The organism is Corynebacterium sp. LaCa_205 (assembly GCF_057458085.1).
Map to the genome: position 1 here is coordinate 1 of NZ_CP190931.1, position 112005 is coordinate 112005.

Sequence of the window (112005 nt, forward strand, 5' to 3'; positions counted from 1 at the left end):
GTGACTGACCCACAAGCGAACCTGCATGCCATTTGGCGCGCGGTCGTTGATGACCTGCTCGCACAATCCGAGCAACCCAATTCCGAGGTCCCTAGTTTTTCCCATTCACAGCGCCTTTACCTCCAACTGGTCCGCCCCATCATGATGGTCGAGGGCTACACCCTCGTTGCCGCCGAGAACCTCGACGCCAAAAATGTGGTCGAAAATGAACTGGGTGAGTACATCGCCAAGGCCTTGACCCGGCATCTCGGGCGCCCCTGCTCCTTCGCGGTTACCTTGGCCACTCCGCAGGAACCACAACCAGCGGCCACAGAGCCTTCTCCACAGGCAGCTCCGCCGCAACAGCAGCAGGCTCCGCAAGCGCAACAACCCCAGCACACGGAGCCTCCCCAGAACTACATTCCGCGCCCGCAACACTCTGATACCGGTACGCAACCAGCGCCCGCACAAAACAACTGGCAATCCAGCCATGCCCCAGCCAGCTTGGATGAACTTGCCCAGCACTATAACCAGCAGCAGGCGCAGTCCGCGGGAAATTTCACCGATGCTAGCTCTAACTCCGCTCGCATCCCGCGCGAGGCTCCGGCACATGATCCCAACCGTGAAACTTCACTGAATCCGAAGCACACCTTCGATAGCTTCGTTATCGGTTCTTCGAATCGTTTTGCCAATGGTGCAGCCGTTGCTGTGGCCGAAAATCCCGCCCGTGCATATAACCCACTATTCATCTGGGGTGGCTCTGGTCTAGGCAAAACGCACCTTTTGCACGCCGCTGGTAATTACGCCCAGGTGCTGCACCCGGGTCTGCGCGTGAAATATGTGTCTTCGGAAGAGTTTACGAATGACTATATTAATTCGCTACGTGATGACCGCCAGGAATCCTTCAAACGGCGCTACCGCAACCTCGACATCTTGATGGTCGATGATATCCAGTTCTTAGAGGGCAAAGAATCCACCCAGGAAGAGTTCTTCCATACTTTCAATGCGCTGCACCAAGCCAATAAGCAGATCATTTTGTCTTCGGACCGCCCGCCGAAGCAGCTGACAACGCTGGAGGATCGCCTCCGCACGCGCTTTGAAGGCGGACTTATTACCGATATTCAGCCGCCAGATCTGGAAACGCGTATCGCGATTTTGATGAAGAAGGCGGCAAATGACGGCACCGAGGTGGATCGCTCCGTGCTTGAGCTCATTGCCTCGCGCTTTGAATCTTCCATTCGCGAGCTCGAAGGCGCTCTTATCCGCGTTTCGGCCTATTCCTCTTTGGTAGATGAGCCAATCAACGTAGAGATGGCGGAAATCGCATTGCGCGATCTGGCCCCGGATTCCGCTGATCGGCAGATCACCGCTACCTCAATCATGGAGGTCACGGCAGACTTCTTTGATATTGATGTGGAAACTCTGCGCGGCGCCGGCAAGAAGCGCGCGGTAGCGCATGCTCGCCAGCTGGCAATGTATTTGTGCCGCGAGCTTACCGAGCTATCCCTGCCCAAGATCGGTGAACAGTTCGGCGGTAAGGACCACACCACCGTCATTTATGCCGATCGCAAAATCCGCAAAGAGATGACCGAAAAGCGCAATACCTATGACGAGATCCAGGCGCTTACCCAACGCATCAAGAATCGCAGTCGCGCCTAAGCCTTAGCGTGCTGCCTCAGCGCTCTCCTTTATATAAGGAGGGCGCTTTTGTTTTCCCGATCCCGCTTCCCAGATTTCGCCGGGGTCACTTGGGGTTGAAACCAGCTAGAAAGCTAGACAGAATCCTCCACGCCGCACCGGCACACCCGTGTAATTTCACAAATAAGGCCCGAAACCCTCTAAAAAGGGCCGTTTATCTGCAAGAAAAGTTATCCACAGCGTTATTCACACTTGTGTAATTTCATCTTTGTAATTCATGGATCTTGCTCACAGTTTTAAATTCCACAGGCCTTGTGCTGGGAGAACCACCCTGTGATCAGTGTTGTGTGTAGATCAGTGATCAAATGACAAAACCTGTGGATAAAACGGCGATCCCACTAGTTGTCCACAATTCACCCCGATTGATCACAGCAAGATCACAAGATTTGCCACACCCCGGATCTGCGCCATGAACTTGTCATTTACCTAGTTACGCACAGATTGCACAGCGCTTATTACTACTACTAAATTATTTCTCTGATCTGTATAGAAGAAAGAGGGTGTGTGGAATTCGGCCCGCCCCGCCTCCGGCCAGGCGCGGATCGAGCGGGCAAAGATGGAATTACACGTTGTGGCGCACCGCGCCCAATGCGGTAAGTTGGAAGCCAGTCTTTTGTAAGTAACAAATTTCCTACTTGCCTCAGAGGAGCTCTTCGCACCATGGATGAAGCCGTGTCATTTCGCGTTGCTAAAGATGACCTTGCCAACGCCGTAGCGTGGGTTGCTCGCAGCCTGCCTTCCAAGGTCACTCAGCCCGTGCTTCGCGCGATGTTGATCACCGCGGATGACAATGGTCTTGAGTTCACCGGCTTCGATTATGAGGTTTCTACCCGCGTCCGCATCGCCGGCATGGTGGATGAGCCCGGACAGATTGCGGTAGCCGGCAAGCTCCTCTCCGATATCGTTGCTTCTTTGCCCAACAAGGAAGTAGAGATCTCCCAGGTAGATTCCAAAGCACTGGTTACTTGTGGTTCCTCTCGCTTCGAGCTGCCACTGATCCCACTGGATGATTACCCTCAGCTTCCGGTATTGCCAGAGGTTACGGGCACTATCCAGCCACAGCTTTTCGTCGAGGCCATCCACCAGGTCGCTGCCGCAGCCGGCAAGGATGACACCCTGCCTATGCTCACCGGTGTGCACATGGATATCCATGGCAAAGACATTGAGATGACGGCAACGGACCGCTTCCGTCTGGCCATGCGCACCTTGGAATGGGAGCCCAAGTCCCCGAACGTGGAAGCCAAGCTCCTGGTACCTGCTAAGACCCTCCAAGAAACCGGCCGTTCCTTGGATCCACATCTCAACATTCCAGTGGAGATCGCCGTTGGCACCGATGACAATATTGGTGCCGATGGTCTCTTTGGTCTGCACGCGGATAATCGCGAAACCACCACGCGCATGCTGGATGCGGACTTCCCCAATGTTCAGCCGCTGCTGCCGAAGAATCACACCAATATTGCCTCCATTGAGGTGGCACCGCTGCAGGAAGCAATCCGTCGCGTTTCTTTGCTGACGGATCGTAATGCACAGATTCGCATGGAATTCGCCGATGGTCAGGTAACCCTATCTGCCGGCGCGGATGCCGGTAACGCGACCGAGACCTTGCCGTGCGCTTTCCATGGCCGCGATGAGTTTCTCATTGCCTTCAATCCGGGCTACCTCAAAGATGGCTTGGCCGTCATCAACACCGACCGCGTGGTCTTCGGCTTCACCGAGCCTTCCCGCCCAGCCATTATGATCCCAGAACCGGAAGAGCTGCCTGAGGCCGATGAAGATGGCAACTTCCCCACGCCAGAGACCAACTTCACCTACCTGCTCATGCCGGTTCGCCTGCCGGGCTAATGTACGTCAGGGATCTCGATGTTCGGGATTTTCGCTCGTGGCCCGAACTTAATGTGCAGCTAGGGCCGGGGATCACCCTTTTTGTCGGGCGCAATGGCTTTGGCAAGACCAATATCGTCGAAGCCATTGGTTATACTGCCCATCTTTCCTCCCATCGCGTATCTCACGATGCGCCGTTGGTGCGTCAGGGTGCCGATAGTGCACGGGTGTCTATTACCGCGGTGAACCAGGGCCGCGAGCTCACCACCCATTTGCTGATTAAACCCCACGCGGCCAATCAAGCGCAGATCAATCGCACGCGCCTGCGCAGCCCCCGTGAGCTGCTGGGCGTGGTAAAAACGGTGCTCTTTTCCCCGGAGGATTTGGCCTTGGTGCGCGGGGAGCCGGCCGGACGGCGCGCTTATCTCGATAGCATCATTGCCTCGCGGACTCCGCGCCTTGCGGGTGTAAAGGCCGACTATGACAAGGTACTCAAGCAGCGCAATGCCTTGCTGAAATCAGCCTCCGGCAGCCTGCGCCGCGGCTATTCCGATAGCGACGGTGCCGCCGCATTGGCTACCTTGGATACCTGGGATGCGCAGCTTGCCCGGCTCGGCGCCCAAGTAATCGCCGCGCGCCTTGCGCTTGTCGACGCCCTCTTAGACCACATCCCCGCCGCTTATTCCGGCCTGGCACCAGAATCGCGGCCGGCGCAGGTGCAATATAAGTCCACGATCGACACCTCGGATCGCGAGGTACTAGAGGCCGTCTTGCTTACCGAGTTGGCCACCGCCCGGCAGCGCGAGATTGAACGCGGCATTTCCCTGGTGGGCCCGCACCGCGACGATCTGGTGCTTAATCTGGGTGATCAGCCGGCCAAGGGCTTTGCCAGCCATGGTGAGACGTGGTCCTATGCCATTGCGCTGCGCCTGGCGGAGTTTAATCTGCTGCGGCAAGAGGGAGGATCGGATCCGGTGCTCATTTTGGATGATGTATTTGCCGAGCTTGACGCCAAGCGCCGCAAGCAGCTTGTCCACCTGGCCGCCGAGGCCGAGCAGGTGCTCATTACCGCGGCGGTAGATGAGGACCTACCGGGGAACTTGGAACCCATCGTGCGCTACCGCGTGAGCGTGGAAGATACCGATACCGGCCGCATCTCCAAGCTCAGCGCTGAGGATGCCGTTGAGGATGGGGATGGTGACAAGGATGAGTGAGGAACAAGGGGGCGTCGGCAAGCAGCGCATTGATCCTGTCACCCAGTACTTTAAATTGGTACGGTCCACCTCCAAGAACCCGCCGAAGCTAACCCGTCCAGTGCCAAAGATGCCGGTGCCCTCTCTGGAGAAGGCACAAAAGCAGGGGTATATGGGCTATCAACGGGGCATTCCTACGGGACCAGATGGCAGGAAGAAACGGCGAACGCTGGCGGTGCCGAGCCTGGGAGCCCAAATCAGCCGCGAGGTAGTCAATCGCGGCTGGGAGCATGACCTGGCCAATGGCTGGGTGATGGGGAATTGGGAAAATCTCGTAGGCGAGCGCATCGCCGCCCATACGCAGCCGCAACGGATTAAGGACAAGGTTGTCTATGTGTCCTGCGATAACTCCACCTGGGCTACGGAGCTGCGCTATCTGCAGCGACAAATCCTGCGGAAAATCTCTGACCGCCTAGGCCCGGATGTCATTGTTGAGCTGCGCATTCATGGGCCCAAGCAGCAGCGAAATTATGAGGGGCGGCAGTGGGTGAAACCACAAGGATCGCAAGATACGTATGGCTAATAGGTTGCACTTGGATCCGACCTTTAAATCCTAAATAACCTCAGAGCGCGCCAGATTCCTATCTCTCACGGGTGTGGGGTGTCTTTCAGTAGGGGGTATCCGTGTAGAATAGTTAAAGTCTTAGAATTAGCTATAGCCAAAAGGAGAGCACGAATCCGTGGCTGAAGAACACGCATATGATGCCGGGTCAATTACGATCCTGGAGGGCCTCGAGGCCGTCCGTAAGCGCCCCGGCATGTACATTGGTTCGACCGGTTCGCGCGGCCTGCACCACCTCATTTGGGAGATCGTTGATAACTCCGTCGATGAGGCTATGGCCGGCTACGCCGATAAGGTTACCGTCAAACTGCTGGAAGATGGCGGCGTCGAGGTCATCGATAATGGCCGTGGTATCCCGGTAGAAATGCACGCCTCCGGCGCACCTACCGTCCAAGTGGTCATGACGCAGCTGCACGCCGGCGGTAAATTCGACTCCGACTCCTACGCCGTATCTGGCGGCCTGCACGGCGTCGGCATTTCCGTGGTGAACGCGCTTTCTACCCGCGTAGAAGCGGAAATTAAACGCGATGGTAAGCACTGGTATCAAAACTTCCAGAACGCCGTCCCGGATGATCTCGTTGAGGGCGGCAACGCCCGCGGCACGGGTACCAAAATCCGCTTCTGGGCGGATCCGGAAGTATTTGAAACTACCGAGTACGATTACGACATCATTGCTCGCCGCCTGCAGGAAATGGCCTTCCTGAATAAGGGCCTATCCATTGAGCTCATCGATGAGCGCGTTACCGAAGAGCAGATCGAGCTGGAAGAAATCGCCGATGCAGAATCCGGCGAGACCAGTGCGGATGAAACCTCCTTCGATGATGCCCCGGACGCTGGCGATACTTTCAACGAAGAATCCGGTGAAGCGGCGGAAGCTGCGGCGGAAAAGAAGCGCCGTAAGAAGATCACCTTCCACTACCCGGATGGCTTGACCGATTACGTCAAGTACCTCAATAAGTCCAAGACCGCGATCCACCCGACTATCGTTTCTTTCGATGCCAAGGGCGAAGATCATGAGGTGGAAGTAGCACTGCAGTGGAACCAGGGCTATAAGCAGTCCGTTCACACTTTTGCTAATACCATCAATACCCACGAGGGCGGCACGCATGAAGAGGGCTTCCGCGCGGCCCTAACCTCCTTGATGAACCGCTATGCCAAGGAGCATAAGCTCATCAAGGAAAAGGATGGCAACCTCTCCGGCGATGACTGCCGCGAGGGCTTGGCCGCCGTCATTTCCGTCAAGGTGGGCGATCCGCAGTTCGAGGGCCAGACCAAGACCAAGCTGGGCAATTCCGAAATCAAGGGCTTTGTCCAGCGTGCGGTGAACGAGCACGTCAATGACTGGTTCGATGCCAATCCGGCTGAGGCAAAGGCCATTATCAATAAGGCCGTGTCCTCCGCACATGCTCGCATGGCTGCCCGCAAGGCCCGCGAGATGGTGCGCCGCAAATCTGCCACCGACCTGGGCGGACTGCCCGGCAAGCTCGCGGATTGCCGCTCTAAGGACCCGAAGATTTCCGAGCTCTACATCGTGGAGGGTGACTCCGCAGGTGGTTCCGCTAAGGGCGGCCGTGATTCCATGTTCCAGGCCATCTTGCCACTGCGCGGCAAGATCTTGAACGTGGAGAAGGCCCGCATGGATAAGGTCCTCAAGAATGCTGAGGTCCAGGCGATTATTACCGCACTGGGTACCGGTATCCACGAGGAATTCGATATCAAGAAGCTGCGCTACGACAAGATCGTGCTCATGGCCGATGCCGACGTCGACGGCCAGCACATTGCTACGCTGCTATTGACCCTGCTCTTCCGCTTCATGCCCCAGTTGGTTGAGGACGGGCACGTGTACCTGGCTAACCCGCCGCTGTACAAGCTCAAGTGGTCCAAGGGCACTCCGGGCTATGCCTTTTCCGACGACGAGCGCGATAAACTGTTGGCCGAGGGTCTGGAGCAAAACCGCAAGATCAACAAGGATGACGGCATCCAGCGCTACAAGGGTCTGGGCGAGATGAACGCCGCCGAGCTATGGGAAACTACGCTCGACCCGAGCACCCGCATCCTGCGCCGCGTGGATTTGGAAGACGCGCAGCGCGCCGATGAGCTCTTCTCCATCCTCATGGGTGACGATGTCTCGGCCCGCCGCTCCTTCATTACCCGCCGCGCGAAGGACGTCCGCTTCCTAGACATCTAAAGCGCAGCACAAAGCCCACCGTGGAAAATACTGCGGTGGGCTTTAATTGTGGCGTTTTAAAGCGCGAGCCCTAGGCCTGGGAGCTGCGCTGATCCGCTACGGCGAATCCCAGGGAGGCTAGGCACATGGCTAGGATGACGCCGAAGCCGGCGACGATGGAAAGCGGCCAGTCCGCGTTCGTGCCGTGCAGGGTGGCAAAGACTATGGCCGTGATGACGGCAAGACCGATGGCCGTGCCGATGCGCTGGCCGGTCTGGAGGACAGCTCCCGACGATCCAGCGTAGGCCTGAGGGACATGTGCCAAGGTGAGCGTCTGGTTAGGGGAGATGACCGAGCCTTGCCCGCCGCCCACCAAGGAGAGCGACAGGACCATCCACCATTCGCTGGTACCCCATTGCTCGGTGGCCCAGATGAGCGCAATGGTGGCAACGAGCCCGGAGATGGTCACCATCATGCCGATAACCACGACCTTGCGGCCGTGGACGGACACTGACCGGCCGGCCAGTGTGGCAGAAATAGAGCTCAACAAAGCGGCCGGAATGCCTACGGATCCGGCAGCGAGGGCGGAGTGCCCGAGACCGCTTTGGAAGTAGAGCGCGACGAGCACCCAAATGCTGGTAATACCCATAAACCACAAGGTGGCGATGATGGTGCCATTGCGAAAGCTCGCAGTAGCAAAGATATTAAGATCCACCATTGGTGGATGACCGGTGGCCTTGTGTCGTCGCTCCCAAAGCACCCATGCCACCAGTAAAAACGCGCCCAGGAGCAGCAGCCACCACACGCCAGGTGTTCCAGAAGACTCCATGAAGGGGAAGAGGATGGCCCACACGGCGGCGCCAAGGATCACAGCACCAATGGGATCAAGGGTGGCTAGGGTCTTGAAAATTCCCAGTTTATTGCCCATTTCATCGCGTACACGAGAAAACAGCGGCCGCGGAAACCACATCAATCCCAAGATGATGGCAATAAGGCCGACGGGGAAATTGACCAGCATGGTCAACCGCCAGCCCAGGTCTGCGCCACCCAGGCGTATGAGCAAGCCGCCAAGTACCGGTCCAATGGCCACGGCGAGGCCCACCGTGGAGCCAAAATAGCCGAAGGCGCGGGCCCGCTCGGGGCCGCGGAAGTACTGCTGGATCATGCCCACGCCCTGGGGATTAAGCAGGCCAGCACCTATGCCTTGGATAAAGCGGGCGGCATTGAGTGCCTCAGCATTAGGGGCAAAACCGGCGACTGCGGCGCTGATGGAATAGATAGCGATGCCAGCTAGAAAGATGCCGCCGCGGCCGACGAGATCTCCGGCGCGGCCGGCCGCCACGAGGATGACGCCGAAAGTGAGCGCATAGCCGGAGAGCACCCATTGCACATCCGAATTAGAGGCCCCTAAACCCGATTGAATAGAGGGCAGGGCCACATTAACAATGGATACGCTCAGCAGCGACATAAAAAGCGCCGTGAGCAAAACGATAAGTACCCGCCAGCGGGCGGGATCTTGGCCGGCGGGGTACTCGGTCTGGTTAGCTGCGGAAGTAATCACTTCCACACTTATACCTGGCGGTGAGAAGGCGATTCAACTGCCGTGAATCTACATATGCTTCTGCAGCACGCGGCCGAAATCCGGAACCGCAGGGGTGAGGAATTTCGAGGCTTTACCGCGCAGGGAGTTATAAGGCTTAGACAGCGCGGGGGAGTTGACCTGCTCGGCGTGCTTATCGGCTACCGCCATGATGGAATCACTTACTTCGTTGCTACGCGGTTCCAGGAAGGAACCGAAATCCTGCTCGGCGCTGCCTGCAAACTCTTGCCAGTGCGGGTCCATAGCGTCGAGGACATCCGGTAGCACGCGGCCTAGCGCCTTGGTGATGATGGCGGAGTCGACCTTTTTCGCGGCGGCGACTGCGCCCTTCAGCGCCATGCCGGTAATGCCCGATTGCTTGGCGACGACCCTCTCAACCAGCTCGCCACAATCGCTTATCACCGCAGTGCGCTGCGGACCTGACATAAGTTCAGAAAGATGTCCCATGCTGCACCACCTTACGCGAGTTAAGCCGGCTGTCCCGGCAGGCCAGGGAGGTTGGCCTGAATGGCAGCAATCTGATCGGCGATCTGGCCCAAGCCAGCATCGCGGGCTGCCTTTTCCAGATCCACGTTGGGGGAGTAGAGGGCCACGGCGCTGGCCAGGGCGGTGACGCCCGCGGCCGCTGCGGTGATGATCAACGTGAGATCCAGTTGGGAAGAACCGGTAGAGGAACCACCAGTCTGGCCCTGTTCAAATTCCGGATTTACCTCGTCTTTCCAGGAATCCGCCTCAGCTGCAGTAGCGGTAGGAGCAGTGACGGCGGTGGCAGCTAGGGCAACGGCCGTAAGGCTCGATACGGCGATCTTCTTGACGTGGGACATGGTGCTAGTTCCTTCCTTGGGTCACTCTTCCCAAAACTTAGGCAACTTCTTTAACACTAAGGTAGACGCGCACGGTGAACTTTGCGAATTCTGCGTTATACCCGCTCAGCGCCGGAACGCGGGCTAAAACCTCCGCCATAGCGCGGGCGGCATCGCGGTGGCTATCGTGGATGGCTATTCCTTCCACCTTGGCAGTGCTGGCCGCCGCAGCGGCCGCAAGAGCAGCAAAATTGGTGACGCGGACGTTAAAGCGCGCGCAAAACTCGCGTGCCAAAAGGTAGAGCTGTTCGGTACTCATGATCACCTAGGACTGCGTGGGCCGGGCGCGGCGGATTTCCGCCTCCAGCTCAGCGCGGCCGGGGAGGAGGGCGCGGGCGGTGGATTGCACGTGGGCGTCGGCAAGCGTGCGGGCTGCCGCCGCAACAACAGCGCGCACCACCGCCTCGTGCTTGGAGGTGCCCTGCGCGGAAGCCAGTAGCGTGAGCGCGTGATCCTGTTCGGCCGTAAGCCGCAATGTCATTGCCATGCCTCAGTGATACCACGGTGATACCATGCGTGCGGCAATTCGGGCCCTGAAAGGCGCTAAAGGGTAGAATCTGGCGTTATGAGTGACAATAACGACGATCTTTTTGATCGCATATTTCCCATTGACATTAATGAGGAGATGGAGTCGAGCTACATCGACTACGCCATGTCCGTCATCGTCGGCCGTGCCCTGCCGGAGGTGCGCGATGGACTAAAGCCGGTGCACCGCCGCATCCTCTACGCGATGTTCGATTCCGGTTACCGGCCGGAGCGCGGCTACGTAAAGTCCGCCCGCCCGGTCTCGGACACCATGGGTCAGTTCCACCCGCACGGTGACTCCGCCATCTATGACACCTTGGTGCGCTTGGCCCAGTCGTGGAATATGCGCTACCCACTGGTGGATGGGCAGGGTAACTTCGGCTCCCGCGGTAACGATGGCCCAGCAGCAATGCGTTATACGGAGTGTAAGCTCACTCCGCTGGCCATGGAGATGGTGCGCGATATCCGCGAAAACACCGTTGATTTCTCGCCCAACTACGATGGCAAAACCAGCGAGCCGGACGTACTGCCGTCCCGCGTTCCAAACCTGCTGATGAACGGTTCGGGCGGCATTGCCGTGGGTATGGCCACCAATATCCCTCCGCATAACCTCAACGAGCTGGCTGAGGCCATCTACTGGCTACTGGATAATCCAGACGCCGATGAAGAGGCTGCGCTGGAAGCCTGCATGGAACGCGTTAAGGGCCCGGATTTCCCCACCGCGGGCCTCATCGTGGGCGATCAGGGCATCAAGGATGCCTACACCACCGGCCGCGGATCCATCCGTATGCGCGGCGTGACCTCCATCGAGGAATCTGGATCCCGCCAGACCATTGTGATTACCGAGCTGCCGTTCCAGGTCAACCCGGATAACCTCATCTCCAATATCGCGGAGTCCGTGGCCAGCGGCAAGATCGCGGGTATTTCCAAGATTGAGGATGAGTCCTCCGACCGCGTTGGCATGCGCATCGTCGTCACCCTCAAGCGCGACGCCGTGGCCCGCGTGGTGCTCAATAACCTCTACAAGCATTCCCAGCTGCAGACGTCCTTCGGTGCCAACATGCTCTCCATTGTCGATGGCGTGCCGCGCACTCTCCGCCTGGATCAGATGCTGCGCTACTACGTGGAGCACCAGATCGAGGTCATCGTTCGCCGCACCCAGTACCGCCTGAATGAGGCCGAAAAGCGCGCCCACATCTTGCGCGGTTTGGTCAAGGCACTGGACATGCTCGATGAGGTCATCGCCCTTATTCGCCGTTCGCCCACCGTGGACGAAGCGCGCGAGGGCTTGAAGGAGCTTCTCGACGTCGACGATATCCAGGCCGATGCCATCCTGGCCATGCAGCTACGCAAGCTGGCTGCCCTGGAGCGCCAAAAGATCATCGATGAATTGGCGGAAATCGAGCGCGAGATCGCTGATCTGAAGGATATCCTCGCCCGCGAGGAGCGCCAGCGCCAGATTGTCCACGATGAGCTGGCAGAGATCGTCGATAAGTATGGCGATGAACGCCGCACCGAAATCATTCCGGCAACCGGCGATGTGACCGATGAGGATCTTATCGCCCGCGAAAACGTTGTAGTCACCATTACTTCCACGGGCTACGCTAAGCGCACCAAGGTGGATTCCTACAAGGCGCAAAAGCGTGGTGGCAAGGGCGTACGCGGCGCTGAGCTCAAGCAGGACGATATTGTCAAGAACTTCTTCGTCTGCTCCACTCACGACTGGATCTTGTTCTTTACCAACTTCGGCCGTGTTTACCGCCTCAAGGCCTATGAGCTGCCAGAGGGCGGTCGCGCCGCACGCGGCCAACACGTGGCTAACCTGCTGGAATTCCAGCCGGAAGAAAAGATCGCGCAGGTCATCCAGATCCAGTCCTACGAGGATGCTCCTTACCTGGTTCTCGCCACCCAGCAGGGCCGCGTGAAGAAGTCCCGTTTGACCGATTATGAGTCCGCGCGTTCCGCTGGCCTTATCGCCATCAACCTCAACGAGGGCGATGCGCTCATTGGTGCACAGCTCGTCTCCGAGGGCGATGACATCCTGCTCACCTCCGAGCAGGGGCAGGCCATCCGCTTTACTGCGGACGACGACCAGCTGCGCCCCATGGGCCGCGCTACCGCTGGTGTGAAGGGCATGCGCTTCCGCGGCGATGACCAGCTGCTGTCCATGTCCGTGGTCCACGATGGCGAATTCCTCTTGGTTGCCACCTCCGGCGGCTACGGTAAGCGCACCGCTATCGAGGAATACACTACGCAGGGCCGCGGTGGCCTGGGTGTCATGACCTTCAAGTACACCCCGAAGCGCGGCAAGCTAATCGGCGCCATCTCTGTGGATGAGGATGATGAAATCTTCGCCATTACCTCCGCCGGCGGCGTCATCCGCACCGAGGTGGACCAGATTCGTCCGTCCTCCCGTGCCACGATGGGCGTGCGCTTGGTCAACCTGGGTGACGATGTCGAACTGCTTGCCATCGACCGCAACGTCGAAGAAGATGGTGAGGAAGACGCTCAGGCCGTGGCTAAGGGCGAAAAGACCGTGGATGAGGTCCAGCAGGAACACAAGGCTGGCGATGCTTCCAAGGATGAGGAGTAATTAATGGCACGACGAGACATAACGATTACGCGAATCTCGCCTATCTCGGCATTCCGCGTCGGTCTGGCCCTGTCACTCGTCGGACTGATCGCCTGGATGCTGGCCGTATGCCTGCTTTATATTGGCCTGAACCAGGTGGGGATTTGGGAATCGCTCAATAGCCTCGTCGGCGGCGTCGGCGGCGGATTCGAGGTCACCTTCGGTGTCGTCATCTCCGCCTCCGCGCTCATCGGCGTTATTTTCGCCGTTCTCCTTACATTGCTGGCTCCCCTGATGGCGGTTATTTATAACGCCATCGTGGACGTCTTTGGCGGCCTGCGAGTCGACCTAGACAACCGCTAGCGCCTCTCTCACCCTAGAGGATGCCGGCACCTTCGGGTGCCGGCCTTTTCTTCTATCAGCACGAATCTTCCCCTTTTTGTTTAGTGGTATGAAATGCTTCTTGAGCAGGCGATTTGTATAAATCCGGGGATAGTATGTAGAGTTAATTCTCGTTCCGCACAAGGGCCTATAGCTCAGTCGGTTAGAGCGCATCGCTGATAACGATGAGGTCGCTGGTTCGATTCCAGCTAGGCCCACCACGGAACAATGGGGCATTAGCTCAATTGGTAGAGCATCTGCTTTGCAAGCAGAAGGTCAGGAGTTCGATTCTCCTATGCTCCACAGCATGAAGTCCGGCCTCCTCTTCGGAGGGGCCGGACATTTTTTTATTTCCGCGGTCGTTCCCAAGCGCTCTGAGAAGTGACACAATGGCGAGCGCTCCACTCGGATCACCATTTTCGTCCATATAAACCGGCAAAACCGTCGACGAAAACCGAGGTTTGGATGGACGATATCGTTGAAGACAGCACTAAGCCAGTCTCGAAGAGGGAGCCGATGATGGATGGCAGTGGCCTCTACACAGTTGCACGGCAGCGCGCCGAAGAGATGCTCGGCTCGCAGGTACAGCATCCTTTCGGGCCCGACTGGGAAGTATTCAAAGTACGCGACAAAATTTTCCTGTTACTGACAGCAGTGACAGGTCAACAGCAAATGATCATTAAGGCCGAGCCGGAGGACTGCCAAGCGCTACAGCAGCAATACCCGTTCATTGCGCCGGGCTACCACATGAATAAGCGTCATTGGGTTTCCGTCTATCCACACGCAGAGCTGCACAAACAGCTGATAGAGGAGTTAGTCACGGATTCCTATCGTTTGGTGGTGGAGAAGCTGCCAAGAGGGCAGCGGCCGATCGATGCGTCCTTTGGGCACTAAGGTCTTTGCGTTTAGGGCAGTGATGAGTCACTTTAGAATTAAAGCCAAGTTGATAGAATAAATCCCATGACCGAGCGCGATGACTACTGGCTAAATGATGAAGAACTCGCATCATTTATGTCCCTAATGAGCGTAAATATTCGCTTGACCAATATTTTGGATGCTCAGCTGCGCGATGACGCAGGCCTGAGCTTTTTTGAATATACGGTGCTCTCTCGACTATCTGAGGCGGAAAATCGCGAGATGCGTATGCGTGATCTGGCGATTACCGCCAATGGATCTTTGTCTCGCTTGAGCCAGGTCGTTACGCGCCTAGAAAAGCAAGGGTGGGTCGTGCGCCAGCCGTGCCCGACTGACGGCCGCACCACCATGGCACAGCTGACGGATAGCGGCTGGGATAAGGTAGTAGAGACCGCGCCTGGACACGCTAAGCAGGCTCGGAAGTCCGTAATGGATAACCTGACCCGCACGCAGATCCGCCAGATGCTGCAGATCAATCAGCGGATCATAAAGGCCATCGAAAATGATGAGCGCTATGGTGGGCGCTATTAGTCAGTTTCCTCGTTACTTTTTGGGATAGCCGCGGCGGCCCGAGACGGTTTTATCGAAAGGGATCCAAAACCGCAGGGCCGCTTCCTTGTTTTTCGAGATGCCCATGCGCGGTCCGCGTACCCATTCTGGTTCGGAGGTTCGCTCAACAATCTGAATTGGTCGGTGGTTATCTTCCAGCGTGAAGCCTAAGGCCTTGCCCAAGTTTCCTGGCCCGCGGGCAAGATTATGAAAATCGGTGGTGCCGCGGCGGGCGAAGGCGATATCGGCACCCTCGATGATTTCGCCGCCGCGCAGCAGGCAGCCTTGGCCGGTGCCATCAGGGGCGCAGACGATATTGACGTTGCGGTGGATACCATAAGAAATATAGACGTAGAACTTACCCGGCGGACCGAACATGGCCGCATTGCGCGGGGTCATGCCATTGAAGGTATGTGCAGCGGAATCCTCGGCACCGAGGTAAGCCTCAACCTCTGTAAGTCGGATGCTTACCCCGGCATGGGTGAGGGTGCAGCCGAGGAGTTGGGGAGCGACGGCGTCGGCAGTCAGGGCAAAATCAATCATTAACCACGAGCGTAGTAGCGCTTACCTGCTACAGGGGTGCGCAGGAGGCGATCCAGGCTCACGGGCTCGAGGCCCTTCGCGCGCAGGCCGTCGATAACGCAATCGGCGGCGTCCACGGTGGTGGGGTGGATATCGTGCATCAACACAATGGAGCCGGCGCGGGCGCCTTGTACGGCCGCGGAGCACACATGGTCGGAGTTGCGGTCCTTCCAATCCACGGTGTCGACGTCCCACAACGCTTGGGAGACGCCCTTATCGCGGGTGGCCTGATCCACGGTGGCGTTGGTCGCGCCATAGGGCGGGCGAACCCAGCGCGTACCTTGGCCGGTGGCCTTTTTGATGGCGGCATTGCCGGCGTCGATTTCCTGGGATACCTGGTCATAGGACAGGGTGTTGAGCTGGCGGTGGCTCTTGGTGTGGTTGCCGATGGTGTGGCCCTCGGCCTTCATGCGCTTGAGCAGCTCAGGATGTTGATATGCGTTGGGGGCTAGCACCATGAAGCTTGCGTGCGCGTTCTTTGCCTTGAGCTTGTCCAGTAGGCGGTTGGTCTCGGCACCGGGGCCGTCGTCATAGGTGATAGCTACGCAATTGGCACAGTCGACGCCACCTTCGCTGCGCGGCTGCGGCTTCTTTGGAGCTGGGGCGGCGGGTGCCTTCTTCCCGGGGGCAGAGTGTGGAAATGCCTGGGATCTGAAGTCTTCAACCTGTGCGCGGGCATCCTCGATGCGATGGTTGATTTCTCCTTGAATATCCGTGCTTGAAGATGCAGGCAATCGCGGGATTTGCGGTAACTGTGCATGAGCGGCTGCTGGCATGGCGGCGGCAATAAGCACGGTGAGTGCAGAGGTGAGGATGCGGCGCATAGTGATCCTAAAGGTCAGGGATAGTGGACATGATGTGCCCATGACCCTAGCGCCTGCGTGTTACTGACGTGATAGGACATGCCTAAAGTGGCCAAAGTGATTTGAGAGATCTGGGTTTTGAGCGGTTTGTGGTTGCTTCGGCTGCGGTAGTAAAGTGTGTAGGCACTGGGGCATTAGCTCAATTGGTAGAGCATCTGCTTTGCAAGCAGAAGGTCAGGAGTTCGATTCTCCTATGCTCCACAGCATGAAGTCCGGTTTCCTCTTCGGAGGGCGCCGGACTTTTCTCTGCGCAAGGGCAGCTAGGGGGCGATGTCGCGATTTTTCGATGTAAACTCCATTTTTGTCGGCGGAAATGGCAGGGATGTACGCGCACGGTCGCGGGGAGGAAATTTTAAGTACAGTAAGTGGGGAATTATTACTATTACGCGAAACCATTAGGAGACTAACCATGGCCGCCAACGTTCGCTACAACGATCCCTTTACCTCCACAGAGAAGAAAGTCTCGGCGCCGGAAGGCGCAGAATACGTTGTGGTGCGCAAACGTGGCGAGGCCGCAGTGGATGGCGAGGTCATGAGCTTTCACGGCACTCGTGAAGAGGCGCGCGAGGCGGTTATGGCTGGGCTGACCGAGGAATTTAAGACGGCCGTGGATAATGAGCCGATTTACGTTACGCACGCCCGCCTGCGCTCGCTTTAGAAGCGCTTCAGCATCACAAAGTGTCCCTCGTGGCTGCCCACGTGTTCAAAGCCGAGGTGCTCATAGAGCCCCTTGGCGCGGGGGTTATCGGGGTGGACGGCTAGCGAGATGCCGGGGGCATGCAGGGTGTAGGCGAGGGAAATAGCGGCGTCGATAAGCGCGGTGGCAATGCCCTGTCCCTTATAGCGGGCCTCGACCGCGATGGCGAGCTCCGGAATGGCGGGCTCGACAAAGCCAAATCCGTGGTTGTCCTCCGTGCCCCAATTGAGCCACACGCCACCGGCCGGGACAAGCTCCTCCCAGGCGATGAAACCGCCCTGGTTGGGATCCCAATTTTCCACGTAGAAGGCAAAATCAGCGGCGAAGTCAGGGGAGAGCTCGCCGTGCTCGTCACCGAAAGTATCGGTGAGGAAGTTGAGGCGGGCGAGGTAGGTGCGGTCAGATTCTTGGGTTGCGCGAAGTTCCATGGAATCCACGATAGACGCCAGTGGTGCAGCACGGGGTACGCATGCGAAAATCCCCTCCGCACAGGACAGTGACCTGTGGGGAAGGGATGTGGCTGCCGCTTAGGCGAGGTGGTAATTGCGGACGTCGTGACCGTTAAACTCGCGCTCGATACCGGCCTCGTCTACGGAGTGGAAAGTGGTTCCGTTATCGATGGCGAAGCGCAGGTTATCCACGCGAGAGGAAGGGTCTTTAGACACCGCACCCGCTGGGAAGTAGTACGTTGAGCCGTCTTTGAGCTTGACGGTGAGGGACTCAAAGCTCATTGTTCATCTCCTTGTAGAAAGATCCCTAATGTGGGAATTCAATCAAGAGATTTTTGTCTAAGCAAAGAAATGAGATCTAGGCAACGCTGAATATACCCCCACGGCGGGGTGGAAAGCGTATTTATTCTTTGGTCTACAGGCGGTGCTTGCCCTCGTTTTGGTGGTCATCGGTGATGCGGGTGGTGTCGGCCGGCTGAGCTGCTTCTTCTTCGCGGTGCTTGGCCAGCTGTTCGTCGATGGAACCCAGCAGTTCCTCATCGCGTACAGCGCCTTCCTCAACGAGGTCAGACTGGGTGTCATTCTCGCTGGTGGAGGTGTAGACCAAGGTGGACTCAGGGGCGGTGTGGGAGGCGGACTGGAAGTCATCCACGCGCGGTGGGGTCTGGGATGGCTTGTCGTTGGAGCGCAGCCAGTAGTAGGCGGCACCGGCCGCGGCGGAAAGCACAGCGATAATGCCGGCGAAGATCCAGCCCTTGGAGGACTTCTGCTTCTTCTGTTTCTTGGCTACCTTGGCGGACTTCTTCTTGAGGTTCTTCTGCGCCTTCTGAGAATCCTTCTTGGCCTGCTTGCGGGCCTTCTTAGCCTTCTTGGTGGCCTCTTCCTTGGCGTCGTTCAAGCGCTCGGTGGCGTCCTCGCGGTAGTTGTTGAACTCTTCTAGGGCACGCTCGAGGCGGGAGTGTGCGGCGCGGGTGACGGCGCCCGCTTGGCGGCGGGACTCGGCGAAGCTGCCGTTATCGCGCTCGTCCATCTTCTGCGCGGCCTCCTCCAGGGCGGTGTAGGCTTCGCGGGACTTTTCTTCGCGGTAGTTGTTGAACTGGCTCCACAGGTTCGATGCGGTCTTGAAGGCCACGTTCAGTGTCGTGGGGTTCATGGGGTGGAACACTCCTTAACTCAGATTTATCAATTCGCTTTCACCCAGCATAGTGACGTGTCGGGTGGTGTACCACCGTGAGCGCGAAGGCGTGCAGGGGGAACGTGCCAGAAATAGACCGCTTGGTTCAGAATGTGCGATTATTATTCAGCCAATTTTTCGCCAACCTCGCAGTTTGCAGGCTTGCAATGGTAATACCATTGCAAAATCGCTACCGCGCAAACTGAACAGCTTGGTACGTTTTCTCAACATACCGACGACGACCAGCAAAGGAGGTGACCATGAGCCCGCGACTTTCGGCTTCCGCGCCCTTGGATTATGAAAGCGAAGAGGAGTCCCATGTGCCTGAGCGCCTCGCCCTTTCTTTCGAGGTAATCCCACCGCGCCACGATGCCGATGCCGCCAAAATCGACCGCTTATTAGAGGTGCTGGAAAGCTATCACCCCGATTACATCGCTGTGACCAGCTCTCAGCGCTCCGGGTGGTTGGAAGGAACTGCGGCCTTCATCGAGAAGATCTCGCAGAACACTTCCATGCGTCCGCTGGCGCACCTGGCGTGCACGGCCGGCTCGCGCGATGAGCTCATCGGGTGGATTAATCGCTTGGTAGATGCTGGCGTGCGCGGTCTGCTGGCCCTGCGCGGCGACCTCCCCGAAGGGGGCATGCCAGAGCACTACCTCCAGCATGCCGATGAACTGGTTCGCCTCATCCGTGAGTTGGAAAGTCACCAGGCGGCCCGCTTTGCCGCCGGCCGCCTCGCGGTAAGCGTGGCGTGCTACCCCAGCGGCCATGCCGAATCCAAGAACGAGGACGAGGACTTCGACGTCCTGCTTAATAAGCAGCGCCTCGGCGCGGACTTTGCCATCACCCAGCTTTTCTTTGACGCCGAGGATTTCCTCCGCTTCGCCCAACGGGCGGAGTTGGCCGGGGTGAAAATCCCCCTCATTCCGGGGATTATGCCCATGACCAGCCTGCGCCGGTTGGAGCGAATGGGCCAGCTGTCCGGGCTGACTGTACCCGAGAGGGTGCGCACTCAGCTCGCGGCAGCGACAACCCCAGAAGAGGAATACGAAATCGGCATGGAGCTTACCGCCCAATTGGCCCGCACCATCGTGGCCGGCGGCGCGGACGGCCTCCATATCTATACCCACAACAATCCCGACATTACCCAAGACCTGTTATCTCGAATCGGAGTAAGCAATGACGAACACTAACTTCCCCAAGGCGACAATTGAGGGCTACCCTCGCGTCGGCGCTAACCGCGAACTCAAGCGCGCGCTGGAATCCTACTGGGCCGGCCGCATCGATGCGGAAACCTTCGAGTCCGCCGCACATTCCCTGCGCTTGGACACCTATAACCGCTTGCGCGACCTCGGTCTTACTGAGGACTATGCCATTCCTGCCGACGTCGCTTACTACGACCAGGTGCTCGAGACCGCACTGACCGTAGGCGCCGTAGCCGGCGAAACCTTGGATGATGAGTTCACCTTGGCCCGCGGCAATAAGGACACCGCGCCGCTAGAGATGACTAAGTGGTTCGATACCAACTACCACTACATCGTCCCGGAAATTGCTGATGGCCAGGACTTCAAAGCGCACCCACAGCGCGTTATCAAGCTGGTGGAAGAAGCCCGCGCAGCAGGCCACACCGTGCGCCCATACCTCGTCGGCCCGGTTACCCTGCTGGCCCTGTCCAAGCAGGCCGAGGGCGCTACCAAGTCCCCGCTCGACCGCCTGGATGATGCCGTCAAGGCATATCAGGAGGTACTGGCCGAGCTGGATAAGTCCGGCGTGAATTGGGTACAGCTGGCTGAGCCTGCCCTGGTAGCGGACCTGACCATTGCCAACGATGAGGAACTGGCCGCCCACACCAAGCGCGCCTACGAGGCCATTTTGGGCGCGGACAACCGCCCGCAGGTCTACCTCACCACCCCGTATGGCTCCGCGCGCAAGGGCCTTGACGTTCTGGCGGAACTTAAGCCAGAGGCCGTCCAGGTGGATCTTTCCGTGGGCACCCTGGCACTCGATGAGGGCTACCTTGAGCGCGTGAAGAAGCTGAACTCTCACGTGGTTGCTGGGCTTATCGACGGCCGCAATGTCTGGGCCGCCAACCTACGTGACCTGCGCTCCAAGTACGAGGACCTAGAGGGAAGCCTTGACTCCCTCTCCGTGTCTACCTCCGTATCCCTGCAGCATGTGCCGCACACCGTGGAGGCAGAAACCAAGCTGCCTGCCGACGTCGCTACGTGGTTCTCCTTTGCTAACGAGAAGGTCAAGGAAGTCGTAGCCCTCTCCCAGGGTCCGCTGGAGGCACCGGAGGCGTACAACATCAGCGACCGCGCAGTGCGCACCCGTGCTGACTCTGAGCGTATCCACAATGCGGCGGTGAAGGCGCGCATCGAGAAGCTGCCGGCCGGCGAGGTCAAGCGCGAGCCTGCCTTTGCCGAGCGCAACGAGGCGCAAAAGGAACTCGGCCTGCCGCAGCTGCCGACTACCACCATTGGTTCATTCCCACAGACCAAGGAAATCCGCCAAGCGCGTGCGGCGCACCGCAAGGGCGAGCTTTCCGACGCCGACTACAACTCCGCCCTCAAGGATGAGGTCAAGTCCGTCATTGAGCTGCAAGAGCGCCTCGGCCTCGATGTACTCGTGCACGGCGAGCCGGAGCGCAATGACATGGTCCAGTACTTTGCTGAGCTGCTCGATGGCTTCGTAACCACCGAAAACGGCTGGGTCCAGTCTTATGGCTCCCGCTGCACCCGCCCGCCAATAGTCGTAGGTGACATCTCCCGCCCGGCTGCGATGACCACCGAGTGGTCCAAGTACGCACAGTCGCTCTCGGAGCACCACGTCAAGGGTATGCTCACCGGCCCGGTGACGATCCTGGCTTGGTCCTTCGTTCGCGATGACGTGCACCAGTCCGTCTCCGCGGACCAGCTCGGCGTCGCGTTGGCGGATGAGGTCCGTGACTTGGAAGAGGCCGGCATCGACATCATTCAGATCGATGAGCCCGCCCTGCGCGAGCTGTTGCCTTTGCGTGAGGAAGACCGCAAGGCCTACCTGGATTGGGCCGTGCGCTCCTTCCGCCTCGTTGCACTCGAGGCCAAGCCGACCACCCAGATCCACACGCACCTGTGTTACTCCGAGTTCGGCCAAATCATCGATGCCGTTGCCGGCCTCGATGCCGATGTCACCTCCATCGAGGCGGCCCGCTCCCGCATGGAGCTGCTGGAGGATATTGACGAGACCTTCCACTCCGAGATCGGCCCGGGCATCTACGATATCCACTCCCCACGCGTGCCCTCCGTGGCGGAGATGGCCGAGCTCATCCGCGCCGCGCTCAAGCACGTACCGGTCGAGCGCCTGTGGGTTAACCCGGACTGCGGCCTTAAGACTCGCGGCTACGAAGAGACCGAGGCCTCCCTACGCAATATGGTTCTGGCCCGCGATGAGGTACGTGATTCCCTCTAAGTCCTCTTAGCCTCATAGAATCCCGGCTGGGAAATGGGCAACTTGCCCTTAACTGGCCGGGATTTCGCGCTTTGCTTTGCGGCGCTTGTTGATCCACCCGATGATCATTGGCAGCACAGAAATTGCCACGACGATGAGCATAATGATGTCGATGGAGTGGGCGATGCCGGGGATACCGCCCAGAAGTACGCCGACGAGCAGCATGGAGCCTACCCAGCCGATGCCGCCGAGGATATTCCAGCGCAAGAAGGAGGAGTAGCCCATTTCCGCGGTGCCGGCGGCGAAGGGGACGAAAGTGCGCACGATTGGTACGAAGCGGCCCAATACGAGGGCCACCGGGCCGTGACGCTGGAAGAAGTCTTCTGCGCTATCGAGGTGCTCAGTGCGCAGGACGCGGGCATCGTCCTTGAAGAGTTTGCGCCCGAAGCGGCGACCCAAATAGAAGCCCACTTGGTCGCCTGCGAAGGCAGCCACTGCTGCTACGACAAAGAGCAGCCAGGCATTGATGTCTAGCTCGTGGCGCAGGATTGCGGCGGTAACGAGCAGCGAATCGCCCGGCAGGAAGGGGAAAAGCACGCCGGATTCGATGAAGATGACCACGGCTACGCCGAGCAGAATATAGGGTCCAAAACTGTGGAGCAGGGAGCCTGCATCCATAAGGTTGTGGAGGGAGGACAAGAAATCCATGTGTGGATCCTTTCGTAGTGCTTTCTTTAGTATCCTCTGCACATTGCGAAAATGCTGCGAATCAGCTGGGTGTCCGAATGGAACCGGTATGTTTCTTTTCTCGTCTTGGCTTTCGGGTAAGAAACATCACTAGCGTGGGAGTATGAATCACTCCGCATTCCGCAATAGCCAAGACACCTTCCTTTCTGATGCCCTTGCCGGGCTCATCGCCAACCACCCCGATGCCTGCTGGCACGACGTCGGATTCATCGGCCGCACCACATCGCTGCGCACCGAAGACGGTGATCCAGCAGTGGCGGTGATTTCCGGTGGCGGTTCCGGTCATGAACCGATGCACGCCGGCTTCATAGGCCAAGGCATGCTCGCTGCGGCCTGTCCGGGACTGCTGTTTACCTCCCCCAACGCGGTGCAAGTCAGCGAGGCCACCCAGTGGGCTGACCAAGGCAGGGGAGTAGTCCACGTGGTGAAAAACTACACCGGAGACGTCATGAATTTCACCGTCGCTCGCAATGCTGCCGAGGCGGTAACCACGCGCACGGTGTTGGTAGCCGATGATCTTGCCACTGATGGCCACGAGGATGGCCCCGGCCGTCGCGGCACGGGGGCAACCATCCTGGTGGAAAAGGTCGCAGGCGCTGCTGCCTACCGCGGCGACGACGTGGATAAGGTTGCTGAATTAGGGCAGCGCACTGCGGATAATTCTCGCAGCATGTCCGTGGCGTTGGGTGCCGGTTTTATGCCGACTACCGGCCGTGAGACCTTTGATCTTGCAACCGGTCAGATGGAGGTGGGAGTGGGCATTCACGGTGAGCCGGGCACGCATACCGAGCAGGTAGATAGCGCGAGCGCCATCGTGAATCAGGTCCTGGATAAGATCGTGCCAGCCCTTGAGCTGGGTCAAGGCGATGAAGTGGTATGCCTGGTCAACGGCTTAGGCGGCACCACCCCGCTGGAGCTGAGTTTGCTCTTTGGTGAGGCCGCCGCGCAGCTGGCCCAGCGAGGCGTCACCGTAGCTCGGTCGTTGGTGGGTTCTTATGTCACCGCGGTCAATATGCACGGTGCTTCCTTTACGCTGCTTAAGGCAGATGCGGAGCTGCTCGAGCTTATCGACGCCCCCACTGCCGCCCCTGCCTGGCCCCATGCCCTGGGCCGCGCGAAGGCGGTAGAACCCGCCACCATCACCTTCCAGGATGAACTTCCTACCGAGGGCGAGGAGAACCAGTGGCTCACCGCCTTTGTGGAGCGTCTCCAAGCCTCCTTCGAGGCGCTTACTGAGCTGGACCGCAAAGCCGGCGACGGCGACTTTGGCCAGAACATGGAGGCGGCCTTCGGCGGCATTGAGCTCCCCCTGCGCGGCAGGGATACCGAGATCTTCACCGGGCTGGCCAAGCGCCTGCTCGTCCTCGCCGGTGGTACCTCCGGCGCTGTATTCGGCACGCTCTTTAATGAATTGGCTCGGGCGGAGTCGCTGGCGGACGGGCTCAATGCAGCGGCTGAATTAATCCACGAGCTCGGCGGCGCCCAGCGCGGTGATCGCACCATGCTAGATGCCCTCATTCCGGCCGCAGAAAAAGCCCGCGAGCTAGGTGCGAAGGATCCGGACGCGGAGACCTTGCAGGAGCTTTTCGACGCCGCCCATGCCGGCGCCCTCGACACCGAGGATCTCGCGGCAAAGAAAGGCCGCGCCTCCTACCTGGGAGATCGCAGCAAGGGCGTTATCGATCCGGGCGCCATCGTGGTCAGCTGGCTCTTTGGGGGAGAACCTCTCTCAGCGCACTAAGCGAGCTGAGATCTCCCTTACCGGTACGATCGAGGTGGAGCGCATGCAGACCCGCTGTGCGAGCTCCCTGTACGTCGTTGGCCAGGGAATCGCCCACCATGAGCGTGTCTGCGGGGGCCACTTCGAGCTGGCGGCAAGCAGCGAGGTAGGCCTCCCGCTGTGGTTTGGGGCAGCCGAGGTCGACGGTGGGGATGAGGAGGACGTCGGCAAGCGCAAGGCCCGTAGCCTCCAGCTTCGCCTGCTGCATTTCGCGCTCGCCGTTGGTGAGTATGCCGACCTGAAAACCGGATTCGAGGGCCCAGGTGAGGGTGGGCAGGGCGTCGGCAAAGGCGCGCCATTGCTCCCGGTAGGCGGAAAGATAGCCGTCATAGGCGGCCAGCGCCTCGGCATCGCTCATGTTCCGGCCGAGGAATTCGCGGCAGCGCTCCGCGCGCTGGCCGTGGTGGGAGACCTCGCCGCGCTCATAGGCTTGAAACCACTTTCGTTCGATGGCCGCGAACCGCGCATGCTGGCCCTCGGGCAGGCCGAGCTTGCGGCACCACTGATCCACCGCGTCTCGGGCCGCGCGGGTGTGATCGAGCAAGGTGTCATCCAGATCAAAAAGAAGCGCGCGAATCATGCCTTCAGGCTAGCGCGATCGCTGACAGCGTTATGTCATGCGCGGCAGGCACGCGTTAAATTCTTTACAATGGCTGGCATGACTCAGAAGACCGCAACTGCAACGATGCATACCAACTACGGTGACATTGTTATCGATCTCTTCGGTAACCATGCACCGGTAACCGTTGAAAACTTCATCGGCCTGGCCAAGGGCGAGAAGGACTACTCCTCCCAGAACGCAAAGGGCGAGCAGTCCGGCCCGTTCTATGACGGTGCAATCTTCCACCGCATCATCGATAACTTCATGATTCAGGGCGGCGACCCGACCGGCACCGGCCGCGGTGGCCCGGGATACCAGTTCCAGGATGAATTCCACCCGGAGCTGCAGTTCGATCGCCCATTCCTGCTGGCCATGGCTAATGCCGGCCCAGGCACCAACGGTTCCCAGTTCTTTATCACCGTGGCGCCGACCCCGCACCTGAACAACCACCACACCATCTTTGGCGAGGTAACTGACGCTGCTTCCCAGGAGGTTGTATCCAAGATCGCCAAGGTGGATACCGACCGCATGGACCGTCCGCACGAGGACGTTGTTATCGAGTCCATCGATATCGCGTAATCGCCTTTTTCCTCGGGCCCGTCACCGCATTATTCGTGCGGCGGCGGGCTCGTTGCAGTTTTCCCGAGCTATCCACAGCCAGACCCCGCCTAAAGGACTGACAACTTCATGACCATGGTGAGAAACTATGTCCGCGCTACCCCAGCGACCGCGCTCATTGCCGCGGTGTGCATCATCGCTTGGCTGATTACCGCGGTGCAGGCGCGCACGCTAGGAGCCACCTTCTATGATTCCCCGCTCGCAGCGGATTGGGGCCTGTGGGGACCGGATTATCCCTTCCGCCCTCAGACTGCGCTGTCTTCGGAGTTCATGCACCTAGACGCGGGTCACTTGGCGGTGAATATGATCATGCTCTTGCTCATAGGCAGGGAAGTGGAGCGGACGCTTGGCACTGGGTTGTATCTTGCCGCTTATTTCACCTCTTGCCTAGGTGCGTCTGCCATGATCTTGAAATTCGACTTCAATACCCCCACCGTCGGCGCCTCCGGCGCGCTATTCGCGCTCATGGTCATGCTGGTAGGTGCTTATCGCCAGCGCGGACTCGATCTCCGCGCGCCCATCGCCTTGGTTGTGGCGAACGTGGCCTATACCTTCCTGGCCAATGGCGTATCCCTGTGGGGACACTTGGGTGGGTTGTGCACAGGCCTCGTGTTGAGCCTTTTTCTCTATCGAAAAAGCCCTGTCCTTCGTTGGGGCGGTGTTGTTGTGGTGGCCGCGGTAATCCTCGCGCTCTTAGCCCAACAAGCTGGGTTTTGGGGATAACTGTGAATTTTGATCACCGGAAAGCATGTGCGAAAGAATTCCACAATGTTTATCCACAATGTGGATAACTACATTTTTGTAATTTACCGAACGCTTTTCCGGAGTTTTCCCTGATCACGCTGGTCTAGACTGTGCGAAAGTAAGAAAATCCGCCTGTGGAAGTCCGTGAAAACAGTTATCCACAGGGTGTTAATAATTGTGTGAATTTCACATTTCACAGGCTTTCTCCACAGCCTGTGGATAACTTTCTTCCCACTGTGTGAGCAAGACTGATAAATTTGGGTACTGACCTGCATAAGGAGCATTGTGGATTATCAACCTCGCGCTGCGATCGTCGGCGCAGGACCTAATGGACTCACGGCCGCGGCGCGTTTGGCCATGGCTGGCTGGAGCGTGGATATCTACGAACGGGCCGGCTGGGCTGGTGGCGCGGCAGCCTCCTCGACGGAGATTTTTCCGGGGACGATTGTGGATCTCGGAGCGGCCGGGCACCCTTTTGGCGTGGCGAGTCCGGCGTTCCACGCCCTTGATCTGGAATCCCATGGTTTGCGGTGGCTTAACGCCTCCTATCCCATGGCCCATCCGTTAGAGGGAGCCCCGGCCGGAATCCTGCAGAGTTCTTTGGCGGATACGGCCGCGGAGTTGGGAGTCGATGCTCACGCATGGACGCGGTTGCACGGACACATTGTCCGGCATATTGATGAGCATGTGGCGAATGCACTAACGCCACTGGTGCGCTGGCCCGATCGCCCCATGCGCTTGGCGCAATTCGGTGCGGCCGGAACGTTGCCCGCCAGTCAGCTCGGCCGAGCGGTCTTGGCTACGCCACAGGCCCGCGCCCTCTTCGCGGGCAGCGCGGTCCACGCGATTACCTCGCCTACGAGGCCATTTACCTCCGCATTCGGCCTGCTCTTTGGCGGGCTAGGCATGACCCGCGGCTGGCCCGTAGTGGAGGGCGGCACCGGCGCTCTTATCGACGCCCTCTTAAACCTCCTCCGTTCCCATCATGCCCGCCTCCACACCGGATGCGAGGTTCGCGACCTGCGGGAATTGCCCGCAGCCGAGGCGATCATTGTGAACCTGACCCCGCAGCAGATCCTGGGGCTACGTGGGCTGGAGCTTCCCAGCCGTGTTAGCCGCAGCCTGACGCGCTGGCGATATGGCAGCGCCGTCTTCAAAGTGGATTTCCACCTCAGCGAGCCCGTGCCGTGGACCGACTCGCGCGTGGGCCAGGCCGGCACCGTGCATGTGGGAGGCACGGTGGAGGAGATTTGTAGGGCAGAGGGGGACGTCGGCAAGCGGCGCATGCCCGAGCGACCCCTAGTATTGGTCTGCCAACAATACGTGGCCGACCCTTCCCGTGGGCTTACGCTGTGGACTTATGCGCACGTCCCGCGCGGCTATGCGGAGTGCTATCCGGGTGAGGTAACCGAGCTGATTACTGCGCAGATCGAACGCTTTGCCCCCGGTTTTCGGGATACCATCCTGGCTACCCACGCCACTAGCCCAGCCGAGCTGGAGCGGTGGAATCCCAACCTGGTGGGCGGCGATATTGCCGGCGGATCCATGACTGGGCTGCAAACTCTCCTGCGGCCACGCCTTTCGCCCCATCCGCATCGCCTCGCTCCGGGAGTATATATGGCCTCCAGCTCCGCCGCTCCCGGTGCTGGAGTGCACGGTATGCCGGGATGGTGGGCCGCCGAGGAAGCGCTCAGCGGGTGGAAAGGCGGCGCTGCCAGAAAAAGAGGCCCGCGCCGATGAGCCAGAGAGTCGCAGCGGCGAAGTACCCAGGGATGGTCGTGGTGCGGGGCAAGTAGGACCTGCCTGGGACGAGCCCTGCTATGACAGGCTCGATGAGGAAGCCCAGGACGGCGAGATAGTCGAACCACCGGAACTGGGCCGAGGCCGCGCCGGCCAGCCCCAATACCGGTCCAGAGAGGAGAGCCAGGATAAACCACTGGGCGTTGTACTCAAATGCCTCCCGCCAGTTGTACACACCGAAGACCACGAGCAAGGCGTAGTGCACGGCCAGCATCAAAACGATAATTCCCGTACCGGCCAGGAGAGCCTTTAGCCACCGGCCCGAGAATTTCTTGCCTATGAGGTAGCTAAAGATTCCCCACACCATGCCCGAGCCCAGGACGTTGCCTAGGTAGTTGCGCACGGAAAGCCGGAGGGGAGCGGCGCCGGTGAGTAGGGTGGTATCGGAAAACGCGATGTGAACAGCCGCGTAGGCCACAGAAATGATGAGGCCAGCAGCAAAAATGTGGCGAGACATGTGGCTCCTAGATATGAAAAACCCTCGCCACCTACAGGAAGCAGGGAGCGAGGGAACAGGCTGGGAGGTCTAGCTTAGCGCCACCCCATGGTCATCAGCAGGCCGATGATGGCCAAGCCAAAACCGATGCCATAATTCCAAGCGCCGAGGTCCGCCATGAATGGGATGTCCTGGCCAGCGAGGTAATTGACCACGAGCCACAGCAAGCCGATGACCATCAGGCCCAGCATGATGGCTACGTACCACTTCGGGGTGCCCTCCGAATTGATCTTGACGGGGGTGCGGTTGGTAGCAGAGCTCGAGGTAGGGACGGAGGAGCTCTGAGAAATCTTTGACTTCGGCATAAGATACCTTTTCTAGATTTAAGTTCTTATCTAAGTTCGTACTGAGACCTTAGGATACCAGCAGCTATGGCTGCGGCAGAAGTGCAGCGGGGTCGAAATTCCACAGGCGAACCTCAATGTTTTGATCCTTACGCATGGTATCGCCTGGATTCACAGAGGCCCAGCCAATCTTATTGTTATCCACCAGTGCGCCGGTAGGCACGGGCTCACCCGGCACTAGCTGGCCAGTCCAGCCAGCCGCGCGGAGTTCATCTTCGGCCTGCTTCTGACTCTGTCTTACCAGGTCAGGAGCCTTAAAGAGCATGCCATTGGAGACCTCAACGGTGACCGGCTTGCCCTTTTCCAGCTCCGCGCCCTCATTGGATACGCTCAGCACCGTGCCCTTCGGCTCCAAAGAATCGACCTCGCGCACGTCTACATCAAAGTCATTGGATTCGAGGCGGCTTTGGGCATCTTCTACATTCATGCCGGAAACATCGGGTACGCGCTTCTTTTCGACGCCCTTAGACACCGTCACCCGTACCTTCGATCCCTTGGATAGTTGGGTGCCGCCGGCAGGATCCTGCTTGATGATTTGGCCGGTTGGTGCTTCATCGTTTTCCTCCGAAACGTCGGAGTTGAGTGCCAAGCCGGCCTCTTCGAGGGCCTGGGAGGCCTCGTCCAAGGTCATGCCGGTGATGTCCGGGACATCAGTAATTTCCTTACCGGAGGACACAGTCAACGTTACCGAGGCATTCTTTTGCAGCTCGGAACCCGGGGCGGGGTTGATGCGGATGACATTATTGCGAGGGATATCCGGGTTGGCTTCCTCGTTGACGGTAACCTGCAGGCCCATGTCTTCGAGTTCCTTAACCACCTCATTGCGTGGGCGGTTTTCCACCTCTGGCACGATGATCTTGTCGTGCGGGGCAGATTGGGTCTGGCGTGGCTTTTCGGGATCCTTCTTGTCATTGGAGAAGAAGTCCCATGCGAAGTAGCCCACGATAGCTACCAAGAGGGCGGCCAAGAAGGCAGCCAACCACTTCATCCAGCCGCCGCCCTGCTTCTCATCCTCTTCGGAGGGGCGGGTGGATTGAATCGGTGCGCGGTGCGCTGCCGCGGGGGCCGCAGCGGCACCCACCATCTCGGTAGGCTGCTCGACCTCGTCCTCATTAACATGCATGCGCGCTGCCGCGGTGACCTGTCCATTGCGCAGGCGTTCCAAATCGCCGGCCATCTCCCAGGCGGATTGATAACGATCCGCAGGGTGCTTCGCCATTGCGGTAAGCACCACCGCATCAATGTTGACGCGCTGGGTGGGGGTTAGTGAAGGATCCGCGATGAGCTCCGACGGTGGTGTCGGCTCTTCCTGTACGTGCTGATAAGCAACCGCAAACGGGGTTTCGCCCTCAAATGGGGTCTGACCGGTAAGGGCCTCGTAGAGCACGCAGCCCAGTGCATAGACGTCCGAACGGGCATCCGCATTCTTACCGCGGGCTTGCTCGGGAGAAAGATATTGGGCGGTGCCGATAACGGCGGAGGTTTGCGTCATCGCCGAGGTGGAATCATCCAAGGCGCGAGCGATGCCGAAGTCCATCACCTTCACCTGGCCGGTGTTGGTGAGCATAATATTTGCCGGCTTGATATCGCGGTGGATAATGCCGGCTTCGTGCGAGGCTTGCAGTGCATCCGCTACCGGTTTGAGGATATCCGCCGCTTCCTGGGCGGATAGTGCTCCATCTTCGCGAATGATATCGCGCAGGGTGCGTCCATTGACCCGCTCCATGACGATATACGGGATGGTCATGCCATCCAGCTCGGTTTCCCCGGTGTCATAAACCGCCACGATATTGGGGTGATTCAACTTGCCCGAGTTCTGGGCCTCGCGGTAAAAACGCTCCCGGAAATTGACGTCGCGCGCCATTTCCGGGCGGAGCATCTTTACCGCAACCTGGCGGCCTAGGACAGTGTCTTCGGCGGCATAGACCTCAGACATGCCGCCGGCGCCGATGATCTCGCCTCTCCGATAGCGGTCATTGACCATCGCTTAGTCACCCTCCTGTGTCAGTAAATCAGCCAAGTCTCCGGGGAGCTCATTAGCCTGCGAGTTTACTGGAGTATCCAGCTCAGGTGTGTTTTCAACGTGCGTATCCTGCGGATTCTGTTGCGTCGGTAGGGCCGGGGGCTGCTGTTGGTGGGTGGGCGAGTGGCGCGTGGGTGTCTCACGGTGAGTAGTACGCGGAGTCTCTTCTTGCTCCGTCTCCTGCGGCTCGGTCTCTGTCACCGTCACCGGTGCTGGGGCCTCTTCCGTATCTTCGTCCGGGGTGTCTTGGTGGGTGGTGGTGGGATCGCGGTACTCCGTAACCACCGAGGTTTCCGGCGTGCTGGAGGGTGCGCTCGTTCCCTCGCTATCGCTTAGCTGCTGGTAGGCGAGGTAACCACCGCCGGCCAAGGCCGCGAGGAGCAAGGTGATGCCCAGGCCCTTCAGAAAGGAGGAGCCACCCTTCGATTCCTTAACTGGAGCGGTTCCCGCTGCCGGATGGATCGTGGTGGGTTGGGCAACGTTGCCCAACATCTCCGTCGAGGCGGACGGCGATGGTTCTGGTGCGCGCTGCGCTAGCGGTGCGGACTTGGGCTGTGGCGGGCGCTTGCCCAAGCGGACTGCGGAGATGGCTAGAGTGAACTCGTTGCCATCGGCGTAGCGGGTGGCCGGATCCTTGCGCAACGCAATGCGAATGAGCTCGCGCGCCGGGGCGCTGATATTTGTCGATAGCGGATCCGGCTCCTGATTGATATGCGCCAGGGCGATGGACACGGAGGAATCTCCGGTAAAGGGACGCTTGCCGGCGAGCATTTCATAGCCAACGACGCCGAGTGAATAGACGTCGGAAGCCGGCGTCACATCCTTTCCCTGTGCTTGCTCGGGAGACACATACTGTGCGGTGCCTACCACCATGCCGGTGCGAGTCAGCGGCACGGCTGCGGCTGCCTTGGCAATGCCAAAGTCCGTGATCTTGACCTGGCCATTTTGCGTAATGAGCAAGTTGCCGGGCTTAATATCGCGGTGCACGAGCTCCATGCGGTGGATGATGGACAGGCCATGCGCAGCCTGCTCGAGGACGTCGAGAGCCAGCTCCTCCTGCAGCGTATTTTCGCGCGCCAGCAGGTCTGCAAGGGATTCGCCACGGACGTATTCCAAGGCCATGAAACAGAATTTGCGGCCGTTGTCTTCCAACTCGCGGTAATCATAGGTGGCTACCACGTTCTCGGACTGAATAGATTCGGCCGATTTTGCTTCGTTGCGGAAACGCGAGAGGAACTCTTGGTTATCGGAAAACTCCGGGCGTAGAACCTTGAGCGCGACCTCCCGATCATTGCGGGTGTCATCGGCCAACCACACGGTGGACATTCCGCCGTGGCCGATTACCCACTGCAGCTCGTAGTCGCTGCCAATCAGTGTCTGGAGATGTTCCTTATTCTCGGCGCTATTCATTACTGCTCCCCCTGGTATGCGCGCAGGATAGCGCGGCCAATTGGGCCGGAAACCTTGCCGCCTGTCGCGGACTCACCTAAGTTACCACCATTTTTTACCACGACGCCCACTGCGATATCCCGCTCCGGATCGAAGGCGACGTACCACACGTGCGGGGCTAGGCCCTCGCCATGCTCAGCGGTACCGGTCTTGGAAGCAAAGCCATTGCCATCATATCCAGCGGAGGAACGCTCCGAGGCATACATCAAATCAGTAAGCGTAGCCGCAGTTTCCTCGTTAACCGCCTGGTCCGCCTTCTTTGGTTTGGTGGTGCGGATGTCCTTCATCTGGGCGTCGGTAATGCGATTGACCAGGTAGGGCTGCATGCGGGTGCCCTTATTGGCCACGGTGCCCGCCATAACAGCTGCTTGCAGCGCGGTCATGGTGACATCGCGCTGACCAATGGCGGACTGCGCCGTGGCCGCCCCATCCGGCAAATCGCCCAAGGTACCGGCGGAGGTGGAGACGCCCAAGTCATAGTTTTCTCCCACGCCAAAGGCCTTGGCATATTTGCGCAACTCATCTGCGCCGAGCTGCTCCGACATCTCCACAAAAGCGGTATTGCACGACAGCGCAAAGGCGGTCTGCAGGGTTACCGCATCCTGGCCGTTGCACTTTTGGTTGGCATAGTTAGTCAGCTCCGTCACCGTGTCTGGCAAGGTAATGACATTGGAACCGGTCAAGGTGGAGGAAGGATTAAAACCGTTGTTCAGACCGGCCGCGGCGGTGATGATCTTGAAAATTGAACCGGGAGGTAGCGTTTCTGCACCGGCGTGGTTGACCAGCGGCTGCCCCTCCTGCTCTTGCAGGCTGGCCCAAACATCTTCAGCGGAATCGCCCATCAGATCATTCGGGTTATAGCCAGGGTTGGAGGCCATAGCCAGAATCTTGCCGGTGGAAGGCTGAATGGCAACCGCAGAGCCCTCGTAACCCGGGCCCACAAGCTGATCATAGGCAGCCTGCTGGAGTGCAGGATCGATGGTGACCTCTACATTTGCGCCCTGCTTCGGCTTATCGGCCAGAGCATCGAGCCAGTTTTGCTTCATCAATGAATCATCGGTGCCATTGAGGATGTCATTTTGGGAGGACTCTAGTTCCGAGGCACCAAATTGGCTCGACAGGTAGCCGGTCAAGTTGCCAAAGGCCGGTGAATCAATGGGGTAGGAGCGCGAGTAGGTCTCGTCTGGGTTCTGCGTCGACTGTGCCAACACGGTATTGCCCGCGAAGATCTGTCCGCGCGGGGTGGTCTGCATTTCCATGAAGCCGCGCATATTCCGCGGATTATGGGCGTATTTATCTTCAGAAAAAGCCTGAATCACCGTCAAGTTGACCAGCAAGATGGCCGTCAAAATGATGGCGAATAAGGACACTAGACGGATGGATCTATTCATCGGTGAGCCTCCTGGACCGACGGGAACATGGAGGTATCGCTCGGCGCATTGCTCGAGGTCTCCTGCATGGGGCGACGAGCCGCGTTAGAGATCCGCAGCAAGATCGCCAATAACACATAGTTAGCCATGAGAGAGGAACCACCGGCAGACATGAACGGCGTGGTCAAACCGGTCATCGGCAGCAGGGCGGAAATGCCGCCGGTGACCACGAAGACCTGGACTGCCAAGGTAAGAGAAAGACCGGAAGCCACCAGCTTGCCATAGGTATCGCGGGTGCGCAGCGCAGTGCCAAAGCCGCGGATGGCGAGCATACCGAAAAGCACCAGTACGCCGGCAAGGCCAATGAGGCCGAACTCCTCACCGATTGCAGCAAGGATGTAATCCGAGTGGGCCACCGGAACGAGTTCTGGATGCCCCTCGCCCAAGCCGCTGCCAGAGATGCCACCGGAAGACATGCCGAATAGCGACTGGGAAAGCTGGAAGCCCGTGCCATCATAATTGCCCAGCGGGTCTAGGAAGTTAGAAAAGCGTTGCTGGATTTTCGCGGAGATCTGATAAATACCGAAACCACCTACACCGACGAGGACAACGCCGATAAGCAGCCAGCTCACCCGGCCCGTGGCCATAAACAGCATGCCAAGGACGGTGCTAAACAGCAGCAGCGCTGGGCCGAAGTCATTGGAGATACCCATGATGACGATCGCGATGGCCCAAATGATCAGGATGGGTGCGAGGTCGCGCAAGCGCGGCAGGGAGATACCCAGTACTCGGTATCCCGCCACGGTAAATAGGGAGCGCTTCTGCGTCAGCAGCATGGCAAAGAACAAGATCAGCAAGATCTTGGAGAACTCGCCGGGCTGGATGGAAAAGGGACCCAAGTTTAGCCAGATGCGTGCCTCCACGCCTGGAGGCTGCGGCCATACCAGCGGCAGGGCCAGCAGGACAAGGCCTGCGGCACCCAAGATATAGGAGTAGCGCGTCAGCGAGCGGTGATCCTTCAAAATGGCCAAGACCAGCACGAAGAGCACGAGTCCGACGATGGTCCACATGACCTGACGCACCGCGAGGCCGCTTTCATTCACCAAATCCAGGCGGGCCAGCATGATGAGCCCAATGCCATTGAGGATCGCCACGATGGGCAGCATGATCTGATCGGCATAAGGTGCTAAGAAGCACATCACCAGATGGGCGACGGTAAAGACGCCAATGAAACCGCCAATGAGATAAACCAGGTCCATGGTCAGAGCGTTGTCCTGGGAAAGCTCCAGGCTGACCAGGGTAATAGCGAAGACAATGGCGGCTAGGATGAGCAGGCCGAGTTCGGTCCCTCGGCTAAAAAACTTTTTCACAACCTACACCTCCCGGCAGGTGACGCCAGGCTTGTTTTTCTTGGCATCCTTCTTATCTTTTTGGCTCGGCGCAGTAATACATGGCTTGAGCGCCTTATCGCCCAAATCATTGACTTGCTGCTGCACCTCACCCAGATCACCAGTGGAGAGATGGTCGACGGCGCTGCGTTCAGATTCCGGTAGGTCCGTAACCTTTAGCGGTGCAAAGTCGCCCTTGCACGGCTCGCCGGAAAAGAGGAGCGAATTGCTGTCATTGATGCACACGTATTGGTTCGTGGAGTGTAGTTCCTTGCCAAAGACGGAGTAATCAGCACCCTGTTGGATGGTGATTTCCTGTGCCTCGTTGGTAGCTACGTAATAATTATTGGACAAGAAGTTCTTTGCCCACAGTCCGGCACCGATGACCAGCGCGAGGACGATGAGCAGGGCAAGAAGGACCTTCCAGCCGGTCTTTCGGCCGGAAGTTTCCTCCTCCGCTTCTTCATCAGCTGGCTCGGGGCGCTCCTCCTCACCATCGGCCATGACGGCCGGTGGAATTACTTGAGGCTTGCGGGAGAGCTGTGCCGCCCGCGAGGCGGAAGAATCCGGATGGGTTGGCTCTTCAGTCGGGCCCGCGAGGGCGCCGACGCGGAATGGTTCGTGCTCCTGGGGGCTTTCCTCAGTTACCTCACCGATAACCACGGTGACATTATCCGGGCCTCCGGAACGGATGGCTAGGTCCACTAGGGTGGAGCCGGCCTGCTCAATGCTGCCTTGCCCCAGTGCGGTCTCAATAGTGGAGGCGGTTACCGGATCCGAAAGCCCATCGGAGCACAGCAGGATGCGATCGCCCGGCTTGGCTTCGAGGGTAAACAGGGTTGCTTCGACCGGGCGGCCCGTATAGGCCTTTAGAATGAGGGACTTCTGCGGGTGCGACGAGACGTCGCCTGGGTCCAGTTCGCCCTTATCCACCAGGGATTGCACGTAGGTATCATCCTTGGTGATCTGCTCGAGTTTGCCGTCGCGCAGCAGGTATCCGCGGGAATCACCCACATGGCAGACGCCGAAATCCGTGCCGTTGAAGAGCATGGTGGATAGCGTGGTGCCCATGCCTTCGGTTTCTGGATGGGCCTTGACGTGATCACTGATGGCCTCATTGGCCTGGTCAGCGGCCGCTTCCAGCAGTGCTTTAGTGTCTTCCTGGCCCGGATCTTGGTCCAAGATTTCTAGGTGGTTGACCATCAGCTCGGAGGCAACCTCGCCCGCCGCGTGGCCACCCATGCCATCGGCCAAGATCAAAAGGTGAGGACCGGCGTAGCCTGAGTCCTCGTTGTTATCGCGAATGAGGCCGCGATCGGACTTAGCAAAGAAGTTCAGCTTCAGTGTCATGCGTTCAACCTCACGGTAGTGCGGCCCAGCTTAATTTCGGAGTCCGCGCCGACTACCTCAGGTTGGTCGATGCGCACGCCATTGACAAAGGTGCCATTGCGAGATTCCAAATCTTCTACTACCCATTCGCTACCGCGGCGGAATAGCCGGGCATGGTGGCCAGAAGAATAATCATCGCCCGTGACAAAATCGCAATCAGAGGCTCGGCCCAGCGTGCAATCCTCTAGTGTGCCCAATTCCATGTGGGAGCCTTGCAACGGCCCCTCAACGATGGACAGCTGCTTAATCGCTTCCCGACGCCGCGGTGCCCCCACCTTCTTCGACTGTTGGCGGATAGCACCGGCAGACTTATTGGTATCGCGGCGCATGGCGTTCAAGGCCACCAGGATAAAAATCCAGAGCAGAGCCAACAAGCCGATGCGAAGCGCCAGCATGATGACTGCATCCATGGCGACCTCCCTTCCTTAACTGAACTTAGTAGCTGTGCGAATCAAGGCCCGTGATGCGGACCTCGATGTGGGAATGGCCCATGGTGATCACGTCGCCATCGGCAAGCAGCCAATTATCAATCGGCGTCTCATTCACGGTGGTGCCGTTGGTGGACTGCAAATCCACCAGAACCGCATCCTGGCCGTTCCAGGTAATCTCCGCGTGCTGGCGGGATACGCCAGTATCCGGAAGGCGCAGGTCGGCGTCGTTGCTGCGGCCGATAATATTGGAGCCCTCTTGCACGTGATAGACGCGCGAGGAGCCATCCTGCAGCATCAGGTTGACTGCGGGGCCCTGCGGCTGCGGGGCGGGTTGACTATCTGGAGCAATGAAAGCGGTAGTTACCGCGTCATCAGCCGTATTCTCGTGCTGCTCGGTCATCTGGTCCTCCTGACCATCAAAGTCGTGGAAAATAGCCTCAAAACCGGTCTCTTCCGTGGGCTCGTGATCAATAAACGAGGACACGCGAAGCTGACCCGTGCGCAAACCAGATTCCTCCGCCACACGCACAATCACGGGGCCCGCGAGGGACCATCCGCTATTGCGAATGAAGCGCGACAACTGGTCTGCACAATCGGCCGGCAAATTGCGATCCTGCGACAAGTTCTCCAAATCCTTGGAGGAGACACCTACAGTCATTACGTTCGGACTATAAAGGTTGTCATCGTCGCCGCGCGCGAGATTGTCCTGAGCTTCTTGCTTCAAAAGCTCATCAATTTCCGCGGGAACGACCTTGCCGCCGAAGACAAGGGCCATGCCGTTATCAAGGCCGCGTTGCATGGCGGAGTCCAGCTTCGCCAGCTTTTCTAAAAACGCCACGAGCCATTCTCCTTTCCACCATGCAGCGATCAGTAGCGATCAGTAGCGATCAGTATAGTTTGTTCACCCCCTCGAAACGTAGATGGCGACGCGAAAGTTCCCAGAAATTTCGCTGCTCCTTCCCCGAAATAGTTTATTTTTCCTGCCGATTTGTAGTTCTGAGCAGCATTCGTGGTATCTTTATCAAGTCGCTAAGACATCCACACCCTGCCCGGGTGGCGGAATTGGCAGACGCGCTGGCTTCAGGTGCCAGTGTTCGATAAGGACGTGCGGGTTCAAGTCCCGCCCCGGGCACCATGAGCAGTTGTACAAACTGCGACACCGGAGGTAACAAACTCGAAAGGGTTCGTGACCTCCGGTTTCTTTGTATTTCTGAACTTTAGCGGTCGAGGATTGCAAGTGTGGGGATTTACATCCTAACTCCCGCTCTCGGCTGTTAAACTCTTGTTTTCGATGGTGTCAACAAGTCATCTTGCTTGTTATCTTGATCTGACGCCCTGGCATTGGGTCTTAGGCATACTGTGTAGGCAGTCGGTTCGAAGTCGGACGACTTTGCTGGGCTTGGATGGCAAGGTTGAGCGGCTAATTATTTTATCGGGTGATTTAGTAGTTCGTTTGGGGGGGCTGGGGCTTTACGTTTGCGGTATCTCAGCTGGGGCCCATAAGCCAGTCAGTTTTTAGGGATTTGTTGTACGGGAAAGCCGGTGTACTTAATTCTTTCCCGGCTTTAGCTCCCACTTTGGGGCACTTGGAATCCTCCAACTGAGATGTTTTCCTTGGGGTGTTGGAGGATTTCCTAGCTGTTGAATCCCGATTTAAGAATTAATCGACTGGGCTGACGCGGATAAGGTTTCCATCAGGGTCGGCAACTACGAAGGTGCGGCCGAAGACGTCATCGTAGGGTGGCTGCACAATTTGGACTCCTTTTGATTTCCATAGACGGTATGTCTCATCAATGCGGGTTGCCGGTCCATCCAACATCAAACCTATTTCGCTTGTTCGCGGTGCTTGTTTCTCCATGTGGGTGTTATGGCCGGTCCATACAGCAAACAGGACATCCTGTGAAATTTCGAATGCTACATATCGAGGACTGATGAACGATGGCTGCATGTCGAATAAATCGCTGTAGAAGGCAGTCGAGGTCTCGACATCAGAGACATAAGTCAGGAAAAGATTGGGGGTTGGCATTGCCATTCTCCTCTCGGTGAGTGGTGTTGTTTACGTGGCCAAAGCGCATTGGACCAAACAAACCTGACAAGGAGTGTCATATTCCGAAAAATATTGTGGTTCCAGTGATAATTGCGGCATGAGATCGGCGCGACTGTTGTCTATGCTCTTGTTGTTGCAAACACGAGGCCGTGTTACGTCTGCGGAGTTGGCTTCACATTTTGAAGTTTCGCAGCGCACAATACTGCGTGACGTTGATGCGCTCTCGGCCGCGGGGATACCTGTTTATACGGAGCAAGGTATGCATGGTGGGATTGTGCTTGATAGGCGTTCTCGGTTGAATGCTTCTCGATTGGATCCGATTGAGATTCAGCTGTTGAGGATTCTTGGTGTTGGGGCGGATTCACTCGCGCACTTGGGGTTTGGCCAGGACATCGCCTTGTTGCAGGAGAAGTTGAACGCAGTCTCATTCTCTAGAGCATCCGATACTCATAATTTGGAAGAGAAGGTTCTATTTGATTACAGTGGCTGGTTTAGCAATGAAACCCAAAGCGACTTAGAAGGTCTGCTGGAGGCTGTACGGAATGAAGCTCGAATTGAGGTGTTGTATCGCCGAAGTGGGGACAAGAAGCTGCAACGTGCTGTGGCTGATCCTTATGGGCTTGTGCACAAGGGTAGACGTTGGTACTTGGTCGTCGATGTCGATGGGGAACCAAGGATGTTGGCAGTCTCGCGCTTGGAAACCTTTCGCGTTTTAGGTCAAGCTGCTCAGCTTCGTCAAGGGCAAAGTTTGGCAAGGGTGTGGGCGCAGCTCGTTGCAAAATTGGAAGAAGACATGCCTGTTCGTATCACCGCACTTCTTCGAGCGAATAGGCTTGATATGGCATCTCGCATTTTGGGATCACGGCTTATCCACCATGAACCCGTGGACGAAGACTTTGTCCGTATCGTGGTGGGATATGCGGATATTCAGGGGGTAAGGCAATTGCTTCAGTTTGGGGACCATATCTGGATCACTGATCCCCCAGAAGCGGTAAAACTCACTGCTGATCTGGCTAATGAACTTGCGAAACGACATAGTGGGACCACAAGTCCTGGATCATAGAGACCATTGATGGGCATCGGGATACCGTCGTAACACCTCTGCTGAAACGGAAAGAAGTGCGCTAACAAACTAAGAGCCCTCGAGAGTCTGGGGTTGCCCGCAATTTGTGGACACGTAGTGGAGCTACCTAGTGGTGAGGCAGCTATTTCTTTTCTGTTTGTGGTTAGACCAATTCGGTTCTCGAAGTCGACGGGGCTGGCCATCCCGAGTGCTTCAGTGCCGGCGCCGACGGTTGTAGACGACTTCAATCCAGTAGGCAACGGCCTTCCGTGCGGCATCACGGCATCGCCATCATTGGCGACCAGCACTTGTCATTCCGTGTTTGGTGCACACCCGCTTTAGATGGGGCATCGAGGAGGATTCCTATTCATCCTCTCATGGTGAACCTAGGCAGCTAGCACACCGGCACTCCACCGGGGTATTTAAGGACCCAGACTGGGTTATCCCTCCAGATAAGTGAAATCATCCTAATAGCAACGCGCCAGAATGGCTAACCATCTAACCTCGCCAACACATCGTTTCGTTTAGACCGAACTTTCTTTGCTCCAAGATCGTAGCAATTCGAGCAGTTCATCCTGTTGTGTACTGGACAGGTGGTTGAGTGCTTTTCGCTCAGCTGTGGCATGGGCTTCAACGATGGACATTATTCGGTCGCGTCCTTCTGGCGTTAGTGTCAGAGTTTTTCCTCGCTTATCGCTGAGATTTATTTCTTCATCAATGAGTCCTTGCTTCTTGAGCTTGTTAAGTCTTCCGGTAATTCCGGCCTTTGACAGAAGTAGGTCGTGTGCAAGTTGTCCCGGGGTGATGTTTTCCTGGCGGAGGATCGTTGCTAGAACATCGAAGTCGCCTGGAGCTAATTCAGCTTGTTCATGGATGGTCGTCACTTCGTTTTTGATTGCTCTTAACAGATGGGTGAGGCGAAGAGTTGTTTCCATTGCATCCACATCGACGTGGGGATTTATCCTCGCCCATTTGTTCATGGCTGTGGAGATGGGGTCCATTTTGTTCCTTTCGGGTTGCTGAAACTTAGTGTAGCGCTTGACAAAAGAAGTTCGGTAGCGAACTATATAGTTTGTCAGCGAACAATCTATGGAGATTTGAGATGTTAATTTCTGAACCCGAAATAGTGGCAGATGCTTCCTCCTCTCGCCTTCCGAAGGCAAGATTGCTGGTGGATGCCTCGGATGCAAAAGGAAATGTAAGTGTACAAAACATTCAACTTTTTGATGGGGGCGAGGGAGCCGTCCCACATTTTCATAGGATTTCGTGTGAGTTCTTCTACGTCACTAAAGGGGAGCTGGAGTTTTGGGAGGATGGCCAAATTTACCAGCTAGGCGCGGGTGATTGCGCATTGGTTCTTCCGGGAGTTCCTCATGCTTTTGGAGCCGCTAAGGGTAGCGACGCGGATGTACTGGTAACTATCGCACCCGGTGTGGAGAGGTTTGAGTATTTCCGTATCTTGGGCGGGATAGTGAGTGGCAAGGTTCCTGAAGATGAGCTTGCCCGTCGAGAAGATGAATTCGATACGTATTTTGTGGATGCACAAGATTGGAGAGCGCATAGAGGAGGATAGGGATCCAGAATCTACGCTGCTTGCACTCTGGATGAAGGGGGGCGGACTGCGAGTGCCTTAGAGGATTGATTATTGCCAAACATGTCAAATCGGAATTCGAAAGCAGATATGCCAGTCCTACAATTGGCAGGGTTAGCGTTTGCCGCTTTCTTGGCCATAATGACCGAGACCATTCCTACGGGGGTTTTGGTTGATATGGGTGAGTCCTTTGGAACGACAACGGGAAAAGTAGGACAGTTTCTAACCGTTTATGCAGCTGGATCTGTGGTGGCTGCAATACCGGTGATGGCGGCAACTCGAAAAATGCCGCGTAAGCGTCTTTTGGTTATAGCTATCATGGGCTTTGCGTTTTCAACGCTCTCACTGCTATTACTTCGTATTTGTGGTTAGCCTTTTTTGCTAGGTTTCTTGCCGGTATGGCCGGAGGTGTCGTTTGGGGTCTTGTGGCAAATTACGCTCGGAGTTTAGTCAGTTCGGAAAACGAAGGTCGCGCACTTGCCATTATCGGTTTTGGGCAGCCTTTGGCCTTAGCTTGTGGAGTCCCGCTTGGTGCATTAGGGGGTCAACACTTTGGTTGGAGGTTGACGCTTGGCATGCTAACAGTCGCATCCATCGTTTTAGCGTTATGGATTACGTTTGCAGTTCCTTCCCGGCCGGGACCTGTTGGAGATGGCCCAGGAGCCAATGTTCTTAAGAGATCGATTTTGATGCCTGGTGTGATGGGGGTGCTTGTAGCGCTTTTCGGCTGGACAGTAGCGCACAACATGGTTTACACGTACATTCAACCTTTAACCAGTGGTGTGGGAATAGCTCTTGGAATAGATGTTGTGCTTCTATTTTTTGGGATTTCTGCGGGGATCAGTATTTTACTTACTGCTGTCGTTGTAGATAAGAGATTGTTTCTGACTGGTCTAATCTCAGGAGCGTTGATGCTTTTAGGATTCTTGCTTTTGTCGGTACCGGCAGCTCCCAACTATTTTTTCATTTCAGGAATAGTCGTCTGGGGACTGGGATTTGGTGGTGCACCGACAGTTCTGCAGACTGCCTTAGCCAGAAATACAGTTAACTTGGCAGACATTGCACAGTCCTTTTTCGTTACTATCTTCAATCTTGGTGTAGGTATCGGTGGTGCGGTCGGTGGGGCAGTATCGAGTCTTTGGGGTGCTTCTGCTCTTAGTATTGGTGCAGGGGTGGTGTGTGTCTTGGTTTTCGGATTGCTCGTTGTAAGGAGTAGAGATTTTGGAAGGCAGCTTTGAGAGCTAGGCCACACACTTAGGTCGGGAAGAGCAGTCTTCGCTGCTCTCCGCCCAACTTTGCAACAACACCGTTCATTTCGCCCAATCGATGAAAGTCATTAGCACAAACAAAAGTGACCTTAACTAACTGCTCTAGTTAAGGTCACTTTTCTTGCATCATGATTTTACGATTTAATTACGCTCAAACCGTAAACGGACGTCCATAGTCAATGTCCTCATTACTCTTTTCCTGGAACGGAGCTAAAAGGTAGCGGCTTTTCCATGGGCAAGGAACTCTCCACAGATAGTAATCATTACCTACATATCCGTCTTCCCGTTGCACTCCTTCTGTCTCAGGTTGGGGGCGTACAACTCCATTAAACTTTTCGGGGATAAGGGCTCTACGACCTACTGGATCTGTCCACTGGAAATCATGTTCCCATCCTTCGTTAAAAGAACACCCATCGAAATAAACTAATACCTCACTCGGCGAACTGAAAGAATGGGGAAGATTCTCTATCGGAATTTCCTCGTACCAAATGTCATGGTCTACTTTTTTGCCTTCATCAATCCACTCGAGAATCTCTTGCTCATCAAAACTGGCACCTGCAAGAATCTGGATTGCACTACCCTGGATTGCACCACCATGCGAGTCTAGAAGGAAGCGTTTGACGTAGGCGAGATAAATATTAGATATTTGCATTAACCGAGTTCTATCTTTTAAAGGTTGCCAGGAATCTTACATTTAACGCGCGCTGGATTACTATAAGCCCTCGCATAATAAGTTCCCGTTGAGGTAACAATTGTTCCTTCAGTTACCCCGATAAATGAGGTTTCGACGTCTCCAATGCAATCTTGTTCCACTTCACGCGAGGTGTACCTATGTGGAGGATTCTTTCTTTTATCGAATTTATAATCCGGTTTATTATCTGTACCACCCCTTAAATCAGGTGCTTTTTCCACCAAGCATAGTACTTATAGCGCAATGTATTAACGTGCGTCACGCTCAGTACCTTTTCTGTACACTCCGTATGTGGCTTGAACCCCACGGCTTTAAAGTCTGAACTTTTACGCTTGATGAGGAAACATCGAATGATGGAATATCAACTCGCTCTTTGAATGCAGGTGTATGCACTGGAACATTTGCGAGTCCTCAGGTAGAAGCCGGAGGAATTGTCTCTTATGGATTGCATGTCCGGTGTACTGGAACTGGGTCTCTTCCTTTAAGTGCACAGATCAGGCTTCAAGAAGAACATCTCGGAGCTGTTTATGAGACCGTAGATGAAACCTCTAGGAATCTTACTGAGGGTGGCTATGGATTTGTTCGTGGAGAAGTAATCTGTGGCCCAACTACTTCAGGGCATGATTATCGAATTGATGGAGAGATTTTTGCAGGAAAGCATCATGACTTTGGTGTCTCCAAAGAAGTCCATCTTCCATGCAATGTGAACTAATTACTCTGCATAAGCCAGGCTTTTAGTTCCTCCTCTGCGCGCTCACAACCACCTGGGTAGTTTTCGTTCAGCTCTTCAGCCACGGAGTGAAAGATTTTCTTAGCGATAGCCTCAGCATGGTCAGGTTGAAGCTGCCCTCTTAAATCATTTAAGGGGGCAGAGAGAGTGGCATAAGGACTGGGGCGTAAATAATAAGACCGCATGTCAGCGGCATATATTCGAGGAGTTGTCCCCAAAAACTGAGATTCAAGGACGACGTTTCCGAACACTAATGACGATAGGTTTTTCTCTTCCATAGTCGGCAGTTTACGGAAAATAAGGTGTGTTAACTGCCGACTTATTCAACTATGGGGTGTTGTTGCAAAGTTGGGGCAGTAGGAACGGCGACGTGAAATAGTCACAGCCATGGGTATCTTCTCCGGTTGTCATTTCCCCGTGACATCATTCTATGGGCAGTGCGGTGGTACTGCCGCTACGGGGTGAGCTACCGCGCTCTGGAGGAAATGATGACTTCAGCGGGGCGTGCCGGTCGATCACACCAGGATCTACCGCTGGGTCCAGAAATACGCCCCTGAGCTGGACAAGCAAACACGGTGGTACCGGCAGGTACCTGACTGGCAAGCTAGTTCTTGGCGGGTGGATGAGACCTATATCCGGGTCGGCGGCAGGTGGTGCTGCCTCTATCGGGCGATCACCGCCGGTGGCCAGACCTTGGACTTTTACCTCTCTTCGAAGCGGAACGTGGCCGCAGCGAAGCGTTTCCTTGCCAAGGCCGTCAGATCCAATGCGTCAGCCGGGTATCTCAGAGTGATCAACGCCGATAAAGCACCCTCCCTTGCCAGGGCAATCGCCGAGTTGAAGTCAGAGGGAATCTGCCCGCCCACAGTGGAACACCGGTAGGTGAAATACCTCAACAACATCCTGGAAGGCGACCATGGTCGGCTGAAGCGGATCCTCGGGCCGAAAGGCGCGTTTAAGAACCGGACATCTGTATATCGGACGTTGAAAGGGATGGAGGCGATGCACTCATTGTGGAAAGGGCAAGGCGCGATGTTTGCCAACAGGCAACCGAACCCGGACGCGGTGATCGTCAACCGGGTCTTCGAGACGGCCTAACAACGCCCACATGCAGCGGCCATCAGGGAATGAGAAACTGAGTCTTCGCTGCTCTCCGCCCAACTTTGCAACAACACCTGTTCGGAAAAGCTAATCCAGCTGCACGGGGGCGTGTTGAAATGCTTCCGCCGGCTGGAATGATGGTGGGTGCTATTTTGGCTGGGCTGTTACTGGAGTATTCCGGTTTCTTATCGGTGACAGTTACTTTTATCCTCGTGTCAGTCGTAGCAGTACTTACGCTCTTTGCCCTGGGTAAGAACTCCATTGCGATAGGCGTTAAACAGCGGTGAGCGATTATATATTCGACCTTGATGGGACTATTTAATCAGGTGAGTACGCTTATTTGTCGATGGTAAATATGGCAAGCAGCAAAGTTACTCCCGACGTGTCTACTTTCCGAGGGTCAGGCCCACAGTTTACATTGGTGTCCAAACCGTAATGCTGTTTATGACCATGATCAGCAAAGCGTTGAGAATGCTACTATCGCAATCATTCTCGGATGATGACATTGCACATCTCGACTGCTTTAACGTCGTCCGCCGTAAGTCTAGGCAGCTTCGTCGTCAACTAAAGGACAGTGGGTCATGTCAGAACTTGTACGACTAGAGCGTCTCTGTAAGTCCTATCCTAATCGAGAAAAGCCCGCAGTCGACAACGTTTCGCTAAGTATCGACAGGGGTAGTGTCTACGGTTTAATTGGGCGCAACGGTTCAGGAAAGAGCAGCTTAGCTCGTATCCTCACCGGCGTACTACGCCCTACTTCCGGCCATATCTGGATAAATAAAGTAAGAGATGCGTCCGTGACCACTCACTGGCAGAGGTCAAATGTCGCATATTTGTCGCAATCTCCGCTAGCCCTAAACACCATGACTGTAGAGGAATCAATGGATTTCTTTGGTCAGCTGTACGGGACGAAGTCATCAAACAAACAGCAGAAACGTCTCCTAGAAAAGCTAGGCATTCTTCGATTCCACAATCGAGAAGTGAGATCGCTATCTGGTGGACAAAGTAAACTTGTCCAACTTGCAATCGCTATCTCCTCAAACCGCCCTTTCGTCATTCTGGATGAGCCCACGAATGAGCTGGATGCGTTAAATCGCCGTCTAGTATGGGACGAAATTGAGGCACTCTCTCATAAGGGAGTTACCGTATTGGTAATCACTCATGCAGTTTCCGAAGTTGAATCCTGCCTAACCCATCTCGGAATTATGGATAAAGGTCGGCTCATCGCCAACGGCACGGTTAACCAAGTCATGCAAAACGTTCAAAATAGACGAACCATTGCGTACCGCACTGAGTCCAATAGTGATAAAAGTTCAGAACCTTGCGAGCAGATAGTAGGTGTCGACGAAGTTCCGAGAATTGTCTCGAAACTATGTGACGAAGGAGCCGGCGATATTACTATTAGCTCACCCAATCTCGAGGATGTTTTTGTCAACCTAATCGCATCCCAAACGAATGAAGCATGAGTAACACCTTTACGTTTACACGCATACAGCTGACTAATTGGCGCTGGTCTTGGCCGTCCATGCTGCTTACTGGGATTGTCGTTCCTGTTCTAATGTCCTTAGGGCTTGGTGTGTACGCACAAAATTTAGGTGGGGCCGCCGTTGAGTACGCTGTTATTGGTGGTCTATCTTTTTCTTTGCTATTCGAGTTGCAGGGTAAAATTGCCACCAATATTTCCTTTATGAAGGCGAATGGAGCTCTAGATCAACTAGCTGCTACTGGGGCAAAGCGCCTCCAGTTTGTTGTGGGGAGCTTTATCGCCTTTAGTCTCTTAGCTACTCCTTCACTGCTCATAACTCCAGTTGCGGTAGTTAAGATTCTCGGGCTTTCTTTATCTCCTTCTTTCACTATCATTCCAGCCCTATTTTTTGCTGGTTGTGCTTTTCTTTCTGCCGGAATGATAATTGGAGCATTATGTTCCAGCCTTGAGCAGGCATCTTCCATCTCATTGTTATTGGCTATTACGCTGCTAAGTCTCGGCCCGGTTGCCGTTCCTGAAGACTTGTTGCCTTCGTGGCTTCAGATAGTGGGAGAAGCCAACCCGGCTGTCCACATAAGTGAAGCCATTAGATACGGCCTCTTTGGCGGCGATGGAATCCCCTGGGGATCCATAGCATATTTAGTAGGTGTCACTGCCATCTTGCTTATTGGTGCTGTGGTTTCTCTACCCTGGCGGCATAAACGGGAATAAAAGTTTTTCCACACACAAATAATTTGACACGCTCCGATAAAACTTACACTGCGACTGTTAAAACTAAACCGTTTAGAGAAGTATGCAAGGCTTAATAGGTAGAATTTCAGATAGCAGCAACCAGGCTAAAATTTTTGTGCTCTTTGCGCGTACGGAAGCTACGTCTGACGAAGAATTTGTCGGAATAGCTTTAACCAGAGAGCAGGAGCGTGCCATGGGCGAGCATGTTGATTCTCCAGGTATAACCTGTTGGACTGAAGAAGTTCCCCTTGACGGCTGGGACGGAAAACTAGACAAGTCTCGTTTCCCGAGACTTGTCTATCTCGTTTTTAGGGAGGGGTATGCGCAACATTCCTCCGTGCGTTTCCAAGAAATGAGCCCAGATATATTGGCTGCATTTACCACGCGTGAAGCAGCTCAAACTGAGGTCGTTTCTCGGCAGAAAAAGGAGCCTTCATTCTTACCGAGTGAGTATCATATATGGGAAGTCGAGTTCGGATTTTTGACCGAAAACTTCCGTGGCCAAGGTCCAGAAATCCCCATGTACTGAGCAATCCGTTGTGTATCCCTTAGATTATGCCGCAAAGAATACGCAAATATCTCTACCACGGTGAAAAAGCGGAATGGGCTTTATCATGGACGGTTTTCGTACGAGTGTGTTTGACGGTGCGTAGAGCTTAGTCCAAGAATGCAGTGATGCACGGTTGATTCTAAACAATGCTGACACTGAGCTCAGCGAGCTCTCCTTATTGTTCTTGTAGAGTGCTACGGCATCGCGTTTGAACTGTTCGGAGTACCTAGACATGGTGGTAGATTACCTTTGTACCCAACCTAACCGGACTGGGCATCAGGTGTCCACCTAATAGGGGTTAGATCTGAAAGTGCCTACGGGAATGTAGAACTCCTTTCTGCATTATGCGGCGAGCGTTACAATTAGCGCCGCGATGGAAAGGATAAGCATGCCCAAACAGTTAGCCCAGAATTCGGTGCCGGTGAATTTGGCTTTCAGGTGAGCGAAGGCTGCAGCAAAGAAATATGTGACGATGCCTGCTAGTGCCGCAACTCTGACTCCGGGGTAGGCAAGTCCGACTATCAGCCCGGAAATCGCGACGCATTTGATATAGATGAGAGCCCACCACCATTGGCGTGGGAATTTTACGCCGGTGAGGCATTTTTCAATGAACTCAACGGGACGAATTGACAGTATGACGTCGCCTGAAAGAATGACGGCAAGGAGAATGGAAGGCCAGATAGGGGCTGTTTCGTCGAAAATCATAGTTGGACTCCAAATACGCTTTCTAGGCGATTGATGATTGTGCGTGCTTGGTCTTTTAGTTCTTGCGACGAATAAAGTCCGGCGGCCCAGCCGATTAGCAAACCTAGATAGGCGTGATACAAGACTCCTGCAAGATCGCGAGACTCATCCTCGGTCAATCTTGATGCCGCGAGACGTCGAAGGATTTCTTCCGTGAGAAGATGTTCCAAGCGTCTGAGCTCTTGCCCTTGATTGCCAAGTTCAATGAGAGCAGATGCGTAAGCGCGGGATAGTTCGCTGTGTCCTGCAAACATCTCCAAAAATGGATTGATGACCGAAATGAGATCTCCAGGTGGTTGAGTCCTGAGTCCGTCATGAATCTTTGCAATTTTGTGGCTGATGCTTTGAACCAGCAGTGCGCGCTTTTCGCCGACAGACATGACTGTGCCAACGCTGACACCAGCCTTTTTCGCAATTTCTCTAATGCTGGTATCGGCATATCCCGTAGTTTCGAAAAGTTCGCCTGCAGCGGTTAACACCTTTAGGCGCGTTGTGTTCTTCGAGCGCGCACGTGAGTTTTTATGAACAGGTTCAGTGAACATGTTCATATCGTAGCAGACATCTACTCTCTGTTCTTTTCCTTCGTCCGCAGCATATCCATGCTCATCACGGCGCCGATGATGGCAGCATGTTGTTGCTCGTTGAGACCTGGGGTGATGGCTAGGCAGTAGGTATTTTTACCCATGAAGTAGTTGCCTACGCCGGTCCACTCGTTGGTGACGTTGGCAAGCTGGCGGCCGTGGGAGGTGATGGAGAGGTTCCAATCCCAGAAATCGCCGCGAATTTCGACGTCAGGAAAGCCCTTCATGGTCAGCTCCAGCTTTGTTTTGAGCATGGAGAAACGCTTGGTAATGACGGCCATGGGCTGTTCGATTCCCGGCAAGTGCACCTCATAGGTATCCCGCAGAAAATTCGGCGGGTCCGAAATCGTCATGACCGTCTGTAGGGGGTTGCCTTCAGCATCCGTGAGTGCGACCTCCAAGCTGCGAGAGGATTTAAACACCATATCTTTAAGACTGGTGGATTGCAGGATCGTGCCCACAGGGGTGCCGTCGATATCGGTGATCATGAACTGATCATTGAGGAAGGACTTGGTCTGGGTAATTACGAGCTCATCCAGTGTGAATAAATTTTGCGTCATGCCAGCCACTGTAGGGCAGCTGGTGGAATTATTCCTCCTCCCTAGGGGTGGTTTTCTGCTGGCGCATGAGTTCTTGGGCCTCTTCATATGCTCGGGCGCGGTGGGCGGTCATGGTTTGAGCAAAGGTCTGCACCCAATTCTTGTTCTTGGGTGCCAGCGGGCCGGAGGGCTCCGTGGCGGTCCAGGTTCCATCCTCAAAAAGCCAGATGATGTCGCGCGTATGTGGATCCATGACATAGAAAGCACGACCATCGGTCTTCACATTGTGATGGTGCTGGCAGAGGCAGGCCAAGTTAGACGGAGTGGTCGGGCCACCGTCCGCGTGGTTGATGCGGTGGTCCTTCTGGCAGACCGTGGCCGGGCGATTGCAGCCGGGGTAGCGGCAGGTGCCGTCAAATCCTTCTAAGTACGCAGCCATGGCCGCCGGGGTGACGTAGCCCTTGACCTCCTGGTTAGGATCCATCTCTCGGATTTTGGTGTAGGGCAGCGCATTCGAGCGCGCCGGGTCGAGCCAGCCCACGGATTCAATAAACGCCGGGGAATTGGGCACGTCGGTGGCTTTATAGGCGTTGAGGATGATTTCGGGGGCTTGGGTGCGGCCGGTGAGGAGCGCAACGGCGGCGTCGGCAAGCGAGCAATCTAGCTCTAGCGCGGTCTGCCGGATGCACTTATCGACGCTCGCGATAACCGCCGGGTCCGCGCTCAAAGTCACCGCTGAGGTGTTATCGCCCCAGTTCTCCATGGTGTAGCGCGGTTGGGTGGGGCCCTGGGTGACTGCCAACGTGTCATCCGCGAGGTTGATGAGTTCGTTGAGCTTGCGCTTAATCTGCGCCTGCGTACGCATAGTCTGGTTCGGCCGGGTAGGGGTGAGGTAGGCGGTGAGCTGCTCATCGATCCGCTCCACCACCTTAGGGGTCGGGTTGCCTAAGCGGTTGAGGGACTTATTAATGGCAATAATCCGGTCGAGGTCTAAGTGATAGAGGCGGTGCTGTAGCGCTTGGAGCTTGGGCAGCTCCTCCAAGCGGTGCAGTGCCATGAGGATATGGCCAATCCGGCCTTCATTGACGCCGGTGGTGCGGTAGAGGGAGTTGGTGACTAATTCGAAATCAGAATCGAGTTCTGGGACTTGGTTCACCCAGAACTCGTATTCCGCCTTTCGCATCTCAAAGGCTAAGCGTGTGGTGGGGTCGGTGGTGTTGGTCGTGGAAAAGTAGGGTTCTTCCATGGCGCATCGTACCTAAATTATCGTGTGAACTTGTGTACGATTCACACCTTATAACACCCCTCGGACACGAGCCTTTTCCTTCGCATTTTCGCAGCTCATCAGCTATATTCTGGATCCTTGGTGGGCAGAGTAATTTCGCTTCTTTGTGCCGCATTTTTCCTATCTTGCTTGCGCATGAAACGCAGGCCCCAAATGACCAGTGTCCACGTGATGAGGGCGATAAGGAGAATGGTCACCGGCCAATCACCCGCAATGATGGTCGAGGCATTGAATAGGGTATGCAGGGCGATGGCGGACAGCCAGAATCCGGCCACCTGCCAGTATCCGTGGCGTGCCCCCGCATAGAGCTTGCCGACGCCCCATGCCGCAACCCCCGTATACAGCGCATGGCTAAAGGCGCCAGTGAAGAATCGTCCGATACCGGTAATGATGACGCCCCAGAGGTCGCCGTCCAAGTCATCGATGGCCGCGTTGAGGATGAACGGCACATTTTCCATGGCATCAAAACCAAGGCCTACCGCCATGCCGATCGCGGCGGCTTGGTAGGGATGCTTCACGTTTCCAAAAGCCGCAATAATAATAACGACGCCGAGGAGCTTGATGGTTTCTTCCGGAAGCGGCGAGTAGAAGGCCGCGTATAGGTGGGTGAGCCCCAGCTTGTCCGAGATCCCCACCATCTGATCGTTGAGGCTCACCACCACCGGCTGGGCGAGCGCACCCCATAGGATGCCCTGCCACATCGGCCGCGGCCTAAACCACCAGAATCCCAGTCCAAGCGTCAAGCCAGCGCAGATGAGCGCACCGATGAGCCCCACCTCGGTAAAACGGCGATCAACAAAGAAAAAGCCGGAAACTACCAGGCCGAAAGCGATAGATAGCCAGTACAGATTCTTCATGCCTTTTCTACCTCCTGGGCAAGTTCTTCAGCCCGCGGTCCGTGCAAGGAGAGGAACGTGGTGGGGCCATCGCCCTCAATGCTGATGGCTACGAGGTCGCCATCGCTAAGCGTGCGCTTATCCCCGTCGCGGTCGATGTCTCCTTCCGGCATGGCCGTACCTTCCCTCATTGCCCGGAGGTACCGGCGGGTGGCTTGGTCTTTGTCCTGTACGCCGACTTCTTTAGCGCGGATCTGGGTGCCGTCACAGTCCCAGCGCGGCTCGGCAGTGGTGGAGCCATCTTCTTCCGTGCAGGATAATCCGGGGATGCGCGCCTGGCCGGCCTGCACCTCAGAGGTGGGGTTGTCGTATATATCTGGCAGGAGTGCATTGGTGCCGTAGATGGCACCAAAAATCACGCCTGCCGCGAGGATGAGTGGTGTGCTTTTCATGTACTCAACGCTAAGTATGCCCTGCTCATCGCGGTATCCTCCGCGGGGAGGATTAAGCCGGACGTAGGGAGGATTTCTCCTCCATAAGTTCTGCCAAGCCCTGTGATAGGTTGGGTGAGTGTTTGAGGAGCTAGAAGAAGCGGAAACGAAAGACGAGCCCAGCCGCGCCTGGTGGCAATGGTGGGCACCCATCGCCATGGTCACGGTTTTCATCGTTGTTCCGCCCGCCGTCTACCACCTTGTTTCCGGCCTTATCCTGCTCATCCTCATGGCCGTGCTGACGGTGATCATTGCTCTTGTCGACGGCGCCACTTTCCGCGCCTCTTGGACCATCTTCTGTGTGGCTGGGCTGGCCTATTTTGCCGCCATGTCCCTGTATTTCAATGAGGGAACGTGGATTTACCTCCCAGTGTTTGTTTTCTTGGCATGGGCTGCGAGCAAGCTAGGTGCCGTGGTGGGCTCCAAGGCAGGGAAGAGCTAATGGAGACCTGGCGCCTAGAGCACCCCGAGGTGGGCACTATCGAGGTGCAGCGCGGATACGATGCCGAGTTCGCTGAGCTAGGTGAGTGGCCGAAGAAGGCGAAGGACTATACCCCGGTTCCAGGCGATGCCTCCCTCCCCGAACGGCTCCGGTTGTGGCGGAAGAATCCCAGCCCGCGCCTGCAGATTGTGGTCAACGGTCAGGTACGCAGCCGCCACGATCGGCCTCGTGCGGGCCGGTATTCGCTTAAAAAGAAGATAGAAAAAGACCTCACCCTTTTTGAGAACTCCGCCTCGCGCAGCAAACCTTATCTGGATATCCAAGCCTCTCCCTTTGGCGAGCTTTTAGACGTCTATTACCGCAATGGTGAGGAGGCAGTTGCCCTCGATCCACCGGCCCGCTCACTAGGAGAAAAGCGCCGCAAGGCCATGGAGGAAAGCTCCTTTAAGCGGGTGTTGTATCCGCTCCTGGGCGGCTTGGGAAAGTCCGGCTGGGCCATAGGCGTGATCGTGCTTGGTCCGATCATTAGCCGCATCTTGTCTCGGTTATTGCCGGATTGGGAGCTGCCAGATATCGACCTGCCGGATATCGCGCTCCCAGTGCCGGAGTTGCCGCAGATTGAGCTGCCCGTGCCGAATATTGACTTCAATATTGACATCGATCCGCCCGATTGGCTCGTATTCTTGATGGATTACAGCAAGGTGTGGGTGCCGATCATCATTGCCATTGTGGTGGGTATTCAGGCAGTGCGCAATGCCAAGAAGTCTGAAGAAAAGAAGCAGCAGTGGCAGCAGGGTGGCGCGTATGCTGACGGCCATGAAGATTCACGGCGCGATTGATGCGGAAGGCCGGTGCAGGCATTGGCATTCCCCGCTGGACGTGGTGGCAAATAAGTGCGCCACCTGCGGGGAGTATTTTGCTTGCGCGCTGTGCCACGCCGAGCTCACTGACCATGAGTTTGGGCCCATGCTTGCCGACGCCCCCTCAGTCCTCTGCGGCGCCTGCCGCACCGAGATGAACTACCACGCTTATTCCGCCGTGCCTGCCTGTCCCCACTGCGGGCATAAATTTAATCCCGGCTGCAGCGCGCATGCCGGGATCTATTTTCAGCTAGACCGCTAGAAAGAAGACAGTTGCTGTAGCTGCTGGATTTGCGGAATCTGCGGCAGCTGGAATTGGGATACAGCGTTTTGGGCAATCTTGGCCGCATCCGGGATGCGGAAGGTCTGGCCCAAGAACGGGACGTCGACAGTCGGCTGGCCAGGGATGGTGCCCAGCTCGATGACCTTGGTGTTCTTGGCTGGCGCTGGGGACGGAGCCGGAGCCGGCTTTGGTGCGGGAGCATTGCCGCGCTGGCCGCCAGTGTTGACCGGCTTGCCCTGGCCAGTAGTGCCGTTTAGGCCGCAGCGGGCAATAGCCTCGTCCATGCGGCCGATGGCGTCGCGAACCTCGTTGCCGCGTGGGTGCACGGTGGCAACGGCGAGGGCCTGGGACTTCTTCTGGTTGTAGTCAGCGGAGTTGGTCCAGTATTGCTTCGCCTGGGAGCAGGAAATCTGGCCGGCAGGCATCTTGGCTAGGAGGTTGTCAACGGCGTCGGCATGGGCAGCGGCAGGGGCGGCGAGGGTTACGGTCAGGGCGGTAGCTGCAGATAGCAGCGCGGACTTACGTGCAAAGCTCATGCCAGACATCTTGCCACACTTGTTATGCCTGTGACAGGCCAAGGAAGCGATTGACCAGGCTGCGGTAGGCGCGCACGGTGAGCTCGAGGTCCTCCAAGTAGAGATGCTCGTCGTGGCTGTGCAGCTGCGAATTGGCGCTAGCCATATCGCGGCCCTCGGCGTGCATGGCAAGGCCATAGGCGTTGCCACCCCTGCGGCGAGCAAAGCGCAGGTCCGAGCCGCCGGTGGCGTGAACTGGGACGACGTCTTTATCCGGGAAGAATTCCTTGGAGGTGGCCTCAATGGCGCGCCACAGCTCGGTATCGGTGGAGGATTGCGTGGCATCTTCAGTAATGAGGTGTTCGATTTCTACCTCATCGGCCATGTCTCCAAGCGCGCTGCGCAGGAAGTCATCCAGATCCTCCTGGGTCTGGCCGGGGAAGGGGCGCACATCCATTTCCAGGTAGGCATGTGAAGGCAGCACGTTAATGGCGCCGCCGGCGCGCAGGACGGTCTCGGCGATGGTGGTATGGCTAAAGGCATGCGCGTAGGCGTCGAGGTTGCCGAACTTGGAGTAGTCACCGGTGCCGTCGATAAGCTCCTGCTCCGTCTGGGGGTCAAACTTGAAGGTGCGCACAAAGCCCTCCCAGATCTCATTGGAGGCTGTGGGCGGCTCAGCGGCGGCGATGCGGCGAGCCACCTCACCGATCTTTACGATGGCAAAGTCCTTGCCATAAGGGGTAGAGCCATGGCCGGCATCGCCATGGACGTGCAGGCGGCGCTGGCCGGCGCCCTTTTCGCCTACGTTGAAACCCACCGCGCCGGGCAGGTGGCTGCCGCCGGTTTCAGATAAGCAGTTCTTCCACGAAAAGGCATCGGGGTGGTTTTCGGACATAAAGCGCACGCCGAGACCGCCGCGGGCCTCTTCATCGGCCATGCCGACGAAGGCAAGGGTGCCGCCCGTATTGCCGGTGCGGGCGACCTCGCGCGTGACGGCGGCCATGGTGGCGGTAATAAATAGCATGTCTACGGAACCGCGGCCGTAGAGCTTGCCGTCCTCGATGAGCGCCTCGAAGGGAGGCTTGGTCCATTTAGGTTCGTCGACGGGGACGACGTCTGTATGCCCCATGAGGGTGAGCGGTTCTTTGTCCGGATCGCCGGGGACGGTCACGACGATGGAAACGCGGCCTGGGTGGGACTCGAAGCGCTCAATCTGCACGTCTTCGCCCGCGAAGAATTTTTCTAAACTATCCGCATTGCGTACCTCGTGACCGGAGTCCGGCGTGAGGTCGTTTACGCAGGCATTGCGGATAAGTTCTTGGAGGAGGGAGAGGGTGTCATCATAAAGCGTCATGCTATCGAGCCTAACGCTGGGAAAAATTTTATGTGATTTTAACCAAAGCTGAACGCTGTTCAAGTATGGTTCACACTATGAGCATTATTGACATCGCCCGCGAAAAAGCACTGGAGCAAGGCAAAGGCCTCAACCAGGAAGAACTGCTGCAAGTACTACAGGTTCCGGATTCCCAATTGGAGGAAATCGCCGATATCGCCCACCAGACCCGCCTGAAGTGGTGTGGTCCAGACGTATCGGTGGAAGGCATTATCTCCATTAAAACTGGCGGCTGCCCAGAAGATTGCCACTTCTGTTCTCAGTCCGGCCTCTTCGAGTCCCCAGTGCGCGCCGTGCGCCTCAACATCCCGGAGTTGGTGGAGGCAGCGCAGAAGACCGCCAAGACCGGTGCTACTGAGTTCTGCATCGTCGCTGCGGTGAAGTCCCCGGATGATCGCTTGCTGGACCAGGTAGGCGAGGCGATTGCAGCGATTAATGACGCCGTCGATATCGAGATTTCCTGCTCCCTGGGCACCCTGACCCGCGAGCAGGCGCAGCGCCTAAAGGACATGGGCGCGCAGCGTTATAACCACAACCTGGAGACGTCCCGTTCCTTCTTCCCCAATGTGGTCACCACCCACACCTGGGAGGAACGCAAGCAGACCCTTGACTATGTGCGCGAGGTAGGCATGGAGGTCTGCTGCGGCGGCATCATCGGCATGGGCGAGTCCTTGGAACAGCGCGCCGAGTTCGCCGCGCAGCTGGCAGAAATTGATCCCTGCGAGGTGCCGATGAACTTCCTGGATCCGCGCCCGGGCACCCCCTTTGCGGATCGCCCGCTGGTTCCGCTGGGTGAAGGCCTGCGCGCCGTGGCGGCATTCCGCTTGGCTATGCCGTCTACCACCTTGCGCTTTGCTGGTGGCCGCGAGCTTTCGCTTGGCGACGACGGCACGGAGCGCGGCCTCCTCGGCGGCATCAACGCCATCATTGCCGGTAACTACCTGACCACCTTGGGCCAGCAGATTGAAAAGGATGTGGACATGTTGAACCGCATCGATCTGCCGATTAAGGCCCTGTAGTGGCTGGTTTATCCGAGCCGACTTCCGAATTGGCCGCTGCCGTCCTAGCTGGGGACGAGCCGATTTTCCATCCGAATACCGGTAAGCCGATCGAGGAGGTCTTTACGCTGCACCCTGCAGCCGCAGCTGGCCTCGATGTGCCGCGCTATTGCCAAATCTGTGGTCGCCGCATGGTGGCCCAGGTGCGCCCCGATGGCTGGCATACCAAGTGCTCGCGCCACGGGGAGCTGGATTCGGAGTGGCTATACGTAGAGCACTTGCCCGAAAGCTAGCATCGGGAGCATGGATCCAGCCGTCTCCCTTGCTCATCAGTCCGCGCTGCGCTCGATCGCCCGAGTGGTAGAGGAATCGGCGCCGCATACGGAGCCGGGGAGGGCTTTGGGGGACGTCGTCAAGCAGCTGCGTGAGGGCCCAGTGATGGTGCTGACGGGGGCTGGGGTGTCGACGGAGTCGGGCGTGCCGGATTATCGAGGGCCGCGCGGCTCGCTGAGTAGGCACCGGCCGATGACCTATCAGGAATTTCGCCACGACCCGGCCGCGAGCCATAGGTATTGGGCCCGCAGCTTTGTGGGGTGGCGAGTCATGGATTCCGCGGCGCCGAATCGCACGCACTACGCGCTCGTGGAACTGGAGCGCGCCGGGCTGATTAATGGCGTGGTTACCCAGAATGTGGACGGCCTGCATAAACAGGCCGGGACCGCGAACTTGGTGACGCTGCATGGCGATATGGAAACCGTCGTGTGCCTGATGTGCGGATATCGGGAGGCGCGGACGCATTTCGATGCGCGTTTGGCCGCAGCAAATCCGGGGTACTTGGAGCGCCTCGTCGTGGAGGCAGACCAAGTGAATCCGGATGGTGACGTGACCCTGGATGAATCCGACGTGGCGGCGTTTCGCATGGCCGGATGCGAGCGGTGTGGATCGGAATTATTGAAACCAGACGTCGTCTACTTTGGCGAGCCCGTGCCGGCTGAGCGCCGCGATGCCGCCTTTGCCGTGTTAGGCCAGGCCCGCTCGCTGCTGGTGGCTGGGTCCTCTCTTGCGGTGATGAGTGGGTATCGCTTTGTGCTGGAGGCAAAGAAGCAGGGCAAGCGCGTAGCCGTCATCAATGGCGGCCCCGGCCGGGGTGATCAGAAGGTGGATACGCTGTGGCGCACGCAGGTGGGCCCAGCCTTTGACGCGGTCCTTGATGAGCTGGAGCTCTAACTAGCGGGGGATAGTCTCTACTAATTCCAAGATGGTGCGCACGATGGCATGGACGCGCTTATCCATGGGCATATCCTCGTGCATGACCACTGCTCGGCGGTCGAAGTCTTGGACATAAATATTTCGCACGGTGCCCTCTGCGACGCCGCGGGGATCAAGGAAGCAGGTTTCGGGTGGGACCACGACGGCATCAGACCGTGTGGCAATGCAGGTATAGCTCACGCCAGATTCCAAGTCGCCATCGCGATTGGCCTCGCGTAGCGCTTCGCTGCCGACAATTTGGTCCATTCCCGCCGGCCCAAACCAGCCATCGATGACGGAGCGCATTACCGCCTCTTGGCGCGGGGTGCGAATGAGGCGGCTGACGATGCCGCCGTAAGTAGTTCCGTGGTTTGGCGCGCTGATGCACATCAGATGGAGGACATGCTCGGCGCCGCCAATCATGCGCATCCAATAGCGGGCAAGCAGCCCGCCCTGCGAGTGGCCGATGAGGATGACCTTGTCCGCGCCGGTGACTGCGCGCACGACATCAATATAGGCGCCAAGCTCCTTCGCGGATTCCGCGAGGGGCTGGGTAGCGCGGTGCCCATAATCGGGGGCGAAGACGGCCCAGCCGTCCTGGCGCAGTTCATTGCCTAGGAGCTGCCATACGCCTTTGGTATCGCAGGTGCCGTGGATGAGGATGACTGGCCAGGGGCGCTGTGCGGTGGGACGCGCGCTCCAGTCATCTTCAAAGACGCCGCGCGGCTTAATGCGGGCACCAAGGGGAAGGGTAGCGGCGGCATCGGCGTCGAGGGCGGTATCGCCGGGGCTGGTCTTGATCTTCTGGGCTTTGATGAGGTCCGCGATTTCGGCCGCGACTTCCTCGCGCAGTGCCGTGGCTTCGGCAGGGGAGGCGACGCCGCGACGCGGGGAATCGGTCACTTCCTTCTCATTGGCACGCCAGAATTTGCGGAGTTGCTCGGAAATGGTGGATTTCAACTCAGCCATGGTTCCGGATTGTACTCGTTATTGCAGGTTAACTGTGTTTTTATCAGGGGTGAAGAAATTTATGGGCAAACCCTTGACCATCCGACGAAAGGTTTATAAACTTAGGCTTGCCTAATCACGGGCGGTGCTTGCAGGAGGGTGCGCTCCATTCCCTCCTTGGGTACCGAGAGATTAGTCATGGGGAGAAGGCCCGCCGATGTGCTGTCGGCGGGCCTTCGTTGTGGATAAAGGGCGGTTCCCGGCCTGAAGAAAAGGTGGCGCAAAAGGGGTGTAAAGGAAATATAAAAATTGCGAGCGAGAGGCGTAAAGATAGCGCAAAGATTGCCTAGGGCAGCGGGGGTGTGGTCCTAACGTTTGTGCGTAGCAGGTGCTGCCTTGGTACCGGCACCTGGCAGGCATATCTGTCAGGCACAGGAAAGTTTCACTCGCACAAGGGGGTTTCCCACATGTTAGACATCGTGGCAATCCTGATAGCCATCCTGACGGTTGGCTGTCCCTCCGTCCTCAACGAGCTTCTGGACGGTGATGCATAACCATGAACACCATTACAGCGGTCATTGGCCTCGTCATTGTTGTGGCCTTGGTGACCTACCTCATCATTTCCTTAGTTGATCCGGAGCGTTTCGCATGATCGCCGGCATTGGGGCGGTGTTACCGCAGTTCCTCGCCCTCGTCGTCTTGCTCGCGGCGGCATATGTTCCTTTGGGCAACTGGATCGCACGCAGCTACACCTCTGACAAGGACTGGGCGATAGAGCGTGCGGTGTATAAGGTCCTGCGCGTTGACCCAAACCGCGGGCATAACAGCAAGAATTACAGCCGTGCATTGCTTGGTTTCAGCTTGGCATCCGTACTCGTTCTTTACGCGGTGCAGCGCCTACAAACCGTTTTGCCTAGCTTTGGCAATTCCCGCTCCGCAGCGGTGGAACCGTGGATGGCGTTCAATACGGCGGCGTCATTCGTGTCCAATACCAACTGGCAGTCCTATTCGGGCGAAGAAACCCTGAGCAATGGTGCGCAGATGCTTGGCCTGACCGTCCAGAACTTTGCCTCCGCGGCTGTCGGCATGTGTGTGGCGGTTGCGCTCATTCGCGGTATCGGTCACTTGGGATATGGTCGTGACAAGCTGGGCTCTGAGAGCGGACAGCACCTCATCGGAAATTTCTGGGTTGACCTCACCCGCGGTTTGGTGCGCATTCTTTTGCCGCTTTCTCTATTGATTTCCTTCGTCCTCATCTTGGGCGGAACCATGCAAACCTTCGGGTCCAACCTGGTGAGCTCCGCGGGCGTGGATATTCCGCGCGCTCCGGTAGCTAGCCAGGAGGCAATTAAATTGCTGGGAACCAATGGTGGTGGCATCTTCGGCGCCAACTCGGCGCACCCTTTTGAGAACCCCACTGGTTTTACCAACCTCGTGGAAATCTTTTCTTTGCTGGTTATCTCTTTCTGCTTTATCCGTGCCTATGGGGTAATGCTGAAATCGCAAAAACATGCCTGGACCCTGCTTGGCGTCATCGGCGGCATTTGGACCGTTATGGTTGCCTTGGTGGTATGGGCACAGCACACTACCACCGGTGCGGCAGCTCAGGCTGCGGGCGGCAACTTGGAGGGCATCGAACAGCGCCTAGGTATTGACGCTTCCGCACTCTTTGCGGTGTCTACCACGGGCACTTCTACCGGTGCGGTCGATTCGATGCACGATAGCTATTCACCATTGGGTGGCGGCTTGTTGATCCTCAATATGCTCCTGGGCGAAATTGCACCAGGCGGCGTGGGCACGGGTCTCTACGGTCTGCTGATGGTAGCAATCCTCGCCGTATTTATCGGCGGCCTGCTCGTTGGGCGCACACCGGAGTTCATGGGCAATAAGGTCGGCCGCAAGGAAATCTCCGCGGTGAGCCTGTACATCCTCACCATGCCGGTCCTCGTCCTGGTAGGCGTGGGCGCATCGGTGGCTCAGCGCAAGCTGGTGGAGCTTTCGGCGACCAACTACGGCGCGCCTGGAACCCCGGATAACGCGCACGGTCTCTCCGAGGTGCTCTATGCCTTTACCTCGGCCTCGAATAATAACGGCTCGGCCTTCGCCGGCCTGACGGTAACCGAGCCCTGGTGGCAGGTCACGCTCGGAATCGCCATGCTGTTGGGCCGCTTCCTCCCCATCGTTTTCACCCTGTATTTGGCGGGCAGCTTAGCCGGTCAACGCCGGCAGGCCACTACCGCCGGCAGCTTGCCGACGTCCGGTGTGACCTTCGCGCTGCTTACCATCGGCGTCATTGTGTTGGTCGCCGCCCTTACCTTCTTCCCCGTTCTTACCTTGGGTCCCATTTCGGAGGCACTCTCATGACAACACCAACTATGACCACTGAGCGACGCACTCCTCAGCGCTCTGCCACCACAAACAGTGGGTTGGCTGCGGCAGCGTTAAAGTCGTTGCCGCACAAGACGTCCCCACTCGCCCAAGCCCGCAACCCCGTCATGTTCGTGGTGTGGGTAGGTGCCGCGCTGACTACCCTGTGGTCCATCTTTAGCCCCAGCGTTTATGGCTGGGTGGTAACCGTATGGTTGTGGTTTACCATTGCGTTTGCCGCATTTGCTGAGGCATATGCCGAAGGCCGCGGTAAAGCCCAAGCGGATAGCTTGCGCGCCGTGCGTGATGACGCCACCGCTAACCTGGTCACCGATGGCGGCATCGAGGTCATTGCCGCTTCTGAGCTCACCAAGGGCGCTATCGTGCGCGTGGAGGCCGGAGAGACGATCCCGGGCGACGGCGACGTCATTGAAGGCGCGGCAACCGTCGATGAATCTGCCATTACCGGCGAGTCTGCTCCCGTGGTTCGCGAGGCCGGCGGCGATCGCTGTGCTGTAACCGGCGGTACCGTGGTCTTGTCTGATTCCATCTTGGTACGGATCACCTCGGAGCCGGGATCGACCTTCGTCGATACGATGATTGCCTTGGTGGAGGGAGCGGAGCGCCGCAAGACCCCGAATGAGATCGCGCTGAGCATCCTCCTGTCTACCCTGACTATCCTCTTCCTCATTGCGGTTACCGCACTGGCCCCAATGGGGTTGTTTACCGGCGCGGAGCTCTCCCCGCTCTCGCTGGTGGCCCTGTTGGTCTGCCTCATCCCAACCACCATCGCTGCCCTGCTATCCGCGGTGGGAATCGCGGGAATGAACCGCCTCGTGCACCACAATGTTCTGGCTACGTCCGGACGAGCGGTGGAGGCGGCGGGCGACGTAGCGACCCTACTCATGGATAAAACCGGCACCATCACCTATGGCAACCGGCAGGCTACCGGGCTTATCGTTGCGCGCGGCGTCGATGAGCAGGAAGCTGCGGAGATAGCCCGCGTTGCTTCGGTTGCCGATGAGACCCCGGAGGGTCGCTCCATCGTGTTGTGGTTGACCGAAAACTACCACCTTTCTGCCGAAGCAGGAGAGGAAGAAAAGATCGCCGAGGTCATTCCATTTAGCGCTTCTACGCGCATGTCTGGGCTTGACCTCAGAGGCCGAAAGCTGCGTAAAGGTGCCGGTGATGCTGTGCGCCGGTGGGTAACTGAAGCAGGTGGCGACTGGCCACAAGAAATTGAAGACTCCGTGACCCAGATTGCTGAAGGCGGTGGAACCCCGCTGCCCGTTGCTGTGGAAGAATCCGACGGCACCCGCAGGGTTATTGCGGTGGTGCAGCTCAGTGACGTCGTCAAGCCGGGCATGGCGGAGCGCTTCGCCGAACTGCGCCAGATGGGCATCAAAACCATCATGGTGACCGGCGATAACCCGTTGACGGCAGCGGCCATTGCGAAAGAGGCAGGCGTCGATGATTACATCGCGGAGGCCACCCCGGAAGACAAGCTGGCCAGGATCCGCGAGGAACAGGCGCACGGCCGCATGGTCGCTATGACCGGTGACGGTACCAACGATGCGCCGGCGCTGGCGCAGGCGGACGTGGGTGTGGCCATGAATACTGGTACCTCTGCAGCGAAGGAAGCCGCCAATATGGTGGACTTGGATTCTGATCCGACCAAGCTTATCGATGTCGTGCGCATTGGCAAGCAGTTGCTCATCACCCGTGGGGCGCTTACCACCTTCTCTTTGGCTAATGACTTAGCGAAGTACTTCGCCATTTTGCCGGCCCTGTTTTCTACCCAGCTTCCGCACCTCGAGCGCCTCAACGTGATGCACCTGCACTCGCCGCAATCCGCCATTGTGTCTGCAGTCGTATTCAACGCGCTCATCATCGTTGCTCTTATCCCATTGGCGCTCAAGGGCGTGGCCTATAAGCCGGCCTCCGCCTCGTCCCTGCTACGCCGTAACCTGGGCATTTGGGGACTGGGCGGCGTGATCACCCCATTCCTAGGCATCTGGCTCATTGACCAGGTAGTCAACCTGCTTCCAGGTATGTAGAAAAAGAAGGACCAAAAATGCGTGTCTATTTTCGTAACCTCGCCGCTGGATTCGTAGCCGTACTATTGTGCGTTATCGCACTGGGAATGATTTATCCCGCTGCCGTGTGGGGAATCTCCCGCATCAAGCCGGACTCCGCCGAGGGCAACCTCATTTACCAAGGTGATTGCCTAGCTGGCTCGACCCAGCTCCAAGATGGCCAGACCGAAGGCCCGTACTTCTTCCCCCGTTCCGAAGGCATGAGCAATTACGGCGCTAGTAGCTCCGAGCTAGAAAAAGCCGTGCAGCAACGGCGCGGGGACATCGCCAAGCGCGAAGGCGCCGCTCCAGAAGATGTTCCCACCGATGCGGTAACCGGTTCCGGCTCTGGTGTCGACTCTGGCATTAGCCCTGCGTACGCTGAACTACAGGCTCCGCGTGTCGCACGAGAGCAGGGGATGAACACCGAAGAGGTGCGAAGCCTCATCGAGGACAACACGGAGCATGCCAGCCTCGGGTTCCTGGGCGAAGACGCAGTTAACGTCACTACTCTCAACCGAGCGCTGCCCAATCCCCCGTCCTGCTCATAAGATGAGTGCCATATGAACGACAAGAAAGTTCCGGCGCGCACCAAGCGTGGCGCTTTGAAGATCTACCTCGGCGCGGCGCCTGGGTCTGGTAAGACCTGTGCAATGCTCAACGAGGCGCACGGCCTTGTGCTGGCCGGCCGCGATGTGGTCATTGGCATCGTGGAAGATCATGGGCGCGAATTCACTCGGGCGCTGTGTGATGGCCTTGAGACCATCCCGCGGCGCCACGCTGCCGGGCTATCCACCGGAGAACTCGATACTGCAGCCATCATCTCGCGCCAGCCGGAAACCGTTCTGGTCGATGAATTTGCCCATTCCAATCCGCGCGGTGAGGAACACGCTAAGCGCTGGGAGGACGTAGAGGAACTCCTAGCCGCAGGAATCGATGTGATTTCTACCCTGAACATCCAGCACCTCGAAAGCCTCAATGACGTAATAAAGCAGATCACCGGTATTTCCCCGCAGGAGACGGTGCCAGACGAGGTGGTGCGTGCGGCGAATGAGATCGAGTTGGTGGATGTATCCCCGCAGCTCTTGCGCACCCGCTTGAGTGATGGCCAAATCTATAAAGAAGCACGCATTGCCCCAGCGTTGAATAATTATTTTCGGGTGGGCAATCTGACTGCACTGCGGGAGCTTGCCCTGTTGTGGTTGGCGGACCAGGTTGATGAGGCTCTCGCGTCCTACCGTTCTGAACAAGACATTACTGATACCTGGGAAGCGCGGGAACGGGTGGTTGTGGCCATTCAGAACGTCGCGCACGCAGAACTGCTCATTCGCCGCGGGCGCCGCATCGCATCCAAATCCTCAGCCGAGCTACATGTGGTCCACGTAATTTTTGGGGATTCCTTTTCTTCCGGTGAATCTTCTGTTGCAGGTTCCGCTCAACAACTGTCCAAACTACAATCCTTGGCTCAGGACGTGGGTGCCCGTTTGCATCAGGTCACCGGTGACTCGGTGCCAGAAGCGCTGCTTAATTTTGCCCGCAGCGTCAACGCCACCCAGCTGGTCCTGGGGGTTTCACCACGGCGTCGCTTAGGCCTGCACTGGCGCGGCACCGTTGCTGAGGCCGTGTTGCGGGATTCAGGCAAGATTGATTGTCACATCGTTAATCTTCCGTCCGATAAACCCTCGCCTCTTTCACCACTGCTGCTACCATTGCATTCCCTTCCGCGCCGGGCGGTGTCTTGGGTAGGCGCAGCTGTCGCTTTCATCGCCTTGACCGCACTGTTGCAAGGCATCGACGGCTCGGCATTGGGAACAGGCACGTGTTCTGCTTTTTACTTTGCGCTGATCCTCCTCGTGAGCATGCTCGCTGGCCTGTGGCCGGCGGTAATTATTGCGTTTGCCTCGGGCTTGGCGGTCAATTGGTTCTTTACCGAGCCCCTGTACACGTTCGATATTGCTGAGCCAGCTAACGCTGTCATCCTCGTGGTCATGGTAGCCATTGCCCTGGCCGTGGGTTTACAAGTGCGGCGCACCAAAATAGAGCACCATAATGCGGCCATTGCCACGCGCGATGCTGAGCTCTTGACGGTCTTTTCCCGCGCAGCCCTCAACCGCCGTGCGGACGTATCTCCCATCGACGCAGTGCTTCGCAAGGTAGGAGAGACTTTCGGCTGCCATAAGGCCGTGCTTCTTGACGCCTCCGGGGACATACTCTCTACCTGGCACGCTTCGGCGGCCTCGCCCCGGCAGAGTAAACACCTGCATATCCCCGCTAAGACTCATAAACGTGAGGTAGAAACGTTGGTTTCCAGCGAGGACACTACGGTCCAGATTGTGATGGAAGGCCCAGCGTTATCCGCCCGCGACCGTGCTTTGGTGGCGGTTGTGGCAGGCTATTTAGCCGGCATCGTGCGCCGCGACAAGCTTTCGGCTGAAGCCGCACGTGCCGATGCCATTGCTGCCGCTGATGAATTGCGTCGTGCACTGCTATCGAGCGTGAGCCACGATCTGCGCACGCCCCTAGCAACGGCCAAGCTGGCTGTGTCCTCTTTGCGGAATTCCGAAATCGAATTCAGTCCAGAGGATCAAGAAATACTGCTGGCGGAAACCGCAGCTAGCATCGATCAACTCACGCTGCTCGTGACCAACCTATTGGATCACTCGCGCTTGAGTGCAGGAGCGGTAACTGCACGCCGGGATACTGTGGAGTTATATGAGGTAGCCAATCGGGCTATTGCTTCCTGTGCCTTTGGGCATAGCAAGGACCAACTTGGTCGCATTCATATTGGTTCTGGACTCCGTGGCCGCACCTGTTGCGCGGATAGCGTTTTGCTGGAACGCGTGCTGGCGAATCTATTCGATAACGCTTTGCGCTATGCGCCGAGCGGACCAGTCAACGTTGATGCGCAGGTTATAGATGAACGCGTGGAGCTGAGTGTGAGCGATGAAGGGCCGGGAATTTCACCAGAAAAGCAGCAGGAGCTTTTCCAAGCTTTTCAGCGCTTGGGCGATACCAGCAATGACAACGGGGTGGGTTTAGGCCTCTCCGTTGTACGCGGATTTGTGGAGGCCATGGACGGTACTATCACCGTAGAGGCCACTCCAGGAGCGACCTTTATCCTGAGTTTCCCGCTGCGGGAGGAGAAAAGCCATGACTGATAAGAAGGCCACGATTGTCATTGTGGATGATGATCCGCGTTTGCTCACCACCTTGAGCATTAATTTTAAAGCGCGTGGGTATGAGGTGTATTCAGCCAGCACCGGGGCGGAGGGTCTGCAGGTGGTCTCCCAGCATCAGCCCGATGTGGTGATTTTGGATATGGGTCTGCCGGATATGGATGGTCGGGAGGTCCTCGATGGGATTCGAGGGTGGTCAGCAATTCCCGTTCTGATTCTTACGGCCCGGTCCGATCCCCTATTTAGTGCCTCGGCCCTAGATCGCGGTGCTGATGATTATGTGACCAAACCCTTTTCTATGGAAGAGCTCTTGGCCCGCGTGCGCGTGGCTTTGCGGCATGGCAGTCCCCAGCATCCATCTGCTCAGCGGGAAGCCACGATGGTGCGGGCGGGCGATGTGCTGATCGACGTCCCTCGACACTCCATCACCAAGGCAGGAAAGCCCCTTCACCTGACCCCTACTGAGTGGGGCGTGCTTACGACGCTGTTGCGTGCCCACGGCTGTTTGGTGCGCAAAGAAGACCTCCTCGCAGAGATTTGGGGCCCGGGTTTCGAAGGGCAAAGCCACTACCTGCGCATCTATACCTCGCAGCTGCGCCGCAAACTGGAAACCGATCCCTCTGATCCCCAATATCTGCTTACTGAACCCGGGTTGGGATACCGCTTCATTACCTCCCCAGGAGTCTAGGAGTAGCTGACGCCATTTTCTGCAGGGAACTACTCTTGCAGTGGCAATTCTGTGCAGTGGAGGGGTGCGAGTTGGTATCCATAACGCTTATGCGTCGAGGGCTTCGGTGTGCCCTGCGCATTTAACCAACTGCAAGCGCGTGAGAACTAAACATTTCAACTGGTCACCAGCGATCGTTCGTTCTCTAAATCATTTCTGGTGCTGCAGATTAGTTGCTTTTCCCTGAAGGGGTGACGGTGTCTGTCATGCTTTCCTGACCAAAGAACCTTCGAGCATATTTTTGGGTAGAAGGGTCTATTAAATCAAGCTACGTTGTACGCACCGTTAGAAGAAGGAATAGGGCTCTCTACTTTCATAAACTTGGCTCGATTTATTGTGCCAACGTTGAAGGTTATGAATTAGAGACGTCTGGGGTTGAAAGCTTGGTATCTAAAAATAGAGCTCCTCAAGACTCCGGTGTTCATTTATCGCTGTCTGGGTGGGGCTTTATCTGCGCACCTGCATTCGTGCAAGAAATCTTGCACGAATCTCTCGGGTAGCTTACTGTGGTCGATCGTTCAGGAATTCTTGCACGATTGGAGTTGTGATGAGCCCACGAAAGTATGAGCATCCGGCCACCGAGGACCTTGAATTCGTCCGTGTTCTGGCTGCGGTAAGTGATCCCATCCGGTTAGAGATGGTTAGGCGCCTGGCAGACGGTCAGGAGCACGATAGTTTGACGCTCGCTGATGACCTGCCTCGATCTACCCTGACCTACCACACTCGGCAGCTGCGTGAAGCCGGTGTGACGTGGACAAGAAGCCAGGGACGAACTTGTGTTATCTCTTTGCGCAGAGGCGATCTAGACGAACGGTTCCCTGGTTTGCTCGATATGGTGATTTCGAATGCTTAAACAGCTGTGGCCGTTAGTTTTGGGCAGTGTAGCGCTCGGATTGGACGCATATGTTATCGCTGGGCTGCTATCACAGATTGCAAACGACTTGGGTACAAGTGGCAGTGTGATCGGCTTGGGCGTTACCGCCTTTACCGGCGCGTACGCAATATCTGGTCCGCTGTTCTCGGGTAGGGCAGGCAAAGATCCGCGGAGTGGTCTGCTTGGAGCTGTTGCTGTGTTTTCTTTGGCGAATGTCGTGACTGCAGTTTCGCCTACAGTGAGCGTTTTTCTCGTGTCGCGCTTAATCGCAGGTGCAGCAGCGGGAATTTATTCGCCGCTGTCCTCAGCCGTAGCGGGGATGTCTGTCCCAGCAAAGTATCGCGGGCGCGCACTGTCAATGGTGCTGGCTGGCTTAGCGGTGGGAACTGTCGTGGGCGTACCGGTGGGATTGGGGGTAGCTAAACAGCTAGGCTGGAGGGCTACCATCGGTTTGGTCTCGGCCATTGGAATAGTGGCGTTAGCGGGTCTAGCGTTGCGCAAAGCGAGTGTGGTACCAGCTGTGCCCTCCTCCTCGTTGGGGCAGCGACTCCGAGTCATCGGCCGAGTGGATAACTTCCTGACGACCTTAGTTACTTTCTTTGTTGGAGTGGGTTCGCTGGGGTTGTACACCTATATTCCTGTAGTGCTTGATCGTGTGCAGGTAGACACCATTGCTGGCATGTGGGTCTGGGGTATCGGCGGGGCAGTGGGTGCTTTTGGGATTGGGAGGGTGCTTGACAAGGTTAATAGTTCACGCAAACTAACGGTCACTATCATTGCATTACTCGTGACTGATTTCGCTCTACTGCTGCTCTTCCCTTCGAGCCACGTGGTGGCAGTGGTGTGTCTTTTTGCTTGGGGGCTTTTGGGGTGGTCGTCAATGGCGCCACAGCAGCATTCGATGCTCAGTGCAAACCCTAATGAAGGGGCGACTGCTGTTGCTGCTAATGCATCTGCGAACTACCTTGGCTCGGCAGTCGGCTCCGCAGTGGGTGGATTACTGTTGCCCTCCTCCACGGGAATCCTGTTAGGAGCACTAGGTGCAGTCCTAGTAGGAATCGTCTGCAGTATTGGGGCCAGTGCCTCTTCTCGCTCTCATAGTGGGGGCAATGTGAATTAGGAATACTTCGGATTGATGGGACGATGCCCGAATTGACATAGTCGAGCTCTTCGTCGCATTCCCTTTGAGACCTTTGCTTTGACACTCTTAGCAGCTAAAAGGACTGATCCTAGGCCTTTGATTTTCTCGCAGTAAATCATGTCAGTATCGGTATCACTGAAGCTACCGCGGAAAAGAATAATGAAATGCGCGGACCGCTGCCGCGCTGCGAAGTCCCCGCTACACTCGCGCTTATGACCGATCTGCAGCATGTCCACTCCGTTGATGAGGCGGTAAACCGCCTGATCGAGATTTACGAGAATTCCTGCGAGCTTGCGCGCAAGACTTTGGAATCAGGAAACCTTGATGACTATCGCTACGTGGTTTATCCCAAGGTCACGGTGGATATCCGCAAATGGCAGCCCATCGATCGTTCCGAGCCCTTCGGCTACGTTAACGAGGCCGGCAAGTACTCGGCGGTAATCTCCAAGCCGTACATCATTCGGGACTACCTGCACGAGCAGCTGACTCGCCTGGCGGGTAACTATCCGTGCGATATTTTCGTCGGTCAATCGGACCAGCGCATTCCACCGGAGTACATCAAGGACACAAGGAAAGCCCCGCAGGAACGCGGGCCTATTCCGCGTCCGACGCTGGATGAGGTCAATGATGCAATCATTGATGGCGAATGGGATGCCTTCCACGGTGCGGAAAAGCCGCTTTTTCATTTTGGTGCCCAGCGCTTTGATATCGCGTGTGCGCGCATTGAGCATTACACCGGCATCGAGGTCGATACGGTGCAAAAATACATTTTGTTTACTAACTACGCGATGCACACCACCGAGTTTGTGAAATTCGGTTTGCGCGAGTTGACCAGGGAAGACTCGCGTTATACCGCCTTGGTGCTGCCCAATGGCGAGACCATTCATCCCAACGATGCGGTGGACCTCGATGTGGACGGTCTGACCTTGACGTCTCGCTTCCAAATGCCGCGCTTTGACCTGATCACTGCCGGTGGTGATGGCATCACGATGATCAATATCGGTGTAGGGCCCTCCAACGCCAAGACGATCACAGATTGCTTGGCGGTACTGCGGCCGGAAGCCTGGATCATGATTGGCCACTGCGCTGGCATGGATGGGCGCATGCGCATCGGGGATTTGATTTTGGGCAATGCCTACCAGCGCAATGACCACATCTTGGACCAAAAGGTTGCGGCGACCTCTCCCATCCCGGCGATTCCGGAGGTACAGCGCATGCTTGAGTCTGCGGTGAAGGCGGTATATGGCGACGATAATTCGCTCATGCGAACCGGTACGGTGCTCTCCACCGATGATCGCAATTGGGAGTGGCGCACTAACCGGGATTTGTGGGAGTGGCTGCGTACCTCCACCGCGGTGGCTGTCGATATGGAATCGTGCACGCTCGCGGCCAATGGCTATCGCTACCGCGTTCCCTACGGCACACTCCTTTCGGTCTCTGACCTGCCATTGCATGCGGTGCCGAAGCTGCCGGCCCAGGCGCAGGCCTTCTACTCCAACTCGAAGGAAGCTCACGTGATGTGCGCGGTGCGCGCGATGGAGCATCTAGCCGAAAATCCGGAGCGCCTGCGCACTCGCAAGCTGCGCCGGACTTTGGGCGAGGTTCCATTCCGGTAGGTGCCTTTTCTTTGGCAGGCAATGCTCGTTAAACTACAAAGAAATCCCATGACGCAAAAGGAGCCACACAATCGTGACTGAAAATTGGATCCACCCGGACCGGGAAAACCTCACCTGGGAGGTCTTCGGCGAGGCGAGCCGTAACCTGTCGGAACAGATTGTGGAATCTGGTTGGTTCCCTGACCTCATCGTGGGCGTCGCCCGCGGCGGCCTCATTCCAGCCGGTGCTATCGGTTATGCCATCGGTGTGAAGGCCATGGGCGCTATCAATGTGGAGTTCTACACCGATATCGGCCAGACCCTGGAAGAGCCGATCATCTTGTCCCCGCAGCTGGACACGGATTCGCTAAAGGGCAAGAAGGTACTGGTCGTAGATGACGTCGCGGACTCCGGCAAGACCCTGGATCTGGTGGTTAATCTACTTAAGGAAACCGCAGACGAGGTGCGCTCAGCCGTCATTTACACCAAGCCGAAGACCATCTTTGAACCGGACTTTTCGTGGAAGAAGACCGATCAGTGGATCAACTTCGCCTGGTCCGTGCTGCCAGTTATCACTGCAGATGGCTCCTTTAAGGAAGGCTCCTAAAGTCCACTAGGATGAGCAGGCGTGATTAAAGAACAGCCTGCCCCAACCGGCGTCATCGCCAGTTTCCGTTATGCATTTTCCTCGCCCGCTCGTCTGCGCAAGGAAGTCTTTGGCGGACTCGCGGTGGCGCTTGCTTTGATCCCGGAGGTCTTAAGCTTTTCCATCCTTGCGGGCTTGGACCCGCGGGTGGGATTGTTTTCTTCCGTCGTCATGGCAATGTCCATTGCCTTTACCGGTGGCCGGCCGGCGATGATTTCCGCAGCGGCCGGCGCGGTGGCGCTCGTTGTCTCTCCGCTCGCGCATGAACATGGGCATGACTACGTGGTCGCCGCGGTGCTCTTGGCGGGAATCATGCAGGTGGTGCTGGCCGCGGTGGGCGTCGCCAAGCTCATGCGCTTTATCCCGCGCTCGGTGATGACGGGGTTTGTGAATGCGCTGGGAATCATGATGTTTACTACGCAGCTGCCACACCTTAGTGATGTGCCGTGGATGGTCTATGTGTTGGTGGCCATCGGCCTAGCCATCATGCTGGGGCTACCACGGCTGACCACGGTGATTCCCGCCCCGCTCGTTACCATTGTGGTGGTCAGCATCATTGCGGTCGCGGCCGGGTGGAAGGTCCCCGATGTGGCGGACCAAGGCGAGCTGCCTACCTCGCTGCCGGGGCTTTTCGTGCCGGAGATTCCGTGGAACCTGGATACCGTGCGGCTTATTGCGCCCTATGCCTTCGGTATGGCGTTGGTGGGGCTCATGGAATCGCTGCTAACGGCCAAGCTGGTGGATGACATTACGGATACCCACTCCGATAAAACGCGCGAGTCCTTTGGCCAGGGCGTGGGCAATATCCTCGCCGCGGCCATTGGCGGTATGGGCGTGTGCGCCATGATTGGCCAGACCATGATCGGCGTGAAGGCATCCCAGGCGCGCACGCGCTTGTCGACGTTTCTCGCAGGCGCCTTCCTCCTCATCCTCTGCCTTCTTCTGGGCGAGACCGTCGGCCGCATTCCGATGGCTGCCCTGGTGGCGGTGATGATCATCGTGGCCGCAACTACGGTGGATTGGCACTCGGTTCACCCGCGCACGCTTAAGCTCATGCCGCTATCAGAAACGCTGGTGATGCTGGTGACGGTCGTAGGCACGCTGGCTACGCATAACTTGGCGGTCGGTGTGGTGCTCGGCGTGGTGACCGCATCCATTGGCTTTGCTCGCCGCGTGGCGCATCTGGTGGAGGTAAAACAAGTAGGCGATGCCGAGTATACGGTGCGTGGCCAGCTGTTCTTCGCCTCCTCCAATGACTTGGTCTATGCCTTTGACTACACGCTGGACACCCAGCGCGTGGTGGTAGATATGACGGAGGCCGAGGTATGGGATGCCTCTACGGTGGCGACGCTGGATGCGGTGCAGAAGAAATACGCCGAGCGGGGCATCGAGGTAGAGTTTCGCGGCCTGGAGGGAGCTAGTGCGCAGCGCCTTAATCGCCTTAGCGGCCGCCTAGGTGACTAACATCACATTTGTGGACTGGGGTGCGGGGGCTTAAGTAGTAGGCGCCGAACTGACCTTGAGTTCGCGTTGGTGTAAATGCAAAGGATCCGCGATGACCTCGCGTTCTTAGGGGAACTTTGCCTGCGTGTGGTGGCAAGCTTTGTCTTGGCTAACTTAGGTTATCCAATCTAAAAAAGCGTAATGACGTGCAAGTTTACTTAAGTAGGCCTTGCTGGATCGCAGGGGAATCTTCGGTAGTGTGGTGTCTAGCACTTATTGATTTCCCTGCACAGAAAGGTTTTTACAATGGACGAGAAACTGCAAACCCTCCTGAACAACCAGGTCATTAGCGAGTACGGCGCTTCCATGGTCTATACCCAGTTGGCCTTCGAGATGGACAACCTCTCCTTCCCGGGCATGCGCGATTGGTTCATGGGCCAGGCCGCTGAAGAGCGCGTGCATGCCGAAAAGATTGCGGACCATTTGCTCTCCCGCGGTTATCGCGTAGAGCTCAATGACATTCCGGTTGGTTCGGTGAAGGCCGCTAACCCGCAGGATGCTTTCCAGGCTTCCCTGGAGCACGAGCAGAAGGTCTCCGAGGAAATCCGCACCATCGCTCGCGCGGCGCTGGACGCACAGGACCTGGAATCCCGCCAGCTCGTTGACTGGTTCCTGAGCGAGCAGGTGGAAGAAGAAGCTACCGTTTCTGAGATTCTGGATCAGATCAAGCTGGTAGGAAATGACGGCTCTGGCCTGCTACGCATCGATGAGCGCTTGGCTGGTCGCACCGAAGGTGGCGCTGCCTAAGCGCGCCTGGGTGAATAACAAACCCATCAAGATTTAGAGCAATCCTCCCACGGCACTGCAGTGCCGTGGGAGGATTGCTTCTATGTCAACACAACGCAAGGCTTTCTGTGCCATGACGCTTTTGATCCTGGCGCTTTTTCTCATCGTGGGAGCGGCGATTATGTCCACCCACGTGGCCTTGGGGGTATTCCTGACCACTGCGGCGCTCATGCTCGGTCCATTCGCCGGGCTCGCGCTGCTGGTGTACGGTGCCGCGGGCAAGCGCGGCTTGGTTACTCGCTCGCTGTATAGCCTTGGTGGCATGCTGCTCATGGGTGCGATCGGCGGCATTTTCGCCTTGTCTATGGAACAAGTCTCCGCGATGCTGCCCGTTTTTGTGGCCGGTGCCGGTGTGGGAATCGTAGCCGTGCTGACCCAGGCGCCGAAACGCGCATAAACTGGCTCTCGTTATGCCCAAACTCCTTTTTGATATGTATGGCGTGCTCATGCGCCCGGCCACCCCAGAAAGTCATGCAGCCTTGGAGCGCCTCCTCGCGCCATCCGATGCCGAGGCGATGTGGGAGGCCTACGGGTTTTATCGCCCGGACTATGATGCCGGCATCTTTAGTGATAGCCACTTTTGGAATGAGGTAGCGGCCCGCGCAGGGTTGGGGGAGATACCCGTCGCGGAGGCGGTAGCGTGTGAAAACCGCGGTTTGCTGGAGGCCGACCAGGAGATGGTCGCTTTGGTCAAGGGGCTTATCGGAGAAGGCTATAGCGTGGGCATCTTGTCTAATATTCCCACCACGCTGGCTGGGCAGGTGCGCGAGAAGCATACCTGGCTAGAGGACTGCGCGGCGGTGACCTTCAGCTGCGATATTGGGCTGGCAAAGCCGCACCCAGAGGCCTATCGCGTAGCCGTGGATGCGCTGTCCGCGCAGCCGAAAGATACCCATTTTTTTGATGACCGCATCGACTACGTGGAGGGTGCTAGCTACTGCGGGCTCAATGCCCACCTCTTTCGCGGCATCGACTCGGTACGTGAGGTGCTAAGCACACTGGAGTGAGCGGCCTAGCTCCAGCGGTTGGCGCAGGAGCTGGTCGGTGGCCACGGTGCGGGCTACCGCGCGGACAATCTCCTTATGGCTGGGGATCATGCGCAGCTGCAACTCATCGCCTGCGGAGGCGCGGACGGTGGCGGCGAATTGCTTGGGGGCCTTCGGGTCGTCGGTAAACGCGCCGCCGGCGATGACCACGGTGGCCGGGGAGTGGGCTTTGACCAGTTCCGCGGTGATGGTGCCCAATTGGCGGGCGCGCTCGTCCAGAATGGTGCGGACGGTGGGATTGGATTCGGCGATTTGGGCGGCCTCGGTAAGCGAGGCAGCCTTCACTCCTTCCTTCCGAATGGCCTCGAGGATGTGTCGGGTGGCTAGCAGGCGCTCGGAAGCGCCGTGGCCAAGGAGCTCAGAGTGCGTTTGCGGTACGGGAATAATGGGACTGACCTCGTCCTCGACGGAGAGCGCCGAGCCGATGGAATCATCCGCGAAGAGCACCAGAACTCGCTCGCTGGTGCCAATCTCGGCCGCCTGGGTTTCGGAGCCGAGGATGGCCGGGATGGCGGAGGAGACTACTACGGGTACGCCGAACTGGAAGCGCAGGCGTTCGGCGATGTCCACGCCGTGCCAGTTGAGGTTTTCCGCGGTGACCAGGCCGTTGTCATCCACGGTGCCGGAGGTGGTCACGCCGAGGGAGACCAAGCGGTGGTTCAGGTTGGTCATCATGCGATTGATGCCGGCCATGATGTGCTCGAGGAAGTCATCCTCGCTGAGGTTTGCTACCGGCGTGGCCAACTCTTCTTCGCTTAAGGTGCGGCCCTTGATGTCATAGAGGCCGATGTAGGTCTGCTTAGTGCCCACGGAGATGCCGCCGAGCGCCCAGTCATTATCGGCCGCCTCAAGCGGCACAGTTGGCCGGCCGCGCCCACGGGACTGGGTGAGGTCGGTGCGTTCCTGGATGAGGCCCGCGTTGAGTAGGGAAGTAGTAGCGCGCGTGATGGTGGGCTGGGAAAGCCCGGTGGCTTCCACCAACTCGCTCCGGGTGATGATCGGGTTCAGGCGCACCAAATGGAGGCACTTTGCGGCCGGCGTGCGGGGCCGCGTGAACACTGGGCCAGATTTGATCATAAAAAGGAGTATAAGCATCCCAGACTGCTTTGTCTAACCTGATAAAAGGTTCATGTACCGAATAGTCTAAAGGTGGTGGTGGGGGCGCAGATATCTATGCTGGAGAGCATGCAGTCAGTAGCGGTTTATTGTGGTTCAGCAACAGGAAACTCCCCGGCCTACACTCAGGCGGCACAGGAATTGGGCACCGAACTGGCCCGACGCGGCCTGAACCTGGTGTATGGCGGCGGCAATATCGGCTTGATGCGCGAGGTGGCGCAAGCCTGCTTAGCCGCCGGCGGCACCGTCACTGGTGTGATGCCGCAGTCACTGGTGGACCTGGAAATTTCCCACCCCGGCCTGACCACCCTAGAGGTCGTGGGCTCCATGGCCGAGCGCAAGACCCGCATGGAGCAGCTTGCCGATGCCTATATTTGCCTCCCCGGCGGCGTTGGCACCCTTGAAGAACTTACTGAGGTACTCACCTTGCAGCAGCTGGGCCACATCCGCGGCCCAGTAGGCCTAGTTAATACCGCGGACTTTTGGCGCCCCTTCTACGCCATGTACGCCGCCATGGCCGAATCCGGTTTCATCCTGCCGCGCTTTGTAGACGCGCTGGTAATGAAAGAGAAACCGCAGGACATCCTGGATGAATTCAGCCACTGGAGCTATCCCGGCACAAAGTGGGACAACGATTAGTTAACAAGTTCGCAACTTCATCCTCCCCGGGTGGCCTATAGCTGATACTTAGGGATAGACTTCCTCGTTATGAGTTCTGAGCAGACCGCTAAGCGCCAGCCCTCTCTACTGGACGCTTCGTGCGATAACTTCGTTCACGACCTAGCCGAGCTTTCCCCCACCGATGCCACCGCGTGGGGAATTGATGGCTTCGAGGGCGAATTGCAGGATTTCTCCCCGGAATACTTCACCGCCATCGCGGATCGCACCCGTGAGATGGTCGCGGACTTGGATGCCTTGGATGACACCACCGATGAATCCGATGATGAGGATGACTTTGATGAGGTGGACTACGTCACCGCGGCCGTTTTGCGTGATCGCCTGTGCCTCGATCTAGATCTGCACCACCACAGCGAGGATGTGCGCTGCCTAAATAATATCGCCTCACCGGTCCAGACCATCCGCGATACCCTGCTGCTCATGCCGCAGGATACGGACGAGGACCGCGATGCTATTCGCTCCCGCCTGTCCAAGGTGAAGACCTCCTTGGCCGGATACCGCAGCTCCTTGGAGGAAGCGGCCTCCCACGGCATGGTGGCACCGCACCGCCAGATCTCCGAGGTCATTGTGCAGTGCGAGCGGCTTGCCGACGCCGACTCGATGCTCGAGTCCCTCGGCCTCGACGCCGACTCCGCTGAGGTGGAGCAGGCCAAGGAAGCCTTTGGCGAGTTCTCCGATTGGCTGTCCAATGACCTGCAGCCTCAAGCGCCCGCGAAGGATGCCGTGGGCCGCGAGCGCTACGAACGCTTTTCCAAGCTCTTTGTAGGCGATGCCGTCAACCTCGATGAGGCCTATGAATGGGGCCTTGATCAGGTGCGCACCCTGCGAGCGGAGCAGGAAAAGATCGCCCACGAGCTCTATGGTTCCGATTGCTCGGTACGCGCGGCGATGCGCAAGCTCAACCACGAGGAGCGCTATACCCTGCGCGGCACCGATGCCTTGGTGGAGTGGATGCAATCTACCGCCGATGGCGTCATTACAGAGCTCAACGGCAAAGAATTTGATATTCCGGAAGAAGTAGAAGAGATCGAGTGCTGCATCGATCCGGCCGGTACCGGCGGCATCTTCTATACCCCGCCGAGCGACGACTTCTCCCGCCCGGGCCGCATGTGGTGGTCCGTGCCAGAAGGCCAAGACACCTTCCACACCTGGCAAGAGCTGACCACCGTTCACCACGAGGGCGTGCCGGGCCACCACCTGCAGCTAGGCTCCGCACTGGTGCAGGAGGATCTCAACCTGTGGCGCCGTGCGGTGACGTGGAACTCTGGTCATGGCGAGGGCTGGGCTCTCTACGCCGAACAACTCATGGCCGAGCTGGGTTACATGGACGATCCGGGCTTCCGCATGGGCATGTTGGATGCGCAGCGCCTGCGCGCTGCCCGCGTGGTCGTGGACATCGGATTGCACTTGGGCAAGCAGTTGCCGGATTGCTCGACGTCCGGCGTGTGGGACAAGGCGCACGTGAAGACCTTCATGCGTGAAAACACCGCCATGGATGATGCGAACCTCAATTTTGAGGTCAATCGCTACCTCGGCTGGCCGGGCCAGGCGCCGTCCTATGCTTTGGGCCAGCGCTTGTGGCAGGAGACCCGCGCCGCGGCCGAGAAGCAGGGGATGAGTGCGCGCGAGTTCCACTCCGAGGCCCTCGCCCTTGGTTCCGTGCCGATGTCCGTGCTGCGCGAGGCCGTTCTGGATAACTAGCGGCGCAGCAGTCGCTGGGCCAGGCGTAGCAGCTGTGGCAAGTAGCCCGCTACGACCAGTACCGCGATGAGGCGGGTGAGCTGGACTGCGATGACCGCTGGGCCGGCCCCGCCCTCCGCCGAGAGTGCGAGCACCGTCTCTAGCGCGCCGGGGCTGGTAGCCAGGTAGGCCTCGAAGTAAGTGATGTGCAGCCACTTGGTTAGCGGCCAGGCGGTGGCCGCGCAGATACCGATGATGACCACGATGAAAAGAACCGTGGCGGGCAATTGCTTGGCAAAGGCCTTGAGCGCCGGCAGCGAAAGCCCACCGCCGCAGACCCAACCAATGGACAAAAAGGCCATCACCTTAAAGGCATAGAGCGGTTCGAGCGTGTGGCCCTCCGGCAACACGAAAGAGGCTAGAACCGTCAGCAGCAATGGGCCGAGCACCGCGGCGGCGGGGAGATGGAGGAACTTGCCTACCTTTTCTCCTATGCAGGCAATGGCAATCACTAGGGCAACTATCCACCAGGTAGTTTCGCCGTCGACCGAAAGATCCGCTCCTTCGCCGGCAGGCGTGTCCAATAAGGCGACCACGGCCGGTAGCGATACCGAGACTACTAACAGGCGCAGGTATTGGGTGAGGGCGACGTAGCGGAAGTCGGCACCGAGTTCGTCGGCAAGCGCGGGCATGAGGGACGCACCGCCCGGCAGCATGGATAAAATGCCGGTTTCGGAGGAGACATCGTGCGGCTGTGCGCGGTGTAAGAGGTGGCCACCGATAACGCCTACCATCAGTGTGACAAAGGAGATCGTCAGGGCGGCAGGCAGGAAGCCAAGCAATTGGCCCACCGGCACCACGGTCAGCGGAATGGCAGCCATCATGCCGATAAAACCACGCGACATGCTATAAAAACTCCGGTTCACGCGCAGATCTTCCCCAGTACAAAGCGCCATGGCGCCGGAGGAGAGGATCGCTGCCAAGATCCAGGCCGCAGGTACGTGCCACATGCTAAACAGCCAGCCCAATACGACCGATGCCGGAACGACAATGGCCCACCGCGCCACGGTATGGGCACTGAGCCCGGCGCCTTCCTGCTGTGCGGCCATGCGAGCCTCCTCGTTCTGCTGCGACAAAAGTATAATGCCTTCTTTTACTCCACTATGGGGAGGCCGGTAGGCGGGTTATCACCTTACATCATTCAAGATTTATGATCGGGGGCATGGAAATCGATGTGGTGCAGTGGATAATTCTCTTCTTTGGTACCGCGGCCGCGGGGTGGGTTGATGCGGTCATTGGCGGTGGCGGATTGATCCTGATTCCGATGCTGCTCGCGGTCCTGCCGGGCCTCGCGCCCGCGGCGGCCTTGGGCACTAGCAAGCTCGCCGCGGTGACCGGCACTGGTTCTGCGGCCGTGACCCTCGCGCGAAAGGTCGATTTGGACAAGGCGGAGATGGCGCGGTTCCTCCTCATCGCGCTGGTCTGTTCCGGGTTGGGCGCGAGCGTGGCCTCGAGCCTCGATAAGGACGTCATGCGCCCCATCATCATCGTGCTCATGGTGGCCGTGGGCATCTTCGTGGCCTTCAAGCCAGACTTTGGCAGCAGCGATTCGGCCGGAACCCGTGGTGGTTGGCGGACCGTCGTAGTGCTGGTGCTCTCCGGCATCATTTCCTTCTATGATGGCATCTTTGGCCCTGGTACCGGCATGTTTTTGATCATGGCCTTTACTTCTATTTTTGCGCAGAACTTCTTGACCTCTGCGGCCATGGCCAAGGTAGTCAATACCGCTACCAACTTCGGCGCGCTCATCGTGTTCATTATTGGCGGGCACGTGTGGTGGACGCTCGGCATCGTGCTTGGCGTAGCCAATATCGCCGGCGCACTTCTCGGTGCTCGTACCGTACTCGGCGGCGGTGCCAAATTCATCCGCTACGCGTTGCTTACCCTCGTGGTGGTCATGAGCTGCTACCTGGGCTGGCAGCAATGGGGCTAATTACATCCGATTCTTGGTGCGCGCGGTAGCAACCGCGTTCCACGGGTCCTCCGGCCAGGGGTGCTTGGGGTAACGGCCGCGCATATCGGCGCGCACGCCAGCATAGGGTCCCGACCAGAAGCTGGCGAGATCATCGGTCACCGCAAGCGGACGGCCGGCGGGGGAGAGCAGGTGGAATTGCACGCGGTGGCCGCAGTATTCGGGGGATTCGGCTAGTCCAAAGCATTCTTGCAGCTTGATATGAACCACGGGGCGATCGCCGGACCAGTCGATTGCGGCATCGCGGCCAGAGGGGACGGGGAGGCGTTCGGGGGCGAGCTCGTCGAGGTGGGTGGCTTCCGGCCAGGGAAGTAGGCGTTGCAGCGCGGGGTACATGTCAAGCTTGGCAGCGGGAGTGCCCTCGGCGATGCGGTGTAATTCGGGCCCGAGCCACTCGGCGGGATCCGCGGAATCGACATCGGGCCACGGCTCGCCAAAGTGGGAGTGCAGGTGGCGCAGGCGGTCCTTTAATCTTTGGGCCTTCTCGCTAAAGGAAAAGAGACCTAGGCCTTCTTCACGGATGCCGGCGGCAAGCGCCTCCTCGGCTGCGGGGCCGGTGACTTTGACTGGGGTCTCGGACAACGTGATGGCGCCCGCGGCCTTGACCTTGACGCCGCGCACGCGGCCATCGCGCAGGAAGGCGCGGGTCTCCTCGGTGACGCCGATGGTGTCTAGCGCTGCGGTTTCCTCGATGCGGGCGGCCGAGCGGATGATGGCATTGCCCGCATTAGACAAGGACACCTCTGCGATGGCGAGCCACGGGGAACCGGCGAGGCCCGAGTTATCGAGCAGGCGCGCGCGGGTGCCGCTAGCCAGCAGGTAGTCCTCGCCCATGCGCTTGGCCACCTGCTCGGGAAAGGCGGTGGCAACAACCTCTCCGGGATCGGCGGGGCCGAGATCGTCTACGAGACGTGCAAGCCGCTTGACCTCATTTTGAGGTGGGCGGTGACGGGTGAGATCGGGGGTTAAGGGGGCGTCGGCAAGCGAGGCGATAATGGGCGCGGCCTGGCTGCCGTGGCGGAGCAAGGAGGCGCCGAGGCGCGGATCGGTGGGCAGGAGGGCGAGCTCCTGCGTGGCACCAATGCGCTTGAGCGTTGCCTGCGCGGATGCGAGGGCCTGGGCCGGCGGCGGATCGAGCAGCGGGAAATCGGGGCCCGCGCCCCAGCAGTCCAAAAACAGTGCGGCCTGGGTTAGGTCCGCGGAGAGGATCTCCGGAGTAGTGTGCGGGGAAAAGTGCTGGTAATCGTCCTGCGAATAGCAGCGAATAACGGTGCCCGGTGCCTCACGGCCGGCACGACCAGCACGCTGGTCGGCACTCGACTTTGAGGTAGACACCGTCACTAGCCCGGACATGCCGCGTTGGGTGTCGCGCCGGGGAACGCGGGAAAGCCCGGCATCTACCACCACGCGCACGCCCGGCACGGTAAGCGAGGACTCCGCGATAGAGGTAGCCACGACGATGCGCTGTTCATCGGTATATAGCGCGGCGTCTTGCTCCGCGGTGGTCTGCTTGCCGTGCAGCGGGAACACATTATGGCCCTGCAGCGCTTCACAGACGAGGTTTACTTCGCGCACGCCGGGCACAAAGACCAGCGTTGATTCCTGCTGGCGGGCTGCCTGCTTGGCGACGTCCCCATAAAACTCCCTCGTTCCCGCCGCCCTGCCGGGCATGGGCGCGTAATGGATATCGAGCGGATGGGTCACCGCCTCGGTCACGTGCACGGGCGCGTCCATAAGCTGGGAAAAGCGCTGCGCATCCACGGTGGCGGACATGGCGATGACGCGAAAGTCCTCACGCAATTCGGCCAGCTCCAGGCACATGCCCAGCACCAAATCCGTATCGAGCTGGCGCTCGTGGACCTCATCAATGGCAACGGCGGACACGCCCTCGAGCTCCGGATCCTTCAACAGACGACGCAGCAGCACGCCCGGCGTGACGAACTCGACTTCGCTGCCCTTGCGGGACTCGCCCCGGATGGCGAAGCCGACCTTGTCCGGGGTGCCGCTAAGCGTGCTTAATCGCTGCGCGGCCGCGCGCACGGCCACACGGCGTGGGGCGGTGACGATGACTTTGCCCCGCCCTGCCGCATGATTGGCTAACGCCGGTGGCACAAGTGTGGTTTTACCTGTGCCGGGCGGGGCCTGGATGACGACGTTTCCGGTGCTAGGTAGCGAATCGATGGTCTCGGCTACGGGAAGTCCCGCGCCGATGCGAGCGAGATCAAACATTTAGTTGGCGGCTCCAAAACCCTCGACAGGGCCTTTGAGATCCTGGCGCTCCCAGGCTTCCTCATTGTCTTCCAGTTTGCGCACCACGCGGCCGGGTGATCCCAGGACCAGCGAATTATCCGGGATATCGGTGGTAATAAGCGTGCCCGCGCCTAAGACGCAGTTCTTTCCAATCGTGATGCCCGGCAGCACGGTGACATGAGCACCGAGCCACGTATTATCACCAATGGTGATGGGCTTGGCTATCTCCCAGCCGCCGGCGCGCATCTCATGATCGTTTACCGGATGCCCCACCGTAATCAGGGAGCAATTGGGACCCACCATGACACCATTGCCGAGCGTTACCTGGGCCTGAGCCAAGATCGTAGCGCCGAAGTTAATGAAGACGCGCTCGCCGCATACTAGGTTGCAGCCGTACTCCAAGTTGAACGGCACGTGCAGGCCCGGCACCGCTGATTCTTCCGGCAGTATCTCGCGCAGGATGCCTTTGGCACGCTCTTGGTCCGTATTCTGTAGTTCGTTGAGCTGCTTAAGCAAGCGGAAAGTGCGCTGGTGCTCTTCCTTCGCCTCCGGCATGCTCGGCAAGAACCACTCCCCACCGGTCATCCGCTCCCATGAGCCGTAGCGTTCCAAGTCCTGCCGCTCCTGTGCATCCATGGGTGTCATTGTAGAGGGTGAGTGGTGCTTAATAAGTATCTGCGAAAATCCCTTAGATTCCGGTAAAACACAAACTCACATGCCGCTTTTGTTGGCTCGATAAAATTTGTAGACGACATTGGCAAAGCGGTTGCTAATTCTCAGAGTTAAGGTTGAGTGTAAGTAGAAGGCCAAGCACAATGAGTGAGCATATGGAAACAGATTCAAGAAAAATCGTCGATAATATTTTGAGCGATATGGCGGAACTCAATGACTGGATCTGTATTGCTGATGCAACTGGGGCGAATGGGAAAAACTCGTTTTATGCTACGTATGACGATGTCGTTACCATCCTTAGCGCAGTCAAAAACTCCTCAGCAGTGACGCTTGGAAAGGTCGGCGCAGGATTTCAAGACCTTCCGGATACTTGGTCTCCTAGGGAAATAGCGAGCGAAGTGTTTTCCTCCTCGGATCCTATCGGTGAGATGATGAACTTCTGGATAAGGGAAATAGAAGACCCCCAGCGGTAGCTCCCGCAATCTTCACCCCGCAAGGATGACGCTATCGATGAGGTGAATTCTGCACGTGGGGAGGAGGGCTATTCCACCTTTCGGTCTGGATGGATTACCGCAGGTGGAACTCTACGACGTCTACTTCGTCATCGTCACCTAAACCGGGATAATGAGCATCTAGCGCTTTCTGAAGCTCGGCGAGAGAGCCAAAGCCGTCATTTCGAGCTTGCTTTTCCGACAATTTACTTCGCTGGATAGAGGAAACGGCCGTGACCTGTGCAGGAATGGTGACGACCTCTCCGGATTCTTTCTCGAAGACTATTTGGGCATTTCCTTCATGGAAAGGATCATCTACCCGAATTGTCTGTTGCTTTTCTCCGCTACGAATTGATTCCTCGTAGCCTTCCCACATGTAGATGCGCTGCTCTTGTTCCATATCTCGCCAGTTGAATGCGAATGGCAAGAGTTCTTCTACGGTAGGTGCTTCAAGTCCATTGCTTCCGCGCACGATGCACCGAATGGACGGATCAACATCAAAAAGCACCTGGCGGCATTTACCGCAGGGAGGAATAACTTGACCAGTAGGTCCGTATACGGCGACTACTGCTTGGATTGGGTCCTCTGGATAACTAGCAGCATGGTTAGCTAAAGCCGAGACTTCCCCGCAAGGACCACCGAGGAAGTGGTGCGCGTTCAAACCGAGTACGTGTTTTCCTGATTTGGTGAGGAGTGTTGCGGCTACAGTGTGATCTCCTCCGTCCTGAAAGCGCCGTGCGTGAGTAGTTGCTTTGGCTAGCAAATTTCGAAGTTCGTTCGTAATCACTCTTTAAGGGTAATGATTGCCGACGCGCTTCATCTAGGTGAAGACAGAGATTAGGGAACATTGAGGGGCAACATGCTTGGTATAGCCGAGCAGAGATTGACTATTGCAGTGTTTTTAACTGCATATTCACGGTTCAATCAAGCAATAAGAGCTAGTCTAAAGCTGGAATTCGACCGCTCTTTAGTACGTGCGTTGAGTAGCCATGCCATACTGCGAAGACGTTTCGGAGCGAAGAAATCTTCTGCAAGAAGAGGAAATCCCTCACATGGTGGGGTTTTATTATTGAATAATGGCGCTATGGATAGAACACAGAAGATAAAAACTGGAGTTTTACTCGCTTTAGCTGTTGTCTCTTTAGCATTATTTATTTTGTGGGTGACAGACGTCATCGGGCTCGGTTTAGCAGTCGTCCTCATGATTGTTATGACTGCCGCTTCTGTGGGCGTGCGTGTGTGGGCGGAGAATGCAGGGCGACAGTCGGAATAAGCGATGCGCCGCAGCAATGGCAGAAACAGTCCTCTTTCTTAGCGTTTCCGCAGGTGGGGCGAGGTCGAAACCGGATTTTGGAATTAGAACCCGCCACAGGAAAATAGAAATCAAAGCAAATACCTAGGAGCAAAAACCCAAGGCACTTCAGTACCCGCGATGGTCGTCTTTATGCGCATTGGCACGAGGCATACCGCAGGCTAAAGATACACCACACTGAAGTGCCCCGGGTTTTGTTCCTAGGCATTTGCCTTGATTTCCATTATTTCTTGGGCCGGGTTGGTTTCCCAAAACTCTGACTCAACCTCAGCTGGCGTGCGATAGCCGAGACTTTGGTGAAGCCGTACCTCGTTCCACCAATTAACCCATTCAAACGTCGCGATCTCCACGTCAACCACGCTGTCCCACGACCGCCGATGAATCAGCTCATTTTTGTAGGAACCGTTGACGTTTTCGGCCAAAGCATTGTCATAGGAATCTCCTACTGTCCCGGTAGAGGCAGCAATTCCATACTCAGCCAGCCGTTCGTTGTAGACAATGCTGACGTACTGTGAGCCATGATCTGAATGATGAATCAGCCCCGTTGTTTCCTTCGCGCTGACAATCGCCTGATTAAGCGCCTGCAGCGGCAGCGCCTCGGTACGCATTGAATCAGATAGTGCCCACCCGACGATCCTTCGGGAGAACACGTCGGTAACAAAAGCGGTGTACACGAATCCTTTTCTAGTGCGCACATAAGTAATATCGGCCACCCACAATCGGGCCGGTGCCGGGGCGTTGAACTTGCGATTAACTAAATCAGGACGCAGATCTGGTCCCTTCGGCTTGCGGGTAGTAATAGGAGACTTACCTTTACCTTTGCCTCTGACTCCAGCAAGACGCATCAGGCGTGCGGTCTGCTCACGGCCAATGTCGATTCCTTCACGGCGCAGAGTATGCCACATCTTACGGATGCCGTAGACGCCAAAATTTTCTTCATGGACCTCGGCGATGTGCGCGACTAGAGCAGCGTCACGAAGACTGCGGGCACTCATACCACGGGCTTTTGATTGGCGGTATCCACGGGACGTGATGAAACCGCCAACACGGTGGGTGTTTAACGTCTCGCAAATGAACTCGATGGAGAAACGATCCCGATACTCATCGATGAACCGGATCATTTCCGACGTTTTGGGTCGAGTTCCGACGCGAAAAAAGCCGAGGCAGCCTTCAGTAGCTCATTGGTGTCGCGTAGCTCTTGATTTTCACGGCGTAGCCTCGCGTTTTCCGCGGCCAAGTCTTCAGGCACAGGTTCTGGGATGCTTCCCGCACGACGGGCCTGCTGGGTCCACTGACGAGCCGTGTGCCATGAAACCCCCAACTTTGGAGCTACTGCCTTGCACGCGGCTTGCATCGACATATTTTCCGCCAAGATACGGTCCTCTACAAGACGGACCACACGGTCCTTCGCATCCTGGTCAAATTTTCTTGGCATATTCCAGATTTTCCCATCTACTCAGACGGAACAAAACCTGGGACACTTCACACTGATGGACGCAACCCCATGACGGCAGAGCATAAAACAAGTCGCTATATAGATAGTTAGTTTTATCCAGTTCAGGCGACACTGTGACAACGTGCTGCCGGTGAAAATACCCGACAGAATCCGCCTCACGTTGATACACTATCCGCAGACACGGAGTAGCGGCTATTTTGTGTTTGTATCGGTTTCCTCGAGGTGAGGCATCAAGGGTTCCTCAGCTGCGCGCCCAAGGATCTCCGAGGGGGAGTCATTTTCGCATACGCTCAAACGCTAGCGGTCATTATTCAGGGGGCGAATTTTATGAAGCGATAGTCCATTATTGCGCGTGTGCTTCGTTCCATAGTATCGCTATCTGCACACGATCCCGCATCTCTAATCTGGAGAGTATTCGTGAAACGGTCTTTTTCACACTGTCCCGCTGTATTACAAGCTTTTCCGCTATTTCCTTGTTATTGAGTCCTTGGGAGATTAACTCTGCAACTTCTTTTTCGCGCGGAGACAGTGATGCTATGGAGTTTTGGGCGTCTCGTTGACGCTTTGTCGAAGCTTTTACTGGTCTGCGCTCTTGAAGAAGGGTGGCCGTTATCCGAGGAGTAAGGACTGCGTCTCCCCCGTATACAGATCGAATAGCATTCTGTAAATCACGTGAACGGGCATCCTTAAGTAGATATCCGGAGGCTCCCGCATCGAGAGCACTAAGAGCGTAATCATCCTGATCATATGTAGTCATTATTAATATTTTTATCTTGTCAAACGAAGCAATTATCCGTTCTGTTGCTTCGATTCCATTCAGAAAAGGCATGCGGATATCCATTAATATGACTTGGGGGAGGAGATCATTGGCTTCCTTCATTCGGGAAAGTACTTCAATCGCTTCTTGACCGTTGGTTGCGGACACCATTACATGCATATCGGCTGCCTTTTTTACGAGCAAGGAAAGTCCGAACCGAGCGGCCTTTTGGTCGTCCACGATCATTACTCTAATTGAAGAGTCATTATTTATATCGTTCTGCACTGGTGTTTCCTTCCCTTGAACCTGGGTAAATAGGGATTATCGCGTCCACTTTCCATCCCCTACGTGTAGAGCTCGCGGTTAAGCTTCCTCCTACCTTTTCTAGACGTCTACGCATTCCTAGGATTCCATTTCCGGGTTTCACTACAGAGGTCTGTAGTTTTCCATTATCGGAAAAATGAATACGAACCGAATGTGGAGAAAAATCTAACGAAACGGTAATTTGGCTTGCTTCTTGTGCATGTCGAATCGTGTTAGTCGTGCATTCCCTTATGACTTGAAAACACAGTTCCTGGATACACTGGTTCTCTGTGCGTTTACCGTTTTCTAGAAATGCAACAGATATCCCAGTTTTCCGAGTTACTTCTATGAGGGAAGCCAAATCATTCCATGTGTGTTGTCCCTCCTCGGTTAAGGTTGCTAGATCGGGGGGTACTTCCTCTTGGTTTATCTCATAAACAGTCCGACGCGTATCTGCAAGAGCGTCACGCGCCAATTCATCAATCATTTCCAAAGCTTCTTCTAGATCAGGACGGCCTAACTGACCTTTGACACCTTCGCTTAGCGCTGCTATAGCAGTCAGACTATGTCCCACGCTGTCGTGAAGACCAGTGGCAATACGGGTAGAACGTTCTGCCTGAAGCCTTTTGTTTTCGGACAATCTAGCATGATGCTCAGCTGCGAAAACGTCATCTTGGCGAGCTAACGATAGCTTTCGAAATCTCGCCCCCAAAGAAATGGTGGAGATTGTTCCCACATAGAAGAAAGCTGGTAGGAAGGCGCTGATTCCGTAAGTAGGAAACATTTTCCATGAAGCGGGGAAGTCGGCCGCTAGGGCCATTAGGAGTCCTACCCCGATTTTCCAAGCGGTAGAGCGAGAACTTGTGCTATGGACGGATATGAGTAGTGGAATAAGGCAAAAAGCGCCTGCAGAATAAAAAACTTCCGCAGAAACCATAAAGATGCATTGAATAATGAGAATAAGGAACGGCGCTCGCCGCCTGAAAAGTAACACAATCGACTGCGACGACACCCATATCCACCACAGGTAGTCAGGCTCGAAAAGACTATTTACGTGGAAGGACAGCGAGACTGCAAATTGTATCGACGCACTCAGAAGTGCCCCTAGTAATGGAGCTGAGGGGGAAGATTGCCACGCTTCAGCTATCTTGTCCAAAAAATTTCGAGGAGCGGTAGGGGGGTAGTTAACGTCCACAATGGCAGATTGATTTAGTTTCTTCAAGCGAAATTCCTAGTCAGTTTAACTCTACGTCGTCAGCTTTAGGATTGTCCCCTGTAGGGGACAAAAGTCTCCTTATGATGGATTTCTACTCCCGTTCATTGAACAATGAGCTCCGAGGCCAGTACGGCCGCTTCGAAGTTCTTAAAGAAAGAGGGAAAATGGACAGGGGAACAAAACTCCACTTAAACCACGTGACTCAAATACTCGGAAAGACTGAAGTAATCAAAGATCTTTCAATCACCGTTCCTACTAGTAAAGTCTACGGCTTCCTGGGCCGAAATGGAGCGGGAAAATCCACGGTGATGAAAATCATTTTGGGTCTTTTGAGGCCTGATACTGGCACTGTTGAGCTTGAAGGAAGGCCGGTGGCTGGCGGGGACACAAGCTATCTCTCTCATATCGGGAGCCTGATCGAAGAGCCATCATTTTATCCTAATTTAACTGGGGCGGAAAATATCTCCTACCTTGGCAAGCTCAGGGGGGTCAAAACAAACACTAGTCACATTCTTGAGATGGTAGGTCTCTCTAATCACGGAAAACGAAAAGCCGGAGAATACTCTCTGGGCATGAAGCAAAGACTGGGAATCGCGCTAGCCTTGGTTGGTGACCCCGACATCTTATTGCTCGACGAACCTACTAACGGCCTAGACCCAGATGGAATTAGAGAAATTCGTGAGTTAATTTTGCGATTTTCCAGAGAAATGGGAAAAACCGTAGTCGTCTCTAGTCACATCCTCTCCGAAATTGAACAAGTTGCTGATGTCGTAGGCATTATCCATGAAGGTTCTTTGCGTTATGAGGGGGAGCTTAGCAGTCTAATCGGTGCTCCTTCTCTTGTGATTGATGCTCTGAATTCTTCCGAAGTGGAGCAAGTATTAGACCGGCGAGGTATCCCTTACTCAATCCTTGATGACGGAAAAATTCGATTGCGATACCAAGACAGGGAGCTGTCGTCCCAAATTATTACTTCAATTGTGACTGAAGGATCCCCCATTGCTAGTGCAACAATTCAAAGCCACACTTTGGAGGATGCCTTCCTAACGATGACGGGTAGTGCGGATATCGAAGGGGCTGGGAGGTAATAGCGATGACTCACGTAGCCCCTTCGGTGCAAAGAAAGCCAGCATTAATTTTCTCTCTGATGGCTCAAGAACCGTTGAAACTGAAGCGTAAGTTTAATGTTTTTCTCCCTTTAGCCCTTATTGTTCTTTTTGGGTTTTGGGCTTTCATTTTGACTACTACTACCTTTAACCAGCTGGATCCTACAGAACGGGACCCGCGTTCATTGACGTTGAATATGGTTCAGTTGGGAAGTCTGATGCTTCCTCTCTTGATTGGTTCGTATTCTTTGGTGATCTCGTCGATCGATCGTAAAAATCGTATGCTTACGCGGCTGCAATCTCTGGGGACATCCGCCAAGGAAATCATGCTCATTAAGTCTGTATGGGTGAGTTTAGTAGCATTCTTCGGAATTGCAGCTGTCATACTAGCGACAGTTCAAGCTAGTCGTTCTTTCAACGTTCCAGTCTTAGGGAACCAATTGGTAGTCGTAGTTTTTGCTTTGTTGATGGAAACTGTTGCCTTGGTTCCCTTGTTCCTCCATCTTGCCTTGCGTCTCAAGCACCCTGGATGGGTCGTTGGTATCGCGCTGATAGGCTCAGTTCTCGGTTCAGCTGGTCACATGATCCCTCAGGCAGTAGCAATTTTCATTCCTTTCACTTTAGTTGGAGCTCTATCCCCTGTAGGGGTACAAGAAGACAGTCTTTTGGATCACGTCTTGTCTCTTTCGGATCTGGGAATTGTGATCATAGTCGCCCTTGTTGTTGCAACTTTTTCAATTGTTGTGGTTCCTCGGAGGTTTCAAGATGAACTTTAATTTGACAGTGTTTCGGAAGTCGCCAGCTACGATTTTGATTGCTCTCGCGGTAGTACTTCTTTTTCTCTTAGCGTTTTGGTTCGGAATCGCAATGGTTCCGGAAGAGAAATGGGGTCAAGATTCCAACAGTGCCATTGGTTTTGCTTGGGCAAATATGGGGGGACTTTACTTCGGAATCCTTTCCCCTATTTTGGTGGCAGCAATTTCCGCGACCTTAATGGGGCCGGAGCAAAAAAGGGGAAATATCAATTGGATTAAAAGCCAACCTAATGGAAGGAAGAAACTTCTGATTGAGAAGATTTCTATCCTTTTTTCCCTCGCCCTAGCTATGGGTGTACTTCAATTTTTAATCACTCTCATCTATAAGTACATGAGTGGCTATCCTGAGGAGCCGCTCAGTAAGCTTCTTCCCGTTTATTCTCTATGGACCATTTTGGGAATACTTGCTGTAGGTTGTTTCTACCTTTGGCTTTCAACGTATATTGATAATTTCGCTGGCGTTTTGGGTGCAGCAGTGGGGCTAACGATCGCCACGATGGGAATCTCGATTGCAAATCAACTCTTGGCGGGTACGAATGGTGTTGAGAAGTTCTTGCCAACTTCTCAAATCATCGCAACTTCATTCGCTCGTTCTCCGGGGGAATCTAGTGCTGAGGCATTCTTTCTCTCAGGAGTGATCGCTTTGTTGTGGATGTTTTTGTTCGTGTTTCTTACCTGCAGAAAGCTCTCGAAGAAGGGGTAGGAACTATTTCACTTATATGGGGGATACTTCCGTACACGCATCCTTTCATGGGGCACTTCATAGAGTGGGAGTTGGAGGAGGCTATCCCTGATGACGTCTGGGAAAGCACCAACTAAGGACTAATCCTGTTCCGGCTCCGGTGCGGTTAGAGTTCGGCGTCCTGATTGCCGTCGTGCTCTGCTTCTAGCTCTGGTTCCTCGTTTTCAGTCTGGTTGTCGTGTCGTTATCCGCGGCCTGGTAACCGGTAGGAGCCTCCTCGTCTAGTTCGAGGCTGGCGAGGAAGTCGAGGTCGTTTTATTCCTACGGGCCATGTGAGTGGTGGTCTTGTACGGATTCTGATCCTTGGTGAAAATGGTAGGTCTTGGTCGATTTATAGGGTCGTTGGGTTTAGGGTGAGGTCATGCTTTTTGATTCGCTGCCGCGACCGAGCGTGCGTGTGGCTTCGGGGGTGGGGCATGTGCCGGGATGGGTGGGCGTCGATAAGCAGAGGGCCTTGGTAGATGAGATGCGTGGCATTGCGCGCGAGTATGCGAATACGCCGATGGCGATGGTGCGGCCGCGGTTGAAATCCGGCGGGCAAATGAGCGTTTTTCAGCTGCATTTGGGCAGGTACTGGCATTATCCCAGCTATCGGTATGTAGACAATATGGACGGCACGTGGGTTCCGCCGGTGCCGGGGAGCCTGCGGCGGATTGCTCCGGGAGCGCTGCGCGCCGCGGCTGAGGTAGCACCTGAGCTAGAGCCGTGGGTGGATACGTTTGTGCCGGAGATGGCATTGGTGAATTACTATCCGCCGGGCTCGGCCATGGGCATGCACGTGGATGATTCGGAGGAGTCACCCGCCCCGGTGATTTCGCTATCCATTGGGGATGAGGCGCTTTTCCGCATGGGGCATACCGAGGCGCGCACGCGACCGTGGGATGACATCACGCTGTGCTCTGGGGATTTGGTGGTCTTTGGCGGGCCAAAGCGCTTTGCCTACCACGGGGTGGTGCGCGTTAATGACGGCACGTTGCCGGAGGCGTGCGGGTTGAGTGAAGGACGTATCAACATCACCATCAGACAAGTATCTGCACGGGCGGTAAGCTAGGGATGTTACATAAAGCTTGAAGGAAAGAAGGTTCTCTTATGTCTCGTATCGGCATCATCATCGGCACCACCCGCGATAACTCGGCCGGCAAGGTAGTAGGTGAGTGGCTCTATGATCTCGCCCAGGGGCGCCAGGATGGGGTGGAGTATACCCTGCTGGACCTCAAGGAGTTTGATGTTCCACTGCTGACCACTGACGTCATTCCTGCCACCGCCAATAAGCAGTATGCGGATGAAAAGGTGCAGGCGTGGTCTGATGCAGTGGATGCCTGCGATGGTTTCGTATTTGTTACCCCGGAGTACAACCGCTCCGTGCCGGGTCCATTCAAGAATGCCTTCGACTGCTTGGCCGGGGAGTGGACCGGTAAGCCAGTCGCGTTCGCCGGTTACGGTCCAGCGGGCGCAATCCGCGGCGTGGAAGCATGGCGCACCATCGTGGTCAACTTCTCCATGCCGCAGCTGCGCAACCAGCTCGACTTCGGTTTCTTTACTGACTGGACCGACGGCGAATTCCGCCCCGTGGATGCCAAGGTGGAGCGCACCAATTCCTTGCTAGCCGAGCTGGAAGATGCCGTTTCCGCATAATCAGTTCGCACAGCGGCCACGTTCTGGCCCTGCAGTAGGTGAACGAGACCGATAACGTGGCCGTGCGTCGGCCTCATACAGAAATTCAGCCCCCGCGCTCTTTCCGAGCAGCGGGGGCTGAATGCTATGTGGCCGGCTTAGTTACTGCAGGCCAAACTGATCCCAAGCGGCAGGGGAGAGGTTCTGGTACACGTGCTTGTGCTCCTGGTACTCGGCCAAGCCGGTGGGGCCAAGCTCGCGGCCATTGCCGGACTGCTTGAAGCCGCCCCACTCTGCCTGCGGCAGGTATGGGTGGAAGTCGTTGATCCAGATGGTGCCATGGCGCAGGGCGCGGGCTACGCGCTCGGCGCGGCCGGCGTCGGAAGTGTAGACGGCGCCTGCCAGACCATATTCGGTGTCATTGGCGATGGCGATGGCCTCCTCCTCAGTGGTGAAGGTCTCGATGGTCACGGTAGGGCCGAAGGCCTCGTCGTAGACGCAATCCATCTCGGTGGTGGCGCCATCGATGATGGTCGGCAGGTAGTAGATGCCAGCGCCCAAGTCGGTGGTGCCGGTGCCGTGCTGGCCATTGGTGTCCTCGCTGGTGGCGGCGCGGCCGCCGGTGAGGATCTTGGCGCCCTGCTCGCGAGCCTTGTCCACGTAGGCGGCAACCTTCTCGCGGTGCTCGGCGGAGATGAGCGGGCCGGTTTCGGCCTTGTCATCGGTCGGGCCGCCGATCTTGATCTTATTGGCGCGCTCTACCAGGGCATCGACGAACTTATCGTGCAGGGACTCTTCTACGACGATGCGGGAGCCTGCGGAGCAGACCTGGCCGGAGTGGAAGAAGGCGCCATTGAGGGCGTTGTCCACGGCGACGTCGAAATCGGCATCGGCGAAGATGACGTTCGGGTTCTTGCCGCCGAGCTCGAGCGCGGTGCGTTTGACGGTCTCCGCCGCATTCTTGGCGATGATCTTGCCGGTGACAAGGCCGCCGGTGAAGGAGACCATGTCCACGTCCGGGTGCTGGGAGAGCGGGTTGCCGCAGTTAGCGCCAGCGCCGGTGATGAGGTTGCCTACGCCGTCCGGCAGACCGCACTCCTTGAGGGCGACCATGAGCAGCATCGCGGTGTGTGGGGTGAGCTCCGCCTGCTTGAGGACGAAGGTATTGCCGGCAGCCAGGGCCGGGCCGACCTTCCAGGAGACCTGCAACAGCGGGTAGTTCCATGGGGTAATCAGGCCACAGACGCCGACGGGCTCGGCATCGATGCGGGAGCGCAGGTTGGGATCCTGCGGGTCGACCACGCGGCCGGCCTGGTGCTGGGCCAGGGTGCCGAAGTACTCGAAGGCGTTGGCGATGTCATCCATATCGCCCAAAGATTCCTCGTAGCGCTTGCCGGTATCAGCGGACTCGGCCTGCGCGAAAAGCTCCTTGTGCTCGCGGATGAAATCGGCCACGCGGATGACGAGCTTGCCACGCTCGGCGGACGGGGTATTGGCCCACTCGCCGTTATCGAAGGTTTCACGGGCAACCTTGATGGCGCGTTCGGTGTCCTCGTCGGATGCCTCGGAGACTAAACCGACGGTGGAACCATCGGCCGGGCAGATGATGGTGCGGGTTTCGCCGCTTTGGGCGGCTTCCCACTTACCGTTGATGAACAGGGACTTCGGGGCGCCATCAGCATGCACGCCCTTCAGCAGCTCGGACTGGGTGGGGTCGAACAAAGTGTTCTGGGTGCTCAAGTGAAAAGCAACCTTTCTCTCATAGAGGTAGTTGTAGTGGCCAGCTTAGCTATCTTCGCGCCAGGTGCGCTCAGGCTCGGCGCCATCGGAGACATCGGAGTCGCCCGGCTGGGTCTGCTGCATGTAGAGGAAGGCCAAGTGGCGTTCATAAAGATCCAGCACATTGTTAATGATCTGATTCTCGGAATAGCCGTAGACGTCATAGCCCAGCGAACCAGTCATGTCATAGACCTCGAGGCGGTAGTACTCGTCGCCTTCGCCCGCGCTGAAATCGGGGCGCTCGGCCGCGACCGGGAAGAGCTGGTAGCGGAACATGCGCTCATTGTGCAGCTTTACCTCTAGGTCGAGCTGGGGCAATTCGACGTCGGGAAGCTCGCTGGTGAGCAAGATGGCGTCGTAGCCGCGGGTACGCATGTGGGTAGCAACCTGCTCCAAGGCGTAGGTGGCGGTATCGCGCAGGTAAGTATCCATCTCCTTCTTGGAAGGGAAGGTATTGGCGCGGTCGAGGCGGTTCTTCCACAGGTTGGAATCCGAAGGCTCGCGCTCGGTACGGGAGGAAATCACACCATGTATAGCGGTGGTGCGGGCCTCGCGCTGCACGTTTTCCAGGCGCAGGGACTTCCACAGGGAGAACATGATGAGGTAGACCACGAAGGCAAAGGGCAGGCCCATCACGACGGTCGCGGATTGCACGGTGGCGATGCCATCGATCTGTAGCAGGGCAAGGGTCAGCGCACCTACGGTTACGGACCAGAAGATGCGCAGCCAGCGTGCGCCATCCTGGCGGTTATCGGTGATGCGAGAGGTGAAGTTGGACATCACCAGCGCGCCGGAGTCGGCCGAGGTGATATAGAGCAGTAGGCCAATAAAGGTGGTCAAGAAAATGACGATGCCAGAGCCTGGGAACTCGTGCAGCATGTCGTAGAAGCCTTGCTCTGGCACGTTAATAGCGTTCTCGGCGAATTCGGGGTAGTCACCGGAGCGGACCATGTCCAAGGCAGTGTTACCAAAGAAGGACATCCACATCAGGATGAATAGGAACGGGAAGGTCAGGGTGCCGAAGATGAACTGGCGCAGGGTGCGGCCGCGGGAGATGCGGGCCAGGAAGAGGCCGACGAAGGTCGCCCAGGCGATCCACCATGCCCAGAAGAAGAGGGTCCAGGACTGCATCCAGGTATCTACGTTGGCTTGGTCTTCGGCGAAGGCGAAGGTCTCCATGGTCCAAGATGGGAATTTTGCGACGTAGTCACCGATATTGGTCACGATGGCATCGAAGAGGTAGGCGGTCTTGCCAAAGACCACGACGTAGACCATCAGTGCGATGGCCAAATAGACGTTGAGCTCGGAGAGGAAGCGAATGCCCTTATCGACGCCGGATACAGCCGACAGCGTGGCAATGGCCACCGCAATAATAATGAGGGCGGACTGCAGTCCAAGGCCCTGCTCGATGCCGAAGATGAGGTGGAAGCCATAGGACAGCTGCACCACGCCGATGCCCAGGGAAGCGGTCACACCGAAGACGGTGCCCAGCATGGCGGCGATGTCCACCGCGGAGCCGATAGGGCCGTGCACGCGCTTGCCGATGAGCGGGTAGAGCGCGGAGCGGATAGCCAGCGGCATGTTCAGGCGGTAGGCAAAGTAGCCAAAGGCCATGCCCATAAGTGCATAAAGCGCCCAGCCGGTGAGGCCATAGTGGAACATGGCATAGACCACGGCTTCCTTGGCGGCCTCCATGGTTTCGCCGTCACCGACCGGTGGCTGCATGTACATGGTGACTGGCTCGGCCACGGCGAAGAACATGAGGTCCACGCCGATGCCAGCGGCAAAGAGCATGGACGCCCAGGAGAAGGTATTAAATTTCGGCCGCGAGTGGTCCGGTCCGAGGCGGATATTGCCGGCATTGGAAAAGGCAATATAGAGCACGAAGACCACGGCGATGGTGGCGGTGAGAACGTAGAACCAGCCAAGGTTGTGGCCGATCCAGCCGGTCACACTGGCGAGGGTTTCTGCCGCGGAATCGCGGCCGAGCCCGGCATAGAGCGCCATGGCAATAATGAGGACGCCAGAGATGATAAATACCGGCCAGTTTGTCTTGGGAGCAGGGACCTGATCCGCGCCTACGGCATCGCCGGTTTCGGCCTTGTAGCTGCCGACGAGGGCGCGGACTTGGTAGCGCGGGCTGCGCTTCTTGGGCTCTCCAGAGGGGGTTGCGAGAGAGGTGTTTTTACCCCCTTCTTGGGGGTCTTTATGTGAAGTGAGAGACTCCTCAGGATTGTGAGGGTCAAAGTTAGCCATCTACTTCTCCTATTGCTGGTTGTTTTGGGCCGAATCTTTCGCACGAGTGCCCCAAAATGCTCACAAGATCGCAGGGAGAGATAGGTGAGTGAAATGAATCATATTCGGGCGAACTATGCGCAAAGACTGCGGATTTCATCTCCAGAGAAATCCATCCGGACAAGGTAAATATACATTAAGATGGGCAAACTTCTAGCGGGATGTGTACTCTGGAGGCAGTGCCCGCACATAAGGCGATGTGAATAATTACAGACTTTTGTATAAATTACAATATTTTCACTTCCGGTGGGGCAATCTTGACGTGTGAAATATTTCACAGAAAGAAGGGGATTTATGGGTTTTATGGACAAGCTGACCAAGAAGCGTTCCGCTAAAAAGGTCACCGATGAAGTAAGCGACGTAGTCGTCGTTGGCGGTGGCTCCGCAGGCTCCGTCATCGCCGCACGCCTGACCGAAGACAAGAACACCCGCGTGCTGGTCCTTGAGGCTGGCCGCCCAGATTCCTTGTGGGATCTGTTCATTCACATGCCATCCGGCTTCTCTTTCCCAATCGGCGCAAAGAACTATGACTGGATGTATGAGTCCGATCCAGAGCCAGAGATGAACGGCCGCCGTGTCTACCATGCTCGCGGCAAGGTCCTTGGCGGATCTTCCTCCATCAACGGCATGATCTACCAGCGCGGTAACCCGATGGACTACGAGAAGTGGGGCCAGAACCCGGGCATGGAGAACTGGGACTTCGCCCACTGCCTGCCGTACTTCAACCGCATGGAAACCGCCGCTGCGGCCGAGCCGAACGATCCGCGCCGTGGCCACGATGGCCCGCTGTACCTCTCCCGCGGCCCGGCTACCTCCGAGCTCTTCCAGGCCCTGTTCAAGTCTGTGCAGGAAGCCGGCTACAACCTGACCAATGACGTCAATGGTTACCGCCAGGAAGGCTTCGCTCCGTTCGATCGCAATATTAAGAACGGCAAGCGCTGGTCCGCTGCCCGCGCCTACCTGTACCCCAACATGGATCGCGAGAACCTCGAGATCCGCACCCGCGCTTTCACCACCAAGATCCTCTTCGAGGGCCAGAAGGCCGTCGGCGTCGAGTACGAGTGGCAGGGCGGCGTTCACCGCGTCTATGCCGAGAAGATCGTGCTGTCCGCCGGTGCCATTAACACCCCGCAGCTGCTGGAAATCTCCGGCATTGGTGACCGCGAGATTCTGGAGAAACACGGCATCGACGTCGTCAAGCACCTGCCAGGTGTGGGCGAGAACCTGCAGGACCACCTCGAGGTCTACATTCAGTATGAGACCACCAAGTCCACCGCGTCCTCCCAGCCTTACCTGGATAAGTGGCGCTGGCCATTCATGGGTCTGCAGTGGCTGCTGACCCACAAGGGCCCAGTTGCTACCTCCCACTTTGAAGGCGGCGGCTTCGTGCGCTCCAATGAGAATGAGGACTACCCGAACCTCATGTTCCACTTCCTGCCGATGGCCGTGCGTTATGACGGCCAGAAGGCGGACGTCAAGCACGGCTTCCAGTGGCACGTTGGCCCGATGTTCTCCGATACCAAGGGCCACGTTCACATCAAGAGCGCCGATATCCACGACAAGCCATCCATCCTCTTCAACTACCTGAAGACCGACCAGGACCGCCGCGAGTGGGTTGAGGCCGTACGCGTTGCCCGCTCCCTGCTGGATACCAAGGCCATGGAAGAGGTAGGTGCCCGCGAGTTCAGCCCGGGCCCGGATGTCCAGACCGACGAGGAGATCTTGGAGTGGGTCCGCAACGATGGCGAGACCGCGCTGCACCCATCCTGTACCGCCAAGATGGGCGCGGAGTCCGATCCGATGGCCGTGGTTGACCCAGACACCATGGGCGTGTGGGGCGTTGAGGGTCTCTACATTGCGGATGCCTCCGTCTTCCCATCCGTGACCAACGGCAATATCTACTCCCCAACCATGATGGTGGGCGAGAAGGCCGCTGACCTCATCGCCGGCCGCACCCCGCTGGAGCCAAACTACGCCGAGTGGTACAAGGCTAAGCAGGATATGCCGCTCTACGCTGAGGGCGAGGCAGTCCGCGATCACAAACACTCCATCCAGGGCGCTGACCACTAAGCAGCCTGCCGCCGGATTGCTCTAGCGCCGCGTTTCCCTTCCTTGGGGGCGCGGCGCTTTTGCTTGCCGACATCCCCTTTTCCCGTGCACCTCTCTGCTGGGCCAGAACCATGGTTTAATCGTCGGGCAAGGAATCGGCTCCGCTGGATTGAAGTGACAGAGTAAAGGAAGACATTGATGCTCAGCATTATCGCCTTAGTAATTAGTATCGTTTTCGCCGTATCCGTTCTGAGAAAGCTCGATGACATCGATAGGCACCTGAAGGAGCTGCTCTCCTCGCGCGAAGATGGCGAAACACCGCGTTAATCGTGCGGGTGGCTAAGGAGATGGTGAACGAATTTCGAATTAACCAACTGCAAAAGGCCCATACCGACCGTGAAATGGAATTTTCCTGCGATGTAGTTTGAAGGGCTATGTCTTCGTAGACCAAAGTGGTTTCCAAGCAGCAGTTCCAGTACTTCGTACGCGGGGTAGCCAACACCGCCGACTTCAAGGAAGTATCATTCCCGGATACCAGCGAAAAGAGATAGTCATTTGGCTATTAGAAAGCTTCGCTACGTGTGGTTTGACCCGTACGCAATGTCCGTGAGTGTCTAGCTCTTGATGGAGAACCTGGTGTCAGTGTCGCTGGCCGCACCTACGCCGCCGTCATGTCCGCCGACACCCTGTTCATCACCATCCCCACAGGGGTGGGTGTGGACGTCCACGTGAAGATTCTGGAGAATTTCGCCGCCCACGTCGCCCCTCGTTGGGTTGGCAGGCGAACCGTGAAGGACTAGTCATCGGCTATCCCATCGACTAATTCTTGCAGGTCGCAGGACTTTCGCGTGACTGTTAGTTCAGCCCATTTTAAATAGTTCATCGCACACTGTATAGTTCAGCACATGCTGACTATTGCTTCGCGCCTCGACGTCATGAACCGGCTCGGCCGGGCCATGGCTGATCCGACGCGCTCCCGAATCCTGATAACCCTACTAGACGGTCCGAGCTACCCGGCTGTGCTCTCGCAAAGCTTGGATCTGACCCGCTCGAACGTTTCGAACCACCTGTCTTGCCTGCGCGATTGTGGCATTGTCGTCGCTGAGCCGGAGGGCCGTAAGACCCGCTACGAAATCGCCGATCCGCACCTCGCGGCAGCGCTCGAAGCGCTAGTCAACGCGACACTGGCCGTCGACGAGAATGCCCCCTGCATCGACACTGAGTGCTCGGTGCCCGGCTGCGGCGAGAAAGGAGCGGACGTATGAGTTCAGCATGTGGATGCGAACACGAACCCGCCACGGAGATCGACGAGCTCGATCGGCCATGGTGGAAGGACCCTGAGCTACTGCTGCCGTTCTTCTCCGGCGTAGCCCTCATAACAGGACTGGCGCTGGACTGGTCTGACTTGGAGACGCCCGCGACGGTACTGTATTGGGTTGGCCTGCTGTTGGGCGCTTACACGTTCGCGCCTGGAGCGATCCGGAACCTTGTCACGAAGCGCAAGCTCGGCATTGGCTTGCTAATGACGATCAGCGCGGTCGGCGCGGTGATCCTCGGATTCGTCGGAGAGGCCGCGGCGCTAGCATTCCTGTACTCGATCGCCGAGGCACTGGAAGACAAGGCGATGGACCGGGCTCAAGGCGGACTGCGGGCACTGTTGAAGCTGGTACCGCAGACCGCGACGGTGCTGCGCGACGGCACAGCGGCCGAGGTCGCAGCGAAGGACCTCGAGGTTGGCGAGCTAATGCTCGTGCGCCCCGGGGAGCGGATCGCCACGGACGGCATCATTCGATCCGGGCGCTCCAGCCTTGACACCTCAGCGATCACCGGAGAATCCATTCCGGAGGAGGTTGCGCCCGGCGACGAAGTGCCTGCGGGAGCGATCAACTCCGCCGGGGTGCTGGAGGTCGAGACGACCGCAGCTGGGACGGACAACTCGCTGACCACACTCGTGGACCTAGTCGAGCAAGCGCAGGCGGAAAAGGGCGACCGCGCCCGGATCGCCGACCGGATTGCCCAACCCCTAGTGCCCGGGGTGATGATCCTGGCGGTGCTGGTCGGCGTTATCGGCTCGCTGCTGGGCGACCCTGAGACGTGGATCACCCGTGCGCTGGTAGTCCTGGTCGCAGCGTCGCCGTGCGCGCTGGCAATCTCCGTGCCGCTGACGGTCGTGGCCGCGATCGGCGCGGCCAGCCAGTTCGGAGTGGTCATCAAGTCCGGCGCGGCGTTCGAGCGACTCGGCAGTATCCGTCACCTGGCAGTGGACAAAACCGGAACCCTTACCCGCAACCAGCCTGAGGTTACCGGAGTGGTCCCGGCAGACGGATTCGATCGGACGCAGGTGCTTTCCTTCGCGGCAGCAGTTGAGCAGCAATCGACACACCCCCTCGCTGCGGCGATCGCGGCAGCGGGGCCCGAAGCGCCCACCGCCTCGGACATCAGCGAGGAAGCTGGGCATGGCATCGGCGGCACCGTCGAAGGCCGACGGGTGCTGGTGGGCAGCCCCCGATGGATCGACGCCGGACCACTGAAAGCAGACGTTGAGCGCATGGAGTCCGAGGGCCAGACCTGCGTCCTGGTCACCGTCGATGACGCTCTCGCCGGGGCGATCGGGGTCCGTGACGAGTTGCGGCCCGAGGTGCCCGAAGCCGTGCAGGCCCTGCACGCCAACGACGTGGAAGTAAGCATGCTCACCGGCGACAATACTCGCACCACCCAGGCGCTGGCTGGAATCGCCGGAATCAACGACGTGCGCGCCGAGCTGCGCCCTGAGGACAAGGCAAGCATCGTCGCCGAATTCTCCTCCAAGACGCCGACGGCGATGATCGGCGACGGCATCAACGACGCGCCGGCACTGGCGGGCGCGACGGTGGGCATAGCGATGGGAGCGACCGGCTCTGACGCCGCGATCGAGTCCGCTGACGTCGCCTTCACCGGCCACGACCTCCGGCTAATCCCGAAGGCGCTGCAGCACGCCCGCCGAGGAAGCCGGATCATCAACCAGAACATCGTGCTGTCTCTGGCCATCATCATCGTGTTGATGCCACTGGCGATCAGCGGCGTGCTGGGCCTGGCTGCCGTCGTGCTGGTTCACGAGGTCGCCGAAGTGATCGTGATCTTGAACGGCCTGCGGGCTGCGCAAGCGAAGCGCTGAGGCTGCGACCGGCAAGTCTCATAAGGGTTAAACCACACGCCGAGCGGACACACCTTGGGCCAGGCACGTCATTCGAGTTCACGGTCCGTCTCCGTGGAATCGGGATCGTACTCGGTGACCTGTCCCTTCTCGGTGTGGGTGGGCACGGGGGCTGTGGGCGAGCCACCACCCGGCACGTGCCCCAGCCGGTCAAGGACCCCCGAGCGCTCGGCGTCTCCAGCGCAGATCGTGGAAGGATCGAACTTGCTCAGGGACCAAGCGTCACTGCGAGACTCTTTTCGTCCCGCAATTTGAATAGTTCAGCGGCCTTGATACCGCGGACATCCATTCGGAGTGCTGCCGAGTCTCATCGACACAGCCCGCGACTATCTGGGCAGTGTGTTTGACAAAGGACCCCACCCTCATCAGCATTGACGAGCCCTCGCCGTTCCAGTTGCCGTAACCGACTAGATGCAGATTCTTCGGCGCGGTTTCGCGGCCGCGCATGAGGTGGCGGAATAGACCGAGAGCCGAACGAAAACCAGCGCACCAGTTCAGATGGTCGTGGTCGTGCTCACTAAAGCTATCGAAGATGGGGGATGTCCCCGAGGTTCGGGCCGGAATCGCCGCCGAGCATCCGGCGGCGGCCGCGTCGGCGAACGAACAGACCGCGCTTCAACCTACCCCCAATAACGCGAAGCGCCATCAACGCCCCGCGTTACACGTTTAATTTGAACTCCACAGAGTGTCGGCGCAGTTTAACGGGTGCGAGATTCATTCTTGGACCCAGCCCAGTCGCTGGCGTTAACCTTGCACAAAACTACGGCGATGGTCCTAGACGGCCTTGCTGACTGAGCACCCGGCACCTCCATCACAGGCGTTCGTGCTCCCCACATCCTTCGCTCAAGCGGACTGCTATCCCGTAAACCGATGTTGTCACCCCTCCAGGACGGTAGCCTTATCAACCCAGCGAGCCAATAGACTGAAAGCCGCGAGCTGCTCCAACGCGATTTGCTCCTCACCACCGTCGTGTGGAACATGCATCCCGGGATTGCGGATAGCCGCGTACAAGCCCTCTGCAAAGGCGCGGGCGCCCCGATGCAGGTTCTCAAACGTCTTACTGCCATCATTTTCCATAAGCCGAAGGCGCGGCGCATTACGCTTCGGATCATGGAGTGAAAACGCCTCGTTGAAAAGTGCTGTTTCAGATACGTCTAGGCGGTTCAGTTTCGCTTGGGTCTCTGCATTGACGCGGATGGCAGCCTGCATCACGGCTTGATGGTAGTGTCCGTGATTCCAGTAACCCTTGCCATTTTCCCACGCCCACGGATGCAGATTGGCTGCATCTAAGTCTGGCGTATTCTCTCCGAGCTTTTCAGCGAGTTCAGACCGACGTTCAAGCGCTGTCTTGGCCCGGGCCGCCTGACCCCTCAGCCAGCTATACTCCTTGTCCTGGACCGGGCGTCCTTGTCTCCACCCGGGAAGCACTCGGTCAAGGATCATTTCAACGACATGGGCGCGTGCCGCAGCCTCAGTCGGCGATCCACTCATAACGGTTCCAAGGTAGGCGATGCCCGGGCCCATGTCGGGGACTACCTTCGCTGTGACTTGCAGGAACGCGTCTATCTCATTGATCGCCCACTCGGGGTCCAGCTCGGCCATGCCTCCATTATGACGTATGGGGCTGACATGGCCGGAGAGAACTGGTCTGATACCCCCACCAGAAACACCCCGCATTGTTGCAGGCGCGCTGACGCGTGCCCATCATGGAAACCATGAGCGATCCCAACTTCACGATCCGCCAGATCACCTTCGACTGCCACGATCCCTCAAAGCTCGCCAAGTTTTGGTCCGCCGCAACCGGCTGCGAAATCGCCGCGGATTACGGCGATTTCGTGATGGTTGATTCCACCCCGGCGCTGGGATTTCAGCGCGTTGAGGAGCCGACACCTGGGAAAAACCGCATGCACGTCGACGTTGGCGGGGCGGAGCGCGAAACTTTAATAGAACGCCTCAAAGACCTAGGCGCCACCGAACTCACCACCCACGAAGCGCCGGGATTGGTGTGGACCGTCATGCAGGACCCGGAAGGCAACGAGTTCTGCGTGGGTAACCCCGGGGCCTAGCTACACGTTGAACTTGAACTCGACTTGGTTCAAGTCATCCGCGTGGCCCCGCGGTCGACCGGCGCCGGGTTGATGTGCGCGTTGGGGTGTGCAGCGGCACAGAGTTTTGGGTGACGGCATCCTTGGCTGGCGCTCCGCGGTGATCACTGCACGGCCTAGTGTGTTGGGTGCGCTGCAACTCATTGGCGGGCTTTTGTCCATATGAGCGTGTCTTCGATTCGTTCCGGTTTTAAGTCCGCCGCGTACCTACCGTGGTGGCGGGCACCGAGACTTACACGGAACAGGCCATCGCGGCCGGCAGCATTAATGACTTGACTGGCTGGCTCGCCTATAAGCTCGGGGTGGTCACGAACCTATCCAATCCGAAAGCGCTCGTGTTCTTCGGCGCGGTTTTCGCGCAGTTTATTCGCCCCGATATGTCGCTCACGTGGACCGTTGCAGTGGCGGTAATCCTCTTGGCGATGTCTGTGACATGGTTTCTACCTTTGCTCTCATTGTGCGCGCGGCATCGCGCTGGATTGCGCATCATTCCGCGGCCATCGATATCGTTTCGGGTCTTATCTTTGCGGTGCTGGGACTCGTTATGGCGGTGGAGGGCGTCATCGAGCTCTTCGGTTAGTGCAGGTGGCGGATTTCTATAAAAGAGTTGATATAGGAGCTACCTAAATCACAGAACTTACCTGTTTCGCTGCAGGTGAGAGCGTCCTTATAGTGGCATGCGTTGATCCAATGGCATGCGAGTATGGAGGTGTTAGGTGGCTATTAGCGCCCTCGTGACTCTGATGGGCGTGTGGTTCGCGGCGATGGCCTCGCCGGGCCCAGACGTAGTGCAAATCATTCGCTTAGGTGCGCGTTCTACGCGCGCAGCCGTATGGGCGGCGCTGGGTAGTACCACCGGCCTTACCATTTGGACCGTGGCCTCCTTGGCAGGGTTGTCCGCGCTGATTTCTGCGCACCCTGGGATCCTCGTGGTGCTGCAGGTTCTCGGTGGCTGTTACCTGCTGTGGATGGCCTATACCGCCATTACCGGTGGCATAAAGGAGCGTCGCGCGCCCGCAACCGTCGTGGGCACCGAAACCCGCGCCCCGCAGCCGCGCGGGTTTACACCGGACGGCATCATCAAGGCGGGCACTGCCTATCGCATGGGATTTATCTGCGATCTTTCGAACCCCAAGGTGGTCATCTTCTTTGGCGCCATCTTTGCCAATTTCATTGATCCCGGCATGGGCATCGGCGCCAATCTCATGGTGGGGGCCGTATTGATTCTGGAAAGCCTTGTGCTGTTTGTGGGCGTGGCTTTGAGTACCCGCGCGGTCTCAAAGTGGATGGCTAAGAACTCCGCCTGGGTGGATATTGTCAGCGGTGTGGTCTTCCTCTTGCTGGGTGTCATCATCCTTTTCGAGGGAGTGCGTGGTCTTATAGCCATGTAATCTGGGGCCATGATTTTTACCACTACCAATACCGTTGATGGCTATGAGATTACGGACTATATCCGCATTATCGCCGGGGAAACCGTCATCGGTATTAATATGCTGAAGGATTTCGGGGCATCCATCCGCAATATCACCGGTGGGCGCTCCGCCGGGTACGAAAGCGAGGCCATCAAAGCACGCGAAGCGGCACTCGATGACTTGTGGCGGCGCGGGCAGGAGCTCGGGGCCGATGGTGTGGTGGGCATCGCCTTTGATTATTCGCCCATGGGAACGTCGAATGACATGCTGATGGTTACGGCTACCGGCACGGCGGTGAAGCTGCGCGCTCGTGATTAAGGTAGGCAAGAAAACACTGGCCCTGTGCGCTGGGTTATGCGCGGCCGCCGGACTCATGGCGGGGTGCGAGGAAGAACCGCCGCAGCCGGGCAGCGTGCCAAATGAATCGCAAGGTGCGGCCGATGGCTATATCACCACGCTGCCGGACCAGGGCACAACGGCCAATGGCCGCTACCAGATCATTAACCTACAAAATCATCGCAGTTTTGTGGTGCATGTGCCGTTTAATGCGGATAAGCACCACCGCCTGCCCGTGGTCATGGCGATGCACGGCTATGAGATGGACGCCGGAAATATGTTTAAAGGCACCGACCTTTCCCAAGGCGATGCCATTACCGTCTTTGTTCAAGGTGCGGGCAAGGCGTGGGCACCGGCACCCTATGCGGTGACCAGTTTGGAAGAAGATCTCAAATACGTGGATGACACGATCGATTTCGTCCGCCGCCACTATCCCGCCACGGACACCACCTATGGCGTGGGCTTTTCCAATGGTGGTGGATTCGCCCGCGCGGTGACGTGCAAGCGGCCGGGCCTATTCGATGCGGTGGCCACGGTCTCGGCGGCAAAATATGACCGCGTGGAAAAAGACTGCGCCAGCGAACCCACCGATTACCTAGATATCCACGGCACCGAGGATGTGCTGATGAAATATGGCGGTGGGCGCCAGCACGGTGCGCACTACCACTCGGTCAAAAAATCACTACGCGGGATTGCGAAAGAGAATGGGTGCAATCCGTTTCCAAAGAGGCGTCGGAAAGAAGCAGTGGAGCACTTTACCTGGCGGGTATGTGATGCACGCACCGAGCAGTACACCATCCACGGCGGCACGCACACGTGGAACGGTGGGGCCACGGACCATTCCGGCTTAGTTAAGGCAGAATGGACCACCGATACGGTGCTGGATTTCTTCCATATTGCCCACCCGTAGTCAGCGCAACGCGCGGGCTGGGTAAGCTGGGCGGCATGCTAGACATTCCTATCAACGGCGATTCCATCAAATTGGGACAGTTCATCAAGCTGGCCAGCTTGGTGGCTACCGGCGGCGAGGCCAAGGAACTCATCGCGGAAGGCGTGGTTACGGTCAATGGCGAGCCCGAGACGCGCCGGGGTGCAACGCTCCACCCAGGCGACGAAGTGTGCATCGAGGATGCTTGCGCACGGGTGGGCGAGCCGGACGAAGACGATGATTACTTTGATGAAGCCACGGCTGACGATGACTTTGATCCGGAAAAGTGGAGGAATATGTAGATGCCAGCATTCGAAGCTGAAGTGGGCATGCCCTACTGGATTGACCTGACCACCTCGGATCCGCGCAAGTCCGCGCACTTCTACGAGGAAATGCTGGGGTGGGAGATTTCCGCCGAGTCCGCGGAGGAAAAGCCCTATCAGATGGCGCGCTTACAGGGCCTGCCCATCGCCGGACTTATCCCGCAACCGGAAGAAGCACCCATGCCGGATACTTGGGTGACCTACTTCCTCTCCAAGGACATCGCTGGTGATTGCCAGCGCGCCGAGAGCCTAGGCGGACGCATCCTGGTGGAGCCGCAGCAAGTGCAGCTAGGGCACATGGCTTTGCTTGCCGACGCCGCCGGTGGCATGTTCGGCCTCATTCAACCCACCGGCCCAGAACACTTTGTCGCTGCCGGCGAGCCCGGCACCCCGGTATGGCACGAGCTCACCGCTACCTCGGGTTTCCAGCGCGCAATGGATTTTTATGGCGAGCTTTTCAATTGGGAAATTCGCGCCATGCAGTCCGAGGATGAGAACTTCATTTACGCCACCGCGGAAGAAGACGGTGCGCCGTTTGCCGGCCTGTGGAACGCCGAGGGCCAGTTCCCGCCGCAGGTGCCGAGCTTCTGGCAGACCTACTTGGGCGTGCGCGATATCGACGCCGCTGCGAAGAAGGCCGTGGAACTAGGCGGCGAGGTCATCCGCGAACCATGGGATTCGCCCTTTGGCCGCATGTGCCTCTTGGCCGATTCCACTGGTGCGACCATCACCCTCACCGAGGTCGAAGACGCCCCTGAAGAGGAGCCAACCGAAGCGGATGACGTGCTGGGGCTCGACCCGCAGTAATCGCGATGAGTGAGTCGCCACTGGTCAAGCGCGTATTGGCGGTCGTGGCCGTGATTCCACCCGGCAACGTCACCTCCTATGGTGAGGTGGCTAAGGTGGCCGGTTGCGGCGCGCGCAATGTCGGTACCGTGTTAAAGCGCCACGGTGCCGGTACCGCCTGGTGGCGCGTGGTCCGCGCCGATGGCACCTCTCATGATCCCGTCCGCGCGGCGGACTACTGGGACCGGGAGGCCATCGCCCACGCTGGCGGCCGCGTTAAAATGCACGAGCACGGAATCGACACCCGCGAATTACAGGAGTTGATGGAGTGAGGGCCTGGGTCATCCTTTTTCTCGCGATTGCGAGCGAAGTCGTGGGTACCATCGCGCTGAAATACGCCGTGGACCATTTCTGGATCTACGGTGTTGCCGCTCTTTGTTTCATCCTCGCCTTCGTGCTCCTGCACCGCGTCATGCAAAAAGGCGTCAATGTGGGCGTGGCCTACGGCCTCTGGGCATCCGGCGGAGTAATTTCCACCGCGCTGCTTTCCGCCGCGCTCTTTGGCGAGCCGCTCGGAGCAGTAAAACTCGCTGGCATCGCGCTCATTATGGCCGGCGTATTCTGCGTGGAAATGGGCGCTAAACCGCACGAGGATGAAAACCGCACGGTGGAGGTGGCACCGCAATGATCTGGTTTCTGCTTTTCCTCGCTACCGCCATTGAGGTCACCGGCACGCTGTGCCTGCGCATGTCCGCGGTGACCGGTCGTCGCTTCTGGGTTGTGCTCGTCGCCCTGTGTTATGTCAGCGCCTATGGTTTCTTGGCGCTCGTGCTCAAGGCCGGCATGGACTTGGGCGTGGCTTATGGCATCTGGGCTGCCACTGGTGTCGCGCTTACCGCCGTCGCCTCATATCTCCTCTTCAAGGAGCCATTCACCTGGTTAAAATCCCTCGGAGTGGTTCTGATCGTCGGGGGAGTGCTGCTGGTAGAAGCTGGTGCGTAGCACCTGCGGGGGCGCTACTATATTTTCATGATGAAAAAGCTGGCGGTAGGTTCCCTGGTTACCGCACTCTCCCTCGCAATCGCCCCTGCCGCCCAGGCTGTCACCCTCGATCCGCACGCTGTGCCCGCGCGCACCCAGATCACCGTCCGGCATGATTCTGGCGCGACTGTGTCCACCGCTAATGCCCATGAGTCTCGCCCCGCACTGTCTTTGAGCAAGCTCTACTTGGGCTATTGGGTCCTAAAATACGGTGCGCCGGCCGACAAAGCCCGCGTGGAGCACATGATCCGCGTCAGCGATGACAACGTGGCTACCGACTTGGATCGCCGCTACCCGCAAGCCATCCCCAGCACCATCCACGAGTTTGGACTGCGCGAAACGCACTACACCGGGTATTGGGGAACGACCACTACGTCCACCGAGGACGTAGCGCGTTTTACCTCGCGTATTCAGCACGATCCCATTGCCGCACCCATCATGACCGGCATGGCTAACGCCGCCCCTGTGGCTGCCGATGGCTACCGCCAAGATTTTGGTACCTCACGAATTCCGGGCGTTATCGGTACCAAGTTTGGCTGGTCCGATAATCGCCGCATCCATGCCTCGGTATCCACCGCCCCTGGATTTACCGTAGCCGCCAATACCTACGGTGACGCGGGCACTCATACCGCAGATGTCACCCGTGCCGTACATAACGCCCCAGGCGCACTACCCGCAGCTGGCGGTTCTAGCCAAGTTATTGGCGCGCGCATCGAACGCGATTTGAATCTACAAGGCCCCGCGCGACAGGCCGTCCGCGATGCCACCCGCACGGCAGCGAGCTACGAGCGTCAAGCCTGCGCGAGCGCGAACCAGGCATTGGCGCAGGTAACGCCGATGCGTGTGTGCAACTAGGACTTGCAGAGCTTGACAGAACTACAAAGCGTGCTGGGGTTGGATGGCGCAGGGCATCTTCCTCCAACGCGTCAGTAGCACCGTCTACAAAATACTGGTCCGCGGACGCTAGTTACTGACCGTGAGAAGGAGGAGTTCTGCCCGAATAACCGGATTTGTGAGGTCAATTCCGCAGAGCGCTTGAATTTTTTCGATACGGGCGCGCACCGTATGGCGGTGGACAGCGAGGCGTTCTGCAGCGGAGGCGATCTGAGACCCAGCGAGCAAGAAAGCTTTCAGTGTAGGAAGCAGATCCGAGTTGTGGGTGCTGTCATACTCGGCCAATTTATCAGTGGTAGTGCGACGCCGATTTTTCAAGGCTTCTTGTACGCTCGGGTTATATAACCAATCCGGTGCAGGTGAGGAATAACGATGGCTAGTCCCGCGGTCCAGACTGTGGGCGTGTGTAGTCATCTGCACTAAAAGATCCGAGTTGAGCTCACGCCACGGTAATTGCGGAAGAAATGAAACTCGAGCTGTGGAAGGCAGTCGGGGAAAGCTCTCTTTATCCTGCAGAATAGTGTCTGTAGGGGGAGTGACAATGAGGACGGCTGAGTCGTCGACATTTAGGTGGAAATGGTGGGTTCCCCCTTGCGCTGTTGGGGATTTGAGCGATGCTAGTACTCGGCGCAGTTGTGCCGGGGAGTCGGTACATACCAAGTAGACATTGATGTTATTGGATGCGGACAGCATGCCAAAGGCAGTTTCCAACTGTTTCGGTACTGCCAATTGCAACTGGACTGCTAGGGTCAGCTGACCCAACGTGTGCTGGATGTGGGAATGAGCCGGCTGCAAAAGCAGGGTTGACAGGCCTACAACATGGCGGATGAGAGCGCGTTGAAAAGTTCCTATTTTCTCGGTGGCACAGACTGCGAGCCCGTATTGATGCTGGCAATTATTCTGAAAAGTAGTAACGATCGTCGATACATTCCGCTCATTCTTGGAACTTAAAGATCGCGCGGAGGGTGGTAAATCGGAGACGGAACTAACAGCGCTCTGCGCTGCTT

112 protein-coding genes, 4 tRNA genes and 3 pseudogenes (1 of these 119 only partly in view) are annotated in these 112005 nt (G+C 57.3%); 73 read left to right on the plus strand and 46 right to left on the minus strand.

Translation table 11 applies throughout. From position 1 onward, the window contains the following. From dnaA to gyrB, 5 genes are all read left to right on the plus strand, one after another. Nucleotides 1-1638, plus strand: a complete 1638-nt coding sequence (gene dnaA / locus ACP8J1_RS00005) for a chromosomal replication initiator protein DnaA (protein ID WP_023020198.1) — start codon at nt 1-3, stop codon at nt 1636-1638. Nucleotides 1639-2337: 699 nt separating this feature from the next. Further along, nucleotides 2338-3519: a DNA polymerase III subunit beta gene (gene dnaN, locus ACP8J1_RS00010; RefSeq protein WP_023020199.1), complete on the plus strand. Its 1182-nt coding sequence runs from the start codon at nt 2338-2340 to the stop codon at nt 3517-3519. Next, nucleotides 3519-4712 carry a DNA replication/repair protein RecF gene (gene recF, locus ACP8J1_RS00015; protein WP_023020200.1) on the plus strand — a complete coding sequence of 398 codons (1194 nt, stop codon included), beginning with the start codon at nt 3519-3521 and terminating at the stop codon, nt 4710-4712. Before dnaN ends, recF begins: the two co-directional genes overlap by 1 nt. Beyond that, nucleotides 4705-5274 carry a DciA family protein gene (locus tag ACP8J1_RS00020; RefSeq protein WP_034655616.1) on the plus strand — a complete coding sequence of 190 codons (570 nt, stop codon included), beginning with the start codon at nt 4705-4707 and terminating at the stop codon, nt 5272-5274. Before recF ends, ACP8J1_RS00020 begins: the two co-directional genes overlap by 8 nt. A 157-nt stretch (nt 5275-5431) precedes the next feature. Beyond that, nucleotides 5432-7501 carry a DNA topoisomerase (ATP-hydrolyzing) subunit B gene (gene gyrB / locus ACP8J1_RS00025; protein WP_023020202.1) on the plus strand — a complete coding sequence of 690 codons (2070 nt, stop codon included), beginning with the start codon at nt 5432-5434 and terminating at the stop codon, nt 7499-7501. A 70-nt stretch (nt 7502-7571) separates the two neighbouring features. Here gyrB and ACP8J1_RS00030 read toward each other — a convergent pair whose 3' ends face one another. Genes ACP8J1_RS00030 through ACP8J1_RS00050 form a run of 5 tightly spaced genes read right to left on the minus strand, consistent with a single transcriptional unit; the run spans nt 7572 to nt 10430 of the window. After that, the gene (locus ACP8J1_RS00030) at nt 7572-9047 is read right to left on the minus strand and encodes an MFS transporter (protein WP_023020203.1); all 1476 of its coding nucleotides are present in this window, start codon (nt 9045-9047) and stop codon (nt 7572-7574) included. A 42-nt stretch (nt 9048-9089) separates the two neighbouring features. Continuing rightward, nucleotides 9090-9527 carry a DUF6918 family protein gene (locus tag ACP8J1_RS00035; protein ID WP_023020204.1) on the minus strand — a complete coding sequence of 146 codons (438 nt, stop codon included), beginning with the start codon at nt 9525-9527 and terminating at the stop codon, nt 9090-9092. Between the two features lie 20 nt (nt 9528-9547). Further along, a complete protein-coding gene (locus ACP8J1_RS00040) occupies nt 9548-9904 on the minus strand; it encodes a hypothetical protein (RefSeq protein WP_023020205.1) in 357 nt (118 codons plus the stop codon). Nucleotides 9905-9941: 37 nt separating this feature from the next. Continuing rightward, a complete protein-coding gene (locus tag ACP8J1_RS00045; protein ID WP_023020206.1) occupies nt 9942-10202 on the minus strand; it encodes a hypothetical protein in 261 nt (86 codons plus the stop codon). A 6-nt stretch (nt 10203-10208) separates the two neighbouring features. Next, nucleotides 10209-10430 (minus strand): hypothetical protein, encoded by a 222-nt coding sequence (locus ACP8J1_RS00050; protein WP_034655619.1) that lies wholly within the window; start codon nt 10428-10430, stop codon nt 10209-10211. A gap of 78 nt (nt 10431-10508) precedes the next feature. On the opposite strand from ACP8J1_RS00050, the gene gyrA reads away from it, so the two are divergent. The 6 genes from gyrA to ACP8J1_RS00080 all read left to right on the plus strand — a co-directional run bounded on the left by gyrA (nt 10509) and on the right by ACP8J1_RS00080 (nt 14867). Continuing rightward, on the plus strand, nt 10509-13061 hold the full coding sequence (gyrA, locus tag ACP8J1_RS00055) for a DNA gyrase subunit A (protein ID WP_023020208.1): 2553 nt from the start codon (nt 10509-10511) through the stop codon (nt 13059-13061). A gap of 3 nt (nt 13062-13064) precedes the next feature. Continuing rightward, nucleotides 13065-13403, plus strand: a complete 339-nt coding sequence (locus ACP8J1_RS00060) for a DUF3566 domain-containing protein (protein WP_023020209.1) — start codon at nt 13065-13067, stop codon at nt 13401-13403. Between the two features lie 162 nt (nt 13404-13565). Beyond that, nucleotides 13566-13642 (plus strand) — tRNA-Ile (locus ACP8J1_RS00065). Between the two features lie 9 nt (nt 13643-13651). Then, nucleotides 13652-13724: transfer RNA gene (locus ACP8J1_RS00070), tRNA-Ala, on the plus strand. 162 nt (nt 13725-13886) lie between these two features. Then, nucleotides 13887-14315, plus strand: a complete 429-nt coding sequence (locus ACP8J1_RS00075; protein WP_023020210.1) for an MmcQ/YjbR family DNA-binding protein — start codon at nt 13887-13889, stop codon at nt 14313-14315. Between the two features lie 66 nt (nt 14316-14381). Continuing rightward, nucleotides 14382-14867, plus strand: coding sequence for a MarR family winged helix-turn-helix transcriptional regulator (locus tag ACP8J1_RS00080; RefSeq protein WP_023020211.1), 486 nt, complete (start codon nt 14382-14384; stop codon nt 14865-14867). Between the two features lie 12 nt (nt 14868-14879). Here the strand turns inward: ACP8J1_RS00080 and ACP8J1_RS00085 are convergent, their stop codons facing one another. Further along, nucleotides 14880-15428, minus strand: a complete 549-nt coding sequence (locus ACP8J1_RS00085; protein ID WP_023020212.1) for a DNA-3-methyladenine glycosylase — start codon at nt 15426-15428, stop codon at nt 14880-14882. Next, nucleotides 15428-16291 carry a polysaccharide deacetylase family protein gene (locus ACP8J1_RS00090; protein WP_023020213.1) on the minus strand — a complete coding sequence of 288 codons (864 nt, stop codon included), beginning with the start codon at nt 16289-16291 and terminating at the stop codon, nt 15428-15430. Before ACP8J1_RS00090 ends, ACP8J1_RS00085 begins: the two co-directional genes overlap by 1 nt. Nucleotides 16292-16458: 167 nt before the next feature. On the opposite strand from ACP8J1_RS00090, the gene ACP8J1_RS00095 reads away from it, so the two are divergent. Both ACP8J1_RS00095 and ACP8J1_RS00100 read left to right on the plus strand, forming a co-directional pair. Continuing rightward, nucleotides 16459-16531: transfer RNA gene (locus ACP8J1_RS00095), tRNA-Ala, on the plus strand. Nucleotides 16532-16739: 208 nt separating this feature from the next. Further along, nucleotides 16740-16988, plus strand: a complete 249-nt coding sequence (locus ACP8J1_RS00100; RefSeq protein ID WP_005329702.1) for a hypothetical protein — start codon at nt 16740-16742, stop codon at nt 16986-16988. On the opposite strand, the gene ACP8J1_RS00105 is transcribed toward ACP8J1_RS00100, so the two are convergent. The 3 genes from ACP8J1_RS00105 to ACP8J1_RS00115 all read right to left on the minus strand — a co-directional run bounded on the left by ACP8J1_RS00105 (nt 16985) and on the right by ACP8J1_RS00115 (nt 18629). After that, nucleotides 16985-17455, minus strand: coding sequence for a GNAT family N-acetyltransferase (locus ACP8J1_RS00105; RefSeq protein WP_023020214.1), 471 nt, complete (start codon nt 17453-17455; stop codon nt 16985-16987). The genes ACP8J1_RS00100 and ACP8J1_RS00105 overlap by 4 nt on opposite strands. Before the next feature lie 99 nt (nt 17456-17554). Further along, nucleotides 17555-17758, minus strand: coding sequence for a hypothetical protein (locus ACP8J1_RS00110; RefSeq protein WP_005326240.1), 204 nt, complete (start codon nt 17756-17758; stop codon nt 17555-17557). Between the two features lie 133 nt (nt 17759-17891). Then, nucleotides 17892-18629: a hypothetical protein gene (locus ACP8J1_RS00115; RefSeq protein WP_023020215.1), complete on the minus strand. Its 738-nt coding sequence runs from the start codon at nt 18627-18629 to the stop codon at nt 17892-17894. Nucleotides 18630-18910: 281 nt separating this feature from the next. On the opposite strand from ACP8J1_RS00115, the gene ACP8J1_RS00120 reads away from it, so the two are divergent. Then, nucleotides 18911-19843, plus strand: a complete 933-nt coding sequence (locus ACP8J1_RS00120) for a methylenetetrahydrofolate reductase (RefSeq protein WP_023020216.1) — start codon at nt 18911-18913, stop codon at nt 19841-19843. Beyond that, entirely contained in the window at nt 19830-22100 is a 2271-nt protein-coding gene (gene metE / locus ACP8J1_RS00125; RefSeq protein WP_023020217.1) for a 5-methyltetrahydropteroyltriglutamate--homocysteine S-methyltransferase, read from the plus strand. Before ACP8J1_RS00120 ends, metE begins: the two co-directional genes overlap by 14 nt. Nucleotides 22101-22148: 48 nt before the next feature. Here metE and ACP8J1_RS00130 read toward each other — a convergent pair whose 3' ends face one another. After that, nucleotides 22149-22787 (minus strand): DedA family protein, encoded by a 639-nt coding sequence (locus ACP8J1_RS00130; RefSeq protein ID WP_023020218.1) that lies wholly within the window; start codon nt 22785-22787, stop codon nt 22149-22151. 142 nt (nt 22788-22929) lie between these two features. On the opposite strand from ACP8J1_RS00130, the gene ACP8J1_RS00135 reads away from it, so the two are divergent. Then, nucleotides 22930-24567, plus strand: a complete 1638-nt coding sequence (locus ACP8J1_RS00135; RefSeq protein WP_023020219.1) for a dihydroxyacetone kinase family protein — start codon at nt 22930-22932, stop codon at nt 24565-24567. On the opposite strand, the gene ACP8J1_RS00140 is transcribed toward ACP8J1_RS00135, so the two are convergent. Beyond that, nucleotides 24527-25186: an HAD family hydrolase gene (locus ACP8J1_RS00140; protein ID WP_034659790.1), complete on the minus strand. Its 660-nt coding sequence runs from the start codon at nt 25184-25186 to the stop codon at nt 24527-24529. The genes ACP8J1_RS00135 and ACP8J1_RS00140 overlap by 41 nt on opposite strands. A 69-nt stretch (nt 25187-25255) precedes the next feature. Here ACP8J1_RS00140 and ACP8J1_RS00145 point away from each other — a divergent pair, with 69 nt between their 5' ends. The 3 genes from ACP8J1_RS00145 to ACP8J1_RS00155 all read left to right on the plus strand — a co-directional run bounded on the left by ACP8J1_RS00145 (nt 25256) and on the right by ACP8J1_RS00155 (nt 28309). Then, nucleotides 25256-25786, plus strand: coding sequence for a peptidylprolyl isomerase (locus ACP8J1_RS00145; protein ID WP_034656094.1), 531 nt, complete (start codon nt 25256-25258; stop codon nt 25784-25786). A 108-nt stretch (nt 25787-25894) separates the two neighbouring features. Then, nucleotides 25895-26548 carry a rhomboid family intramembrane serine protease gene (locus ACP8J1_RS00150; protein WP_023020221.1) on the plus strand — a complete coding sequence of 218 codons (654 nt, stop codon included), beginning with the start codon at nt 25895-25897 and terminating at the stop codon, nt 26546-26548. Nucleotides 26549-26854: 306 nt separating this feature from the next. Then, the gene (locus tag ACP8J1_RS00155; RefSeq protein WP_023020222.1) at nt 26855-28309 is read left to right on the plus strand and encodes a phytoene desaturase family protein; all 1455 of its coding nucleotides are present in this window, start codon (nt 26855-26857) and stop codon (nt 28307-28309) included. Here the strand turns inward: ACP8J1_RS00155 and ACP8J1_RS00160 are convergent. The 9 genes from ACP8J1_RS00160 to ACP8J1_RS00200 form a co-directional block, all read right to left on the minus strand. Then, nucleotides 28260-28826: a hypothetical protein gene (locus ACP8J1_RS00160; protein ID WP_023020223.1), complete on the minus strand. Its 567-nt coding sequence runs from the start codon at nt 28824-28826 to the stop codon at nt 28260-28262. The genes ACP8J1_RS00155 and ACP8J1_RS00160 overlap by 50 nt on opposite strands. A gap of 74 nt (nt 28827-28900) precedes the next feature. Then, nucleotides 28901-29170 (minus strand): cell division protein CrgA, encoded by a 270-nt coding sequence (gene crgA / locus ACP8J1_RS00165; RefSeq protein ID WP_005326260.1) that lies wholly within the window; start codon nt 29168-29170, stop codon nt 28901-28903. A gap of 64 nt (nt 29171-29234) precedes the next feature. Then, entirely contained in the window at nt 29235-31193 is a 1959-nt protein-coding gene (gene pknB / locus ACP8J1_RS00170; RefSeq protein WP_023020224.1) for a Stk1 family PASTA domain-containing Ser/Thr kinase, read from the minus strand. Nucleotides 31194-31196: 3 nt separating this feature from the next. Continuing rightward, a complete protein-coding gene (locus ACP8J1_RS00175; RefSeq protein ID WP_023020225.1) occupies nt 31197-32642 on the minus strand; it encodes a serine/threonine-protein kinase in 1446 nt (481 codons plus the stop codon). After that, complete coding sequence (locus tag ACP8J1_RS00180; protein WP_023020226.1) at nt 32642-34072, minus strand: penicillin-binding transpeptidase domain-containing protein; 1431 nt, start codon at nt 34070-34072, stop codon at nt 32642-32644. Before ACP8J1_RS00180 ends, ACP8J1_RS00175 begins: the two co-directional genes overlap by 1 nt. Then, entirely contained in the window at nt 34069-35421 is a 1353-nt protein-coding gene (locus tag ACP8J1_RS00185; protein WP_023020227.1) for an FtsW/RodA/SpoVE family cell cycle protein, read from the minus strand. The genes ACP8J1_RS00180 and ACP8J1_RS00185 overlap by 4 nt, the downstream gene beginning before the upstream one ends. A 3-nt stretch (nt 35422-35424) precedes the next feature. After that, nucleotides 35425-36789, minus strand: coding sequence for a PP2C family protein-serine/threonine phosphatase (locus tag ACP8J1_RS00190; protein WP_023020228.1), 1365 nt, complete (start codon nt 36787-36789; stop codon nt 35425-35427). After that, the gene (locus ACP8J1_RS00195; RefSeq protein ID WP_005329668.1) at nt 36786-37238 is read right to left on the minus strand and encodes an FHA domain-containing protein FhaB/FipA; all 453 of its coding nucleotides are present in this window, start codon (nt 37236-37238) and stop codon (nt 36786-36788) included. The genes ACP8J1_RS00190 and ACP8J1_RS00195 overlap by 4 nt, the downstream gene beginning before the upstream one ends. Nucleotides 37239-37263: 25 nt before the next feature. After that, on the minus strand, nt 37264-38097 hold the full coding sequence (locus ACP8J1_RS00200) for an FHA domain-containing protein (protein ID WP_005326268.1): 834 nt from the start codon (nt 38095-38097) through the stop codon (nt 37264-37266). A gap of 209 nt (nt 38098-38306) precedes the next feature. On the opposite strand from ACP8J1_RS00200, the gene ACP8J1_RS00205 reads away from it, so the two are divergent. Next, nucleotides 38307-38394: transfer RNA gene (locus ACP8J1_RS00205), tRNA-Leu, on the plus strand. 525 nt (nt 38395-38919) lie between these two features. On the opposite strand, the gene ACP8J1_RS00210 is transcribed toward ACP8J1_RS00205, so the two are convergent. Further along, nucleotides 38920-39285, minus strand: a complete 366-nt coding sequence (locus tag ACP8J1_RS00210; protein ID WP_023020229.1) for a VOC family protein — start codon at nt 39283-39285, stop codon at nt 38920-38922. Nucleotides 39286-39358: 73 nt separating this feature from the next. Between ACP8J1_RS00210 and ACP8J1_RS00215 the strand changes: the two genes are divergently transcribed. After that, on the plus strand, nt 39359-40369 hold the full coding sequence (locus tag ACP8J1_RS00215; protein WP_198010440.1) for a helix-turn-helix transcriptional regulator: 1011 nt from the start codon (nt 39359-39361) through the stop codon (nt 40367-40369). A gap of 524 nt (nt 40370-40893) precedes the next feature. Here ACP8J1_RS00215 and ACP8J1_RS00220 read toward each other — a convergent pair. Then, complete coding sequence (locus ACP8J1_RS00220; RefSeq protein ID WP_005323677.1) at nt 40894-41370, minus strand: MarR family winged helix-turn-helix transcriptional regulator; 477 nt, start codon at nt 41368-41370, stop codon at nt 40894-40896. 101 nt (nt 41371-41471) lie between these two features. On the opposite strand from ACP8J1_RS00220, the gene ACP8J1_RS00225 reads away from it, so the two are divergent. Then, nucleotides 41472-41942, plus strand: a complete 471-nt coding sequence (locus ACP8J1_RS00225) for a cupin domain-containing protein (RefSeq protein ID WP_005323679.1) — start codon at nt 41472-41474, stop codon at nt 41940-41942. A 159-nt stretch (nt 41943-42101) separates the two neighbouring features. Further along, a pseudogene (locus ACP8J1_RS00230) lies at nt 42102-43198 on the plus strand (MFS transporter). Between the two features lie 181 nt (nt 43199-43379). On the opposite strand, the gene ACP8J1_RS00235 reads toward ACP8J1_RS00230, so the two are convergent. Both ACP8J1_RS00235 and ACP8J1_RS00240 read right to left on the minus strand, forming a co-directional pair. Beyond that, a complete protein-coding gene (locus tag ACP8J1_RS00235; RefSeq protein ID WP_023020232.1) occupies nt 43380-43880 on the minus strand; it encodes a hypothetical protein in 501 nt (166 codons plus the stop codon). Nucleotides 43881-44627: 747 nt separating this feature from the next. Then, on the minus strand, nt 44628-44927 hold the full coding sequence (locus ACP8J1_RS00240; protein ID WP_023020233.1) for a hypothetical protein: 300 nt from the start codon (nt 44925-44927) through the stop codon (nt 44628-44630). Nucleotides 44928-45036: 109 nt separating this feature from the next. Here ACP8J1_RS00240 and ACP8J1_RS00245 point away from each other — a divergent pair. The 4 genes and pseudogenes from ACP8J1_RS00245 to ACP8J1_RS00260 all read left to right on the plus strand — a co-directional run bounded on the left by ACP8J1_RS00245 (nt 45037) and on the right by ACP8J1_RS00260 (nt 48497). After that, nucleotides 45037-45747: pseudogene (locus ACP8J1_RS00245) on the plus strand (IS6 family transposase). Nucleotides 45748-46331: 584 nt separating this feature from the next. Next, nucleotides 46332-47216 carry an ABC transporter ATP-binding protein gene (locus ACP8J1_RS00250; protein WP_023020263.1) on the plus strand — a complete coding sequence of 295 codons (885 nt, stop codon included), beginning with the start codon at nt 46332-46334 and terminating at the stop codon, nt 47214-47216. Continuing rightward, nucleotides 47213-47947 (plus strand): ABC transporter permease, encoded by a 735-nt coding sequence (locus ACP8J1_RS00255; RefSeq protein ID WP_023020264.1) that lies wholly within the window; start codon nt 47213-47215, stop codon nt 47945-47947. Before ACP8J1_RS00250 ends, ACP8J1_RS00255 begins: the two co-directional genes overlap by 4 nt. Nucleotides 47948-48029: 82 nt before the next feature. After that, the gene (locus ACP8J1_RS00260; RefSeq protein WP_034660245.1) at nt 48030-48497 is read left to right on the plus strand and encodes a hypothetical protein; all 468 of its coding nucleotides are present in this window, start codon (nt 48030-48032) and stop codon (nt 48495-48497) included. A gap of 363 nt (nt 48498-48860) precedes the next feature. On the opposite strand, the gene ACP8J1_RS00265 is transcribed toward ACP8J1_RS00260, so the two are convergent. From ACP8J1_RS00265 to ACP8J1_RS00290, 6 genes are all read right to left on the minus strand, one after another. Further along, nucleotides 48861-49223: a DoxX family protein gene (locus tag ACP8J1_RS00265; protein WP_023020266.1), complete on the minus strand. Its 363-nt coding sequence runs from the start codon at nt 49221-49223 to the stop codon at nt 48861-48863. Continuing rightward, nucleotides 49220-49804, minus strand: coding sequence for a TetR/AcrR family transcriptional regulator (locus ACP8J1_RS00270; protein ID WP_034656120.1), 585 nt, complete (start codon nt 49802-49804; stop codon nt 49220-49222). The genes ACP8J1_RS00265 and ACP8J1_RS00270 overlap by 4 nt, the downstream gene beginning before the upstream one ends. A 20-nt stretch (nt 49805-49824) precedes the next feature. Further along, nucleotides 49825-50403: an LURP-one-related/scramblase family protein gene (locus ACP8J1_RS00275; protein WP_023020268.1), complete on the minus strand. Its 579-nt coding sequence runs from the start codon at nt 50401-50403 to the stop codon at nt 49825-49827. 28 nt (nt 50404-50431) lie between these two features. Then, the gene (locus ACP8J1_RS00280) at nt 50432-51628 is read right to left on the minus strand and encodes an HNH endonuclease signature motif containing protein (protein WP_023020269.1); all 1197 of its coding nucleotides are present in this window, start codon (nt 51626-51628) and stop codon (nt 50432-50434) included. 98 nt (nt 51629-51726) lie between these two features. Further along, entirely contained in the window at nt 51727-52524 is a 798-nt protein-coding gene (locus ACP8J1_RS00285; protein WP_023020270.1) for a PrsW family intramembrane metalloprotease, read from the minus strand. Beyond that, nucleotides 52521-52955, minus strand: a complete 435-nt coding sequence (locus ACP8J1_RS00290) for a hypothetical protein (protein WP_023020271.1) — start codon at nt 52953-52955, stop codon at nt 52521-52523. Before ACP8J1_RS00290 ends, ACP8J1_RS00285 begins: the two co-directional genes overlap by 4 nt. Nucleotides 52956-53073: 118 nt before the next feature. On the opposite strand from ACP8J1_RS00290, the gene ACP8J1_RS00295 reads away from it, so the two are divergent. The 3 genes from ACP8J1_RS00295 to ACP8J1_RS00305 are packed head-to-tail and all read left to right on the plus strand — an operon-like array spanning nt 53074 to nt 54558. Continuing rightward, nucleotides 53074-53436, plus strand: a complete 363-nt coding sequence (locus tag ACP8J1_RS00295) for a hypothetical protein (RefSeq protein ID WP_023020272.1) — start codon at nt 53074-53076, stop codon at nt 53434-53436. Next, a complete protein-coding gene (locus tag ACP8J1_RS00300; RefSeq protein ID WP_023020273.1) occupies nt 53436-54275 on the plus strand; it encodes a hypothetical protein in 840 nt (279 codons plus the stop codon). The genes ACP8J1_RS00295 and ACP8J1_RS00300 overlap by 1 nt, the downstream gene beginning before the upstream one ends. Continuing rightward, a complete protein-coding gene (locus ACP8J1_RS00305; protein WP_034656124.1) occupies nt 54253-54558 on the plus strand; it encodes a CHY zinc finger protein in 306 nt (101 codons plus the stop codon). Before ACP8J1_RS00300 ends, ACP8J1_RS00305 begins: the two co-directional genes overlap by 23 nt. On the opposite strand, the gene ACP8J1_RS00310 is transcribed toward ACP8J1_RS00305, so the two are convergent. Further along, nucleotides 54555-55115, minus strand: coding sequence for a hypothetical protein (locus ACP8J1_RS00310; RefSeq protein WP_369707466.1), 561 nt, complete (start codon nt 55113-55115; stop codon nt 54555-54557). The two genes, ACP8J1_RS00305 and ACP8J1_RS00310, sit on opposite strands and share 4 nt — an antisense overlap. Before the next feature lie 22 nt (nt 55116-55137). Then, the gene (locus ACP8J1_RS00315) at nt 55138-56448 is read right to left on the minus strand and encodes a M20/M25/M40 family metallo-hydrolase (protein WP_486696793.1); all 1311 of its coding nucleotides are present in this window, start codon (nt 56446-56448) and stop codon (nt 55138-55140) included. Between the two features lie 77 nt (nt 56449-56525). On the opposite strand from ACP8J1_RS00315, the gene bioB reads away from it, so the two are divergent. Genes bioB through ACP8J1_RS00330 form a run of 3 tightly spaced genes read left to right on the plus strand, consistent with a single transcriptional unit; the run spans nt 56526 to nt 58712 of the window. Beyond that, the gene (gene bioB, locus ACP8J1_RS00320; RefSeq protein WP_034655643.1) at nt 56526-57506 is read left to right on the plus strand and encodes a biotin synthase BioB; all 981 of its coding nucleotides are present in this window, start codon (nt 56526-56528) and stop codon (nt 57504-57506) included. Then, the gene (gene bsaP, locus ACP8J1_RS00325; RefSeq protein ID WP_023020278.1) at nt 57506-57778 is read left to right on the plus strand and encodes a biotin synthase auxiliary protein BsaP; all 273 of its coding nucleotides are present in this window, start codon (nt 57506-57508) and stop codon (nt 57776-57778) included. The genes bioB and bsaP overlap by 1 nt, the downstream gene beginning before the upstream one ends. Nucleotides 57779-57788: 10 nt before the next feature. Further along, nucleotides 57789-58712, plus strand: coding sequence for a Sir2 family NAD-dependent protein deacetylase (locus ACP8J1_RS00330; RefSeq protein ID WP_023020279.1), 924 nt, complete (start codon nt 57789-57791; stop codon nt 58710-58712). Here the strand turns inward: ACP8J1_RS00330 and ACP8J1_RS00335 are convergent, their stop codons facing one another. After that, complete coding sequence (locus ACP8J1_RS00335) at nt 58713-59702, minus strand: lipase family alpha/beta hydrolase (RefSeq protein WP_023020280.1); 990 nt, start codon at nt 59700-59702, stop codon at nt 58713-58715. A 535-nt stretch (nt 59703-60237) separates the two neighbouring features. On the opposite strand from ACP8J1_RS00335, the gene kdpF reads away from it, so the two are divergent. The 13 genes from kdpF (at nt 60238) to ACP8J1_RS00400 (ending at nt 75578) form a co-directional block, all read left to right on the plus strand. After that, on the plus strand, nt 60238-60333 hold the full coding sequence (gene kdpF, locus ACP8J1_RS00340) for a K(+)-transporting ATPase subunit F (protein ID WP_005328272.1): 96 nt from the start codon (nt 60238-60240) through the stop codon (nt 60331-60333). Next, nucleotides 60330-62045, plus strand: a complete 1716-nt coding sequence (kdpA, locus tag ACP8J1_RS00345) for a potassium-transporting ATPase subunit KdpA (protein WP_023020282.1) — start codon at nt 60330-60332, stop codon at nt 62043-62045. Before kdpF ends, kdpA begins: the two co-directional genes overlap by 4 nt. Next, complete coding sequence (kdpB, locus tag ACP8J1_RS00350; protein ID WP_023020283.1) at nt 62042-64105, plus strand: potassium-transporting ATPase subunit KdpB; 2064 nt, start codon at nt 62042-62044, stop codon at nt 64103-64105. The genes kdpA and kdpB overlap by 4 nt, the downstream gene beginning before the upstream one ends. 17 nt (nt 64106-64122) lie before the next feature. Beyond that, entirely contained in the window at nt 64123-64674 is a 552-nt protein-coding gene (locus ACP8J1_RS00355; RefSeq protein WP_023020284.1) for a potassium-transporting ATPase subunit C, read from the plus strand. Nucleotides 64675-64686: 12 nt separating this feature from the next. Then, the gene (locus ACP8J1_RS00360) at nt 64687-67281 is read left to right on the plus strand and encodes an ATP-binding protein (RefSeq protein WP_023020285.1); all 2595 of its coding nucleotides are present in this window, start codon (nt 64687-64689) and stop codon (nt 67279-67281) included. Continuing rightward, entirely contained in the window at nt 67274-67987 is a 714-nt protein-coding gene (locus ACP8J1_RS00365) for a response regulator (protein WP_023020286.1), read from the plus strand. The genes ACP8J1_RS00360 and ACP8J1_RS00365 overlap by 8 nt, the downstream gene beginning before the upstream one ends. Before the next feature lie 884 nt (nt 67988-68871). Next, a complete protein-coding gene (locus ACP8J1_RS00370) occupies nt 68872-70020 on the plus strand; it encodes an MFS transporter (protein ID WP_023020287.1) in 1149 nt (382 codons plus the stop codon). Between the two features lie 233 nt (nt 70021-70253). Beyond that, nucleotides 70254-71657 carry an AMP nucleosidase gene (gene amn / locus ACP8J1_RS00375; protein WP_034656130.1) on the plus strand — a complete coding sequence of 468 codons (1404 nt, stop codon included), beginning with the start codon at nt 70254-70256 and terminating at the stop codon, nt 71655-71657. Nucleotides 71658-71730: 73 nt separating this feature from the next. After that, nucleotides 71731-72243 (plus strand): phosphoribosyltransferase, encoded by a 513-nt coding sequence (locus ACP8J1_RS00380; protein ID WP_005326355.1) that lies wholly within the window; start codon nt 71731-71733, stop codon nt 72241-72243. 21 nt (nt 72244-72264) lie between these two features. Next, nucleotides 72265-73746 carry a SulP family inorganic anion transporter gene (locus ACP8J1_RS00385; protein ID WP_023020289.1) on the plus strand — a complete coding sequence of 494 codons (1482 nt, stop codon included), beginning with the start codon at nt 72265-72267 and terminating at the stop codon, nt 73744-73746. A 285-nt stretch (nt 73747-74031) separates the two neighbouring features. After that, entirely contained in the window at nt 74032-74532 is a 501-nt protein-coding gene (locus ACP8J1_RS00390; protein WP_023020290.1) for a ferritin, read from the plus strand. Between the two features lie 82 nt (nt 74533-74614). Continuing rightward, a complete protein-coding gene (locus tag ACP8J1_RS00395) occupies nt 74615-74968 on the plus strand; it encodes a hypothetical protein (RefSeq protein WP_023020291.1) in 354 nt (117 codons plus the stop codon). Between the two features lie 13 nt (nt 74969-74981). Further along, on the plus strand, nt 74982-75578 hold the full coding sequence (locus tag ACP8J1_RS00400; protein WP_023020292.1) for an HAD-IA family hydrolase: 597 nt from the start codon (nt 74982-74984) through the stop codon (nt 75576-75578). Here ACP8J1_RS00400 and ACP8J1_RS00405 read toward each other — a convergent pair. Then, a complete protein-coding gene (locus ACP8J1_RS00405) occupies nt 75561-76694 on the minus strand; it encodes an ROK family transcriptional regulator (protein ID WP_034656134.1) in 1134 nt (377 codons plus the stop codon). The genes ACP8J1_RS00400 and ACP8J1_RS00405 overlap by 18 nt on opposite strands. A 108-nt stretch (nt 76695-76802) precedes the next feature. Between ACP8J1_RS00405 and ACP8J1_RS00410 the strand changes: the two genes are divergently transcribed. Together ACP8J1_RS00410 and ACP8J1_RS00415 are read left to right on the plus strand one after the other, a co-directional pair. Continuing rightward, entirely contained in the window at nt 76803-77372 is a 570-nt protein-coding gene (locus ACP8J1_RS00410) for an LOG family protein (protein WP_034656137.1), read from the plus strand. 69 nt (nt 77373-77441) lie between these two features. Next, entirely contained in the window at nt 77442-79112 is a 1671-nt protein-coding gene (locus tag ACP8J1_RS00415) for a DUF885 domain-containing protein (protein WP_023020295.1), read from the plus strand. Here ACP8J1_RS00415 and ACP8J1_RS00420 read toward each other — a convergent pair. Continuing rightward, nucleotides 79109-80200 carry an AbrB family transcriptional regulator gene (locus ACP8J1_RS00420; RefSeq protein WP_023020296.1) on the minus strand — a complete coding sequence of 364 codons (1092 nt, stop codon included), beginning with the start codon at nt 80198-80200 and terminating at the stop codon, nt 79109-79111. The genes ACP8J1_RS00415 and ACP8J1_RS00420 overlap by 4 nt on opposite strands. A gap of 113 nt (nt 80201-80313) precedes the next feature. Between ACP8J1_RS00420 and ACP8J1_RS00425 the strand changes: the two genes are divergently transcribed. Beyond that, the gene (locus ACP8J1_RS00425; RefSeq protein ID WP_034656140.1) at nt 80314-81084 is read left to right on the plus strand and encodes a TSUP family transporter; all 771 of its coding nucleotides are present in this window, start codon (nt 80314-80316) and stop codon (nt 81082-81084) included. Here ACP8J1_RS00425 and hrpB read toward each other — a convergent pair whose 3' ends face one another. Together hrpB and ACP8J1_RS00435 are read right to left on the minus strand one after the other, a co-directional pair. Next, nucleotides 81085-83352 carry an ATP-dependent helicase HrpB gene (gene hrpB, locus ACP8J1_RS00430; protein ID WP_023020298.1) on the minus strand — a complete coding sequence of 756 codons (2268 nt, stop codon included), beginning with the start codon at nt 83350-83352 and terminating at the stop codon, nt 81085-81087. Beyond that, the gene (locus ACP8J1_RS00435) at nt 83353-84018 is read right to left on the minus strand and encodes a sugar O-acetyltransferase (RefSeq protein WP_034655648.1); all 666 of its coding nucleotides are present in this window, start codon (nt 84016-84018) and stop codon (nt 83353-83355) included. A gap of 170 nt (nt 84019-84188) precedes the next feature. Here ACP8J1_RS00435 and ACP8J1_RS00440 point away from each other — a divergent pair, with 170 nt between their 5' ends. Then, nucleotides 84189-84518, plus strand: a complete 330-nt coding sequence (locus ACP8J1_RS00440) for a hypothetical protein (protein WP_023020300.1) — start codon at nt 84189-84191, stop codon at nt 84516-84518. 94 nt (nt 84519-84612) lie between these two features. Here ACP8J1_RS00440 and ACP8J1_RS00445 read toward each other — a convergent pair whose 3' ends face one another. Further along, nucleotides 84613-85323 (minus strand): ASCH domain-containing protein, encoded by a 711-nt coding sequence (locus ACP8J1_RS00445; protein WP_034655651.1) that lies wholly within the window; start codon nt 85321-85323, stop codon nt 84613-84615. A gap of 72 nt (nt 85324-85395) precedes the next feature. Between ACP8J1_RS00445 and ACP8J1_RS00450 the strand changes: the two genes are divergently transcribed. Beyond that, nucleotides 85396-85809: a hypothetical protein gene (locus ACP8J1_RS00450; protein ID WP_232212571.1), complete on the plus strand. Its 414-nt coding sequence runs from the start codon at nt 85396-85398 to the stop codon at nt 85807-85809. A gap of 239 nt (nt 85810-86048) precedes the next feature. Here ACP8J1_RS00450 and ACP8J1_RS00455 read toward each other — a convergent pair. From ACP8J1_RS00455 to ACP8J1_RS00465, 3 genes are all read right to left on the minus strand, one after another. Then, a protein-coding gene (locus ACP8J1_RS00455) for an IS3 family transposase (RefSeq protein ID WP_167315507.1) occupies nt 86049-87283 on the minus strand; the annotation gives its coding sequence in 2 pieces (ribosomal slippage) (nt 86049-86995 and nt 86995-87283; 1236 coding nt in all). A 364-nt stretch (nt 87284-87647) separates the two neighbouring features. Further along, complete coding sequence (locus ACP8J1_RS00460) at nt 87648-88301, minus strand: response regulator (RefSeq protein WP_198010442.1); 654 nt, start codon at nt 88299-88301, stop codon at nt 87648-87650. 25 nt (nt 88302-88326) lie between these two features. Next, entirely contained in the window at nt 88327-89184 is an 858-nt protein-coding gene (locus ACP8J1_RS00465) for a sensor histidine kinase (RefSeq protein ID WP_198010443.1), read from the minus strand. 476 nt (nt 89185-89660) lie between these two features. On the opposite strand from ACP8J1_RS00465, the gene ACP8J1_RS00470 reads away from it, so the two are divergent. The 5 genes from ACP8J1_RS00470 to ACP8J1_RS00490 all read left to right on the plus strand — a co-directional run bounded on the left by ACP8J1_RS00470 (nt 89661) and on the right by ACP8J1_RS00490 (nt 93878). Next, nucleotides 89661-90668: an ATP-binding cassette domain-containing protein gene (locus tag ACP8J1_RS00470; protein ID WP_023020304.1), complete on the plus strand. Its 1008-nt coding sequence runs from the start codon at nt 89661-89663 to the stop codon at nt 90666-90668. Between the two features lie 5 nt (nt 90669-90673). Then, on the plus strand, nt 90674-91462 hold the full coding sequence (locus ACP8J1_RS00475) for an ABC transporter permease (protein ID WP_023020305.1): 789 nt from the start codon (nt 90674-90676) through the stop codon (nt 91460-91462). Next, entirely contained in the window at nt 91452-92204 is a 753-nt protein-coding gene (locus ACP8J1_RS00480; RefSeq protein WP_023020306.1) for an ABC transporter permease, read from the plus strand. The genes ACP8J1_RS00475 and ACP8J1_RS00480 overlap by 11 nt, the downstream gene beginning before the upstream one ends. Nucleotides 92205-92604: 400 nt before the next feature. Next, nucleotides 92605-93294: an alpha-ketoglutarate-dependent dioxygenase AlkB family protein gene (locus ACP8J1_RS00485; RefSeq protein WP_023020308.1), complete on the plus strand. Its 690-nt coding sequence runs from the start codon at nt 92605-92607 to the stop codon at nt 93292-93294. 38 nt (nt 93295-93332) lie between these two features. Next, nucleotides 93333-93878 carry an NADPH-dependent FMN reductase gene (locus ACP8J1_RS00490; RefSeq protein WP_023020309.1) on the plus strand — a complete coding sequence of 182 codons (546 nt, stop codon included), beginning with the start codon at nt 93333-93335 and terminating at the stop codon, nt 93876-93878. Between the two features lie 141 nt (nt 93879-94019). Here the strand turns inward: ACP8J1_RS00490 and ACP8J1_RS00495 are convergent, their stop codons facing one another. Then, nucleotides 94020-95597, minus strand: a complete 1578-nt coding sequence (locus ACP8J1_RS00495; RefSeq protein ID WP_023020310.1) for an aldehyde dehydrogenase family protein — start codon at nt 95595-95597, stop codon at nt 94020-94022. Nucleotides 95598-95642: 45 nt separating this feature from the next. Next, on the minus strand, nt 95643-97892 hold the full coding sequence (betT, locus tag ACP8J1_RS00500) for a choline BCCT transporter BetT (protein WP_023020311.1): 2250 nt from the start codon (nt 97890-97892) through the stop codon (nt 95643-95645). 333 nt (nt 97893-98225) lie between these two features. Here betT and betA point away from each other — a divergent pair, with 333 nt between their 5' ends. The 5 genes from betA to ACP8J1_RS00525 all read left to right on the plus strand — a co-directional run bounded on the left by betA (nt 98226) and on the right by ACP8J1_RS00525 (nt 103134). Then, nucleotides 98226-100001 (plus strand): choline dehydrogenase, encoded by a 1776-nt coding sequence (betA, locus tag ACP8J1_RS00505; protein ID WP_023020312.1) that lies wholly within the window; start codon nt 98226-98228, stop codon nt 99999-100001. A gap of 177 nt (nt 100002-100178) precedes the next feature. After that, nucleotides 100179-100307, plus strand: a complete 129-nt coding sequence (locus ACP8J1_RS00510) for a hypothetical protein (protein ID WP_023020313.1) — start codon at nt 100179-100181, stop codon at nt 100305-100307. A 344-nt stretch (nt 100308-100651) separates the two neighbouring features. Continuing rightward, nucleotides 100652-100780: a hypothetical protein gene (locus ACP8J1_RS00515; protein WP_023020314.1), complete on the plus strand. Its 129-nt coding sequence runs from the start codon at nt 100652-100654 to the stop codon at nt 100778-100780. Nucleotides 100781-100885: 105 nt separating this feature from the next. After that, the gene (cmtR, locus tag ACP8J1_RS00520) at nt 100886-101245 is read left to right on the plus strand and encodes a Cd(II)/Pb(II)-sensing metalloregulatory transcriptional regulator CmtR (RefSeq protein WP_023016478.1); all 360 of its coding nucleotides are present in this window, start codon (nt 100886-100888) and stop codon (nt 101243-101245) included. After that, nucleotides 101242-103134 carry a heavy metal translocating P-type ATPase gene (locus ACP8J1_RS00525; RefSeq protein ID WP_302517780.1) on the plus strand — a complete coding sequence of 631 codons (1893 nt, stop codon included), beginning with the start codon at nt 101242-101244 and terminating at the stop codon, nt 103132-103134. The genes cmtR and ACP8J1_RS00525 overlap by 4 nt, the downstream gene beginning before the upstream one ends. 915 nt (nt 103135-104049) lie before the next feature. On the opposite strand, the gene ACP8J1_RS00530 is transcribed toward ACP8J1_RS00525, so the two are convergent. Further along, a complete protein-coding gene (locus ACP8J1_RS00530; RefSeq protein ID WP_023020317.1) occupies nt 104050-104775 on the minus strand; it encodes a TIGR02391 family protein in 726 nt (241 codons plus the stop codon). A gap of 113 nt (nt 104776-104888) precedes the next feature. On the opposite strand from ACP8J1_RS00530, the gene ACP8J1_RS00535 reads away from it, so the two are divergent. The 12 genes and pseudogenes from ACP8J1_RS00535 to ACP8J1_RS00590 all read left to right on the plus strand — a co-directional run bounded on the left by ACP8J1_RS00535 (nt 104889) and on the right by ACP8J1_RS00590 (nt 110959). Then, a complete protein-coding gene (locus tag ACP8J1_RS00535; RefSeq protein WP_034656146.1) occupies nt 104889-105239 on the plus strand; it encodes a VOC family protein in 351 nt (116 codons plus the stop codon). A gap of 374 nt (nt 105240-105613) precedes the next feature. Next, nucleotides 105614-105691: pseudogene (locus tag ACP8J1_RS00540) on the plus strand (LysE family translocator); the annotation flags it as partial. Between the two features lie 20 nt (nt 105692-105711). Further along, nucleotides 105712-105858 carry a hypothetical protein gene (locus ACP8J1_RS00545; protein ID WP_023020319.1) on the plus strand — a complete coding sequence of 49 codons (147 nt, stop codon included), beginning with the start codon at nt 105712-105714 and terminating at the stop codon, nt 105856-105858. Between the two features lie 136 nt (nt 105859-105994). Next, nucleotides 105995-106669 carry a LysE family translocator gene (locus ACP8J1_RS00550; protein ID WP_023020320.1) on the plus strand — a complete coding sequence of 225 codons (675 nt, stop codon included), beginning with the start codon at nt 105995-105997 and terminating at the stop codon, nt 106667-106669. A 9-nt stretch (nt 106670-106678) separates the two neighbouring features. Next, nucleotides 106679-107008, plus strand: coding sequence for a YbjQ family protein (locus ACP8J1_RS00555; RefSeq protein ID WP_023020321.1), 330 nt, complete (start codon nt 106679-106681; stop codon nt 107006-107008). Beyond that, the gene (locus ACP8J1_RS00560; protein WP_023020322.1) at nt 107001-107936 is read left to right on the plus strand and encodes a CE1 family esterase; all 936 of its coding nucleotides are present in this window, start codon (nt 107001-107003) and stop codon (nt 107934-107936) included. The genes ACP8J1_RS00555 and ACP8J1_RS00560 overlap by 8 nt, the downstream gene beginning before the upstream one ends. A 35-nt stretch (nt 107937-107971) precedes the next feature. After that, complete coding sequence (locus ACP8J1_RS00565; RefSeq protein WP_023020323.1) at nt 107972-108256, plus strand: RNA-binding S4 domain-containing protein; 285 nt, start codon at nt 107972-107974, stop codon at nt 108254-108256. Further along, on the plus strand, nt 108257-109084 hold the full coding sequence (locus ACP8J1_RS00570; RefSeq protein WP_023020324.1) for a VOC family protein: 828 nt from the start codon (nt 108257-108259) through the stop codon (nt 109082-109084). Between the two features lie 5 nt (nt 109085-109089). Then, entirely contained in the window at nt 109090-109395 is a 306-nt protein-coding gene (locus ACP8J1_RS00575; protein WP_023020325.1) for an MGMT family protein, read from the plus strand. Further along, nucleotides 109392-109751, plus strand: coding sequence for a DMT family transporter (locus ACP8J1_RS00580; RefSeq protein ID WP_023020326.1), 360 nt, complete (start codon nt 109392-109394; stop codon nt 109749-109751). The genes ACP8J1_RS00575 and ACP8J1_RS00580 overlap by 4 nt, the downstream gene beginning before the upstream one ends. Continuing rightward, entirely contained in the window at nt 109748-110065 is a 318-nt protein-coding gene (locus tag ACP8J1_RS00585; protein ID WP_023027792.1) for a DMT family transporter, read from the plus strand. The genes ACP8J1_RS00580 and ACP8J1_RS00585 overlap by 4 nt, the downstream gene beginning before the upstream one ends. Before the next feature lie 27 nt (nt 110066-110092). Further along, nucleotides 110093-110959, plus strand: a complete 867-nt coding sequence (locus ACP8J1_RS00590) for a hypothetical protein (RefSeq protein WP_023027793.1) — start codon at nt 110093-110095, stop codon at nt 110957-110959. A gap of 108 nt (nt 110960-111067) precedes the next feature. Here ACP8J1_RS00590 and ACP8J1_RS00595 read toward each other — a convergent pair whose 3' ends face one another. Beyond that, nucleotides 111068-112005, minus strand: the 3' portion of a protein-coding gene (locus tag ACP8J1_RS00595) for a PucR family transcriptional regulator (protein WP_023020328.1). The gene runs 556 nt beyond the window's last position; the window shows 938 of its 1494 coding nt (coding positions 557-1494); its start codon lies beyond the right edge, outside the window; its stop codon occupies nt 111068-111070.

What these genes read in the sequence shown, in the direction of transcription:
- ACP8J1_RS00145 (WP_034656094.1), top strand. Translation starts at nt 25,256, where the DNA reads ATGGCTGGCATGACTCAGAAGACCGCAACTGCAACGATGCATACCAAC.
- ACP8J1_RS00485 (WP_023020308.1), top strand. Translation starts at nt 92,605, where the DNA reads ATGCTTTTTGATTCGCTGCCGCGACCGAGCGTGCGTGTGGCTTCGGGG.
- amn (WP_034656130.1), top strand. Translation starts at nt 70,254, where the DNA reads ATGACCGATCTGCAGCATGTCCACTCCGTTGATGAGGCGGTAAACCGC.
- ACP8J1_RS00120 (WP_023020216.1), top strand. Translation starts at nt 18,911, where the DNA reads ATGAGCCCGCGACTTTCGGCTTCCGCGCCCTTGGATTATGAAAGCGAA.
- ACP8J1_RS00390 (WP_023020290.1), top strand. Translation starts at nt 74,032, where the DNA reads ATGGACGAGAAACTGCAAACCCTCCTGAACAACCAGGTCATTAGCGAG.
- betT (WP_023020311.1), bottom strand. Translation starts at nt 97,892, where the DNA reads ATGGCTAACTTTGACCCTCACAATCCTGAGGAGTCTCTCACTTCACAT.
- ACP8J1_RS00040 (WP_023020205.1), bottom strand. Translation starts at nt 9,904, where the DNA reads ATGTCCCACGTCAAGAAGATCGCCGTATCGAGCCTTACGGCCGTTGCC.
- ACP8J1_RS00480 (WP_023020306.1), top strand. Translation starts at nt 91,452, where the DNA reads ATGAACTTTAATTTGACAGTGTTTCGGAAGTCGCCAGCTACGATTTTG.
- ACP8J1_RS00470 (WP_023020304.1), top strand. Translation starts at nt 89,661, where the DNA reads ATGATGGATTTCTACTCCCGTTCATTGAACAATGAGCTCCGAGGCCAG.
- hrpB (WP_023020298.1), bottom strand. Translation starts at nt 83,352, where the DNA reads ATGTTTGATCTCGCTCGCATCGGCGCGGGACTTCCCGTAGCCGAGACC.
- ACP8J1_RS00315 (WP_486696793.1), bottom strand. Translation starts at nt 56,448, where the DNA reads ATGACGCTTTATGATGACACCCTCTCCCTCCTCCAAGAACTTATCCGC.
- ACP8J1_RS00160 (WP_023020223.1), bottom strand. Translation starts at nt 28,826, where the DNA reads ATGTCTCGCCACATTTTTGCTGCTGGCCTCATCATTTCTGTGGCCTAC.
- ACP8J1_RS00085 (WP_023020212.1), bottom strand. Translation starts at nt 15,428, where the DNA reads ATGATTGATTTTGCCCTGACTGCCGACGCCGTCGCTCCCCAACTCCTC.
- ACP8J1_RS00115 (WP_023020215.1), bottom strand. Translation starts at nt 18,629, where the DNA reads ATGAACCCCACGACACTGAACGTGGCCTTCAAGACCGCATCGAACCTG.
- ACP8J1_RS00175 (WP_023020225.1), bottom strand. Translation starts at nt 32,642, where the DNA reads ATGAATAGCGCCGAGAATAAGGAACATCTCCAGACACTGATTGGCAGC.
- metE (WP_023020217.1), top strand. Translation starts at nt 19,830, where the DNA reads ATGACGAACACTAACTTCCCCAAGGCGACAATTGAGGGCTACCCTCGC.
- recF (WP_023020200.1), top strand. Translation starts at nt 3,519, where the DNA reads ATGTACGTCAGGGATCTCGATGTTCGGGATTTTCGCTCGTGGCCCGAA.
- ACP8J1_RS00220 (WP_005323677.1), bottom strand. Translation starts at nt 41,370, where the DNA reads ATGGACCCCATCTCCACAGCCATGAACAAATGGGCGAGGATAAATCCC.
- ACP8J1_RS00050 (WP_034655619.1), bottom strand. Translation starts at nt 10,430, where the DNA reads ATGGCAATGACATTGCGGCTTACGGCCGAACAGGATCACGCGCTCACG.
- ACP8J1_RS00035 (WP_023020204.1), bottom strand. Translation starts at nt 9,527, where the DNA reads ATGGGACATCTTTCTGAACTTATGTCAGGTCCGCAGCGCACTGCGGTG.
- ACP8J1_RS00545 (WP_023020319.1), top strand. Translation starts at nt 105,712, where the DNA reads ATGGTTTCTACCTTTGCTCTCATTGTGCGCGCGGCATCGCGCTGGATT.
- ACP8J1_RS00300 (WP_023020273.1), top strand. Translation starts at nt 53,436, where the DNA reads ATGGAGACCTGGCGCCTAGAGCACCCCGAGGTGGGCACTATCGAGGTG.
- ACP8J1_RS00420 (WP_023020296.1), bottom strand. Translation starts at nt 80,200, where the DNA reads ATGGCCGCACAGCAGGAAGGCGCCGGGCTCAGTGCCCATACCGTGGCG.
- ACP8J1_RS00240 (WP_023020233.1), bottom strand. Translation starts at nt 44,927, where the DNA reads ATGGAAGAGAAAAACCTATCGTCATTAGTGTTCGGAAACGTCGTCCTT.
- ACP8J1_RS00465 (WP_198010443.1), bottom strand. Translation starts at nt 89,184, where the DNA reads ATGGCCCTAGCGGCCGACTTCCCCGCTTCATGGAAAATGTTTCCTACT.
- ACP8J1_RS00330 (WP_023020279.1), top strand. Translation starts at nt 57,789, where the DNA reads ATGGATCCAGCCGTCTCCCTTGCTCATCAGTCCGCGCTGCGCTCGATC.
- ACP8J1_RS00410 (WP_034656137.1), top strand. Translation starts at nt 76,803, where the DNA reads ATGCAGTCAGTAGCGGTTTATTGTGGTTCAGCAACAGGAAACTCCCCG.
- ACP8J1_RS00530 (WP_023020317.1), bottom strand. Translation starts at nt 104,775, where the DNA reads ATGGCCGAGCTGGACCCCGAGTGGGCGATCAATGAGATAGACGCGTTC.
- ACP8J1_RS00400 (WP_023020292.1), top strand. Translation starts at nt 74,982, where the DNA reads ATGCCCAAACTCCTTTTTGATATGTATGGCGTGCTCATGCGCCCGGCC.
- ACP8J1_RS00135 (WP_023020219.1), top strand. Translation starts at nt 22,930, where the DNA reads ATGAATCACTCCGCATTCCGCAATAGCCAAGACACCTTCCTTTCTGAT.
- ACP8J1_RS00265 (WP_023020266.1), bottom strand. Translation starts at nt 49,223, where the DNA reads ATGATTTTCGACGAAACAGCCCCTATCTGGCCTTCCATTCTCCTTGCC.
- ACP8J1_RS00355 (WP_023020284.1), top strand. Translation starts at nt 64,123, where the DNA reads ATGCGTGTCTATTTTCGTAACCTCGCCGCTGGATTCGTAGCCGTACTA.
- ACP8J1_RS00515 (WP_023020314.1), top strand. Translation starts at nt 100,652, where the DNA reads ATGTCCGCCGACACCCTGTTCATCACCATCCCCACAGGGGTGGGTGTG.
- kdpA (WP_023020282.1), top strand. Translation starts at nt 60,330, where the DNA reads ATGATCGCCGGCATTGGGGCGGTGTTACCGCAGTTCCTCGCCCTCGTC.
- ACP8J1_RS00105 (WP_023020214.1), bottom strand. Translation starts at nt 17,455, where the DNA reads ATGGAACTTCGCGCAACCCAAGAATCTGACCGCACCTACCTCGCCCGC.
- ACP8J1_RS00180 (WP_023020226.1), bottom strand. Translation starts at nt 34,072, where the DNA reads ATGAATAGATCCATCCGTCTAGTGTCCTTATTCGCCATCATTTTGACG.
- ACP8J1_RS00575 (WP_023020325.1), top strand. Translation starts at nt 109,090, where the DNA reads ATGAGTGAGTCGCCACTGGTCAAGCGCGTATTGGCGGTCGTGGCCGTG.
- ACP8J1_RS00285 (WP_023020270.1), bottom strand. Translation starts at nt 52,524, where the DNA reads ATGAAGAATCTGTACTGGCTATCTATCGCTTTCGGCCTGGTAGTTTCC.
- ACP8J1_RS00475 (WP_023020305.1), top strand. Translation starts at nt 90,674, where the DNA reads ATGACTCACGTAGCCCCTTCGGTGCAAAGAAAGCCAGCATTAATTTTC.
- ACP8J1_RS00225 (WP_005323679.1), top strand. Translation starts at nt 41,472, where the DNA reads ATGTTAATTTCTGAACCCGAAATAGTGGCAGATGCTTCCTCCTCTCGC.
- ACP8J1_RS00290 (WP_023020271.1), bottom strand. Translation starts at nt 52,955, where the DNA reads ATGAAAAGCACACCACTCATCCTCGCGGCAGGCGTGATTTTTGGTGCC.
- ACP8J1_RS00335 (WP_023020280.1), bottom strand. Translation starts at nt 59,702, where the DNA reads ATGGCTGAGTTGAAATCCACCATTTCCGAGCAACTCCGCAAATTCTGG.
- ACP8J1_RS00190 (WP_023020228.1), bottom strand. Translation starts at nt 36,789, where the DNA reads ATGACACTGAAGCTGAACTTCTTTGCTAAGTCCGATCGCGGCCTCATT.
- ACP8J1_RS00510 (WP_023020313.1), top strand. Translation starts at nt 100,179, where the DNA reads ATGCTCAGCATTATCGCCTTAGTAATTAGTATCGTTTTCGCCGTATCC.
- ACP8J1_RS00535 (WP_034656146.1), top strand. Translation starts at nt 104,889, where the DNA reads ATGAGCGATCCCAACTTCACGATCCGCCAGATCACCTTCGACTGCCAC.
- ACP8J1_RS00060 (WP_023020209.1), top strand. Translation starts at nt 13,065, where the DNA reads ATGGCACGACGAGACATAACGATTACGCGAATCTCGCCTATCTCGGCA.
- ACP8J1_RS00415 (WP_023020295.1), top strand. Translation starts at nt 77,442, where the DNA reads ATGAGTTCTGAGCAGACCGCTAAGCGCCAGCCCTCTCTACTGGACGCT.
- ACP8J1_RS00080 (WP_023020211.1), top strand. Translation starts at nt 14,382, where the DNA reads ATGACCGAGCGCGATGACTACTGGCTAAATGATGAAGAACTCGCATCA.
- ACP8J1_RS00450 (WP_232212571.1), top strand. Translation starts at nt 85,396, where the DNA reads ATGCTTGGTATAGCCGAGCAGAGATTGACTATTGCAGTGTTTTTAACT.
- ACP8J1_RS00140 (WP_034659790.1), bottom strand. Translation starts at nt 25,186, where the DNA reads ATGATTCGCGCGCTTCTTTTTGATCTGGATGACACCTTGCTCGATCAC.
- ACP8J1_RS00365 (WP_023020286.1), top strand. Translation starts at nt 67,274, where the DNA reads ATGACTGATAAGAAGGCCACGATTGTCATTGTGGATGATGATCCGCGT.
- ACP8J1_RS00435 (WP_034655648.1), bottom strand. Translation starts at nt 84,018, where the DNA reads ATGACACCCATGGATGCACAGGAGCGGCAGGACTTGGAACGCTACGGC.
- ACP8J1_RS00260 (WP_034660245.1), top strand. Translation starts at nt 48,030, where the DNA reads ATGCAAGGCTTAATAGGTAGAATTTCAGATAGCAGCAACCAGGCTAAA.
- ACP8J1_RS00235 (WP_023020232.1), bottom strand. Translation starts at nt 43,880, where the DNA reads ATGCAAATATCTAATATTTATCTCGCCTACGTCAAACGCTTCCTTCTA.
- ACP8J1_RS00555 (WP_023020321.1), top strand. Translation starts at nt 106,679, where the DNA reads ATGATTTTTACCACTACCAATACCGTTGATGGCTATGAGATTACGGAC.
- ACP8J1_RS00490 (WP_023020309.1), top strand. Translation starts at nt 93,333, where the DNA reads ATGTCTCGTATCGGCATCATCATCGGCACCACCCGCGATAACTCGGCC.
- ACP8J1_RS00195 (WP_005329668.1), bottom strand. Translation starts at nt 37,238, where the DNA reads ATGGATGCAGTCATCATGCTGGCGCTTCGCATCGGCTTGTTGGCTCTG.
- ACP8J1_RS00250 (WP_023020263.1), top strand. Translation starts at nt 46,332, where the DNA reads ATGTCAGAACTTGTACGACTAGAGCGTCTCTGTAAGTCCTATCCTAAT.
- ACP8J1_RS00425 (WP_034656140.1), top strand. Translation starts at nt 80,314, where the DNA reads ATGGAAATCGATGTGGTGCAGTGGATAATTCTCTTCTTTGGTACCGCG.
- ACP8J1_RS00305 (WP_034656124.1), top strand. Translation starts at nt 54,253, where the DNA reads ATGAAGATTCACGGCGCGATTGATGCGGAAGGCCGGTGCAGGCATTGG.
- ACP8J1_RS00310 (WP_369707466.1), bottom strand. Translation starts at nt 55,115, where the DNA reads ATGAGCTTTGCACGTAAGTCCGCGCTGCTATCTGCAGCTACCGCCCTG.
- ACP8J1_RS00275 (WP_023020268.1), bottom strand. Translation starts at nt 50,403, where the DNA reads ATGACGCAAAATTTATTCACACTGGATGAGCTCGTAATTACCCAGACC.
- cmtR (WP_023016478.1), top strand. Translation starts at nt 100,886, where the DNA reads ATGCTGACTATTGCTTCGCGCCTCGACGTCATGAACCGGCTCGGCCGG.
- ACP8J1_RS00020 (WP_034655616.1), top strand. Translation starts at nt 4,705, where the DNA reads ATGAGTGAGGAACAAGGGGGCGTCGGCAAGCAGCGCATTGATCCTGTC.
- ACP8J1_RS00270 (WP_034656120.1), bottom strand. Translation starts at nt 49,804, where the DNA reads ATGTTCACTGAACCTGTTCATAAAAACTCACGTGCGCGCTCGAAGAAC.
- ACP8J1_RS00210 (WP_023020229.1), bottom strand. Translation starts at nt 39,285, where the DNA reads ATGCCAACCCCCAATCTTTTCCTGACTTATGTCTCTGATGTCGAGACC.
- ACP8J1_RS00100 (WP_005329702.1), top strand. Translation starts at nt 16,740, where the DNA reads ATGGCCGCCAACGTTCGCTACAACGATCCCTTTACCTCCACAGAGAAG.
- ACP8J1_RS00150 (WP_023020221.1), top strand. Translation starts at nt 25,895, where the DNA reads ATGACCATGGTGAGAAACTATGTCCGCGCTACCCCAGCGACCGCGCTC.
- crgA (WP_005326260.1), bottom strand. Translation starts at nt 29,170, where the DNA reads ATGCCGAAGTCAAAGATTTCTCAGAGCTCCTCCGTCCCTACCTCGAGC.
- ACP8J1_RS00440 (WP_023020300.1), top strand. Translation starts at nt 84,189, where the DNA reads ATGAGTGAGCATATGGAAACAGATTCAAGAAAAATCGTCGATAATATT.
- ACP8J1_RS00570 (WP_023020324.1), top strand. Translation starts at nt 108,257, where the DNA reads ATGCCAGCATTCGAAGCTGAAGTGGGCATGCCCTACTGGATTGACCTG.
- ACP8J1_RS00360 (WP_023020285.1), top strand. Translation starts at nt 64,687, where the DNA reads ATGAACGACAAGAAAGTTCCGGCGCGCACCAAGCGTGGCGCTTTGAAG.
- ACP8J1_RS00090 (WP_023020213.1), bottom strand. Translation starts at nt 16,291, where the DNA reads ATGCGCCGCATCCTCACCTCTGCACTCACCGTGCTTATTGCCGCCGCC.
- ACP8J1_RS00130 (WP_023020218.1), bottom strand. Translation starts at nt 22,787, where the DNA reads ATGGATTTCTTGTCCTCCCTCCACAACCTTATGGATGCAGGCTCCCTG.
- ACP8J1_RS00280 (WP_023020269.1), bottom strand. Translation starts at nt 51,628, where the DNA reads ATGGAAGAACCCTACTTTTCCACGACCAACACCACCGACCCCACCACA.
- ACP8J1_RS00110 (WP_005326240.1), bottom strand. Translation starts at nt 17,758, where the DNA reads ATGAGCTTTGAGTCCCTCACCGTCAAGCTCAAAGACGGCTCAACGTAC.
- kdpF (WP_005328272.1), top strand. Translation starts at nt 60,238, where the DNA reads ATGAACACCATTACAGCGGTCATTGGCCTCGTCATTGTTGTGGCCTTG.
- dnaN (WP_023020199.1), top strand. Translation starts at nt 2,338, where the DNA reads ATGGATGAAGCCGTGTCATTTCGCGTTGCTAAAGATGACCTTGCCAAC.
- ACP8J1_RS00255 (WP_023020264.1), top strand. Translation starts at nt 47,213, where the DNA reads ATGAGTAACACCTTTACGTTTACACGCATACAGCTGACTAATTGGCGC.
- ACP8J1_RS00370 (WP_023020287.1), top strand. Translation starts at nt 68,872, where the DNA reads ATGCTTAAACAGCTGTGGCCGTTAGTTTTGGGCAGTGTAGCGCTCGGA.
- ACP8J1_RS00525 (WP_302517780.1), top strand. Translation starts at nt 101,242, where the DNA reads ATGAGTTCAGCATGTGGATGCGAACACGAACCCGCCACGGAGATCGAC.
- ACP8J1_RS00405 (WP_034656134.1), bottom strand. Translation starts at nt 76,694, where the DNA reads ATGATCAAATCTGGCCCAGTGTTCACGCGGCCCCGCACGCCGGCCGCA.
- ACP8J1_RS00590 (WP_023027793.1), top strand. Translation starts at nt 110,093, where the DNA reads ATGATGAAAAAGCTGGCGGTAGGTTCCCTGGTTACCGCACTCTCCCTC.
- ACP8J1_RS00075 (WP_023020210.1), top strand. Translation starts at nt 13,887, where the DNA reads ATGGACGATATCGTTGAAGACAGCACTAAGCCAGTCTCGAAGAGGGAG.
- bioB (WP_034655643.1), top strand. Translation starts at nt 56,526, where the DNA reads ATGAGCATTATTGACATCGCCCGCGAAAAAGCACTGGAGCAAGGCAAA.
- gyrA (WP_023020208.1), top strand. Translation starts at nt 10,509, where the DNA reads ATGAGTGACAATAACGACGATCTTTTTGATCGCATATTTCCCATTGAC.
- ACP8J1_RS00585 (WP_023027792.1), top strand. Translation starts at nt 109,748, where the DNA reads ATGATCTGGTTTCTGCTTTTCCTCGCTACCGCCATTGAGGTCACCGGC.
- kdpB (WP_023020283.1), top strand. Translation starts at nt 62,042, where the DNA reads ATGACAACACCAACTATGACCACTGAGCGACGCACTCCTCAGCGCTCT.
- betA (WP_023020312.1), top strand. Translation starts at nt 98,226, where the DNA reads ATGGGTTTTATGGACAAGCTGACCAAGAAGCGTTCCGCTAAAAAGGTC.
- pknB (WP_023020224.1), bottom strand. Translation starts at nt 31,193, where the DNA reads ATGGTCAATGACCGCTATCGGAGAGGCGAGATCATCGGCGCCGGCGGC.
- ACP8J1_RS00565 (WP_023020323.1), top strand. Translation starts at nt 107,972, where the DNA reads ATGCTAGACATTCCTATCAACGGCGATTCCATCAAATTGGGACAGTTC.
- ACP8J1_RS00395 (WP_023020291.1), top strand. Translation starts at nt 74,615, where the DNA reads ATGTCAACACAACGCAAGGCTTTCTGTGCCATGACGCTTTTGATCCTG.
- ACP8J1_RS00045 (WP_023020206.1), bottom strand. Translation starts at nt 10,202, where the DNA reads ATGAGTACCGAACAGCTCTACCTTTTGGCACGCGAGTTTTGCGCGCGC.